The organism is Paracoccus sp. TRP (assembly GCF_000185925.1).
Taxonomy (GTDB): domain Bacteria; phylum Pseudomonadota; class Alphaproteobacteria; order Rhodobacterales; family Rhodobacteraceae; genus Paracoccus; species Paracoccus kondratievae.
On the sequence record NZ_AEPN01000013.1, the window covers coordinates 1 to 90,674 of the forward strand.

The window sequence follows — 90,674 nt, forward strand, 5'->3', positions numbered from 1 at the left end:
GGCCCGACAGAGGAGAAATGACCATGACCACCGTATTTGACGGCACCCCGAAACTGCGCGGCCTGTCTGGCGACTACGCCCGCGTGACCTGCATCGAGGACCGCGTGTTGCTGCGCTGCGTGGACACGATGGCCGAGGAAGGTGTGACAACCGCCTACACGCCGGATCAGGCGCGCGCTCTGGCTGCGTCGCTGATGGAGGCGGCGGATAAGGCGGAAGGCGGTGAAGCATGACCAGTATCATCACCGCCGCAGAGGCCCGCTCGCTTGATCCGGCTCTGCAAGCCCCTGCCGTGCTGGATCGGCTGGACAAGATGATCCGAGAAGCGGCCTGCAGGGGCGCGAAAGAGCTTCGCGTGCCCCGCGATCTGGTCGAGGCCAGCAGTTACCGCGTCCGGTTCTGGGCATCGGGCGTCAGCGAAGCGTTGAAGGAAGCAGGCTATATCATCACGCCCCGCATCCACAATCTCGAACATATGGACGCCTGGCTCGAAATCTCATGGAGGACCGCATGAGCATCCTCAACGACACCACCCCTCGCCTCACCCGCCACCTTAGCGGCCACCACGCGGTGCAGGGAGAGGCCGAGTATGTCGAGCGGCATGCGCCCGTCACCGCATCCCCCGGCTGGCAGCCGATTGAGACAGCGCCGAGGGATGGGACGGTTTTTCTAGCTCTTGAGGATGGTGAATATTATGGGTGCGCGCGCAGTGAATGCGGAGATTGCTGGGTTGGTTATTGCGGACAGCCCGTGGTTTATACTTTAGAACCAACCCACTGGATGCCGCTTCCCGCCGCCCCCGAAGCCGAGGGAGGCAGCGCTGAGCGTTGAAGCAAAACTGTTGCCCTGCCCGTTCTGTGGGGGGCCGGCGTCTTTCGGGACGGTGAAATACAGCCCGAAGCATGTTCAGGAGCAAGGGTGGAATCAAGACACGTTCCACTTCGTGAGCTGCATCAAGTGCGGTGTGTCGAACTGCGGCATCGTCGGACACGATACGATGATCCTCGCCGCTGAACTCTGGAACCATCGCGAACTGATCGGGCGGCGAGAGGCGGACGCGCCCGTCACCGCGCGGGAGGCGGAGCCGACTGAGGATGAATTGGACGAGGCGTGGAAAGAAGGCTTCAACGCCGGGTTCGGCGAGGCAATGCTGACCAACACCCCGCCCCAGTCAAGCGAGACGGTCGCAGAGGTGACAAACCATGCGCTCGACGCATGCCGCATCATCGACGCGGCAGTGCTGGAAGGACATGACAATACCAGTGACCTGATCTGTCATCTCCTTGAGGCCGTCGAACCGGCCAGAGCCGCCCTGCGCACCCTGTCCAGCACGGGGGAGAAGTGATGGAAGTCCTGTCCGAAAGCAAGCCCATCGCACGGAAGGCTCACACCTGCGACCATTGCTGGTGTGATATTTCCCCCGGTGAGCAATACCATCGCGCGTTTCTGAAAGACGGCGGCGATGTGTGGTCATGGAAATCGCATCTGGATTGCGCCGCGCTCAGCGACTGCATGCACCGGGATCAGGATCTATGCTGGGACGAGGGAATCAACCTGTCCGAAGAATGGTCCAATGATCGCGAGGAAATGCTGCGCTATCGCGATGAGTTTCCAACCGTGATTGCGCGGTTCGAGGCTCGTTCCGCCCGCCGCACCGGACAGGGAGGCCAGCCATGACTGAGCCGATGCGCCTCGCCCTACGCGCCCTGTCCAGCGGGGAGGCCAGCCATGACTGACCCTCGCCTGCCCGTAGCCTGCGCCTCTTGCGGCTGGACCGGAAAGCGCCTGCCCGGAAAGCCCGTGACCTGCCCCAAATGCGGAGAGTGGGCTACGTTCCAGTGGAGGAAGGAGGCATAGGGATGGGGGAAATGCCCAAAATCATGGTGGCCGTTGATTCGGATGCGCTTGCCGAAATCCACGCAAAACTGGATGCGCTTTCGGCCAAGATAGACGCGGTTCGCGTTGCGCCAGTTCCTGAATGGATGCCCGCAGGCGAGTACGCCAAACTGGCGGGCGTAACCAGACGAACCGTAATGAACTGGATCGCGGCGGGCCGCATCGAAAGCAGCCGGCACGGAGCAACCGTGATGGTTCGCGCTAATCCAGGCGCTTAGCAAGATCAGCGGCGGTTTCCCGGTAGTAGACCATGAGCATTTTCAAATCACGGTGGCCAGTGATGCGCGCAAGAGAAAGCACATCGACCTTCTTTGCCAGCTTTCCCGTCCCCGCTGCGCGGCTGTCGTGGAAATTCAACCCCTCAACGCCAGCGCGATCCCGCAACTTGCGCCACAGAACATCGAGCTGCGCAGAGGTCAGGCCGAACACCGGATCTTGCCGAGGCAGAGCTTCAAGAAGAGCCATGGCTGCTTTTGACAGAGGTACATCACGAGGCGAGCCGTTTTTCGTCATCGGCAGGTGCGCCACCCGAGCATCAGTATCGATGCGGTCCCATGTAAGGCCGACGATCTCCCCCGCCCTCATGGCAGTTTCGCAGGCAAAGCGGAAAGCGTGGAAAGCGCGCGCGGTCGCGCGGGTCAGGTCATCACCGGCTGAAATGGCAAGCCTCTCCATTTCGTCGTCTGTGGGCAATCTGGACCGTGCAGGCGGCTTTGTCGGCTTGCGCACGTCAGAGGCGGGATTGTGCGAAATAAGCCCCCACTCTTTTACGCACACGGTCAGCACGGATGAGATCAGCTGCATCTCGCGAATGACCGATGCCGGTGCCACCTCCTTGCTGCGCCGGTCGCGCCAGTCGGCAATATCAGACGCCCGCAAGTCGGCCATCTTCACCTTCGCCAGCGAATCCTTGCGCAGTTTTTCCAGACGGATGATTTCCCATCTGGCACCGCGTTTTTGTGGCGACCTCTCGCGCGCATATCGTTCCATGGCATCGCCAAGGGTCCCCTGCCCCTTGACCTCATCAGCATTGAGAATCAGATACTCTTGGCGCGCAGCCCATTCCTTGGCAGCTGTTTTGGTCGGGAAAACCTTGGATTTTCTGACGCCTTGCCGAGCCACTTCGGCGCGGAAGCTTCCGGAAGGAAGTTTTCTGATGCTCGCCATGCGTAATCCCCTGCGCATTCGTGCGGACGAAATGCGTAATTGGATTGCGCAATGTGGCGGAAATCGCAAGCAAGGGAAGCGGGGAGAAGGTGTTTTTACTGGAAATTTCCTGCTTTTTCGCTTGGGCCAGGAAATCTCAAGAAAGCACTGGTGCGGTCGAGAAGACTCGAACTTCCACTCCGGTTAAGGAACAGCGACCTCAACGCTGCGCGTCTACCAATTCCGCCACGACCGCATCCGTAGCAAGGCGGCTTCTAGACGCTTGCGCGGCAGATGAAAAGAGGCATTTTTCACCCGCCGCAGCTTTATTTCATTCTGCGGCCACTGCCGCCTGCGGGACATAGTTCAGGATCGGCGCCAACCAACGCTCGGCCTCGGAAACCGACATGCCCTTGCGTGCTGCATAGTCCAGAACCTGATCGTGCTCGACCTTGGCAACACCAAAATAATAGGCCTCGGGATGGCCGATATAAAGACCCGAGACCGACGCGCCGGGCCACATCGCCATTGATTCGGTCAGTTCGACCCCCGTTGCAGTCGTCGCATCCAACAGATTGAACAGCGTTACCTTTTCGGTGTGATCGGGCTGGGCCGGATAGCCGGGCGCGGGGCGGATGCCCTTGTACGGTTCGGCAATCAGCTCTTCGGGGGTAAAATTCTCGTCGGCATAGCCCCAGTACTGACGGCGCACCCGTTCATGCATCATCTCGGCCAGAGCCTCGGCAAAGCGGTCGGCCAGGGCCTGCACGATAATCGCCGAGAAATCGTCATGCTCGGCTTTGAAGCGGTCGGCGATCACCTGCTCTTCGCCCCCGGCGGTCACCACGAAACCACCGACATAATCCCGGTGGCCCTCGGGGGCGACGAAATCGGCCAGCGCGACATTCGGGCGGCCGTCACGCTTGGTGACCTGCTGACGCAGCGTGTGCAGCGTCGCCAAAGCCTCACCACGATCCTCGCCCGTATAAAGCCGGATATCATCTCCGACCCGGTTCGCCGGCCAGAAGCCGATGACCGCGCGCGGGTGGAACCATTTCTCGTCGATGATCCGCTTAAGCATCGCCTGAGCATCGCTGAACAGCTGCCGCGCGACCTCACCCTGCTTTTCATCCTCAAGGATGCGCGGGTAGACGCCCTTCAGCTCCCAGGTCTGGAAGAACGGAGTCCAGTCGATATAGCGCGCGATTTCGGCCAGATCGAAATCGTCGATCACCCGGGCGCCCAGGAATTCGGGGGTCCTGGCCTCATAGCCCGTCCAGTCGATCTGCAACGCATTATCGCGCGCGGTCGCCAGCGGCAGACGTTTCTTGTCAGCCTCGGCCCGGGCGTGCTTGTTTGCGACCTCGACATATTCGGCGCGAATGGTTTCGACATAGGCATTCTTCTGACCCGAAAGCAGATTGCCCACGACGCCCACTGCCCGGCTTGCGTCAGTGACATAGACCGCCTGCCCGCGCGCGTATTTCGGATGGATCTTGACCGCCGTATGCACGCGGCTGGTCGTCGCCCCGCCAATCAGCAGCGGAATGTCAAAGCCCTCACGCTCCATTTCAGAGGCGACATGGACCATCTCGTCCAAGGACGGGGTGATCAGACCCGACAGGCCGATGATATCGACCTTTTCAGCCTTGGCGATCTCAAGGATCTTGGTCGCCGGGACCATCACGCCAAGGTCGATGATCTCATAGTTGTTGCAGGCAAGGACGACACCGACAATGTTCTTGCCGATGTCGTGGACGTCACCCTTGACCGTCGCCATCAGCACCTTGCCGGCGCTGCCTGCCCCACCATTGCCGGCCTTTTCGGCCTCCATATAAGGCAGAAGATGCGCCACGGCCTGTTTCATCACCCGCGCCGATTTCACCACCTGCGGCAGGAACATCTTGCCCGAACCGAAAAGATCCCCGACCACGTTCATCCCGGCCATCAGCGGACCTTCGATGACATGCAGGGGACGCTCGGCCTTCTGGCGCGCTTCCTCGGTATCCTCGTCGATATATTCGGTGATGCCGTTGACCAGAGCATGTTCAAGGCGTTTTTCGACCGGCCAGCTGCGCCAGGTCAGATCCTTTTCACGCGCCCTGGCCCCGCCTTCACCGCGGAAGCGTCCGGCGATCTCAAGCATGTTTTCGGTCGCCGTCCCGCCCCTGGCAGGCTTGCGGTTCAGCACCACATCTTCGCAGGCCTCGCGCAGTTCGGCGTCGATCTGATCATAGACCGCAAGCTGACCGGCATTGACGATGCCCATATCCATCCCCGCCTGAATGGCGTGATATAGGAAGACAGCGTGCATCGCCTCGCGCACGGGTTCATTCCCGCGAAAGCTGAACGACAGGTTTGAGACCCCGCCTGACACGTGAACATGCGGCAACTGCTGGGTAATGCGCCGTGCGGCCCCGATAAAATCCAGGCCATAGTTGTCATGCTCTTCGATGCCGGTGGCGACAGCAAAGACGTTGGGGTCAAAAATAATGTCTTCGGGCGGGAAGCCGATCTTGTTGACCAGCAGGTCATAGGCGCGGGAACAGATCTCAACCTTGCGATTCTCGGTATCGGCCTGTCCGGTCTCGTCAAAGGCCATGACCACCACCGCCGCACCATAGCGACGGCATAGCCGGGCATGCTCAAGGAAGCTCTCTTCGCCTTCCTTGAGGCTGATCGAGTTGACGATTGCCTTACCCTGAACGCATTTCAGCCCGGCCTCGATCACCTCCCATTTCGAGCTGTCGATCATCACCGGCACGCGGGCGATATCGGGTTCGGCCGCGATCAGGTTCAGGTAGTCGATCATCGCCTGTTTCGAATCGATCAGGCCCTCGTCCATGTTGACGTCGATGATCTGGGCACCGTTCTCGACCTGATCGCGGGCCACGTCCAGCGCTGCCGCGTAATCGCCATTGGTGATCAGCTTGCGGAAACGTGCCGAGCCGGTGACGTTCGTACGTTCGCCCACGTTGACGAAGGGGATATCGTCCGTCTTGACGAAAGGCTCCAGCCCCGACAGGCGCAGGCGCGGTTCAATCTCGGGGATCGCGCGGGGCGGCAGGTTTTCAACGGCGCGGGCGATGGCCGAGATATGATCGGGGGTCGAGCCGCAGCAGCCGCCAACCACGTTGATCAGACCCTCGCGCGCAAATTCCGCCACTTGCGCCGCCATATCCTCGGGCGATTCGTCGTACTGCCCCATCTCATTCGGCAGACCGGCATTGGGATAGGCACAGATCAGCGTATCGGCGACAGCGGAAAGCTCGGCCAGATGCGGACGCATGGCGGCGGCGCCAAGTGCGCAGTTCAGCCCGATGGTGATCGGCGTGGCGTGGCGGGTCGAATACCAGAAAGCAGTCGGCGTCTGACCCGACAGCGTACGACCGGAAAGGTCGGTGATCGTACCAGAGATCATTACGGGCAGGCGCAGGCCCTTTTCGACAAACACCTCTTCGCAGGCAAAGATTGCGGCCTTGGCGTTCAGCGTGTCAAAAATGGTCTCGATCAGCAAAAGATCGGCGCCTCCCTCGATCAGGCCCCGGACCTGCTGCGCATAAGCGACGCGCAAATCATCAAAGGTCACAGCGCGATAGCCGGGGTTGTTCACGTCCGGGCTGATCGAAGCGGTGCGGTTGGTCGGCCCCAATGCCCCGGCGACCCAACGCCTGCGGCCATCCTCGGCCGTGGCGCGATCCAGCGCCTGCCGGACAAGGCGGGCACCGTGGAGGTTCAGATCATAGACTGCGGCCTCCATCCCATAGTCGGCCTGGGCGATGGTAGTCGAGGAAAAGGTATTGGTCTCGACAATATCCGCGCCTGCCTTGGCATAGCGATAATGGATATCTTCGATCGCCTTGGGCTGGGTCAGGTTCAGAAGGTCGTTATTGCCCTTTTGCGGGTGATCCCCCGGTGCGGGGGGATGGCAGCCACAGCCGCAGCCCGCACCATGGCCGGCAAAGTCATCCTCGCTAAGGCCAAGCTGCTGAATCTGCGTCCCCATCGCACCGTCGAGGATCAGGATGCGTTGGCGCGCCGCAGCGCGCAGTTCCTCAAAAACCGGAGAAAGGGGCAAGGTCATGGTCCAGGTCCGCGCGTTTCATGGAAATGGCTGTATAGCCGTTGATGAAGAGATAGTGAAATTCAACATCCGCACAATGATCTTGCATGGAATTCATGACCCGCCGCGGAAACTACCGGCGCGCCTGCCCTCTTGCGGCAAAGAGCGGCGGGGATTATCTCGCCCCGCATGACCGAATGGATGACCGCCCCCGGCCTGACCGATTATCTTGAAGCCGTGGCCTTCATGGAGGCGCGCGCCGCCGCCATTGCGGCTGGCACGGCGGGGGAACTTGTCTGGCTGGTCGAGCATCCGCCCCTTTACACTGCCGGGACATCGGCTCGGGCGGCCGATCTGCTGAACGCGCGCTTTCCCGTCCATGAAACCGGACGTGGCGGACAATATACTTATCATGGCCCGGGACAACGCGTCGTGTATGTGATGCTGGATCTCAACCGACGGGGCCGCGACGTGCGCGCCTTTGTCAAGGCGCTGGAATCATGGGTCATAGATGCGCTGGCCGAGTTCAACCTCAGGGGCGAGATCCGCGACGGACGCGTCGGCGTCTGGATCGCCCGGCCTGACAAGACACCCCTGCCCGACGGTTCAATGCGCGAGGACAAGATCGCCGCCATCGGTGTCAAACTGCGCAAATGGGTCAGCTTTCACGGCATCTCGATCAATGTCGAACCGGATCTTGACCATTATTCCGGCATCGTGCCCTGCGGCATCTCGGGGCATGGCGTGACCAGTCTGGTGGACATGGGCCTGCCGGTGGGGATGGAGGACCTGGACCTCGCCCTGCGCGCAACCTTCACGCGCCATTTTCCGCCGTTCGAAGGCTGATTTTCGCTCTGCGGCAAATTCACCCTTGCCGGAACTGCGACCTTTTTCCTGTATTCGCTCGCCGTGACGCATGGTAGCCCTGTCATCGGGAGGCGGAGAGGTCCGTTCCCCGATAATAATGATACCCAAGAGGATTGACCGATGAAGATCAGCATCTGTGCCACTCTTGCCGCCATGACCCTTGCCCTGCCCGCCATGGCACAAGACGCGGGTGATCCCGTCAAAGGCCAGAAGGAATTCAACAAGTGCAAGGCCTGCCACATGGTTCAGGCGCCTGATGGCACCAATATCGTCAAAGGCGGCAAAACGGGGCCGAACCTTTATGGCGTGGTCGGGCGCAAAGCTGGCACCGAAGAAGGGTTCAAATACTCGGACGCGCTGATCAAGCTTGGCGAGGCCGGAGAGGTCTGGACCACCGAGGATCTGGCCGCCTATATCACCGACCCCAACAAATATGTTGCGGAAAAAGTCGGCGATGCTGCGCTCAAGACCAAGATGACTTTCAAGTTGGCCAAGAATCAGGCCGATGTGATAGCCTTCCTTGCCGAGAACTCGCCCGAGGCGGGAGCAGAGGGCGAAGCCGGGGCCGCTGCTCCGGCCGAGGCGCAGTAAGCAGATCACACCGCGCCCCTGTTTGCGACAAAACCGCGCAGGGGTGCGACTTTTAGTCCTTTCTCCGCATTGCGAGGGGTGGGATTGTGGTCTAAGAAACAGCCGAGTCCGCTGGCCCTTGGGCCGGCCAGCCGCATGTCTAGGGAGTCTACGCATGGCAGACGCAGCCGTTCACGGCCACGGTGACCATCATGACACCCGCGGGTTTTTCACCCGCTGGTTCATGTCAACAAACCACAAGGATATCGGGATCCTGTACCTGTTCACGGCCGGCATCGTCGGCCTGATCTCGGTCTGCTTCACCGTCTACATGCGGATGGAGCTGCAGCACCCCGGCGTCCAGTACATGTGCCTTGAGGGCGCGCGCTTCATTGCCGACGCCTCGGCCGAATGCACGCCTAACGGGCATCTGTGGAACGTCATGATCACCTATCACGGTGTACTCATGATGTTCTTCGTGGTCATCCCGGCACTGTTTGGCGGCTTTGGCAACTATTTCATGCCGCTGCATATCGGCGCCCCGGACATGGCCTTCCCGCGGCTGAACAACCTGTCCTACTGGATGTATGTCTGCGGTGTGGCGCTTGGCATTGCCTCGCTGCTGGCGCCAGGCGGTTCGGACCAGCTGGGTTCGGGTGTGGGCTGGGTGCTTTACCCACCGCTGTCGACCACCGAGGCCGGCTATTCGATGGATCTGGCAATCTTTGCCGTCCACGTCTCGGGTGCCTCGTCGATCCTTGGCGCGATCAACATCATCACCACCTTCCTGAACATGCGCGCGCCCGGCATGACGCTGTTCAAGGTGCCGCTGTTTGCCTGGTCGGTCTTTATCACTGCCTGGCTGATCCTGCTGTCGCTGCCGGTTCTGGCGGGCGCGATCACCATGCTGCTGATGGATCGCAACTTTGGCACGCATTTCTTTGATCCGGCCGGTGGCGGCGACCCGGTGCTGTATCAGCACATCCTGTGGTTCTTTGGCCACCCCGAGGTCTATATCATCATCCTGCCGGGCTTTGGCATCATCAGCCACGTTATCTCGACCTTCGCGCGCAAGCCGATCTTTGGCTACCTGCCGATGGTGCTGGCCATGGCCGCGATTGGTATCCTGGGCTTCGTCGTCTGGGCGCACCACATGTACACGGCTGGTATGTCGCTGACCCAGCAGGCCTACTTCATGCTGGCGACCATGACGATCGCCGTGCCGACCGGCATCAAGGTCTTTTCGTGGATCGCCACGATGTGGGGCGGCTCGATCGAGTTCAAAACGCCGATGCTCTGGGCCTTTGGCTTCCTGTTCCTGTTCACCGTCGGCGGCGTGACCGGCGTGGTACTGAGCCAGGCTCCTCTGGACCGGGTCTATCACGACACCTACTATGTCGTTGCCCACTTCCACTACGTGATGTCGCTGGGCGCGGTTTACGCAATCTTTGCCGGCATCTATTACTGGATCGGCAAGATGTCGGGCCGTCAGTACCCTGAATGGGCGGGCAAGCTGCACTTCTGGACGATGTTCATCGGTTCGAACCTGATCTTCTTCCCGCAGCACTTTCTGGGCCGTCAGGGCATGCCGCGGCGCTACATCGACTATCCGGTCGAGTTCGCCTACTGGAACAACATCTCGTCGATCGGCGCCTATATCGCCTTCGCCTCGTTCCTGTTCTTCATCGGCGTGGTGTTCTACACCCTCTTCGCCGGCAAGCGCGTGAACGTGCCGAACTACTGGAACGAGTATGCCGATACGCTGGAATGGACCCTGCCCTCGCCGCCTCCGGAGCACACCTTCGAGACGCTGCCCAAGCGCGAGGATTGGGACCACTCCCACGCGCATTAATCGCGCAAGCCAAAGCTATGCCCTATTCATGGCATGAAACGGCCCCGGAGAAATCCGGGGCCGTCTGCTTTCAGCTTGATATCTGGCCGCATCGCTCGCTGCCGCGTCGGGGCTTTGTCTGGGTGATCGGGGTGACCGCAGCCGGTCTGGCCTTTCCCCTGCTTGCAACTGTCGGCTCGGCGGTGCTGTGGGGGCTTTTGCCCTTTGCGGTGCTGGCGCTTTGGGCGCTGTGGCATGCAATCACCCGCAGCTACAGCGCCGCGCATGAGCGGATGATTCTGGACCGCGACCGCCTGATCCTGACCCGCAGAGATCCGGGCCGCAAAGAGCGGGTCTGGCGCACCAACCCCTATTGGGTGCGCACCTCGCTGCGCCATAACGGCCCGGTCGATGATTATCTGGTCCTGACCGATGGCCGGCGCGAGGTCGAGCTGGGCGCGTTCCTGTCCCCCGAAGAACGGGTGGCACTGCGGGACGATCTGGACCGTCACCTTGCCAAGCTGCGCTGAAACGGGAAAGGCCCGGACCTGATGGTCCGGGCCTTCCCAGTGTCCTGGCTGCGGGAGGAGAAATCAGCCGTCGACACGGATACGGGCGTTCTCGGGGTCATAGGGGCTGTCCACCGTGACCTCGGCATCCCACAGTTCGCGCTGCATGCGAACCTTAAGCTTGGTGCCCGGCTCGGCCAGATCGGGACGGACATAGCCCATGCCGATTGACTTGCCGAAAGCGGCCGACCAGCCACCCGAAGTCAGGCGTCCAATCCGCGTGCCGTCCTGCGCATAAAGCGCCTCGCGGCCCCAAGGATCAGCATCGGCAGGTCCATCAATCAGCAGGGTGACGCATTTCGCGCGGATACCTTTGTCCAGCATCGCCTGTTTGCCGTTGAAGTCTTTCTCCAGATCGACAAAGCGATCCAGACCAGCCTCAAGCGGGGTCGCATCGCGGCCCAGTTCGGTACCGAAGGCGCGGTAGGATTTCTCCTGACGCAGCCAGTTCTGGGCGCGGGCACCGACCAGTTTCAGCCCGTGCTTTTCGCCCGCTGCGACCAGCTGATCCCAGAGATAGCGGCCAAATTCGACCGGGTGATGCAGCTCCCATCCCAGTTCGCCGGTATAGGCGACGCGGATGGCACGCACCGGGCACATGCCCAGCTCGATATTGCGCATCGACAGCCAGGGGAACCGCTTGTTGCCCAGGACCGTTTCGGGGTCAGCATCGCGCACCAGTTCCTTGAGAATGGCGCGGCTGTTCGGGCCGGCAAGGGCAAAGACACCCCATTGCGTGGTGATATCCTGCACGATCACCGGACCAAACTGACCTTCCATATCCTCGGCCAGCTTGCGCAGGTTGTCGCCGTCGTAATCTGCCCAGGCCCCGGCCGAAATCAGGTAGTAGTCATCTTCGGCCAGCCGCACGATGGTATATTCGGTGCGGGTAGTCCCGGTTTCAGTCAACGCATAGGTCAGGTTGATGCGACCGACCTTGGGCAGTTTGTTGGTCGTGAACCAGTCAAGGAACGCCGTCGCCCCCTTGCCGTAAACCCGGTGCTTGGCAAAGGCAGATGCGTCGATCAGACCGGCAGTGTTGCGGATCGCCTCGGCCTCTTCCTTGGCATATTGCCACCAGCCGCCACGACGGAAGCTGCGCGCAGCATGGTCATCGAAACCGGCCGGCGCGTAATAGTTCGGGCGCTCCCAGCCATTGACCTGACCGAATTGCGCCCCCGCCTCTTTCTGCCGGTCATAGGCCGGGGCGGTGCGCAGCGGGCGGCAGGCATCGCGCTCTTCGTCCGGGTGGTGCAGGATAAAGACGTGCTCGTAAGCCTCTTCGTTCTTGCGCGCCGCATATTCGGTGGTCATCCACTGGCCAAAGCGGCGGGGATCAAGGCTAGCCATGTCGATCTCGGCCTCGCCCTCGGTCATCATCTGCGCCAGATAATGGCCGGTGCCACCCGCAGCGGTGATGCCAAAGCTGAAACCTTCGGCCAGCCACATGTTGCGCAGACCCGGCGCCGGACCGACCAGCGGGTTGCCGTCGGGCGTATAGCAGATCGGGCCGTTGAAATCGTCCTTGAGACCCACGGTTTCCGAGGTCGGAAGCCGGTGGATCATCGACATGTACTCTTCCTCGATCCGCTCAAGATCCAGCGGGAAAAGGTCGGCGCGGAAGCTTTCCGGCACGTCGTAAAGGAAACGCGCAGGGGCATTACGCTCATAGGGGCCAAGGATCCAGCCGCCGCGTTCCTCGCGCACGTACCATTTGGCATCGGCATCGCGCAGAACCGGATGTTCGGGGTTGCCCTCGGCACGCCATTTCACCAGCGCCGGGTCCGGCTCGGTGACGATATACTGGTGCTCGACCGGGATGGCGGGGATCTTGATCCCAAGCAGGCGGGCGGTGCGCTGCGCGTGGTTGCCCGTCGCAGTCACGACATGCTCGGCGCGGATCTCAAACTGCTCACCCGAGGGGACAAGGTTGCCGCCCTTTTCGATCATCTTTTCGCAGGTCACGATCCATTCATCGCCGGTCCAGCGATAGGCATTGACCTGGATCTTGCGTTCGATGGTGGCGCCGGCCATGCGGGCTGCGCGCGCCATCGCCTGGGTCACGTCAGCGGGGTTGATATAGCCATCGGTCGGATGGAACAGCGCGCCTTTGAGGTCATCGGTCCGAACCAGCGGCCAGCGTTCCTTGATCTGCTGGGGCGTCAGAAACTCATGCTCGATCCCCACCGTCTCGGCAGTGGCGGAATAGAGCATATACTCATCCATCCGCTCTTGCGTCTGCGCCATGCGCAGGTTGCCGCAGCGGGTAAAGCCGGCGTTCAGCCCCGTCTCGGCCTCAAGCCCGGCATAAAGCTTGACCGAATAGTCGTGGATATGGGTTGTCGCGTAACCCATGTTGAACAGCGGCAAAAGCCCCGCAGCATGCCAGGTCGAACCGGCGGTCAGCTCATCACGCTCGACAAGCATCGTCTCCCACCCCGCACGGGCAAGATGCAGCGCGATGCCGCAGCCAACGGCGCCGCCTCCGACCACCAGGGCCTTCACATGGGTTTTCATGGCAAGCGACTCCTCAGTTTCGCGCATGATATTCTCTGAAGATGATTAGAGCCGGAACCGCGCGGCAAGCCGATCTTCTGCGCGACATGTTCTTGCGCAAAAGCGACATGACGAAACAGCACCCCGCCAGACGCAGACGCCCCGGCTAACCGGGGCGCTCTGGTCACAGCATCGAAGGCACCACAAGGTCCGGCGGGCGGTGCCCGTCAGCGAATGTCTTGATATTGATCAGGACTTTCTCACCCATTTCGACCCGCCCTTCGACCGTGGCCGAGCCCATATGCGGCAAAAGAACGACATTCGGCAGCTCGCGCAGCCTCGGGTTGATCTCATGCCCATGTTCGAAAACGTCGAGACCCGCACCAGAGATCTCACCCGCGCGCAGCATGCGGGTCAAAGCGTTCTCGTCGATCACCTCACCGCGCGAAGTGTTGATGACCACCGCCGTCGGCTTAAGCAGCTTCAATCGCCGCGCATTCAGCAGGTGGAAGGTCGAAGGCGTATGCGGTGCGTTCACGCTGACGATGTCCATACGCGCCAGCATCTGGTCCAGGCTTTCCCACCAGGTCGCCTGCAGCTCTGCCTCGACCTCGGGACGCAGGCGGCGGCGGTTGTGGTAATGAACCTGCATGCCAAAGACATTGGCCCGCCGCGCTACGGCCTGACCGATACGTCCCATACCCAGGATACCAAGCCGGCGTCCGCCCAGTCGCCCGCCCAGATGCGCGGTCGGGGACCAGCCCTGCCAGCGCCCGGCCTGCATCTCAGCCAGCCCCTCGGGAATACGGCGGGTCACCGCAAGGATCAGCGCCATGGCCATATCAGCGGTATCCTCGGTCACAACGCCGGGGGTATTGCTGACAAGGATGCCACGCTGACGGGCAGAGTGGACGTCGATATGATCCACGCCTGCGCCAAAGTTGGCGATCAGTTTCAGCCGGTCCCCGGCCTGCGCCAGCATCGCGGCATCGACATGGTCGGTGATCGTCGGCACCAGCACGTCCGAGACCCGCATCGCCGCGACCAGTTCGTCGCGGTCCATCTTGTGGTCATCGGCGTTCAGGGACACGTCGAAAAGCTCGGACATCCGGGTCTCGACCGCCTCTGGCAGGCGACGGGTCACGGTAACTTTAAGGCGCGAGCGGGTCGGATCGGTCGCATGAACGGCTGGCATGGTCGCTCCTCTCTTCCAAAGCCGGGCGGCTTTTGGCAAAGTGCCCGCGATGCGGGGCAGGCACAAGACCCCGAACAAGCAGGACGGGCAGATGAAGCAAGGACAGGCTTGGCTGGGCACCGCGATATTGGCTGCCGGAGCGATTTTTGGAACGGCCGCGCTGGGGCAAACGACCAACCCCGGCGAAAAACTCGACTCCAAAGAGATCGGGGGGCTGTCGGCTGATGCGACAATTAGCCGTAATCAGGACGGAGAGCGCGATCCGAACCGCGGACCGGTCACCAACCTGCCGTTGCCGCGCTATGTCAGCCTGAAAGGGGACGAAGGCAACGCCCGGCGCGGTCCCAGCCTGTCCCATCGCATCGACTGGGTGTTTCGGCATGCCGGGATGCCCCTGCGCGTGGTGGCCGAATTCGGCCAGTGGCGCCGGGTAGAGGATCAGGACGGTGCCGGCGGTTGGGTGCATTATTCGCTGCTGTCGGGGGTGCGCACCGCCATTGTGACCAGGGATATGCTGGATTTGCTGTCCCGCCCCGAGCCACGTGCCAACGTCATCGCACGGGCCGAGGCCGGGGCTATCGTCCGGCTGCATGAATGCAATATCGACTGGTGCCGGGTCTCTGGCGGCGGAGAAAAAGGCTGGGTGCCCAAAACCGCAATCTGGGGCGTCGATGCTGACGAAATCCGCGACTAGGCAGCCCCATCGTCAGCTTTGCGAATCACGACGTGACCCAGTGAGATACGCATCCAGTCAAACCGCGAACGGCGGGGCGTACCGGTGCCAAAATCGGGATGGGTCATGTCCTCGGCACCGCATTCGTCGATCAGTTCTTTGACGAAACCGACCATGCCACGGTCGTGGCCGCCAAAACGCCGCCGCACCAGATTCCAGCGTATCCAGCCCGTCAGCTTGCGCAGCGGATATATTGTCTGCACTGCGCCTGATTTATGCAATCGGTCAAGCAGCCTTTCATGAGGTGAAAGGGCCACAGGCTTGGGGCTATAATGTTTCCCGTCGGGATATTGCGGCCAATATCCGGTACCCCAATCCTCAATAAAGTAAAATCCACCCGGTTTCAGATGATTTTCAAACAGGTGCCAGAAACATATCCGGGCCAATTGCCCGACATGGGCAGCATCATCAATAATGACGTCGAACCCCTTGGGGGCACGTTCGGCCGCGACCCGGTCCAGCAGTGCCTTATCCTGCTGCTCTCCGACATAGCAGCGCACCCGACCGCTTTCAAAATGCGCCGGGCATTGGGTGATGTCGAGCCCGGTAATTTCGGCATTCGGCAACCAGGATTCCCAATATTTCAGCGAATCCCCGCGCGCGACACCCAGTTCCAGAAATTTTAACGGCTGCGTCCGGATGGGACCGATATATTTTTCGTAATTCGAAAGGTAATGCAGCAATCCCAGCTTATCTATCGGGATCTCATCAACGCTTTTCATGCGGGCGGTACCGGGCAACGACATGAATAACCTCCTGCCCGAGGGGTGACCAGTTTCCCTGCTCGGGACCCGGAAATGATAAGGCGTGCCAGTTTTTCCGAGCAACAGGTTTGCACCTGCCCTGACCAAATATACTGCCGGTAAATCTTTATGGGGGAGTGCGGGCGCGCAATTACTCGTAACAATTGAAAAGCCGCCCCGTATAGGGGCGGCCAGCCGAGAGAGAGGGAATCGCAGTTTTACAGCGTCTGCCCGACCAGCGCATCACTGCTGGCCGCTGCCTTGCTGCACTGATGATAGGTCAGGGTCAGCGAATTTTCGGTCAGGCGCAGCACCCCGGGCCGAAGTTGCAGATCGACCACCCGGTTACCGCCCGGCGTGCCATCACAGGACAGGGTTACACGCGTACGGTTCACCTGCTGTTCCGAATTCGCCACCGTGCAGGAAGCACCGGGGAAAATGAATTTGTTGCCATCAATCACCAGGCTCTTGTCGCTGGCAGCATCCCCGCAATTCGATTCAAGCAGGTTATACGTCCCGTTCAGCGCATTATCCTGGGCAATCGGACCCGGGGTTGGCTCGGGGTTAGCCGGAGAGGTCTGGTCGCAGGCGGCGACAAGGCCCAGGCCGGCCATGGCGGCAAGGACAAAAAGCGGTTTGCGAAAAGTCATGGTGGTCTCCCTTGTTGTCAGCTGGTCTTGGCCAGAAGGCCGCGTCCTTTCAACAAAGCGTGAACCCCCGGTTTTCGTTCCCTGAATTTCAACCAAAGTTCATCAGCAGGCAAAGAATCGCCTTTCGAGAGGATCCATTCCTCAAGCCGCGCGGCAATCTCGGGATCAAAGGCATCGCCTTTTTCAAGGAAGGCCTCGAATGCGTCGGCGTCCATCACCTCGGACCACATGTAGCTGTAATAGCCCGACGAATAGCCATCACCGGAAAAGACATGCGCGAAATGGGGCGTGGCATGGCGCATCGGAATGGCTGTGGGTGCACCCAGTTCCGCCAGAACCTCGGCCTGACGTGCCATCGGGTCGGCAGGCGGGGCGCCCCGATGAAAGGCCAGATCGACAAGCGCGCTTTCCAGATACTCAACCGTCGCAAAGCCCTGTTCGGCATTCCCCGCCGCCAGCAGACGGTCACGCAGATCTGGCGGCAGTGGCGCGCCGGTCTGGGCATGGCGCGCATGACGATCCAGAACCTCGGGCTGCTCCAGCCAATGTTCAAACAGCTGGCTTGGCAGTTCGACGAAATCGCGCGCGACCGACGTCCCCGACATCGAAGGCCAGGTCACATCCGACAGGATATGATGCAGCGCATGGCCGAATTCGTGGAAAAGCGTATGCGCATCGTCCCAGGACAGATACGCGGGCTCACCCTCGGCCTCGGGCGGGGTAAAGTTGCAGACATTGACGACGATCGGCCTTTGCCCCTGTCCGATCTTGTGTTGCTGTTGCAGGGCCGAGCACCAAGCCCCCGAGCGTTTGCCGGGCCGCGCGTGGTAATCACCGACAAAGACCGCCATGTGCCGGCCGTCACGCACCACTTCCCACGCCCGCACATCGGGTGACCAAAGAGGCGCACTGATCTCATGCAGCTCGATGCCGAAAAGCCGACGCGCAGTGTCGAAAACCGCGTCCAGCATGGCAGACAGCGTCAGGTAGGGCTTAACCTCAGCTTCATCAAGATCATGCTCGGCCCGCCGCCGACGTCCCGCATAAAAGCGCCAGTCCCAGGGTTCCAGCGCACCGTTGACGCCATCCTCACGCAGCATCTCGGTCAGGCGGGCCGCATCAGCCTCGGCCCGGGTTCGGGCGGCGGTCCAGACCTCGGTCAGCAGCGCCTCGACGTTTTCGGCGCTTCGGGCCATTTCGGGCTCAAGCTTGTAGCTGGCGAAATCCTCATAGCCGAGCAACTGCGCCCGTTCGTGCCGCAGTTGCAAGATCTCGGCAGCGATGGGGCGGTTGTCGGTCGCAGCCCCGCCCGCCCCCTGCCCCGAGCCGCGCGCAGTCCAGGCCCTCCACGCAACCTCGCGCAAGGCGCGATCTTCCGCATATTCCAGAAAGGGTACGATCAGGGACCGGTTAAGCGTCACCACCTGCCCCTGCCGCCCCCGTTCGCGTGCCGCAGCCCGCATGGCACGGATCAGCCAATCAGGCAGGCCAGCCAGATGGTCATCCGCAATCTCCAGCACAAACTCACGCTCATCAACCAGCACATTTTGTGAAAACTCGGTCGAGAGCACGGCCAGCCGTTCGCGGATGGCGGCCATGCGCTTGCGCGCCTCGCCAGTCAGCCCCGCCCCGGCCCGACGCAACCCGCGCAAGGTCAGTTCCGTCAGACGCCGATCCTCGGGGGCAAGAGCATCCGCGTCCTGCATCACCGCCTCGACCCGGTCGAAAAGACGCGGATCCATGCTGACCTTGCTGCCATGCGCGGCCAGACGCGGGGCGATGCGGCGCTGCAAATCTTCGCGCGCAGGGTTGGAGTCGGTACCAACCAGCGTGAAAAAGATCGCGCAGAGCCTGTTCAGCGGCTCTTCTACCGTCTCGAGCGCCGCGATAGTATTGGCAAAGCTTGGCGGAGCGGGGTTCGCGGCGATAGCCTCGACCGCCGCTTCGGCCTCGTTCAGGCAGGCGTCAAAGGCGGGGGCAAAATCCTCGTCGCGGATCAGATCAAAACGCGGCAGGCCCAGCGGGCCGGTCCAATGGGTCAGTTCGGGGTTCATGCGAGCCTCCTGTTCCGGTTGGCCGCGAGTGTTTCAGCCCGCGCGGAAATGTCCAGAGCCGCAGACCGCACAATCATCACGGCGCGAAAGTTTGATCACCCGGTTTTCGCCGTAAAGCCCGTCAAAGATCAGCATCCGCCCACGCGGTGGCTCACCCGCCCCCGCGATCAGCTTGACCGCCTCCAGCGCCATGATGCTGCCGATGATGCCGGGCAAAGGGCCAACAACGCCCGCCTCGGCACAGGCCGGAGCAAGGCCGGAGGCCGGAGCCTGAGGAAAGATGCAGGCCATGCAAGGGGCACCGCGGCGCGGATCCCACAACGTGACCTGCCCCTCCCATTGCGCGATGGCGCCTGCGATCAGCGGCACGCCCGCCGCGACACATGCAGCGTTCACCGCAAGACGCGCGGAAAAACTGTCAGTGCCATCCAGCACCAGATCATGTCCGGCGATCAGCTCCGCATCAGACTCGGTCACGCGGCGGGTCAGGGCGGCCACCTCGATATGCGGGTTCAGGGCCAGCATGGCATCGCGGGCTGCCTCGGCCTTGAAGCGGCCATCATCGGCGCTGCGAAAGATCACTTGCCGTTGCAGGTTCGACAGGCTGACGCGGTCGTCATCAGCAAGGGTGATCCGGCCTACCCCGGCTGCCGCAAGATACAGACAGGCCGGCGCACCCAGGCCGCCCGCACCGACGACCAGCACCCGCGCGCGCTTTAGCGCCGCTTGCCCCGGTCCACCAAGTTCGCGCAAGACGATATGGCGGGCATAACGGTCCAGCTCGGGGCCAGAAAACGGGCCGCCGGAGATGCTTTCCACAGCCGCAGGCTTTTCAGGCAGGGGGATGGCGCGACGATGCAAATGGCGCAGCACCAACCGATAGCCAAGCACCAGCGCCACAACCACACCGCCCAGCACCCAAATACGAATGTCGCCGCCGATCAGTCGGGCAAGTGCGCTTTGAGGCATCAGCGCCAGAACAGCGATGGCAGCCAGCCATAGGGCCGCGACCGCTGCCCAGCCGCGCCGGGCAGGCCAGCCCAACAGACGCCCCGCCACCAGCAGAGCCGCCATGAGAATGAGGATCAGCACGGGCCTCAGGCCCGCCCGGTCGAACCGAAACCGCCCGCGCCGCGCGCCGTCTCGGTCAAAGACCCGGTCAGGACATAACTGGCACGTGTCACCGGAGCGACCACGGCCTGAGCAATCCGCTCGCCATGCTGGATGGCATAGGGCTGCGCGCCAAGATTGATCATGATGACCCCCAGCGGCCCACGATAGTCGCTGTCGATTGTACCGGGGGTGTTCGGCAGGGTCACACCATGCTTAAGCGCAAGGCTTGAACGGGGTCGGATCTGCATCTCGTACCCCTCGGGGATCTGCACACGCAGCCCCGTGGGCACAAGCTTGATCTGGCCGGGTTCAAGCACCAGCTCGGCCCCGCCCAGATCGGCCCGCAGGTCAGCACCCGCAGAGCCGCTGGTCTGGTATTCGGGCAATGGCAGCGCCGGATCGGCACCCGGTTCACGCAGAACCAGAATCGTCACCTCGGCTGCCATCACAAAGCCCCTTATTTCGGCGAGATCATCATGACCATCTGACGCCCTTCCAGCTTGGGCATCGATTCGACCTTGCCTGCCTCGCCGACATGGGCGGCGATCCGGTTCAGAAGCTCAAGCCCGATCTGCTGGTGAGCCATTTCGCGGCCACGGAAACGCAGTGTGATCTTGACCTTGTCGCCTTCGGCCAGAAACTTCATGACCGAGCGCATCTTGACGTCGTAATCATGGGTATCAGTCCCGGGGCGGAACTTGATCTCCTTGATATCTATTGTCTTTTGCTTCTTGCGGGCCTCGGCCTCACGCTTTTGCTGTTCGTATTTGAACTTACCCAGGTCCATGATCTTGCAGACCGGGGGCGTAGCGTTCGGGGAAATCTCGACAAGATCCAGCCCGGCTTCCTGTGCAAGCTCCAGTCCGCGGGCGGGTGGCACGATCCCGACATTCTCGCCGTCGGCGCCGATCAGGCGGATTTCAGCGACTCGGATGCGCTCGTTAACGCGGGGACCAGTATCACGGGTGGGCGGAGCGTTATGCGGTCTGCGGGCTATGGCTGTCTTCCTTTTATTGCCGGGGGGTTCCGGTCGGTTAGATAGCCATCCGCACCCGGATTTTCAACTGGATTCGATAGGCAGGGCAAGGTTTGCGCCTCTCTCTTGCGGGGGTTGACGGGCGGGATGGCTACAGTTGACCGCCAGCCTCGTCCGAATGCTTTTCTCCCCTGCTGCGACATGGCATAGAAAGCTGATCTGCCGCAGTCCTGACGGAGTCCTGCATGAAAAAGTTCCTTGTTCTAATCGTCGTTCTAGCCGCAGCTTCTGGAGGCGTATGGTATTGGCAGCTAAGGAAAACCGCCAGCGAGGCCACCCCACCCGCCGCGACTGAGCCGGCACCGGCGGTGCCCGAGGCCATCACGCCGGCACAGGAAAGCGCCAATGCCGCCGCCGATGCCGCAGCTGACGCCGCAGCGATTGCGGCCGACACAGCCGCCGAGGCCGCCGCCTCGGCCCAGAATACCGCCATCGCCCCGGCCAGCTCTGCCGCCGATCAGGCCCAGGCCGCGGCAGAGGCCGCCATTGCCGCCGCTGATCGCGCCGCAGATGCAGCAGCCGACGCCAATGCTGCTCCCGAACAGGCGGGCGAAGCCGCCGTGGCGGCAGGCACCGCTGCGCGCGAGGCCGCAAGCGCCACCCGTGCAGCCGGCGAAGCCGCAAGCACCGTGGTCGAAATCGACGCCGCCCTGACCCCGGAAGGGTTCGACGCCGCCAAGGTGCGTGCCATCGTTGATGCCTCGACCCTTTCGGCCGAGCGCAAGGCCGAACTGACCGCGCTGATCGACCGCATGGCCGAAAACCCCCAGGCCGCCGCCGAGGTGCTTGAACAGATCAAGGCTGCTCTGCCATGAGCTTTCCCAGCCTAGTCGAGTTCCTGACCCATAACCGCGACCGGCTGATCAAGGGCCCGATCGCGATCCTGCTGATCGAGGATGACGCGGCCGTCACAGAAACCCTTGCCCATCACTTCAAGGCAGGTTTCAGGCTGATCCTTGCGCTTTCGCCCGAACCCCTGCCTCAGAAGCTTATCCCCGAAGAGGCGGCGGCACGCATCGTCAACCTGCGCCACGATTCCCGCCGCAACGACGCCCATGTCACGGCTGTTAACCGAGTGCTTGAAGCCGTGCCGGATGACACCTGGCTTTACTACGGCTACAACGCAGAATTCCTGTTCTATCCCTTTTCGGAAAGCCGCACCGTAGGCGAAATGCTGGCCTTTCACGCCGAGGAACGCCGGCGCGCGATGCTGACCTATGTCATCGACCTCTATGCCCCGGATCTGGAGCGCTTCCCCAATGCCGTCAGCATTGATGAGGCAATGTTCGACCGGACCGGCTATTACGCGCTTGGCCGTCAGGACCGGAATGGTCACCAAAAAGAGCGGCAGCTGGATTTTCATGGCGGGCTACGCTGGCGGTTCGAAGAGCATGTGCCTCCTGACCGCCGTCGCATCGACAGGATCGCACTGTTTCGCAGCCAGCCCAAGCTGCGGCTGTTGCTCGACCACCGCTTTAATGACGAGGAATACAACACCTATTCCTGCCCATGGCACAACAATCTGACCGCTGCCGTCGCCTCGTTCCGGGTGGCCAAGGCGCTGGTCAGGAACCCCGGCTCACGCGAGCATATCCGTTCCTTTCGCTGGCGAAACTCATACCCCTTCCGCTGGAATTCACAGCAGTTGATGGATTTCGGGTTGATGGAGCCCGGACAGTGGTTCTGATCCGGCGGGTCAGGCCGCGCTGACCCGCCAGATCACATCACCCACATCATCCGCCATCAGCAGCGAACGGCCGTCAGGGCCGATGGTGACACCGACCGGGCGACCATAGGAATATTTCTCGTCCTCGGACAGAAAACCCCACAGGATGTCCCGAGGCGGCCCCGAGGGACGCCCGTTCTGGAAGGGCACAAAGATCAGCTTGTAGCCCGACAGGGTCGAGCGGTTCCACGAGCCGTGCTGTCCGATCACCATCCCGTCCGGGAAACCGGGCAACGTGCCCTCGGGCATCCAGCACAGACCAAGCGAGGCGGTATGCCCGCCAAGTGCATAATCCGGGGTGATCGCGCGGGCGACAGCCGCGGGGTTCTGCGGCACCCGGTCATCGACGGTCTGACCCCAGTAGCACCACGGCCAGCCGTAAAAGGCCCCATCCCGCACCGAGGTCAGATAATCGGGCGGGGTCTCATCGCCCAGCCCGTCGCGTTCGTTTACCACGGTCCACAACGCGCCCGTCACCGGCTCCCACGCCAGACCAACGGGGTTGCGCAGGCCCGAGGCGAATATACGGGCATGGCCGGATTCCAGATCAAGCTCCCAAATCGCGGCGCGGCCTTCCTCTGCCTCCATGCCTTCGTCAGCAATATTGGTCAGCGAGCCGACGCCGCAATATAGCCGCCTGCGGTCGGGCGAGACGATCAGGCTCCGCGTCCAGTGCCCGCCCGGCTGGAACTCGACTAGCCGCCTGCCCGGGCCATTCAGCCGGGTCGCGCCGGGCTGATAGTCAAACGCAACGATCCCGTCGGTATTACCGACATAGAAAGTCTCGCCCACCAGAGCCATGCCGAACGGCTGACGCTGACCTTCCAGAAAGATCTCGCGCGTCCCGGCCACGCCACTGCCCTCATTGTCGCGCAGCAGCGTGATGCGGTTGGCGCTTTTCCCCAAGGCCCGGGCGCGACGCATGGTCGCCTGCGTTGCCCGGTCAAGCAGCGTTTTCGGGGCAGAAGCCTCTTGCAGCGCCTCTGCTACCAGCACATCGCCGTTCGGCAAAACCTCGATCCAGCGTGGATGCTGCAGGTCGCGGGCAAATGCGTTGACGCGCAGGCCCGGGGCAGCCTTGGGCAATTGGCCCGGTGCCCAGCCGCGCGCGGTCGGCATCTTCAGGGTCATGATGCCTTGTTTTTTCGCCTCGGGGATAGCAGGGGCTGGGCCAAGCGCCGCTGTGCGCGGCGCGCCACGACGCCGCATCCTGACCATCGCGCCACCCACCAGTTCCGTCACTTTCGCCATCAGATCCATGGCTTACCCTTCCCTGTTGCGCCAGCAAGGCTAATTCCAGTATCGCCCGGGTCAATCCCGCAGCGGCCATCAATGCGGAAACCGGCGAACCCCGAAACGACCGGGGCGGCGCCTGACGCACCGCCCCTTGAACATGAAAGCTCTAAACAAAGGTCTCAGCCCCGCGCCGCGCGGATCAGCGCCGCGAGATGTTCGGTCGAAGGATCATGACCCGGAGATGGCTTACCCTCAAGCAGCGGGGCGACCTTAAGCGCCAGTTCCTTACCCAGTTCGACCCCCCATTGGTCAAAGCTGTTGATGCCCAGAATCACGCCCTCGACAAACACGCGATGTTCGTACAGCGCGACGATCTGGCCCAGCGTATAGGGCGAGAGTTCGGGGATCAGCAGCGTGGTCGAGGGGCGGTTCCCCGGGAAAACCCGGTGGCGTGCCTGACGCTCAAGCTCGGCCCCGGTCAGACCCTTGGCGCGCATGATCTCAAGCGCCTCGTCCAGCGAGCGACCGCGCATCAGCGCCTCGGACTGCGCAAGGCAATTGGCAATCAGCAACAGGTGATGATGGGCCAGCTCGGGTTCATGCCCCTGCGCGGCGATGATGAATTCGCAAGGCACGACCGCCGTGCCCTGATGGATAAGCTGGTAGAACGCGTGCTGGCCGTTGGTACCCGGCTCACCCCAGACCACCGGACCCGAGGGCAGGGTCAGGTCGCTGCCGTCCATCGAGACGCGCTTGCCGTTCGATTCCATCTCAAGCTGCTGCAGATAGGCGGGCAGCCGCGCCAGACGGTTGTCATAGGGCAGCACGGCACGCGTGCCGTAGCCACAGATCTGATGATGCCAGATGCCAACCAGCGCCAGAAGCACCGGCAGGTTTTCAGCCAGCGGAGCCTGACGGAAATGCTGATCCATCTCCGCGCCACCAGCAAGGAAACGGTCGAACTGCTTGGGACCGATGGCGATCATCAGCGACAGCCCGATCGGGCCCCACACCGAATAGCGGCCACCGACCCAATCTTCGAACCCAAAGACACGCGATTCGTCGATGCCCCATTCGGCGGTACGTCCCACAGCCGAAGAAAGCGCCGCGAATTGGGCAGCCGGTTGCGCCACGCTTTTGCTCATCCAGTCCAGCGCCGTGCGGGCGTTGGTCATGGTTTCGATGGTGGTGAAGGTTTTAGAGGCAACAATCACCAGCGTCGTCGCCGGATCAAGGCCCTTGAGCGTATCGGCGATATCCGCCCCGTCCACATTCGAGACGAAATGCACGCGCGGTCCGTCATGCCAGGGGGCAAGCGCCCGCACCGCCATCGCCGGACCCAGGTCCGAACCGCCGATACCGATATTGATGACATCGGTAATACGTCCGCCCTGCCCCGCAAAGCTGCCATCACGCACGGCATTGGCAAAACCGCGCATCCGCTCATGCGTGCGGCGCACCTCGGGCATCACATCCTGACCGTCCACCATGACGCTGCCGCCAAAATTGCGCAAAGCTGTGTGCAGAACGGCGCGATCTTCGGTCTCATTGATGCGCTCGCCGCTAAACATCGCCTCGCGGCGGGCAGGCACCGGGGTCGCCAGTTCCAGCAACAGGTCGCGCGCGCGCGCGTCAATCAGGGTCTTGGACCAGTCGAAAACCAGCCCCTCGGCGCTGGTCGAAAAAGTGGAGGCACGCGAGGGATCGGCCTCAAACAGCGCCTCAATGCGCTGCGCACCCTGAGATTTGCGGTGATCCTTCAGTCGGTTCCAGATATCACTCATCTTACTCTGCCCAATGCACGGTAATATCGCCAAGAAAGGCGCGGATCGGCGCTTCGGTCGGGTCAAGGCTCTGCGCGCGCTCGAAAGCCTCGCGCTTGTCGGCACCGGTGATCAGCAGATGGGTGTTGATCGCACCTTTCAGCGCCGAGGCGGTCAGCGTGATCCGCGGCTCATCCCGGTTGCTTGTCACCGCCATCACGGCAGGCGCATCAGGGGCCAGCGCGAGCACCGTTTCTGAAGCGTCAGGGAAAAGGCTCGCCGTATGCATGTCGGTGCCCATGCCCAACAGCAGCACGGTCAGCGGCAGATGCGCTGCAACCGCCTCGCTTAGCGCCGGGGCGGCGTCCTCGGGGCTGGCATCGCCGGTATAAAGGTCGAGATACTGCGCAGCCTCGGCCTTGTCATGCAAAAGGTGACGGCGCAGCAAACGGCCGTTCGAGCGCATATGCTCACCATCCACCCAACGTTCGTCGTTCAACAGGACGGTGATACGCGGCCAGTCAATCTCGGCCCCAGACAGATAATCGTAAAGCGGTGCGGGCGTGGTCCCGCCCGGCACGCACAGGCTTGCCCTGTCATTCACGCGCAGATGCTGCGACAGCTGACCGGCAACACGGTCGGCCAGCGACAGAAACAGCATCTCGCGGTCGGGGTATTCGATAAACTCAAGCGTCATGGTCGGATCTCCCTCCAACGACGGTTGTCACGATGCAGCAGGCGCAGCGCCTCTTCGGGGCCACTAGAACCCGGATCATAGGGCTCGGGTCGTTTGGAGCCAGCCTCCCATGCCGCAATGATCGGGTCGGTCCAGGCCCAGGCGGCCTCGACCTCGTCACCGCGCATGAACAGCGTCTGGTTGCCGCGGATCACATCCATGATCAGCCGCTCATAAGCGTCGGGCATGTCCGCACCCTCAGCCCCCAGCGCATCGGCAAAGCTCATGTCCAAAGGCACCTGCACCAGACGCATACCGCCCGGTCCCGGCTCTTTGATCATCACGGTCAGGTGCATGCCCTCATTGGGCTGCAGCTTGATGACCAGCTGGTTGGCGCGATGGATGCCGCCATCGTCAAAGATAGAATGCGGCGGCTCTTTGAAGGTAACGACAATCTCACTGGTGCGGGCACGCAGCCGCTTGCCGGTGCGCAGATAAAACGGTGTCCCGGTCCAGCGCCAGTTGGCGATGCTGACCTTTAGCGCGACAAAGCTTTCCGTGCGCGACTGCGGGTTCTCGGCATCTTCGAGATATCCGGGCCCGTCGGGACCAGCGACATACTGACCGCGCACGATATCTTCGGGCAGCACGGGTTCCAGTGCGCGGATCACCTTCAGCTTTTCATCCCGTACCGCGTCGGGATCAAAATGATAGGGCGGCTCCATGGCGATCAGGCACAAAAGCTGCATCAGGTGGTTCTGCACCATGTCCCGTATTGCGCCCGAGTGGTCGTAATACTCACCGCGCCCGCCGACGCCCACCGTCTCGGCCACGGTGATCTGGACGTGATCCACGTATTGCGCGTTCCACAGCGGCTCGAACAGGATATTGGCGAAACGCACGGCCATCAGGTTCTGGACGGTTTCCTTGCCCAGATAATGGTCGATGCGATAGATCTGATTTTCACTGAAATGCCGAGCCAGCGTCGCGTTCAGCTGCCGGGCAGTTTCAAGGTCGCGACCAAACGGCTTTTCAACCACGATACGGCTGTCGGCATCAGCGATGCCATTCCCGGCCAGCCGCTCAGCGATATCGCCAAACAGCCCTGGCGCGACCGAAAAGTAAAACGCATGGACCACCCCCGGCCGCATCCGCGCCTTAAGCTCGGCCCAGCCATCCGTCCCGCGCGCATCGATAGCGACATAGCCCAGCATGTCCAGAAAGGCCGCGATCTGTGCGGTGTCCTGACCCGGGCCGGCGAATTCCTCGATCGCGGCGCGCATCTCGGCCCGGAAAGCGTCGTCGTCTTGCCGGGTGCGGGCCGCACCGATGATGCGGGCACTCACCGGGACTTGCCCGGCGACAAAGCGGCGATACAGGCCGGGAACGATCTTACGCCGTGCGAGGTCTCCGGTCGCACCAAAGATCACCAGGTCGAAATCATCTACCGGAATGATGCGTGATACCATTGCTGCCTCCTCGTCGGTGATCTGCCGACTAGCCGATGTTAGCGTTAACATCAAGTCCCCCAAATCAAGTCCCTCAATTCCAGCCCCTTTCAGTTCTGCCCCCGTGGGGGAACAATAGGGCTGTCTTGCGACAATGGCGCGGCATCGCCGGCCCCATCCAGCCGGGCCATCGCCTTGGCTAGTCTTGGCAGGCGGGCGCGGCGCATCAGTTCCTTGCGGCCCATCTGTCCGCCGGCTGCGCGGGCGCGGACCTCGGTCGCTTCGACAGCGGCCGACACCGGCTCAGGCGCACGCAGATAAAGATCGCGCAAATATTCATCGGGATGAATGGCGCGCAGGCCGACAGCGCCCAGCGTGCCACGCGGAAAGTCGCGCAGATTCGCGGTGACAATCACCTTGGCCCCTGCCGCCAGCGCGGTCTCGACCACATGCAGATCCGCAGGATCAGGCAGATCCAGCCCGAACATCCTGCCCCCCGGCTCGGCCAGTGCCTGCGGGAAACGCGACTGCAAAAGCGCGATCTCTGCACCTGCCTCAAGCCCCTGACGGATTGCGGCACGGCGCCATTCGTCCAGAATACGACTGGACCAGACAGGCTGGAACAGGTCCGCTGCCGCCGTGTCGATCAGGATTTCCCGCAGCACGGTCGGAAAAAGGACACAGGCGTCCAGAGCCGCCTTCATCCGTCCAACCGAAAGAACAGCGCCTTAAGATAACCAGTCTCGGCCAATTGCGGCAACGTCGGGTGATCCGGTCCGGCCTGCCCGGTATGCAGCAGCTGCATCCGCCGCCCACCCCGGCCAATACCGCGCGCGCTGGCATTGCGGAAAGCGGTCAAATCGGCGGCATGGCTGCACGAACACAGGCCCAGATAGCCACCCGGCGCGACCAAAGGCGCGGCCAGTTTTGCCACCCGCTCATAGGCGCGCAAACCCGCCTCAAGCGCCTGTTTTGAGGGGGCAAAGGCCGGTGGATCACAGATCACCACGTCGAATTGCGCACCCTCGGCGGCAAGCACCTCCATCTCTTCGAACGCATCCCCTTTGCGAATCGTCAGCCGCGCCTCGGCACCCATGGCACGCGCACCACCCTGCGCCAGCTCCAGGGCCGCGGCCGAGCCATCGACACAGGTGGCATGCGTCGCCCCGGCCGCCAGCGCGGCAAGGCCAAAGCCGCCGACATGCGAAAACACATCGAGCACGCGCTGACCGCGCGCCAGCCTTTGCGCAAAGGCATGGTTCGGGCGCTGATCATAGAACAGCCCGGTCTTTTGACCCTGCATCAGATCGGCCAGATAGATCGCGCCATTCATCGGCACCTCGACCGGCCCGCTGACCACGCCCGACAGGACTTCGGTCCGCTCGTTCAGCCCCTCTTGCGTCCGGGCGCGGCCTTGCCCGTTCAGGATCACTGTTGAAACACCTGTGACCTCACGCAGCGCGGCAGCGATATCTCCGACCATACGCTCGGCCCAGGCGGCATTAGGCTGAATCACCGCTGCATCGCCAAAGCGATCAACAATGGTGCCCGGCAGGCCGTCCGCCTCGGCATGAATCAGGCGATAAAAAGGCGCATCAAACAGCCGCTCACGCATGGAGAGCGCCCGCCGCAGCCGTACCGCAATCCAGTCGCGGGTGATCTGGGCCTGAGGATCGGGGTCCATGACCCGTGCGATGATACGCGAATCGGGATTAACGGTAACCAACCCCAAAGGGCGCCGGTCGGCATCCTCGAGCACGGCGAAACTACCAGCAGGGATGGCCCGTGTGCGCCGGTCGGTCACCAGCTCATCGGCAAAGACCCAGGGAAAGCCGTGGCGGATAGCCTGCGGCTTTGACTTCGGACGCAATCGAATGGTGGGCAGATCGGCGGTCATGGCGGCCTCATGCAAAACGGCGCAGGATTGCCACGGCAAGCCGCCATGGGCAAGAGCGGGCTGGTTGCATTGTTACCGCTAACATGATACATAGCAACCAAAGGAGATGCCAGCCATGACCCTGCACGCCACCATCGCCCGGGTAACCGACCGCATCCGCGAACGTTCCGCAAAAAGCCGCGGCGCCTATCTGGCCAAGATTGCCCGCGCAGCCGAAGAAGGTCCGCGTCGCGCCCATCTGTCCTGCGGAAACCAGGCCCATGCTTATGCCGCCATGCCCGACAAGCAGGACCTTGCCACGACGCGCAAACCGAATATCGGCATCGTCACTGCCTATAACGACATGCTTTCGGCCCATCAGCCCTATGAGCGTTATCCCGACCTGATCCGGCAGGCAGCCCATGTCGCGGGCGCGACCGCACAGGTTGCAGGTGGCGTCCCGGCAATGTGCGACGGGGTCACCCAGGGCCGACCAGGGATGGAGCTGTCGCTTTTTTCGCGCGATGTCATCGCGCTCGCCTCGGGTGTGGCACTGACGCATGACACGTTTGATGCGGCGCTGTATCTGGGGGTCTGTGACAAGATCGTGCCCGGTCTGATCATCGCCGCCGCGACCTTTGGCCATATCCCCGCAGTATTCGTTCCGGCTGGCCCCATGCCCTCGGGCCTGCCCAATGACGAAAAATCCAAGGTCCGCCAGCAGTTTGCTACCGGAGAAGTTGGTCGCGAAGCACTGATGGCAGCCGAGATGGCCAGCTATCACGCCCCGGGCACCTGCACCTTTTACGGCACCGCGAACACCAACCAGATGCTGATGGAGTTTATGGGCCTGCACCTGCCGGGCTCGAGCTTTGTTAACCCGAATACGCCGCTGCGCGATGCGCTGACCGTCGCCGCCGTTCAACGCGCCGCAGCCATCACCCGGCTTGGCAATAATTATCTGCCAGCAGGAGAAATTCTGGACGAGCGCGCCTTTGTTAACGGCATCGTCGGGCTGATGGCCACCGGAGGCTCGACCAATCTGGTGCTGCATCTGCCCGCCATGGCGCGCGCGGCCGGGGTGATTCTGGATCTTGAGGATTTCCACGACCTGTCCGAAATCGTCCCATTGATGGCGCGGGTCTATCCCAACGGCCTTGCCGACGTGAACCACTTCCACGCCGCAGGGGGGCTTGGGTTCATGATTGGCCAACTGCTTGACGCTGGGCTGCTGCATCAGGACGTCCGTACCATCACCGGCGGCGGGCTTGAGCAATATGTGAAGGAACCCCGGCTCAAGGACAGCCAGATCACCTGGGTCGATGGCGCCCGCGAGTCGCTGAATGACAAAATCCTGCGCCCGGCGACCGCCCCCTTTGCGCCCAGCGGAGGGCTGAAGCAGCTGTCGGGCAATCTGGGTCGCGGCGTCATCAAGATCTCGGCCGTTGCGCCCGAACGACATGTGATCGAGGCCCCCGCCCGCGTCTTTGCCGATCAGGAAGAGGTCAAGGCTGCGTTCAAACGCGGCGAGTTCACCGAGGATGTCGTCGTCGTCGTCCGCTTCCAGGGGCCGCGTGCCAACGGCATGCCCGAGCTGCATTCACTGACCCCAACGCTGGCGGTGCTGCAGGATCGCGGGCTGCGTGTGGCGCTGGTGACTGACGGGCGCATGTCCGGCGCATCGGGCAAGGTCCCCGCCGCGATCCACATCTCGCCCGAGGCGGCGGATGAAGGACCGCTGGCCCGTGTCCGCGACGGTGATATCATTCGCCTGGATGCCGCCAATGGCTCCCTGTCCTGTCTTGCCGCGGACTTTGACAGCAGAGAACCCGCGAAACACGATCCTGCACCCTCGGCCGAAGGGTTGGGACGCGAGCTTTTCGCCGCATTCCGCGCCAATGTTGGCCCAGCCACCGAAGGAGCGGCGGTTGTCGTCTGACATCGTGGTCTGAGGACAGGACCGGAGCCTGCCACGCATCTGCATCGGTCAGGCCCGACCCACCGCCCGGGTTTCCGTACCAGAAGCCTGCACCCAGTCGCTTAGCCGGATCACCTGCCCCCTGCCCTGCCCAAGGGCAGGATCGGGCTGCAACGGCCCCTCCTCCTCTGCGGGTTCGCGCAGGAACAGGACATTGAGGCAGACCTGCCCCTGCTCGTCACGAATCGGGCACAGACGGGCATCGGTGCGAATGCGTCGCCCCGATCTGGCAATCTGCACCAGGCCGTTCAGCCAGGCCTCGGCTTCGTCCGGGGCCTCGATCATCCGCCACAACCATGCAGGACCGGGACCGGATGGTTCAAGCAGGACCGACGCCGGGCGGCCGATCAGCTCATCGCGCTGATAGCCGTACAGGCGCAAACAGCCCTGATTCACAGCGATGATTCGCCCATACCGGTCAAGGATAAGCACGGCGCGGCTGGTCTGGATCGCCTGTATCGCCCAGCCCGGATTGTGGTGGAACCGCTGGATTTCGGACATTCGGGAAGCCCCTGCACAGATTGTCCCGCCAGCATCGGGCCAATAGGCTAACAATTCGTTAGCACCGATAAGATTTCTTTAGTCCTCAGTCGGCGGTCCGAAACGTTCGATCATCCGCTTGCTGATCTGATCCCGCACGGTGCGATAAAGTGCCAGCTTTTCCTCGCGCCCCTCGGCCAGACCGCTTGGGTCCATGATCGGCCAGTATTCAACCTCAAGATGGGCCACACGCGTCAGCTCAAGCGCCTGTCTCTGACTTGCCGGAGACAGCGCGACCACAAGGTCGAAACTGCTAAGATCATCGCCCCAGGCCTGCATTTCCTCGAACGAGCGCGAACGATGGGTGGAAAGTTCGACCCCGATCTCTTTGCAGACGGCGATGGCAAAACCGTCAATCTCCATATCGTTCCTGACCCCCGCCGATTGCACATAGGCGGCGCGGCCGTAGAACTTTTTCATCATCCCCTCAGCCATGGGGGAACGGATGGCGTTATGATCGCAGCAGAAAAGTACCGAATGTGGGATCGGTCCAGCCACGAATCACCCCGGCACAAGCGCGCAAATCAGGGTGAACAGGCGGCGCGCTGTGTCGATGTCGATGACGGCCTTACCCTCCAACCGTTCTTGCAGGGTGCGGGCGCCCTCGTTGTGGATGCCGCGACGCGCCATGTCGATCGCCTCGATCTGCGTCGGAGGCAGACGCTTTACCGCATCGAAATAGCTGGCGCAGATCTGGAAGTAATCCTTAACCGTCTGACGAAAAGGGCCAAGCGACAGGTGAAACTCAACCACCTTGCTGCCGCTTTCGGTCGCGATGTCAAAGACCAGCCGCCGCTCGCGCACCGCCAGCGCCAGCGTATAGGGGCCGGGTGGCACATCCTGCCCATCCCGACCGGGCAGGCTGAAGCTGTTATCCTCCAGCAGATCAAAGACCGCGACGCGGCGGTCCTGCTCCATCTCGGGGGTGGGAGGCGGCAGGGCGCTGTCGTCAATGTCGATCCGGCACAGCCGGTTGGTTGACTGCCCCATTACTTCCCCCTGTTCAAAGCCGACAACCGCGCCGAGACCGAGCGGCCATGTGCGGACAACCCTTCGGATTCGGCCAGACGCACCGCTGCCGGACCAATGGTCGCCAACGCCTCGGGCGTAAGCCGCGCGATAGTGCTGCGCTTCAGGAAATCCATCACTGACAGTCCCGAAGAGAAACGCGCCGAACGGGCCGTCGGCAGAACGTGGTTCGGACCGCTGACGTAATCGCCCACGGCCTCGGGCGTCCAGCCACCGAGGAATATCGCCCCGGCGTGACGGGTCTGTTTCGCCAACGCCTCGGGGTCGTTCACGCAAAGCTCAAGATGCTCGGGGGCAAGCCGGTCGGAAAGCGCTGCCGCCTCGTCCAGATCGCGGGTCACGATCACCGTGCCATAGTCACGCCAGCTAGCCCCGGCCACCTCGGCGCGCGGAAGCGTGGGCAGAATACGCTCGACCTCGGCCACCACGGCGCGGGCAAGGGCTTCGTCAGGGGTAACCAGAATCGCCTGCGCATCGGCATCATGTTCGGCCTGTGCCAGCAGATCCAGCGCCAGCCATTCGGGGTTCTGTTCGCCCTCAGCGATAATCAGCACCTCGGACGGACCGGCGATCATGTCGATACCGACGCGGCCAAAGACCTGACGCTTTGCCGCCGCGACATAGGCGTTGCCCGGTCCCGTAATCTTGTCCACAGGGCGGATGGTATCGGTACCGTAGGCCATGGCTGCAATCGCCTGCGCGCCGCCGATGCGATAGATTTCATCGACCCCGGAAAGCTCGGCCGCCAGCAGGACCAGCGGGTTCACCACCCCGTCGGGCGTCGGCACGCAAATCACCAGCCGTTCGACCCCGGCCACCCGGGCCGGAATCGCGTTCATCAGCACCGATGACGGATAACTTGCCTGACCGCCCGGCACGTAAAGCCCTGCCGCCGCGACAGGGGACCAGCGCCAGCCCAGCGTCGCGCCTTCGGGGTCGGTCCAGCTCATATCGTCGGGCATCTGCCGGGCGTGATAAGCCCGGATCCGGTTTGCCGCCATGACCAGCGCCGCGCGATCCGCGGCCGAAACCTTGGCCGTTTCGGCGGCAATCTCGTCCTTTGAAAAGGCCAGAGACTGCGGGGTCAGCGACAGACGGTCGAAGCGCGCGGTCAGTTCGACCAGCGCCGCATCGCCCCGGCTGCGCACATCAGCAATGATCGCGGCAACCGCATCATTCACATCTGCCGCATCCTCACGCTTCATCGAAAGCAGATCGGCAAAGCGGTCAGAAAAATCGGGCTGGGCAGTCGAAAGATGAATGGGCATGGATCGAGGCCTTCAATGACCCGACCTTGTTAGCGGCTGCAGCCAAGCGGCTCAAGCGGCTAAGGCACGCACGAACGGCCTGTTCAATCCTCGGGGTGCTGTGGCGCACGGCGCGAGGGCGCGACATAGGGCTGGGTCACGTCGCGCAGCTCGACATTGAGGCACTCTGCCTCGACCGCCAGCGTGCCGTCACCAGCAAATTCCAGCAAAAGACGGCCCGCACCATCCTCGCCCGCCTGCCAGCTCATCGTCAAAAGCTCAAGGATCAGGTCCTTGTCCTTGCGGTCGATACCGTCGCTTTGCACCTTCAGCACATCCGAGATCAGCAGGACCGCGCGCACGCGCTCATAGGGGCGGCCCTCGCGGCGGGCCTGCTCGGCATCCTCCCAGCGAAAACGGTTCAGCAACAACGCAAGCTGCCGGTGGCGACCATCAAATGCGATCTCGGTCACCGGCAGGACAGCGTCCTGAGCAAGGGCCGAGATTACGTTCAGATCCTCGACATCGCTGGCCAAAAGCGCCAGCGGTGCCGGGTCGGCATCGGTGAAACGGGCGTCAGCCATCGGCGGTTGCCTCCTTGATACGTTCGATATCTGCGCCAACCCCGCGCAGCTTACGCACGACTTTTTCATAGCCGCGATCAAGATGATAGACGCGGCTGACAATGGTTTCGCCCTCGGCAGCAAGCCCGGCAAGAATCAGGCTGACCGAGGCACGCAAATCAGTTGCCATGACCGGAGCGCCGCGCAACTTATCCACGCCATGAACGGTGGCATGGCCGCCCTGCACCTCGATATGCGCGCCCATGCGCACCAGTTCCGGCGCGTGCATGAAGCGATTCTCGAAAATCTTTTCTTCAAGGACCGAAGTACCCTCGGCCGTGCAAAGCAGCGCCATCATCTGCGCCTGCAGATCGGTCGGAAAACCCGGGAAGGGCTCGGTCACCACATCAACCGCCCGGACCCGGCCATTCTTGCACGAGACTTTCAGCCCGCGCTCGGTCTCGACCACGTTGACGCCCGCTTCGTCCAGCTTTTCGCAGAAAGCCGCGACCAGATCAATGCGGCCGCCAAGGCATTCGACCTCACCCCCGCAGATCGCCGGGGCCAGCATATAGGTGCCAAGCTCGATCCGGTCGGTCACCACCGGATGAGTGGCACCGCCAAGAGCCTGCACACCCTCGATAGTGATGGTCGAGGTCCCCTCGCCCTCGATCTGCGCGCCCATGCGGCGCAGACATTCTGCCAGATCGACGATCTCGGGCTCGCGGGCAGCATTGTTCAGGACCGTGGTCCCACGCGCCAGCGTCGCTGCCATCAGCGCGTTTTCAGTCGCACCGACCGAGACTATAGGAAAATCGATCACCGCACCCTTGAGCCCGCCCGCCGGAGCCTTGGCATGGACATAGCCATCGCGCAGGTCCAGTTCGGCCCCCATCGCTTCGAACGCGCGCAGATGCAGGTCCACCGGACGCGCGCCGATGGCACAGCCCCCGGGCAACGAAACAACCGCATGACCATCCCGCGCCAGCATCGGCCCCAGCACCAGAATCGAGGCGCGCATCTTGCGTACGATGTCATAATCGGCGCGGTGGCTGGTCAGGGCGTGGCTCGACAGAGCCAGCACCTGGCCGTCCTGCAGGCTGGCGACCTCGGCCCCAAGCGACTGCAAAAGCGCGGTCATAGTGCGGATATCTGACAGGCGCGGCGCATTGGTCAGCGTCAGCGGCTGATCGGTCAGCAGGGTCGCCGGCATCAGCGTCAGGCAGGCATTCTTGGCACCGGCGATCGGGATCTCGCCATGAAGCGGCCCGTTCCCCCTTACAATGATCTGGTCCATCTAATCCTCATTTCCGGGCGTGCCTTGGTTTGGCTTCTCTGGCCCGTGCTGCTCGTTCTGGCTCGTATCGTTCTCTGCGCTTGCCCGTGCGCGCCCTTGCGCCTTGCGCCGCGCAAGATTGGCCCGCAGCGCCGCCTTGAGCCGCGCTTCACGTGTGTCGCCCTTGGGATCGCGGGGTATTTTCGTCATGCTCTTCTGTTAGCGCCCTTGCCTTGTTGCGTCCAGCGGGCGCGCGGGGGGCTGACGCGCGGTCGGCGATGTTCGGCATATCGAAATTTTTTGCGCCGATCCCTCTTGCACCCTCCGCACAGTCGGTCTAAAGCCCCGCCCACGGCGCTGCAGTAGCTCAGTGGTAGAGCACACCCTTGGTAAGGGTGAGGTCGAGAGTTCAATCCTCTCCTGCAGCACCAGTCATTCCCTGCAAAATGACCCGCCTGATGTAGCCGCACCCGGAATGCGCGTGCATGTTGCCGGGGGTGCTGGACCATCTGCGGCCGGGCAGCTAGGCAGGGATGCCCCCCATTGTCCGGAGCCCTGCCCATGACCGATATCCTGCTGATGCTTGCCGCCGGCTTTCTTGGCGGAATGCTGAACGCTGTTGCGGGGGGCGGTACCTTCATCACCTTTCCGGCGCTGGTCGCCAGCGGAGTACCCGTCGTTTCGGCCAATGCAACCAGCACGGTCGCGGCGCTGCCCGGCTATCTTTCGGCCGCATTGGGGTTCCGACGCGAAATCGCCCAGATCGACCGCTCCTTGGTGCTGCGGCTGACCTTCTGGACGGTGATCGGAGGCATCGCCGGCTCTTGCCTGCTACTTGTTTCCTCAAACGAGGCTTTCGCGGTGCTGGTGCCGTTCCTGCTGCTGGCAGCAACCTCGGTCTTTATCTGGGGCGCGCAAGTGCGGGAATGGGCAGGACGGCACCGCAACGCCGTGGCCCCCTTTGGCGCCGGAACCATGGTGCCCGTGGCGATCTATGGCGGTTATTTCAACGGCGGGCTTGGCATCGTGCTGCTGGCGTTGTTCGCACTTTGGGGCATGACCCAACTGAACCAGATGAACGGGCTTAAGAACTGGCTGTCATTCGCACTGTCGGTAATTTCGTTTGCTATCTTTGCCGCCGGCGGTCAGGTCGCCTGGAAACCAGCGGCGGTGATGAGTGTCGGCACGATTCTGGGCGGCTATCTGGGTGCGCCGGTGGCGCGGCGCATCCCGATCCCTGCCTTGCGAGCATTGATTGCGGCCATCGGCTTTGGCATGACGGCAGTGTTCTTCTGGCGGCTCTTCTGACGCCAGCCCAACCCGAAAGGATCCTTCATGTCCGAGATCAAGCGCATCGAGACCGGCCCCCGTATGAGCCAGGCCGTCATCCACAACGGCACCATCTATCTGGCCGGTCAGGTCGGCAAACCCGGCGAATCGGTGACCGAGCAAACCCGCGAGGTGCTGGCCCAGGTCGACCGGCTGCTGGCCGAATGCGGCTCGGACAAGACCCGCATCCTGTCGGCGCAGGTCTGGCTGGCCGATATGGCCGATTTCGCTGAAATGAACGCCGTCTGGGACGCTTGGGTTGCCCCCGGCCATGCCCCGGCCCGTGCCACGGGCGAATCGGCGCTGGCGACGCCCGATTACAAGGTCGAGATCATCGTGGTCGCGGCCCAGAACTGATCGCGGCCAGAACCGAACGCGCGGCGCGCAGGCCCGGGGCCTCGCCGCCGCGCCCCAGCCGCTCCATGGTCTTGCCCATGGCGGCAAACTGCTCGGCCCGCGCCTCGGGGTCTTCGATCAGCCGGTAAAGCGCCCGCGACATCGGCCCCGGCTGGCAGTTGCGGCCCAGATATTCCGGCACTGCGCGGGTTTCGCTGACCAGATTGACCAGCGTCACCGTATCCGTCCTGAGCATCAGCCCGATGATGAAGCGGCTAAGCGGCGCAACATCATAGCCGATCACCATCGGCACGTTATTCGCCGCCAGATCCAGACTGACCGTGCCCGAGGCCGCCAACGCCAGATCGGCTGCAGCAAAGGCCGCGCGCTTTTCCCCGGCCCCTTCGACCACGACCGGCGCGGTGGGCCAGCGCCGCGCCATATCATGTACCAGCGCCGAAACCCCGCGCACGGTCGGGATCACCACCCGGATTTCGGGCACCCGGTCGCGCAACCGCATCAGCGCCTCGTCAAAGCGCGGACCAAGGCGGCTGACCTCGGTTTGGCGTGATCCGGGCAAGCACAGGACCAGCGGCGCATCAGGCGCAATGCCATTCGCAGCACGGAATGCCGCCGCCTCGGCCTTACCCGCGACGGGATCGGCAACGATCGGATGGCCGACAAAATCGCAGCTCATCCCTGCGGCCTGCATCAGCGGCGGCTCAAAGGGCAGGATCGCCAGCACATGATCAATCACCTGCGCCATCTTGCGGGCCCGACCCGAACGCCAGGCCCAGACCGAGGGGGCGACATAATGGATGGTGCGTAATGAGGGGTTCAGCGCGCGCGCCTGACGCGCCACACGCAGGCAGAAATCCGGGCTGTCGATGGTAATCAGCGCATCAGGCTGTGCCTCAGCCACGGCTCGGGCCGTCTGGGCAATCCGCTCTTTCAGGGCGCGATATTTCGGCAGCACCTCCCACAGGCCCATAAGGCTAAGCTCTTCCATCGGAAAGCGGCTCTCAAGCCCTTGGGCAGCCATGGCAGGCCCGCCAACGCCCATGAATTCGACCCCGGGGGCCGCCAGCTCTTTCAGCCCGGCCATCAGCGCCCCGCCCAAATTGTCACCGGACGGCTCGCCCGCGATCATGAAGAACTTCATCGCTTCGCTCCGCGCGCTGCAAGGCCATGGAATCGAGGACACAGGGCACCGCCTGCATTCCCCGCCCTTGTCTTTGCGGCGCGATCTTTTGGGTTCTGGGGCAACGCAAAGGCAGGCATCAGGTTCCTGTCCCCGCTACCCGTCAGCGCCGCGCGCCCACAGAAACAGACCCGCAGCCTCGGCCCGGCGCACAGTCTCATCCCGTTCCAGCAGGATGACGCTGCCCGCCTCCCACACGATGCCGGCAAGACCGGCCTCGGCAGCCTGATTGACGGTGTCGGGGCCGACGGTCGGCAGGTCGATACGACGGTCCTGTCCGGGCTTGGGCGCCTTGTAAAGAACGCCACCCGGCCCGTTCGGATCGGGTTTCAGCCCGGCATGCAGACGCGCAAACTCCAGCATTGCCTGTGTGCCTGGCAGCGATTCGACAGCAAGGCACAGCCCCTGAGCAACCACCGCACCCTGCCCGATATCAAGCGAGCCAAGACCCCGGACGATTGCGGCCGCGCGTGCAGCGTCCTTTTGATCACGGGGGCTGGGCTCACCGGCCAGCACCCCTTCCCCCGGTACCAGTTCGGGCAGGATCTGATCGACCGAGCGGATGGCGATGCCCGCCTCTTCGAACACGTCAAGCACAGCGCGTAATGCAGCATCGTCGCCCGATTGCATCCCCATCAGGATGCGCGGCACGATCGAAAGCGTGCGCGGGTCAAAAAGCTCGGGCTCGATCCTGGGGCGGCGGATCGCACCGGCAAAGACCGCCTGCGTCACGCCCTGATCGGTCAGTTCGTCCAGAAAGGGCACCAGACGTTCAAGGCGAAAGGGCTTGGCCTCGACCTCGGGTTTCAGATTGTCCAGCGCATAGACCAAGGGCTGGTCCAGCGCGGCGGCGATGGCGGGGGCAAGCCGGCCCTCGCCGGCAATCAGGGCGATGCGGCTCATGGATCAGGTCTCACGGATGCGGCGCCAGAAAACTGCGGTCCGAGGGGCCAAGGATGAAATCCAGCACCTCGCGCACCATGGGCGTGGTCTCGCCCTCGGCCAGATGGCGGGCGGTGTCGCGGAAACTGCCCTGCCCCAATTGCCCCAACATCTCGCGCAGCGCATGGATTTCGTCGCGCGACGCGCCGCGACGCCTGAGCCCGACGAGGTTCAGCCCGTCCAGATGCCCGCGGGGGCCCTGTACAAGGCCAAAGGGGATCACATCCGCCGTCACCATGGTCACCGCACCGATCATGGCACCGCGCCCGATACGCACCCATTGGTGAACGCCGGACAGTCCCCCGACGATGACGTCATCCTCAAGCACGCAATGGCCGGCGACCGAGGCGTTGTTGACCAGAATTACCCGGTTGCCGATGTGGCAATCATGGGCGACATGACTGCCCGCCATGAACAGCCCGTCATCGCCGATGCGGGTAACGCCGCCGCCACCCTCGGTGCCGGGGTTCATGGTCACATATTCGCGGATACGATTTCGGGCGCCGATCTCAAGCCGGGTACGCTCACCCCGGAATTTGAGGTCCTGCGGCACCTCGCCCAGCGAGGCAAAGGGGAAAACCGTGGTTTCCTCGCCAATCGCGGTCTCGCCGGCGATGACCACATGCGATTTCAGGACCACGCGCGGCCCCAGCGTGACCTCTGGCCCGATCACGCAGAACGGACCGATCTCGCAACCCTCGCCGATCCGCGCGGCGGGATCGACGACGGCCGAGGGATGGATCAATGTCTCAGCCATTCTCGCCACGGTTCAGCATGGCCATGACCTCGGCCTCGGCGGCAAGCTCGCCTCCGACCATAGCCCGGCCTTCGAATTTCCAGATCTTGCCGCCGCCGCGCAGGGTCTTCATGTGCAGCTCAAGCACGTCGCCCGGCACCACCTTGCGGCGAAAGCGGCATTTGTCGATCGACATGAAATAAGTACCCATGCCCTTGTCGGCGAGGTTCAGCGTCGTGCCGACCAGAACCGCCGCCGATTGCGCCATGGCCTCGATGATCAGGACGCCAGGCATGACGGGTTCCTGCGGGAAATGCCCTTCGAAATGCGGCTCGTTCGATGTCACATTCTTGACGCCGACACAGCTTTCGCCCGGCACGATATCGCGCACCCGATCCACCAGCAGGAAGGGGTAACGATGCGGCAGGATCCGCTTGATCATGGCAAGATCGACTTCGGTCGGAGGGATATAGGCAGTCTCGTCGGCAGCCATGCGGTCCTCTTGAAATGTTTCCATTTGCCTAGCAACGGGGCGCGTTCTTGGCAAGTTTCGCGGCAGCGATGCGCGGCCTCAGGCCGAGCCGCGCAACCGCCCGCGTCCTTCGGCCAGCCAGCCGGAAATCGCAAGCCCCGCGATCAGCACCAGCCATGCCCAGCCCGGCAATAGCGGACGGTGGGTCATGCCGCTGACCGATGCCGCCTCGCGCGGGGTGATCGCGATCCATGGCCGGTCGATGCCCTGACCATGGGCAGGCCGCCCCTCGCGCACGGTACGCAGCGCGGGCACACCCTCTGAAAGCCGAAGCACCCCGCCCCGCGTCGCCTCGGCCAAGGGACCAAGAGCCGCGCCCGAAGCCACCGTTTCCTCAAATTCCAAAGGTGCGGCGGGACCAAGGGCCAGCACCCGCTCGATCTCGCCCTCGGCCAACCGGTAAAGGCCCGGACCCGGCGCAGTCCAATGCGCGGTGAAACGGCCCGGTCCTGCCTCGGTCAGGGGAATCTCTTCGCTCTTGCCATCGGGATGGGTAATGCGGACCGGACCGGCCGAGACATCCATCGTCCGGCGGGTGATCGTGACCGCAAGGCCGGGACCGATATCGGCAAGCAGCGCCTCTTCCTCAAGATCGGGCTCTTTCATCGACCAATGGGCGATACGGCGCAGCAGTTCAAGCTGCGGCCCGCCCCCCTCGAACCCCCGGCCCCACAGCCAGACCTGATCCGAAGTCAGCATCGCTACCCGCCCCTTGCCGACGCGGCCAAGCAGCAACAGCGGCGCATCATCGGCCCCGCTCAGCACCACTTGCGCGCGCGGGCCGGGAATAACTTCGGACATGCGCAGCCATCGCCCCCAGCTCCGCTCGGCCCCTTCGACCGGAGCGCCGGGCAGATCCGAGGTGACGGGGTGGCGCGAGCCCTCTTCGGTCAGGCGCGGCAGAAAGGGCTGGTCATAAATCCGCCCCGTCGGACGCGCGGGCAGGATCGCCCCCAGAGGCGAAAGGTTCAGGCTTTCGACCGAGGACATCTCGGGCCCGGCCGAGACCAGAATCGCCCCGCCCTCTTCGACATAACGGCGGATATTGTCGTAATATTGGGGCAGCAGGATGCCCCGTACCCGGTAGCGGTCAAAGATGATCAGGTCGAAATCCCTGATCCGCTGCATGAAAAGTTCCTGCGTCGGAAAGGCGATCAGCGACAGCTCCTCGACCGGGATGGCGTCCATCTTGTCCGGTGGCCGCAGGATAGTAAAATGGATCAGATCCACATTCGCATCTGATTTCAAAAGGTTGCGCCATGTTCTTTCACCGGGATGCGGCGCACCTGACACCAAAAGCACGCGCAGCCGGTCCCGCACGCCCTGAATCTGCACCGCTGCGGCATTGTTGCGGTCGGTCAGCTCTGGCACATCCGCCTGTGGTGCCTGGAACGAGATCGAGACCACGTTCTGCCCGGCATGTTTCGGCACAACCGGCAGATCCAGCGTCACGCCGGGTGGCAAATCGAGACTGCGCGTTTCCTCCCCGTCCAGCATGATGCGCAGCCGCGCGGGGGTCTGGGCAACGCTGTCCGGCACGGCACCCTGATCCTCGATGCGCAGGCGAATGGTGACGGGTTGGCCGATCAGCCCATAGGCGGGGGCCTCTTCGATCACCAGACGGCGATCCCAGTCGGTCTCTTGCCCGGTCAGCAGCACATGAACCGGGGCCGGAGCGGTAGCAGGCACCATCGACGCGTCATGCGCAAGCCCGTCGGTCACGGCAATGACCCCCGCAACCCTGCCTTGCGGCTCAGCAGCCAAAGCGCGGGTCAGCGCCGCGCCAGTCAGCGTCCCGTCGGGATCATCTGCAACGGTGATGCGGCGGATCTCGGTATCAGGCAGTGCCGTAAGCTGGCGCGTCAGCTCATCCACCGCTGCGTCTGTCTGTGCCGCCCGTCCGGGCAAGGACTGGCTGGCGCTGCGGTCGTCCAGCAGGATGACGATATCGGAAAGCTTATTGCGAATACCCGATTCCAGTGCCGGCCCGGCCAGGGCAGCAGCCACAGCCAACCCCGCTGCCCCGCGCCACAGCCAGCCACGTAAACCCTGCCACACCGACCACAGCGCCACCAACAGCGCAAGCACGGCCAGAGTGCCGATCACCGGCCATGGCAGCAGAGGATCAAATGCAAGGCCGTTCATTGCACGACCTCCTCTTCCTCGCGCAGCCGGTCAAGCAGTGCAGGCACATGGACCTGGTCGGATTTATAGTTCCCGGTCAGCACATACATGATCAGGTTGACCCCGAAACGATAGGCCATTTCGCGCTGGCGTTCGCCCTCGAAACCAGCCCCGACGCTGAACATGGGCAGGCCGTTGTCGTCCACAGCCCAGGCCTCAGCCCAGGCATTTCCGCCGATCAGGACCGGAGAAACGCCATCGTTAAGATTGCGGAAAGGGGCACCCTCGGCAGCCTCGGCACCCGCGGGCGGGGCCTCTGCCCAGACATCGCTGTCAAGGTAGCGGCCGGGAAAATTCCGCAGCAGGTAAAAGCTGCGGGTCAGGACGTGATCCTGCGGGACAGGGGCCAGCGGCGGAATATCGAGCGGCGCGGCCAATGCCTGCAATGCCGCCGTACCGTCTGGCCCGCCCAACCCCGCAATATCGCCGTCGCGGGTATCAAACAGCATCATCCCACCCGAGCGCAGGAAATGGTTCAGCCGCGCATAGGCTTGCGGCGAAGGCGGCGCCTGCGTGCCCGTCACCGGCCAGTACAAAAAGGTCAGCAGCGACAGGTCATCCCGGTCGGGATCAATGCCGATCGGCTCACCCGGCTCAACAGTCGTGCGGGCGGTCAGGACCTGCGACAGCCCGCGCAATCCGGCCTCAGAGGCGGCATCAACTTCGGCATCTCCGGTGATGACATAGGCCAGCGCAACCTCGTCGGCGGCTCGGACCAGCCTTGGATCGGGCTCTTCCTGCGCGGAAACTGCCGTCACCCATAGGATCAGCAGCGAAAAAAGCAGCCACGGTCTCATGCCAGTGCCCTTTGCCTGCCGCGCGCCAGCCAGGCGCTGCCCAGCGCATCCAGCGCAAAAAGCGCCGCCGCCAGCGCGATGAGCCAGCCACGCAGGGCAAGGCCCGGTGTTTCGGTGCCACGCTCGATCCGTGCGCCGTGCCAGTTCGCCGGGCGGATCGGTCCGCCGGCATTCAACGCCTTCAGCCGTTCGCCGCCGCGATAAAGCCCGGCTGGCGCACCCGGCGCGGGACCCCGCGCAAAATCAGCGGCCGCGACCGGAGCGGATGCCTCGGCCTCGGTCACACGGCCAAAACCGTCCAGCACCAGTTCAGGCGTCCAGAAGGGCTGCTCGGCCTGATCGGTTTCGGGCGCTGCAGGGCGGTTGACGCGGGCGCTACGCACCAGCCGGTCCAGCATCTCGACGAACAGCCCCGAAATCGCCAGATTCGACCATTCCGCGTTTGCGGTGGTGTGAAACAGCACAAGCTGTCCCTGACCCAAAGACGCACGAGTGACCAAGGGCGTTCCATCCGTCAGCCGGGCAATGGTACGGCTTGCCAGATCGGGGGCAGGCTCGGCCAGCAACTGGGCGCGCACCGTCGCGTCGCCCGGAACCTCCAGCCCGGCAAATGGTCCGTCCGGGGCGAATGGCTCGATCCCGCGCGGCTCGCCCCAGGCCAGCGCGCCGCCGACATCCCGCCCCCCGGCCCGCAGGCGCACGGGCAAAAGCGGCTCATCACTTAACCGTTCCGACGCGGCCATGCGCGGCCCGACAAAGCGGATCAGCAGCCCGCCCTGTTCGACCCAGTCGCGCAACGCGGGTGCTTCGCCAAGGCCAGGCTGGTCGGCAAGCACGATCACATCAGGCGTGGCCAGCAAGACGTCACCCAGGCCGCCCTCGATAAGATCGGTGGTCGGGGCCAGCGCGCGGCGCAGGTAATGCAGCGGCGACAGCAGGCGCTGACCCTCGCTTGCCCGGTCATCGCCGATCAGCGCCACCTTGCGCCGACGCAGCGAATCGTCAGCAAGCACCACCGCCCCGGCCGAGGCGTTCCCCTCGACCTCAAACCGGGTGATGCGGTTGCGCAACTCGGAAGGCAGCGTGATCGGCACCAGCCGCGTGGTCACGCCATCCTCAGCAACAGGGTCAGCTGGGCTCAAGCGGGCCAGTTCACGCGGCGAGCCCTGGGGATCAACGCCGATCGCCAACACGTCCGGCGCATCCGCCCCGCTTGCGGTAGTACGCAGCCGCAGGGCAGGCTGATCGCCCGGCACCAGTTCAAGCGCGCGGCGCGGACCCTCGGGCGGAACCACGGTGACATTGCCCCGCGCAGTAAGGGCCGCCAGCCATTTGGCCTGATCGGGATGGTCAAGACCATCGCTAAGCCACAGAACCGACAGGCCCGAAGGCGCCGCCGCCAGTGCCGCCTCGGGGTCCGGGGGATAGCGCGTCTCCCACGCGGCAGGACGCAGGGCGCGCAGCGGTCCCGCAAGCTCACCAGCGGGTTGAAAAGGTAGCGCACCTTCGGCCCGGCCATCTGCGATCAGCATTGCCGCGGGCTGGCCTTCGGCCTCGGCGCGGCTCAGCGCGCGCAGGACACGGGCCTGACGCTGCGGCCAGTCGGGCGCGGCGGCCCAGCCGGCATCCATGACGATCAGCAACGGCCCCTGCCCCGCGCCTTCGGGCGACGGCTTCCAGACCGGCCCCGCTGCCCCAAGGATCAGCGCCCCAATCGCAAGCACCCGCAACAACAACAGCCACCACGGCGTATGCCGCGCCACAGGATGCGGATCCCTGAGACCCAAGAGCAGCCGTGTGCCGGGAAACCGCACCAGTTTCGGCGTGGGCGGCATGGCACGCAGGATCAGCCACAGCACCGGCAGCGCCGCAAGCCCGATCAGGATCCAGGGCGTCAGAAAGCCGAGAGGACCAAGAAGCAGCATCAGCCCTCCAGGACAGACCAGAGCCAGAGCAGCGCCTGCGCGGGCGCAGCCCCGGTATCATGTGTGCCGAAATGCCAGCCCGCCGTGCGCGCGGCCTGCGACAAGGTCTCGCGCCGTTCGGCAAGCCGCGCCAGATAGGCAGAGCGCAGTCCTGCCGCGTCGCGGGTATCATGCCCGATCGCCCCCGAGGCCGAGCGGAACAACACCGCGCCACGCCACGGAAACGCCTCTTCGTTCGGGTCAAGCACCTGCATCAGGACACCCTGCACCCCCAGCCCCGAGGCGCGGGCCAGATAGTCCAGCACCGGCTGTGGATCGCCAAGGAAATCGTCAAACAGGATCACCCGCTGGCCCGGGCGCAGCGCCTCGACAGGCGGGGCGTCATCGTCGCGATCAAGTGTGGGACGCGTGACCAGTGTCTCGGCGATGCGGTCGGCCTGCAGACGTCCGGGACGTGGCGGCTGACCGGCCAGCGCCACCCGCTCTCCTCCGGAAAGCAGCGCCATGGTCAGCGACAGCGCCAGCAGTTCGGCACGGTCGCGTTTGGTCGGACGCTCGGCACTACCGGCATAATCCATCCCTGCCGCCGCCGAGATCCAGATCGCAGCCGATTGGGCAACCTGCGCTTCGCGGTCACGGACGAATTGCGCATCCGACCGGGCCGAGCGCCGCCAGTCGATGCTGCGCGCTGTGTCCCCGGTGGTGGCGGGGCGGTATTGCCAGAAGTCCTCGCCCGTGCCGGCGCGGCGCTGGCCATGTGCGCCGGGCACCAGCGCAGCCGCCAATCTCTCGGCCGACAGCATCAGTGCCGGCAGGGCTGCAGTGGCTGCCTCAGCCCGTGCGCGAAGCTGTCCGGCGGACCGGCTCACGCTGCCGCCCGCATCCGGTCGTCGAGAAGTCGCGTGATAACGCCCTCGACCGTCTCGCCCCGCGCGCGGGCCGCAAAGCTAAGCGCCATACGGTGACGCAGCACCGGGGCAGCCATGGCAGCGACATCATCAAGCGTCGGGGCAAAGCGACCGTTCAGCGCCGCCCGCGCCCGTGTCACCAGCGTCAGGGCCTGCGCGGCGCGCGGCCCCGGCCCCCAGACCAGCGTATCGGCAATCCAGCCCGGCGCCTCGGGTGCGCCGGGACGGGCCGCGCGCACCAGATCGAGGATCGCGTTCAGCACCGTCTCGCCCACCGGCATACGCCGGATCAGCCCCTGCGCCGCGACAAGCCCGGCTGGATCAAAGACCGCATGCGCCTGCCCCTGATCAACCCCGGTCGTGGCCAGCAGGATCGCGCGTTCGGTGTCGCGGTCGGGGTAATCCACGTCGATCTGCAACAGGAAACGGTCAAGCTGCGCCTCGGGCAGCGGATAGGTCCCCTCTTGCTCGATGGGGTTCTGGGTCGCCAGCACGTGAAAAGGCCGGCCCAGCGGGCGATGTTCGCCCCCGATCGTGACCTCGCTTTCCTGCATCGCCTGCAGCAGCGCAGATTGGGTCCGGGGGCTTGCGCGGTTGATCTCGTCCGCCATCAGAAGCTGGGTAAAGACCGGCCCCTCGATAAAGCGAAAGGCGCGAGAGCCGTCGGGCCGGATGTCCAGCACTTCAGAGCCAAGGATATCGGCCGGCATCAGATCGGGGGTGAACTGGATCCGCGCGTTGCCCAGCCCAAGGACGGTGGCAAGCGTATCGACCAGCATGGTCTTGCCCAGCCCCGGCTGCCCGACCAGCAGCGCATGACCCCCCGACAGGATCGCCGCCAGCACCTGCTCGACAACCGCGTGCTGACCGACAAAACGGCGCTCGACACTGGCGCGCGCCTCGGACAGCCGATTGGTCAGCATCTGGACTTCTGAAACCAGTTTCTCATTCTCGGCCATGACAACGCCTCGTTTCTGTTCTAGGACAACATAAAGGCAGGTGTGACAGGGTCCACAGGGAATGGAGGAAAAGACTGACAATACTGTGAGCGATGCGGCCGGAATCGCCGCGGCAGCCAGCCGCGCCGCGAAAAAGGGCCCGCCTCCTGTGCATTTGTGGAATCCGCCATTCTGTGGCAACCTTGATATGGAGATCCGGGCTGACGGCAGCTGGTTCTATAACGGAACGCCCATCGGGCGGCCCGAGATGGTCCGGTTGTTCGCTTCGATCCTCAAGCGTGAGGGTGACGATTACTTTCTGGTAACTCCGGTCGAAAAGGTCGGCATCCGCGTGGCCGACGCGCCCTTCATCGCCGTTGATGCCGAAATCGACCAGGAGATTACCTTTACCACGAACGTTGGCGACCGGGTGGTCGCTGGCCCCGAGCATGCGATCGAGATGCGCGGGACGCCAGATGAGCCCCGGCCCTACGTTCATATTCGCCGCGGTCTTTGGGCACTGATCGACCGCAAGACATTCTACCGACTAGCCGATGCGGCTATGCCCGGAGAAAACGGGCGTATGGAAGTGCACTCGGGAGGGACGGCTTTTCCTCTGGAGCCCTGACCATGGCGCGATTCGCCGCCAACCTGACATATCTGTTTACTGAACTGCCCATGCTGCAACGCTTTACTGCTGCAAAGCAGGCTGGGTTCAGCGGGGTCGAGATCCTGTATCCCTATGACATCGCCGCGAATTCCCTGACGCAGGCCGCACGGGCCGCAGGGGTGGAGTTCGTCCTGATGAACTCCCCGCCGCCCAACTGGGCCGGGGGACCGCGCGGCTTTGCAGCAGAGCCGGGCAACATGGCGCGTTTTCGCAGCGATTTCGACCGCGCGCTGCGCTTTGCCCGTGTCCTGGGCGTGCACCATCTGCATGTCATGTGCGGCAAAGCCAGCGGAGAAGAGGCGCGCCGCACCTTTGTGCAGAACCTCAAATGGGCCTCGGCGCACGACCCACGCATCAGCCTGACCATCGAGCCGATGAACAGCACAGACATGCCGGGATATTTCCTGGACAGTTTCGATCTGGCCGCCGAGATCCTCGAAGAGGTCTCTGCGCCCAATCTGGGACTGCAGTTCGACGTGTATCAGGCCCAGATGATCCATGGTGACGCTTTTGCCATCTGGCAGCGCATGGCCGACCATGTGCGTCATGTCCAGATCGCAGACTGGCCCAGCCGACACGAGCCAAGCCGGGGCGACATCGACTTTCCCGAGCTTCTGCACACCATCAGGTCCTCGGGCTATCGCGGCTGGATCGGCGCGGAATACACGCCCCGCACCTCGACCGAGGCGGGGCTGAACTGGCTGCGCTCGGCCTGAAAAGACGGGCGCCTGCCCCTTAGCTTTCGCCGGGCAGGCGTCTGACCATCTGATCGGCCAGCGCGTCATGCCCGCTGTCGCGCAGCCCGGCAACCGCGCCCAGATAGTCCCGGGCCTCGCGGTTCTGGCTCAGTTTGGATTTCGCCAGCGTCCGGGTGACCGAGATGCGCAGTGCAACAATACCGCCAAGCATCTGCTGCATGTAATCGGCAGGCGCATCGGCCATGCGCCAGGCATTCTCCCCGTTCAGCCGCCTTTCATGATAGCGGGTCAGCAGACCGACTGCCGCACGCCTGGCCCGCTCATCATGCTGAAAACTGACGCGGCCATAGACATGCGCCACGCGATAGTTCCAGGTCGGGACATGCCGGTGATGCTCGGGCTTCGAAGGGTAGAAGTTCGGCGAGATATAGGCGTCCTCGCCACGAAAGATCGCCAGCACCTCCTGCCCTTCGGTGATCAGCCGATGCATGTCATTGGCCAGCGCGACATGACCGATCAGCACACCCTCGGGCCCGGCAAGCAGCGGGATGTGATTGGCAATCAACCCCTCAGAGGTCCCGGCGATGATACAGGCCAGGGGCGCCGCCTCGATCAGCGCGGCGATCTCTGCGGGGTCGATTTCCTGAAAATGCGGCGGGATATACATGCGTTTTTCCTTAATAGGCCGCACTGCCGGTGCCCGCTGGCAACGCGCCATAGGGCAGCCAGATCGTCTTGGTGCGGCTGGCTGCGCGCAGAAACTCCCGGCCCTGCGCGTGCAGATCGCCCCAGTCGCGGGGACCGGGGGTCCAGACCGGAATCAGGGTGTCGGCTGCGGTGCGCTGCACCTCGGCAACCCCCTCGCCCTGCCCCGCGTGCCAGATCGCCGAAACGCCGTCATGCGCGGCAAGCGCCGTCGCCAGCGCATCACGCGGACCGGTAACGATGTTGACCACCCCGCCCGGTACATCCGAACAGGCCAGAACCTTGGCCAGCGTCAGTGCCGCCATCGGCCTGTCCTGCGCTGGGATGGCAACCACCGCATTGCCCATGGCGATGGCCGGCAGCACCAGTGACATGAACCCGGCCAAAGGCGCGGCATTTGGCGCAATCAGACCCATGACCCCATGCGGTTCTGGCTGGACATGGCACAGATGCCCGGGTCGTGCCGAGACCGTAGCGCCGTCATATTTGTCGGCAAAGCCCGCATAGAAGAAACAGCGGCGGATGACGGTGTCAACCTCATCCACACTGGCGTAGCCCGCGAACTCGGCTCGCGCCTGAGCAAGATTCTCGGCCAGGAAATACAGCACCTGCGCCCGGCCGTGACCTCCAAGGCCCTGCCATTTCGCCAGCGCCGATTGCGCCGCCTCGACCGCGTTGCGGATGTCCTTGCGGTTCCCAAGCGGGATCAGCTCGTCCTGCGCGGCATAGCTCGTACCGCCGTCGGGACGTTTTTGCGCGCCGCCGATGTAAAGCTTGACCGTACGGTCAATGGCTTGCCCCTCGGCCGGGATGATTCCGGCCGGTGCCGTCTCGCGCGGCGCAGAGACCGGGACAGAAAGATAATCGAGCATCCCTTCGCGCCCGCCCTCGCGGCCATAGCCTGAATCGCGCACCCCGCCAAAAGGCGCGGCAGCGTCAAAGGTGTTGGCGCAATTAACCCAGACCACACCTGCCTTGATCCGCGCCGCCAGATCGGTGGCCACTGTCGCGCTTTCCGACCAGACCGATGCGGCAAGCCCATAGCGGGTGTTATTTGCCAGCTCTACCGCCTCATCGGGGGTACGAAATGTCGAAAGCGTCGCGATAGGCCCGAATATCTCTTCGATCATGCCGGGGTTGGCGGGGGCAATGTTGCGCAGATAGCCTGGCGCTATAAAGCAGCCGGGCGCAGCATCCCCCCCGACAAGCTCAGCCCCGGCAGCAGTCGCACGATCAAGGATGCTCAGGATGCGGGCCTTTTGCACCGGATCGACGATCGCGCCGACATCCGTAGACTTATCAAGCGGGGCACCAAGTCGCAGCTTTTCCATCCGCGCCCTGAGCAGCGTTTCGAACCGGCCGGCAACGGATTCGGCGACCAGAATGCGCGAACCTGCACAGCAGACCTGCCCCTGATTGAACCAGATGGAATCAACGACGCCCTCGACAGCGGCATCAAGATCGGCGTCCTCCATCACGACAAAGGGCGATTTGCCGCCCAGTTCCAGCGTCAGCCGTTTGCCCGATCCGGCAAGGGCGCGGGCGATCCCCCGCCCCACTTCGGTCGAGCCGGTAAAGGCAATCTTGTCGACCGGGGCCTGAACCAGCGCGGCACCGGTCTCTCCATCACCGGTCACGATATTCACGACCCCTGCGGGCAGGCCGACATGGGCGCAGATTTCAGCAAAGGCCAGCGCAGTCAGCGGTGTGTATTCAGCAGGTTTCAGCACCACAGTGTTGCCAGCGGCAAGCGCGGGCGCGACTTTCCAGGCCAGCATCAGCAGGGGAAAGTTCCACGGGATGATCTGGCCGCAGACACCAAGGGCAAGATGGCCGGGAAACTCACTTTCAAGAAGTTCGGCCCACCCTGCGTGATGATAGAAATGCCGCACGACCAGCGGCACGTCGATATCGCGGCTTTCGCGGATCGGCTTGCCGTTATCCAGCGTCTCCAGCACCGACAGGAAACGCTCACGCTTTTGGATGGTGCGGGCGATGGCATAAAGAAAACGCGCCCTGTCATGCCCCGGCATCGCCGCCCAGCCCCGCTGTGCCCGGCGCGCGGCGCGAACCGCCTTGGCAATATCGCGGGCAGTGCCCTGCGTGACCTGCGCCAGTTCCTCTCCGGTCGAGGGGTCGCGGGTTGCAAAGGTCTCACCCGGGCGGGTGAAGCGTCCGGCGATGAAATGACCAAAACTTCCACGCTCGCGCAGCCAGTCGCGGACGGCGGATGCATCCTCGGGCGCGGGGCCGTATTCCATGCTTTCCATGATCTCGCTTACCTTCGGCATCTTTACCCCGCCGCCAGTCGATGGACCGCCGCATAACGGCCAGTCACGTGATGGGAAAGCTGCCGCTCGATATCAGCCAGCAGCGAGCTTGCGCCGATGCGGAACAGATCGGGCCGCAGCCAGTCACGGCCAAGCTCTTCGGCCATCAGCACCTGCCAGTTCAGCGCGTCCTTGGCGGTACGCAGCCCTCCGGCCGGTTTAAATCCGACGGCAAAACCGGTGCGGTCCCGATAATCACGGATCGCCCGCAACATGACGAGCGAGACGGGCAACGTCGCGTTCACCGGCTCTTTCCCGGTCGAGGTCTTGATGAAATCAGCCCCGGCCTGCATGGCGACATGGCTGGCCTTGGCGACATTCGTCAGGGTCTTAAGCTCACCCGTCGCCAGGATGGCCTTCATCCGGGCCGCGCCACAGGCTTCGCGCATCTCGCATATCTCATCGTAAAGCGCCGCCCATTCGGCGCGCAGAACCAGCGCGCGAGAAATGACGATGTCGATTTCATCCGCGCCCTGATCCAGCGCATAGCGGATCTCGGCCAGCCGCAGGTCAAGCGGCATCAGCCCGGCCGGAAAGCCCGTCGCCACCGAGGCAACGGGAATCACAGTGCCCTGCAGCGCCCGTTTTGCCGCCGCCACCATGGTCGGATAGACGCAGACCGCCCCGGTGGTCAGACCCTCACCCCCCAGCGCAGCAAGCTGGCCTGCGTCCACCGGCTGGCGCGCCTTGGCGCATAGCCGGGCAACGCGATCCGCTGTGTCATCCCCCGAAAGCGTAGTCAGGTCGATGCAGCGCACCGCGTTCAAAAGCCACGCCGCCTGCCATTCCTTTTTCAGGCTGCGGCGGGCGCTCAGGCTTGCCGCGCGGCGCTCAGCCGCAGGGGTGTTGATGGCGATATTCTCAAACCAGTCGAGGCGGAAATCCGTGCCAGGGTTCTTACGCTCCATCACTCAGCGCCCCCGCAGCCAATCCCAGCCGCGCCGCAGACGCCCACGGGCGCTGGCACGTGCCGCATCAGCACGAGCGTCAATACGGTCCCATGCCTCGTCAGCCGAGCGGACGGCCGGGTCAATCGTACGCTCGCGAAACTGGTTCCACATGCGCCAGATCAGAAACAGCAGCGCGCCAAGGATCAGCAGGATGATCTGCGCCGCCCAGTTAAAGGGTTTGACCTCGGGTCCCGCCACCGGCTTGATCGCAATGGCGTTGGGATAGATCGACAGCCACGCAATCCGCCAACCATAAGAGGTCACGCTGACCCATTCCGGATTGGCCGAGGTCGAGCGCAGGTCGGTCGCCTGCGCATGCAGGTTCGAACTGTCGTATTTGAAATAGGGCGGCCAGATCCAGCCGGTGTCTTCATTGCGATAGACATAGGGTTTGCCGTTGGGACGCACCGTGTCGATGAACCGCACGTCGCGCTGGCCTTGGGCGTTTTGCACCGTCCCGGTATCGGGAGAGGCATAAAAGATCGCATTCGCACCTATATCGGTCAGCCGGTTATAGGTGTTGGTGATGCGAACCGTCTGCTTTGCGGGCAGCGTGTAGTCCAGAAACAAAAAGACCACGATCCCGAAGATCACCCCAAGGACGGTCAGGAACCAGCGCATCGGCGCCCCCCTTAATTGTAATTCACGATCACGATGATCACGATGATCGCGACCACCGGCAGAACCAGCACCAACCCGACAAGCCGCGCTTGCAGGGTCTTGCTGAAACCCACCATCGAACGCCGCACGAACTCGGCTCGTTCCGGTGAAGGTCCCGCACGTTCGGGATGACGGCGATCCCACTCTTCTTCAAGCTCTTCCCGGCGCAGGCTGCGGATATAGATGCCGATCAGCAGGTAAAAGATCAGCTCAACGATCAGGACCATGCCGATCAGGCGCAGAAAGGCAATCATCGGGCCGACCCAGTTTGCAAGAAGCCTGCCCCATGGAAGGCCCGCGCGCGGCAACTGTCAATGACCCCATTGCCGTACCGCCGAACCCGGCCTAGCCTTGGGTCATGGACGCGCTTGCCCAAGAGATCAAGAACCGCCGCGAAGACCTGGTCCGCCTGACACAGGACCTGATCCGCATTCCGACCCTGAACCCGCCGGGACGACATTACCGCGAGATCTGCGAATATCTGCAGGCGCGGCTGGCCCCGCAGGGGTGGGAGTGCGAACTGATCCGCGCCCATGGTGCCCCCGGCGACAGCAAAGAGTTTCCGCGCTGGAACCTTGTCGCCCGCCATCGCGGTGGCCCGCCCGGGGAATGCGTGCATTTCAACAGCCATCATGACGTGGTCGAGGTCGGCCATGGCTGGAGCCGCGACCCCTTTGGCGCAGAGCTGGATGAGGGGCGCATCTATGGCCGCGGCGCTTGCGACATGAAAGGCGGGCTGGCCGCCAGTATCATCGCGGCCGAGGCATTTGTTGCCCTGTATCCCGACCATCCCGGCCAGATCGAGATCAGCGCCACGGCTGACGAGGAATCGGGCGGCTTTGGCGGCGTGGCTTATCTGGCCCAGCAAGGCGCCTTTGCCCATGTCGATCACGTCATCATCCCTGAGCCTCTGCACAAGGACCGCATCTGCCTTGGCCATCGTGGCGTCTGGTGGGCCGAGATCGAGACCCACGGCCGCATCGCCCACGGCTCGATGCCCTTCCTTGGCGACAGCGCCATCCGCCACATGGGCGCAGTGCTTGAGGAAATGGAACGCACCCTGTTCCCGTTGCTGCTGAGCAAGCACACCGAGATGCCTGTGATCCCCGAGGGTGCGCGGAACTCGACCCTGAACATCAATTCGATCCATGGCGGAGAGCCGGATCTGGGTCCCGATTTTACCGGCCTGCCTGCGCCCTGCGTCGCCGACCGCTGCCGCATCGTCATCGACCGCCGCTTTCTGATCGAAGAGGATCTCGCCGAGGTCAAGCGTGAGGTCACGGCGCTCCTTGAAAAAATCAAGGTGCAACGTCCTGGATTTGTTTACGAAATCCGGGATTTGTTCGAGGTCATCCCCAGCATGACCGACCGCGAAGCACCGGTCGTGCGTTCGACCGCCGCCGCAATTGAGAGGGTACTGGGCCGGACTGCCGGATATGTCGTCAGCCCCGGCACCTATGATCAAAAACACATCGACCGCATCGGCAAGCTCAAGAACTGCATCGCCTATGGGCCGGGTGTTCTGGATCTGGCCCATCAGCCCGATGAATGGGTAGGCGTGCAGGATATGCAGGATTCCGCCTGTGTTATGGCGCTGGTGCTTGATGACATCCTGCGTGGCCCCGCGGGGGATTCCCCACAAGGCCCACCTGTGGCATGATCGCGCAAAACAGCCGAGCAGCCGCCGAGCCCCATATGAACCAACGCCTGTCGATCAGCGCCCTGATCTTTTTCGTCGTGATGATCCTTTTGGGCGTCTATTTTGCCTATGCGGCGGTTCAGGGTCCCTCTGGCATCCTGCGGCGCGTGCAGTTGCAAGCCGAAACGCAAGAGCTGGTCCAGCAGCGCAACAAGCTGCAGGCCGAGGTGGACCGGATGCGCAATCTGACCCGCCGGCTGTCGGATGAATTTCTGGACGTGGACCTGCTGGACGAACGTGCCCGCGACGTTCTGGGCCTGGTGCGCGCTGACGAAATCATCATCCGCTAGGCTCTCAGGCAAAGCGCACGATCCCGGCCTGCCCGGATATCCGGTCTGCGAACTGCCTTTTCCTGCATCGCCACACTTGCTCAAGCCGCCTTTCGGGCGGCTTTCTGCATCTGGTGTCTGGACCTATGCACGAGTCCGGTTTACTTCCCCCGACAGCTTCGCCTAGAATTAGTTTAACGCTGAACTATTCCCCGCCCCGAGGAGGAGGCCCATGGTCAGAAAGCCCGCAGCCAGGCAGAGCACGCCGAACGTGTCCAAAGATGAGCTGCTTCAATACTATCGCGACATGCTGTTGATCCGCCGATTCGAAGAAAAGGCCGGTCAGCTTTACGGCATGGGCCTGATCGGTGGTTTCTGCCACCTCTACATCGGGCAAGAGGCCGTCGTCGTCGGTCTGGAATCCGTCGCCAAGGAAGGCGACAAGCGCATCACCAGCTACCGTGACCACGGCCATATGCTGGCCTGCGGCATGGACGCACGCGGGGTGATGGCCGAGCTGACCGGCCGCATCGGCGGCTATTCCAAAGGCAAGGGCGGCTCGATGCACATGTTCAGCCGCGAAAAACACTTCTACGGCGGCCATGGCATCGTCGCCGCGCAGGTGCCCCTGGGGGCCGGTCTTGCCTTTTCCGACAAATACCGGGGCAATGACAACGTCACCTTCGTCTATTTCGGTGATGGTGCCGCCAACCAGGGTCAGGTCTATGAGACCTATAACATGGCCACGATCTGGGAACTGCCGGTGGTTTTCGTGATCGAGAACAACCAGTATGCGATGGGCACCTCGCTCAAACGCTCGACCCGTTCGACCACGCTTTACGGCCGTGGCGAGGCTTTCGGCATCCCCGGCGAACAGGTGGACGGCATGGATGTGCTGGCCGTCAAGGCAGCGGGCGAAAAAGCGGTGGCGCATTGCCGCGCCGGCAAGGGTCCCTACATCCTTGAAGTCATGACCTACCGCTATCGCGGCCACTCGATGTCCGACCCGGCGAAATACCGCACCCGCGAAGAAGTGCAGAAGATGCGCGACGAACGCGACGCCATCGAACACGTACGCGAGCTGCTGCTGCAGGGCAAACATGCCTCCGAAGACGACCTCAAGGCCATCGACAAGGAGATCAAGGAAATCGTGAACGACTCTGCCGAGTTCGCCAAGGAAAGCCCGGAGCCGCCGCTCGAAGAGCTGTGGACCGATATCTACGCCGAAGAAAAGAGCGCCTGAGGGAGAGGGAACCATGGCAACCGAAATCCTGATGCCCGCCCTGTCGCCGACCATGGAGGAAGGCACGCTGGCCAAGTGGCTGGGCAGGGAAGGGGATAGCGTGAAATCCGGCGACATCATCGCCGAGATCGAAACCGACAAGGCCACGATGGAATTCGAGGCCGTTGATGAAGGCATCCTTGGCAAGATCCTGATCCCCGAGGGTACGCAAGCGGTCAAGGTGAACACCCCGATCGCCATTCTGGTCGAGGAAGGCGAATCCGTCGATTCCGCCCCGGCACCGAAAGCCGAAGCACCTGCCGAGACAAAGGCTGAGGCTCCGGCAGCTCCGGCCCAGGCCGCCGCACCTGCCCCCGCACCGGTAGCGGACCTGTCGCCCGACTGGCCGGAAGGCACGCCGATGAAGACCATGACCGTGCGCGAAGCGCTGCGCGAAGCCATGGCCGAAGAGATGGAGCGTGACGAGACCGTCTTCCTGATGGGCGAAGAGGTCGGCGAATATCAGGGCGCCTACAAGATCAGCCAGGGGCTGCTGGACAAGTTCGGCGCGCGCCGCGTGGTCGATACGCCGATCTCGGAAATCGGCTTTGCCGGTATCGGCACCGGGGCCGCTATGGCAGGGGGGCGGCCGATCGTCGAGTTCATGACCTTCAACTTCGCCATGCAGGCGATTGACCATATCATCAACTCGGCCGCCAAGACGCTTTACATGTCGGGCGGGCAGATGGGTTGCCCCATCGTCTTTCGCGGACCGAACGGCGCCGCCGCCCGCGTGGCCGCCCAGCACAGCCAGGATTACGCAGCCTGGTATGCGCAGATCCCCGGTCTGAAGGTGGTGATGCCCTATACCGCAGCTGACGCAAAAGGCCTGCTCAAGACCGCGATCCGCGATGGTAACCCCGTCGTGTTCCTTGAGAACGAGATCCTTTACGGCCGCAGCTTCGAAGTACCGGATCTGCCGGACTTTACCATCCCGTTTGGCAAGGCGCGCATCGCACGCCCCGGCCGCGACGTGACCATCGTCAGCTTTGGCATCGGCATGACCCACGCGCTGGAAGCAGCCGAGACGCTGGCTGGCGAAGGGATCGAAGCCGAGGTCATCGATCTGCGCACCCTGCGCCCGATCGACTATGCGACCGTCATCGAATCGGTGAAACGCACAAACCGCTGCGTGACGGTGGAAGAAGGTTTCCCGGTCTGCTCGATCGGCAACCACATCTCGGCCCATCTGATGGAGAACGCCTTCGACTGGCTCGACGCTCCGGTCATCAACTGCACCGGTAAGGACGTGCCCATGCCTTATGCGGCCAACCTTGAAAAGCACGCGCTGATCACTGCCGCCGAAGTCGTCGAAGCCGTGAAGAAAGTCACCTACCGTTAAGGGGAGGGCAGAAGATGCCGACTGAAATCCTGATGCCCGCCCTGTCTCCGACCATGGAGGAAGGCACGCTGGCCAAATGGCTGGTGAAAGAGGGCGACGAGGTCAAATCCGGCGACATCATCGCCGAGATCGAGACTGACAAGGCCACGATGGAATTCGAGGCCGTTGATGAGGGCGTCCTGGGCAAGATCCTGATTGCCGAGGGCACCCAGGGGGTAAAGGTCAATACCCCCATCGCTGTCCTGCTTGAGGATGGCGAAAGCGCCGATGACATCGGTTCGGCCCCCGCACCCAAGGCAGAGGCCAAGCCCGAGGCCGCGAAAGCAGAGGCCGCTCCGGCGGCGGCAGCCCCGGCTGCGCCTGCCCCGGCTGCGCCAAAATCGGCTGAGGGCGGGCGTATCTTTGCCTCGCCTCTGGCCCGGCGCATCGCGGCGGAAAAGGGCATCGACCTTGCCACGGTTCAGGGCTCTGGTCCGCGTGGTCGTATCGTCAAGGCGGATGTCGAGGGTGCAAAGCCCGGCGCGGCCAAGCCTGCCACCGCCGAAGCCCCGAGAGCGGCGACCCCCGCCCCGGCTGCTGCCGCACCGGCAGGTCCTTCGGCAGAGACCATCCTCAAGATGTATGCCGACCGCGAAACCGAAGAGGTGGCGCTGGACGGCATGCGCCGCACCATCGCCGCGCGGCTGTCCGAGGCCAAACAGACCATCCCGCATTTCTATCTGCGCCGCTCGGCCAAGCTGGACGAGCTGATGAAGTTCCGCGCCATGCTGAACAAGCAGCTTGAATCGCGGGGCGTGAAACTGTCGGTCAACGACTTCATCATCAAGGCCTGCGCGTTGGCGCTGCAAGAGGTGCCGGATGCCAATGCCGTCTGGGCAGGCGACCGTATCCTTAAGCTGAAACCGTCGGATGTCGCGGTCGCCGTCGCAGTCGAGGGCGGGCTCTTTACCCCCGTTCTTAAGGACGCGCAGCAAAAGACGCTGTCCGCCCTTTCGGCCGAGATGAAGGATCTGGCCAACCGCGCCAAGACCAGAAAGCTTGCACCCCACGAATATCAGGGCGGCAGCTTTGCGATCTCGAACCTCGGCATGTTCGGGATCGAGAACTTTGATGCAGTGATCAACCCGCCGCACGGCGCGATCCTGGCGGTCGGTGCCGGCATTCAAACCCCTGTGGTCGAGAATGGCGAAGTGGTGATCCGCAATGTCATGTCGATGACGCTGTCGGTCGATCACCGGGTGATCGACGGTGCGCTTGGCGCCCAGCTGCTGGAAGCCATCGTCAAACATCTGGAAAACCCGATGGGTATGCTGGCCTGATCCGATCAGCCACAGCAATAAAAAGGGGGGGCTCTCGGGCCCCCTTTTTCATATTCAGATGCAGCTCTCTTATTCGCCCGCGGGTTTCGAAGCGACGTTCAGCCCGATCCAGCGCCGCAACAAACGCGCGATCCTGACCTGTCCGCCATGAACGACCGAGAACAGCGACGGTACGAACAACAGCGACAGCAACGTCGAAAGCAGCAGCCCCCCGATCACCGCAATCGCCATCGGAGAGCTGAACTCGGCCCCCTCTCCCGTGCCGATGGCCGAAGGTACCATGCCCGCAGTCATGGCAATGGTGGTCATCACGATAGGGCGCGCGCGCTTATGAACCGCGTCCAGAATGGCGGTACGCTTATCAATGCCCTGGTCCATTGAGCTGACCGCGAATTCCACCAGCATGATCGCGTTTTTGGTCACGATCCCCATCAGCATCAGAAAGCCGATGACCACCGCCATGCTGATCGAGTTCCCGGTCAGGAACAGCGCAAGGATCGCCCCACCGATCGCCAGCGGCAGCGACATCAGGATGGAAATCGGGGTGACGAAATTGTGGAACAGCAGCACCAGCACGACATAGGTCAGCATCACGCCCGAGATCATCGCGACCGAGAAGGCCTGGAACACCTCACCCATAATCTCGGCATCGCCCGAGGGCTGGATCTCGGTTCCCGGTGGCAGCTCGACCTCGCCTTGCAGGGCGGCAACCTCTGCACTGACCGGACCAAGCAGTGCGCCACGGGCAAGGTTTGCCGAAACCGTGGTCCGATAACGCCGGTCATAGCGCCCGATTTCAGTCGCCCCGGCAGAGAGGGTGACATCCGCCACGGCCTCAAGCGGCACCTGCCCGGCTGAACTTGGCACCCTCAGGTTGCGCACTGTCATCAGATCGCGCCGCGCGGATTCGTTCAGCCGCACCATGATCGGGATCTGCTTGTCGCCCGTATTGAACTTGGCAAGGTTCGATTCGGTATCGCCCAGCGTCGCAACGCGAAGGGTGGTGGCCAATGCGCTGGCGGTCACACCCAGTTGCGCGGCAACTTCGGGGCGCGGATGGACCTGAATCTCTGGCCGCTGAAGACTGGCCGAAGAGGTGATCCCTTCAAGCGTGGGCAGGGTCTTCACCGCCGCGCCCAGCCGCTCGGCCGCCTCGGCCGCGCCCTCTTCGCTATCGCCAAGGACCGAGACGGAAAGATCGGCGTTCCCCTCTTCGTTCTGGAAGTTGATGCGCACATCGGGGATCGTCGACAGCTCGCGCTTAAGCTCATCCTCGATCTGAAAGCTTGAACGCCCACGCTCTTCCTTGGGGCCGTAATTGACCATCAGCGTGGCTTTGGTCACGTCCTCATCACCGCCATTGACAAAGACCGAGCGCACCTCGGGCGCGGTCTTGATACGGTGCGAAATCTCGCGCGCCATCGCCTCGGTCTCGGCCACGGTCGAGCCGGGGGGCAGTTCGACGGTGACCTGGCTACGCCCGACATCCGAGGCGGGGATGAATTCTGTCGGCAAAAGCGTTGCCGAAAAGATCGAGATCGCAAAAACACCAAGCCCCATCAGCAGCGACAGCCCGCGATGGCGCAGAGTCCAGCCCAGCACGCCCATCAGACCGCGCAACAGCGGGCCATCGCGTTCCTCGGCCAGACGGGTGTTGTCGCGCAGGAAATATGCGGCGAGCATCGGCGTGATCAGTCGCGCAACCAGCAGCGAAAACAGCACCGAGACCGCGACGGTCAGGCCGAATTGCTTGAAGTACTGCCCGGGAATCCCCCCCATGAAACTGACCGGAGCAAAGACCGCGACGATTGAAAAGCTGATCGCGATGACGGTCAGGCCGATCTCATTCGCGGCCTCCATACTCGCGTCATAGGCGGGCACGCCCATGTTGATATGGCGGACGATGTTTTCGATCTCGACGATGGCGTCATCGACAAGGATGCCGGTGACCAGCGTGATCGCAAGCAGGCTGATGCCGTTCAGCGTAAAGCCCAGCCAGTGCATGACAAAGAAGGTCGGGATGATCGACAGGGGCAGCGCAGTCGCCGCGATCAGCATCGCGCGCCAGTTGCGCAGGAACAAAAACACCACCACCACCGCCAGGAACGCGCCCTCGTAAAGCGTGTCCATGGTCGAATGATAGCTGCCCGAGGTATAGGTCGTCGCATCGTCGATCAGCGTGATCCTGGTGCCCGGATGTCGCTTTTCGATCTCGGCGATACGGGCCTTGGTCCCGTCACCTGCGACCAGATCGGACTGGCCGCTGGCGCGAAAGACGCCAAAGGCAACGACCGGCTGACCGTCAAGCAACGCAAACGTGCGCTCTTCGCTGGCCCCGTCCGTGACAGTGCCAAGCTGGTCCAGCCGCACTGTCCGGCCACCGCCGACCAGAATGGGCGTCGCGGCCAGAAGTGAGACATCATCGGCCGATCCCAGCGCGCGGATGGTGTATTCGGTCCCGGCCAGATCGCCACGTCCACCGCCCATGTCGATATTCTTGGCCCGCAGCTGTTCCGATATCTCGGCCGCGGTCAGCCCAAAGGCCATGATCCGGGCGGGGTCCAGCTCGACATTGATCTGGCGATCCGCGCCGCCGATCCGGGTAATGCTGGCCACGCCGGGCACGGTCGAAAGATCGCGCGACACCACATCATCAACGAAATCCGACAGCTCTTCGATATTCATGCCGGGGTTGCTGATGGCATAGGTCAGGATCGCCATGCCGCTGACGTCGATGCGATGAATCAGCGGTTCGACAATCGACTCGGGCAAGTCTGCCCGGACTTTGGCGACGGCATCCTTGACGTCGTTGACTGCGCGGTCGGTGTCGGTCTCAAGCTCGAATTCGACATAGATCCGTGCCGAACTGTCGGTCGCAGATGAGGTGATGTGCCGCACGCCGGTGATCGAGGCAATCGAGTCCTCGATCGGTTGAACCACCTGCCGCGTCAGCTCTGACGGTGCGGCGCCGGGCTGGCTGACCACAACGCTGACCAAGGGCAGGTCGATGTTCGGCATAGCCGTGACCGCCAGCCGGCTGAAGCTGTAAAGCCCCACCAGCACCAGCACGAGAAAGATCGCAATTGGCGGCACAGGGTGGCGGATGGACCATGCCGAAAAGTTCATTGGGCCGCCCGCACCTGATCGCCACTGCGGAAAAAGGCCGCAGCCCTGGCCACCACCTGTTCACCCGGCGCGACCCCTTCAAGGATTTCTCGCCGGCCCTGCGACAATAGTCCGGCGCGAACCGGGCGGGACTCGATCCGCCCGTCCTTGACCACCTGGACCCGCTCACCCGAGGCATCGGCAAGAATGGCAGAGCTGGGCAAAGTCAGGGCCTGACGGCGCTCGGTGATGATCCAGCCGCTGGCAAAAAGCCCCGGCCGCAGCCGTGGGTCGGGGTCAAGCGCGATCCGCGCCTGACCAAGCCGCGTCACCGGATCGACAGCAGCCGGAACCAGCCGCATCTTGCCCGCGACCTTGCCAAGGCCAGCAACCTCAATCTCGGCCGGATCACCGGGTTTAAGCTGGGTCAGCGCGGTCTCGATCACATCGGCCTCCAGCTCAACCTCGCCACCGGCTATCAGGGTAAACAGGGGATCACCACCACCGCCCGGTATCGCGCCAAGGCGTGCTGTCCGCGCCACCACCACGCCGTCGACCGGCGCAGTGATGCGCGCATGATCAAGATTCAGCTGCGCGATGCTACGCGCCGCCTCAGCAAGCGCCAGCGCCGCGCGCGCAACCCCCAGCCCGTCCGAGGCCGAAGCCGAGGCCGCCCGGGCCGAGGCCTCGGTCGCTATGGCCTGATCCAGGACCGCCTGACTGGCATTGCCGCTTTTACGCAGGCTGCGTGTCCGCTCCAGCGCCGCGACGGCTTGCGTCAGGGTCGCCTCGGCGCTGGCGATCTGGCTTTCGGCCTGGCTGACGCCGGCCAGCGCGCGCTGATATTCGGCCTCGGCCTGCGCCAGTTGCGCGGCCAGCACATCCTCGGACAAACGGGCCAGAACCTGCCCCTCTTCGACCCGGTCGCCGACCTCGGCATCAATACTGGTGATTTCATGCCCCGAGACGAGGGCGTGGATCTGCACCTCTTGCCGCGCCACCAAAGAACCCGAGACCGGCACGCGGGCCTCGATCCAGTCCTGCCTGGCGGTCGCCAGCGTGACTACAGGTAATTCAGATTGTTCTGCGGCATCCGCCGCCTGAGCTGTGGCCGTGCCAGCAGGCCCCATCGGCAAAGCAAGGGCGAGCACCACAATACGGATGAATCGGCTGGCTGCCGTCATCGTCCTCTCCTAACCAATCTGCGGCGCAACATAGTGGCGCGCAGGCCCGGCAACAATGGCGGGCGGTTCAAAAGGAAACGCTGACGCCAGGCAAGTTTAACGCAGTCATCAGGTCCCTGAGTTCCTGACGCGCTGCAATATTTGACATGCTGAGCTGTTCTGTGCCGATGTCCCTGAGATCAAGCAGCGTCAGACCGCGCGGAAAAAGTTCACGAAAGATCACCCGTTCAGAAAAACCGGGGGCGACACGGAAACCGATGCGGCGCGACAGGTTGGTCAGGGCGCTGCCGACCTTGCGCTTGTTGTGCATGGCCTGCGTTCCCAGCCGGTTGCGCAGCACCAGCCAGTCGATCGGCCCCGCACCCGCCTGACCACGCAGCTGGCGGGCAGACCAGACCATCTCGGCATAAATCGAGGGGCCAAGGATCTTGCCTTCGGGGGACAGCCGCGCCAAAAGGTCGAAATCGACAAAACTGTCGTTCATCGGGGTGATCAGCGTATCGGCCAGCGTATGCGCCATCTGACTAAGCCGGGTATGCGAGCCAGGACAGTCGATCAGGATAAAATCGCATTCTGCCTCCAGCGCGGAAACGGCCTGAGACAGCGGATCCGAACCCTCAGGCGCATCAGCCTCAAGATGGGCCAATAGCGGCATGGGCAGGTCCAGCCCCTCGCGCTGTGAAAAGGCAGCACGATTTTCCAGATAACGGCCAAAACTGCGCTGACGCACGTCCAGATCCAGCGCGCCGACACGATGGCCCATGCGCGCCAGCGCTGTCGCCACATGCATTGAGGTCGTGGACTTACCCGAACCGCCCTTCTCATTGCCGACAACGATGATATGCGCCACGAATCCCCCTGCCATGCCCGGCCGCGTCGCGCCGAAACATAGGCCGCAGCCGCAGCGATGAAAAGCGCCGACACCGCGCGAATCGCTGTAAAACAAGCCTTTTCCGGGCGTGAAATGTCACGTCAGTTCCAGCCGTGGCCGCACTGCAACCTTTTGTTCCAGCTTCATTCTTTCATCACGACCAGGTGAGTCGCTTTTTATTCTTGAAAAAGACGATCTGCTATGTCGTTATATATTCATGCCGAGACCGCAAGGATCGGTGAGGAGGAGGAACCAGAGATGATCACAACGAGTCATCCCCCGGTCTTTGGCGGCACGGCAATGCCGCGGCCAAGCACCCCTGCCCTATTAGCGCCAGCCCGGGCCGCGATGCGCCGGGTCACCACCCACAGCCTTGCCAGGAAAGGAGCGATCCAATGATACACGCCGTATTTTCCAAGCCAGACCAAGGCTATGCGACCATCGCCCTTTCGGACCATCAAAGCGTGCAGGGACCGGTCCTGCGGGAATATCATGACGGGCGCGTGGTCATCGACACCGGCAATGGCCATATGACCGGCCTGCCGCTGAACCGTCCGCCGCGTTCGCCGGTCTGGATGCCGATCCTGGGCCTTGCCTTCTGATCAACCGACCGGAGGGTCACCAACGCGGATCGTGCAAAAGTAAAACGCCGCCCTTTTTGGGGCGGCGTTCGTGTATCTGGCTGGCTCTGGGATCAGAAGCCGAGACCGGCGTATTTGTTCTTGAACTTCGACACGCGGCCCCCGGTGTCCATCAGCTTGGCCGAGCCACCGGTCCAGGCGGGGTGCGAGGTCGGATCGATGTCGAGCGACATGGTGTCGCCTTCTTTGCCCCAGGTCGAACGCACCTGATAGGTGGTGCCGTCGGTCATTTTGACTTCGATCAGGTGATAATCGGGATGGATGTCTGCTTTCATGTCGCGTCTCCTCAGGCCTCGGCTTCGGCTTTGGGCTTGTAGTTGGTGACCTCGGCGATACGGGCCGATTTACCGCGACGATCGCGCAGGTAGTACAGCTTGGCGCGGCGGACGCGGCCACGGCGCACCACGGTGATCGAATCGATGTTGGTCGAATAAAGCGGGAAGACACGCTCGACGCCTTCGCCGAACGAGATCTTGCGCACGGTGAACGAGGCGCCGATACCGTCACCGCCCTTGCGCGAGATGACCACGCCTTCGTAGTTCTGCACGCGGGTGCGGCTGCCTTCGGTCACCTTGTAGCCGACGCGCACGGTGTCGCCGGCCTTGAAATCCGGGATGTTCTTGCCGAGCGCAGCGATCTGCTCGGCTTCCAGTTGGGCGATCAGGTTCATCGCTATGAGTCCTCTTGATGCTCGCGGTAGCCCCGCGATTGGTCTGATGCGCCCGAGAGCTGTCGGTCCTTAGCCGGGTCCATATGAGCCTGCTCATATGCCCGCCACAGGTCGGGGCGGCGTTCCTTTGTCAGCCTTTCGGCCATGTCGCGCCGCCAATCAGCAACGGCCGCGTGATTTCCGGACAGCAGAACGTCCGGTATCGCGCGGCCTTCCCAAAGGGCGGGCTTCGTGTACTGAGGGTGCTCAAGCAGGCCGTCGGAAAAGGACTCCTCGGCCAGAGACTCCTGATTCCCCAGCACGCGCGGTATAAGCCGAACAGTCGCGTCGATCAAGACCTGAGCGGCAAGCTCTCCGCCGGTCAGGACATAGTCACCGATACTGATCTCTTCGACGTCATGGGCGTCCAGCACGCGCTGATCCACACCCTCAAACCGGCCACAGATCAGCGTCATGCCAGGCCCTTGGGCCAGTTCCTTGGCGCGGGCCTGGGTAAATGGTCGGCCGCGTGGCGAAAGATAAATCACCGGCAGCGCATTCCTGGTCCCCGCCCCCGCCTCGCGCAGGGCCGCGTCCATCACATCGGGACGGATCACCATGCCGGCACCGCCGCCCGCGGGGGTGTCGTCCACATTGCGGTGCCGCCCGACACCAAAGGGGCGCAGGTCAATGCTGCGCAGATTCCATAGCCCCTGAGACAGCGCCCGCCCGGTCAAAGATAGTCCCAGAACCCCTGGAAATGCCTCGGGAAACAGGGTGATGACCTGCGCGGTCCATGCCCCCCTGACCTGCGGCTCGGCCAACAGGTCGCGTGGCTGCCCGCTGGCCCGGATCGACAGCCGGCCATGGGATTTCATCCCTGAGCTGTCGCCCTCACCGCTCATTCCTCATCCTCGGGCGGATCGGCAATGATGCGGCCTGCGGTCAGATCGACCGTGGGCACAAAGGCGCGGGTAAAGGGCAAAAGCAGGGTCTGACGGCGACCGGGTCCAAAGACCTCAAGTATATCGCCTGCGCCGTGATCATAGATCGCGCGCACCTTGCCAAGCAGCTGCCCCCCGGTGTCATAGACCGGCAGACCAATCAGATCGGCATGGTAGAATTCGTCATCCGGCAGCACCGGAAGCTTGTCGCGATCAGCCCAAAGCGTCACGCCCTTAAGCGCCTCGGCCTCTTCGCGCGTTTCAACGCCCGACAGCCGGGCGCCAAGTCCGCCCGTCACCGGCCGGGTCAGGCGGACGGTGAACGAGCGGCTGCCATCTTCGGTATAAAGCGGAGAATATGCAGCGATGTCATTTGGTTGCGAGGTAAAGCTCTTGAGCCTCACCTCGCCCCGGACGCCAAAGGCGCCCGCGATCGCACCCACACAGACCCGCTCGGTCATTCTTATTCCGAAGCGGCTTCTTCGGCCGGAGCGTTAGCCGCGGCTTCACGGGCGGCGCGCTTTTCAGCACGTTCCTTGGCAGCCTTGCCCGGCTCGCCTTTCTTGAGGTTCTTGCGCTCGGTCTTTTCTTTCAGACCAGCCGCTTCGAGAAAGCGGGCAACGCGGTCGGTAGCCTGAGCACCCTGAGCCAGCCAGTACTGAACGCGCTCAGCATTCATCTTGACGCGATCTTCCGAATCTTTCGGCAGCAGCGGGTTATAGGTGCCCAGCTTTTCGATAAAGCGGCCATCGCGCGGCATACGCGAGTCAGAGGCGACGATGGCATAATGGGGGCGCTTCTTCGAGCCACCACGGGCCAGGCGGATTTTCATTGCCATTGTAAGTTCTCCTTTGGAAATGGCGGGGTTGCGGGGAAAACCCCGCGTCAGGGGAGGAATGTCTCGTGATGTCGGATCACTTCGGCGATCACGAAATTCAGGAACTTGCGCGCAAATTCCGGGTCCAGGTCGGCCTCGCGCGCAAGGCGTTCCAGCCGCTCGATCTGCTGCGCTTCGCGCGTGGGATCGGACGGAGGAAGATCATGTTCGGCCTTAAGACGACCGACGGATTGGGTGTGCTTGAACCGTTCGGCCAGCGTATAGACAAGGATCGCGTCAAGCCTGTCGATGCTGGCGCGATGTTCCTTAAGCAAGGCCGCGGCGCGGGCGATCGGGTCTGACATGCTGTTCTCTGCTGGCTGGGATTCTGGCTCTGCGGGGTTCGGCTGGGGCAGCTCGCTCATCAGACGGTCTCCATCGGATGGCGATAAACAAGGCAAGGATCCTTGCCCGGATGGGCGGCATCGGGATCGCGCACCGCGCCCAACCGTTCGGCCAGTGCGGCCGAGCGCGCGTTCTCGCGCAGGATATAGCTGACCGCCGTCGTCCAGCCGAGATTACGGGCGGCAAAGTCGCGGGCCACCAACGCCGCCTCATGCGCGATGCCACGACCTTCGGCCTCGGGCGTCCACAGGGTCCAGCCAAGCTCATGCTCGGGCCAGCCATCCGGGAACCACGGCCCGACCGAGCCCAAAGGCGCCCCGCTGTCGCGATCAGTCACCACGAAAGAGCCGAAACCCCGCAGCACCCAATGGCCGACGATATGGCCAAAAGAGCGCCAGGCTTGCCCCGGCTCGACCATCGGCCCGCCGATCCAGCGCGCCCGTTCCGAGACCGCGAAATCGCGCCATGCCGGCCAGTCGCCGCCTTGCGGGGCGCGCAGGATCAGACGCTCGGTCGTCAGTACAGGCGTGTCGGACAGACAGATCATGCGCCTATTTCTTCTTGAACAGGCCAGAAAGACCACCGGGCAGGTTCATGCCCCCCAGTTGACCGCCAAGCCCCTTGGGGTCCTGCAGCATACGGGTGGCTTCGGCCATTTTTTCGGGATCGACGTCAGCCATATCGGGCAGCCCACCGCCCCTGCCGGTCATGGCGCGCATGGCTTGCTTAAGCAGCCCGCCCTTGCCCATCTTGCCCAGCTTTTTCATTGTGTCGGCCATCTGCTTTTGCATTTTCAGCAGCTTGTTCAGCTCGGACACTTCCATCCCGGCACCAGCGGCAATGCGCTTTTTACGGCTTGCCTGCAGCAGATCGGGATTGGCACGTTCTTTCCTGGTCATCGAGTTGATCAGCGCGATCTGGCGCTTGATCGCCCGGTCGTCGAAACCGGCGGCCTCGGCCTGTTTGGCCATCTTGCCCATGCCGGGCATCATGCCCATGATCGACTGCATACCGCCCATCTTTAGCATCTGCTCAAGCTGCGAACGCAGATCGTTCATGTTGAACATGCCCTTCTGGAAGCGCTTCATCATGCGCTCGGCCTGTTCGACCTCCAGAACCTCCTGGGCCTTCTCGACCAGCGCAACGATATCGCCCATGCCGAGGATGCGGCGAGCAACCCGCTGAGCGTCAAAGACCTCAAGCGCGTCCATCTTTTCGCCCAGACCGACAAAGCGGATCGGCTTGCCCGTCACGGCACGCATCGACAGCGCCGCACCGCCACGGCCGTCACCGTCCATCCGGGTCAGCACAACGCCGGTGATGCCGACCTTGCCGTCAAATTCGCTCGCGACGTTCACCGCGTCCTGACCGGTCAGACCATCGACGACCAGCAGCGTTTCGCGCGGGTTGGCGACGTCACGGACGGCCTGCACCTCATCCATCAGCACTTCGTCGATGTGCAGACGGCCGGCGGTGTCCAGCATATAGACGTCATAGCCGCCCAGCGTCGCCTGCTGCCGGGCGCGTTTGGCGATCTGGACCGCATTCTCGCCCGGGATGATCGGCAGGGTATCGACGCCGATCTGCTGACCAAGGATCGCCAGCTGCTCCATCGCGGCCGGGCGGTTGGTGTCCAGCGAGGCCAGCAGCACCCGCTTTTTCTCGCGGTCCTTGAGGCGTTTGGCCAGTTTCGCGGTCGTGGTCGTCTTGCCCGAGCCCTGCAGACCGACCATCAGGATCGGCGCCGGAGGGTTGTCGATGCGCAGCTGATCGGGTTCGCCCTCGCCCTGCAGGACCTTGATCAGTTCGTCATGGACGATCTTAACCACCTGCTGACCGGGGGTGATCGACTTGGTGACGGCGGCGCCAGTGGCCTTTTGCGTCACCGATTTCACAAAACTGCGTGCGACAGGCAGCGAAACGTCGGCCTCAAGCAGTGCGACGCGCACTTCGCGCATGGCGGCAGCGACATCCTCTTCGGACAGCGCGCCCTGCTTGGTCAGCCGGTCGAAGACGCCGCCAAGGCGATCGGACAGGTTTTCAAACATCGGCGCCCTCCATAGGTCGTTGCCGTAATCCAGGCGCGCCCCGCGAACGAGACGCGATAAGCAGTAACGCCCCCGTGGGCGCAACGCGCTGACGGGGGGCGATCCCCGCAAAGGACGGGGACCGGAAGGGCAGACCTTCCGGGAATCCGGGGATGGATAGGCCCGTTGGCGCAAGGAGTCAAGGCAGAGAAGCCGCGCCGGGCGATTGACCCCGCCCCGGCTTTGATGAAAACCTCGCCGGAAAGGAGAAAGCCATGACCCATGCCATCAGCCGCTTTCCGGTTCCCACACTTGATGAGATGCCCGAGGATATCGCGCAACGCATCCGCAAAGTGGCCGAGAAATCGGGCTTTATCCCCAATGTCTTTTTAGCGCTGGCGCATCGGCCCGACGAATTCCGTGCCTTCTTTGCCTATCACGACGCGCTGATGGAGCGCGAGGGGGGACTGACCAAAGCCGAGCGTGAACTGATCGTGGTCGCCACCTCGGGCCTGAACCAATGCCAGTATTGCGTTGTCGCCCATGGCGCGATCCTGCGCATCCGCGCCAAGAACGCCTTTATCGCCGATCAGGTGGCCGTGAACTGGCGCAAGGCCGATATTTCGCCACGTGAACGCGCAATGCTCACCTATGCCGAGAAAGTGGCGCTGAATGCCCAGCAGATCGGCCAAGAGGACCATCAGGCATTGCGCGACGCCGGTTTCACCGGCGATGAAATCTGGGACATCGGCGCCATCGCGGCCTTTTTCGGCATGTCGAACCGGCTGGTGAACGCGGGCGACATCCGGCCAAACGACGAATTCTACATGCTGGGCCGCAACTGATGGCCGAACTTTCCGCCGTACCCGACACCCGCCGCGAGGCGTTACAGGGTCATGCCGCGATGTTGCTGTTTTCGGCCGCCATCGCGGGCTCTTTCTCGCTTGGGGCGCGGGCGGCGAATCTGATCGACCCGGCGGCAATCTCGGCCGCCCGCTTTGCCATTGCCGCCGGGGTGATCGGCGGCATCGTCATGGCCGGCCCCGGCATTCAGCGCGCCGCCTTTCGCGCACCATGGCGCTATCTGGTGCTTGGTGGATTGTTTGCGGCCTATTTCGTCCTGATGTTCGAGGGGCTCAAGACCGCGCCCCCCATCTCGGCCGCCGTGGTCTTTACGCTGACGCCGCTGATGGCTGCGGGTTTTGGCTGGCTATTGGTGCGCCAACGCCTGACGGGACGCATTGCGACAGCGCTGGCGTTGGGGGCGGCTGGGTCGCTTTGGGTGATTTTTCGCGGCGATCTTCAGGCGCTGATGCGGCTTGAGCTCGGCCGGGGCGAGGCGATCTATCTGATCGGCTGCGCAGCCCACGCGCTATACACGCCGATGGTGCGGCGGCTGAACCGGGGGGAAAGCGCGCTCGTCTCGACCTTTGCCACGCTGTTTGCAGGGGGGATCTTGCTGCTTATCTGGGGGGCGCCTGCAATCTTGCATACTGACTGGGCGCATCTGCCGCTGATCGTCTGGGTGACGCTGTTCTATGTGGCGATCTTTGCCAGCGCCCTTACGACGGTGCTGGTCCAGTTCGCCGCCATGCGCCTGCCCTCATCCAAGGTGCTTGCCTATACCTATCTGACCCCGATCTGGGTCATCGGGGTCGAGGCGGTCCTGACCCATCAGATGCCGCCGCCCGTCGTCCTGCCCGGAGTGCTGGCAACCGTCGCCGCCCTTTTGCTGCTGCTCAAGGACTGACAACAGCCCCGCAAGGCCGCCCTTTCAGGCGGCCGCCTCTGCGGGTTCGACCAGGGCGACGATATCCATCATGATCCGGTTCAGCTCAAAATCCTTGGGCGTATAGACGCGCGCGACGCCCATCTCCAAAAGCTTTGCCGCGTCATCCTCGGGGATAATGCCGCCGACCACCACCGGAACATGGGCAAGGCCAGCCGCGCGCATCCGCTCCATCAGCTCTTCGATCAACGGCAGGTGACTGCCCGAAAGGATCGACAGGCCGACGACATGGGCCTGATCCTGCGCAGCGCGGGTCACGATCTGTTCGGGGGTCAGGCGGATACCCTCATAGGTGATGTCCATGCCGCAGTCACGGGCGCGGAAGGCAATCTGCTCGGCACCGTTCGAATGACCGTCAAGACCGGGCTTGCCGACCACGAACTTCAGCCTGCGGCCAAGGCGGCGGCTGACAGCATCAACCGCCTCGCGGATCGGCTCCAGCCCCTCGGTCCGGTTCGAGGGGCTTGCCGATACGCCGGTCGGGGCACGGTATTCGCCGTGAACCTGACGCATCACCGCCGCCCATTCGCCGGTAGTCGCCCCAGCCTTGGCAGCGGCAATCGAGGGCGGCATCACATTCTGGCCCCTCTGCGCGGCATCGCGCAGCGCGGCGAGGGCGGCCTCGACGGCCCCCTCGTCGCGGGCCTCGCGCCATGCTTTCAGCCGGGCTATCTGTTCCTGTTCGACCGCCGGATCGACGATCATGATCCCGCCATCCCCGGCCGTCAGCGGCGAAGGCTCACCCTGTTGCCAACGGTTGACGCCCACGACCACCGTCTCATTCGCCTCGATCCGGTTCAGCCGTTCGGCATTCGATTCAACCAGCCGCGATTTCATATATTCGATCGCGGCGATCGCACCGCCCATCTCATCCAGCGTCGCAAGCTCTGCCCGGGCGCCCGCCTTCAGTTCGTCGACCTTGGCAGCGATCACGGGGTTGCCGTCGAATAGATCGCCATATTCCAGCAGGTCTGTCTCATAGGCAACGATCTGCTGCATCCGCAGCGACCATTGCTGATCCCACGGCCGCGGCAGACCCAGCGCCTCGTTCCATGCGGGCAACTGCACGGCACGGGCGCGGGCGTTTCTGGACAGCACCACCGCCAGCATCTCAAGCAGGATGCGATAGACGTTGTTTTCCGGCTGCTGCTCGGTCAGCCCCAGCGAGTTTACCTGCACACCATAGCGAAAGCGGCGGTATTTCTCGTCCTCGATGCCGTAACGCTCGCGGCAGATCTCATCCCACAGCTCGGTAAAGGCGCGCATCTTGCACATTTCGGTCACGAAACGGATGCCCGCGTTGACGAAAAAGCTGATGCGCCCGACCATCGCCGGAAAGTCCTGCGGCGCGACCTTGGTTTTCAGATCGTCCAGCACCGCGATACCGGTGGCCAGCGCATAGGCCAGTTCTTGTTCAGGCGTCGCCCCAGCCTCTTGCAGGTGGTAAGAGCAGACGTTCATCGGGTTCCATTTGGGCAGATGTTTCGCCGTATAGGCCGCCACATCCGTAATCATCCGAAGCGAGGGTTTCGGCGGGCAGATATAGGTCCCGCGCGACAGGTACTCTTTGATGATGTCGTTCTGCACCGTGCCTTGCAGACGCGAGATATCGGCCCCCTGCTCTTCGGCCACCGCGATGTAAAGCGACAGCAGCCAGGGCGCGGTCGCATTGATGGTCATCGAAGTATTCATCTGCTCCAGCGGGATCTGGTCGAAAAGCATCCGCATATCGCCCAGATGACAGATCGGAACACCGACCTTGCCGACCTCGCCCCGCGCCAGAACGTGGTCACTGTCATAGCCGGTCTGGGTCGGCAGGTCGAAAGCCACCGACAGACCAGTCTGCCCCTTGGCCAGGTTGGTACGATACAGTGCATTGGATTTCTCGGCGGTCGAATGGCCCGCATAGGTGCGGAAAAGCCAGGGTTTGTCTTTCTCGGCCACGATCTGCCCCCGAAATAATATTACGACTGACGGATGGATAGCGTAACAATCGTGCCCGGTCAATTCGCCGCATCGCAGAGATCGAAAGATGGCACATGACGAGGCATTCCGCCTGAAATTGCCGCAAACCGCTGCATACGGCCGCGCAATCGTACCGTCACCCGTACGATGCAGATGCAGAACCAGCCCGGCATGCTCTGCTGAAAGCTGATCTTTCGGCGGTTCTATACGGCTGAGGGTGATCGCAGGAGCAATCGTCGGATCAGCGTCCGCCGCGTCGCAGCAGATGAAATCCGTTACGACAGATTATTACAAATTCTTCATCAGGAATATTGCAATATTGCGCAACCGCCCTTACAACCAGCCTCACAACCCGCGCTGATTCTGCGCCGCGGCGGAAAGGCTGGCGCAAGGAAGCGGCAAGAGAGGAATGTGACATGGCCCTGGACCAACCGACCCCCATCGCGCCCTATGACGCGCCGGAAAAGGACCTTTACGAGATCGGCGAAATGCCGCCTCTGGGTTATGTGCCCAAGCAGATGTATTCCTGGGCCATCCGCCGTGAACGCCATGGCGAACCCGACAAAGCCATGCAGATCGAAGTCGTCGACACCCCCAGCATCGACAGCAACGAGGTGCTGGTCCTCGTGATGGCGGCAGGCGTCAACTACAACGGCATCTGGGCCTGCCTCGGCGTGCCGATCAGCCCCTTTGACGGCCATGGCGCGCCCTATCACATCGCTGGCTCGGACGCTGCGGGGATCGTCTGGAAGGTTGGCGACAAGGTCAAACGCTGGAAAGTCGGGGATGAGGTCGTCATCCACTGCAACCAGGACGACGGCGATGACGAGCATTGCAACGGCGGCGATCCGATGTTTTCGCCCAGCCAGCGCATCTGGGGCTATGAAACCCCGGACGGCAGCTTTGCTCAGTTCACCCGCGTTCAGGCCCAGCAGCTGATGCCCCGCCCGCGCCATCTGACCTGGGAGGAATCGGCCTGCTACACGCTGACCCTTGCCACCGCCTACCGCATGCTCTTTGGGCATGAACCACATGAGCTGAAACCGGGCATGAACGTGCTGGTCTGGGGCGCCTCGGGCGGGCTCGGCAGCTTTGCCATTCAGCTGATCAACACCGCTGGCGCCAATGCCATCGGCGTGATCTCGGATGAGGACAAGCGCGATTTCGTCATGAGCCTGGGGGCCAAAGGCGTCATCAACCGCAAAGAGTTCAAGTGCTGGGGTCAGCTGCCAAAGGTGAACACCCCTGAATATAAGGAATGGTTCAACGAGGCCCGCCGCTTTGGCAAGGCGATCTGGGACTTTACCGGCAAGGGCAACAACGTCGACATCGTTTTTGAACACCCAGGGGAGGCGACTTTCCCGGTCTCGACCTTCGTCTGCAAAAAGGGCGGCATGGTCGTGATCTGTGCCGGGACCTCGGGCTTTAACTGCACTTTTGACGTCCGCTACCTCTGGATGCACCAAAAGCGCCTGCAGGGCAGCCATTTCGCCCATCTGAAACAAGCATCCGAGGCCAACCGCCTGATGCTGGAACGCCGGCTCGATCCCTGTATGTCCGAGGTCTTTCCCTGGGCCGAGATCCCGCAGGCGCATGTGAAAATGCTGCGCAACGAACACAAGCCCGGCAATATGGCGGTACTGGTCCAGGCCCCGGTGACCGGCCTGCGCACCTTTGAGGACGCGCTTGAGGCGGGGCGCCGCTGACCCCGACCCTTGCGCATTCGGACCGTCCGGCGAGTGGAGGCGCCGGGCGGTCCTTTCTGTTTTGCGGGCGCCATTTGTCTGCGCAGACTGTCTCTGCCCTGTCAGCAGGCAGATGCGATTCGTCTTAAATCCTGATATTTTTGAATTTCCTGTCGCATAGATCGATCACTTCGCCGAAAATTTCGGCATTTTGCCTAACTTTTACCCTTCCCCCATTCAAACTGCCTGAAGCTTGCGCTAAGGAGCCGTCCGACCCCAAGGGAAGGATTCCGCGACATGCCGCAAATCGACGACAAGCTTGCTCCAATCTATGAAGAAGTGGTCCGCCGCAACGCGGGCGAGCCTGAATTCCATCAAGCTGTGCGCGAGGTTCTGGAAAGCCTTGGCCGTGTTGTCGCCAAGCGTCCCGATTACCTTGAGGACGCGCTGATCGAACGCATCTGCGAGCCCGAGCGTCAGATCATCTTTCGCGTGCCGTGGACCGACGACAAGGGCCGGGTTCAGATCAACCGCGGCTTTCGCGTCCAGTTCAGCTCGGCTATGGGTCCCTACAAGGGTGGCCTGCGCTTCCACCCTTCGGTGAACGTCGGCATCATCAAGTTCCTGGGCTTTGAGCAGATCTTCAAGAATGCGCTGACCGGCCTGCCCATCGGTGGCGGAAAAGGCGGCTCGGACTTTGATCCAAAAGGCCGTTCGGATGGCGAAGTCATGCGCTTTTGCCAAAGCTTCATGACCGAGCTTTACCGCCACCTTGGCGAATATACTGACGTGCCTGCAGGCGATATCGGCGTTGGGGCGCGCGAGATCGGCTATATGTTCGGCCAGTATAAGCGGCTGACCAACCGCTATGAGGCCGGCGTGTTGACCGGCAAGGGCCTGTTCTATGGCGGCTCTCTGGCCCGCAAAGAGGCGACCGGCTACGGCAATACCTATTTCACGCAGGCCATGCTGCGCACCGGCGGCACCGATTTCGACGGCAAGCGCGTCGTCGTCTCGGGCTCGGGCAATGTCGCGATCTACACCATCGAAAAGGTGCAGGAATTCGGCGGCAAGGTCATCGCCTGCTCGGACAGCTCGGGCTATATCGTGGACGAAGCCGGGATCGACCTTGAACTTCTCAAGGAAATCAAAGAGGTGCGCCGCGCCCGTATCTCGCAATACATCCGCGTGAAGGGCGAGGGCAACGGTGCCTATTTCGTGAAATCCGGCGAAGGCTCGATCTGGGACGTGGCTTGCGACGTCGCCATGCCCTCGGCCACCCAGAACGAGCTGACCGGCAAGGACGCAACCAGGCTGATCCGCAACGGCGTTATCGCTGTCGGCGAAGGCGCGAACATGCCCTGCACGCCCGAAGCAATCCGCACCTTCCAGCAGGCCGGCGTCAAGTTCGGCCCCGGCAAGGCCGCAAATGCCGGCGGCGTCGCGACTTCGGCGCTGGAGATGCAGCAAAATGCATCGCGTGATCGCTGGACCTTCGAGCAGACCGAATCGCGTCTGGCCACGATCATGCGCGACATTCATGACAGCTGCTACACCACCGCCGAGGAATTCGGCGCGCCCGGCGACTATGTCATCGGCGCGAATATCGCGGGCTTTATCCGCGTGGCCGAGCCAATGCGCGCTTTTGGCGTAATCTGATCCTGCGGTGCGGGCCGGGATCCTTCCGGCCCGCCTGCTTGCCAGCCCGGTACGCGACCGCTAATCGGCGGGAATGTTATTTTCTACGGGTTGCCACCAGTTATGCTGATCTTCATCAAGCCTCGCATCGTGCTACTGTCGGTCCCAAAGACCGGCACCACGGCCCTGGAAGAGGCGCTCGCCCCCAAGGCCGAGATCGTCCTGCGCACCCGGCCCGAGATCAAGCATCTGAACCTGAAACAGTATCGCGCACGCATCCGCCCCCTGCTCGCCCCTCTGGGCAATCCCGAGTTCCAGACCGTCGCTGTGATCCGCGAGCCGCTGGAATGGCTGCGCAGCTGGTATCGCTTTCGGGCCCGCGACACGCTGATCGGTCATCCCAACAGTACCGCCCATATCAGCTTTGAACGTTTCGCCGCCGATTACCTGCTGGAAATGGACAACCGCCCCGCCTATGCCCGGCTCGGTCGGCAATCCGACCTGCTGACCGACCAACAGGGCAATATCGCTGTCGATTACATCTTCCGTTATGAGGCCATGCCCGCACTGACGGAATTCCTGTCACGGCGGCTGGAGACGCCAATCCGGCTGCCACGCCGCAATGTCTCGCCCACAGCCGTGACCGAGCTTGAGCCCGAAACCGAGGTCAGGCTGCGCGAAACCCTGTCGCGCGACTATCAGATCTGGCAGGCCGCGCGTCAGACGCCGTAAAGCGCCTTTGCCCGATCTTCAAAGGCACGGACGATGCGCGACATCGCCTCGCCAAAGACGACGCCGATCACTTTGCCCAGCACGGCGTTGCGGAACTCGAAATCGACAAAGAAATCGACACGGCAGCCGCCTTCGGGCAGGTCGGCAAAGGCCCAGCCGCTGCGCAGATATTTGAACGGCCCGTCCAGATATTCGGTGTCGATGCGCTTATCCTGCGGCCACAGCGTGACGCGAGAACCGAATCGCTCGCGAAAGACCTTGAAGCTGATGACCAGATCGGCCTCGACCACCTCGCTGCCCGGCGCCCCCGGCCTGCGTGAGCGGATACGGGCGGCGGTATTCCATGGCAGGAACTGCGGGTACCTTTCGATATCGGCCACCAGTGCATACATCTGGTCGGCGGTATAAGGTAGATTTCGGCTGTCGCTGTGCTGAGGCAAGGCTCGTCCCGGGACGTATTCGAATTTCGGCGCAGCACTAGCAGGGAAAGGGACACATGAACAACCTCATCTGGCTGATCCGGGCGTCACGTTGGGCGCGTAATCCGCCCAGTGCCCGCATGGTCAAGCTGGTGTTCGCCGTCATCGCCCTTGGTCTGGTGATCGCGGGGCTGGAATATTTCGGCCTTTGGCCCGACTGGGCAACGACCGAACGGCCGCGCGGCATCCATTTGCAGCGCCCGTAAGGCGCGGCACTGCCGCGCCCTTTGATCCCGGCGCGCCCCGCCAGCTTACAGCCCTGCCGCAGCAAAGGTGTCGCATTGCGCCATCTGCCCCGAGGCAAAGCCGCGCTTGAACCAGGTCTGGCGCTGTTCGGCCGAACCATGGGTAAAGGCGTCCGGCACCGGCGCGCGTCCGGCCTTTTCCATCAGCGTATCATCGCCCACCGCAGCGGCAGCGTTGATCGCCTCGGCAATATCGCCGTCATCAATGCTGTTGAATTGCTGGCTGGCGTGATGGGCCCAGACACCGGCGAAACAGTCGGCCTGCAACTCGGTCAGCACCGAAATGCGGTTTGCCTGGGCCTGCCCGCTTTGCTGACGCGCCTGCATGGTCTGGCTAAGGATCCCCAGCTGGTTCTGGACATGGTGGCCGATCTCATGAGCGATGACATAGGCATAGGCGAAATCTCCGCCCGCCTGCATGCGCTGGCTCATGACGCGGAAAAAGTCGGTGTCCAGATACACCTTGCGGTCGTTCGGGCAATAGAACGGTCCCATCGCCGCCGAAGCACCACCGCAAGCCGATTGCACCGCGCCCGAGAACATCACAAGCGATGGCTGAACGTAGTCAGTCCCCGCCTGCCGGGGCAGGACCGAGGCCCAGACCTCTTCGGTATCGGCAAGCACGACCGAAACGAACTGGCCGATCTCCTGCTCTTCCTGGGTCAGTTCACGCGGCTCGGTTGACTGGCCGCCCTGATCAATCGCTCCGACGATGGGTGAGATGTCGATGCCGAAGAAATAGCCCACGGCAAGCACTACCAGCACGCCGACCACACCCATGCCGCCGGCAGTACCGGCCCGGCCCATGCTGCGCCGGTCCTCGACATTCCTGCTGCCGCGTCTGCCCCGCCATTCCATCGAGCATTCCTCCCATCGCGATGCGCTGCTCACGCCAAGGTTACTGCAACCCCGGCCATGCACAACACCGACGTGGGGTTGACAGTTCCGGCCTGCCCCCGCAGCACAGGGACCGCAGCGGCAAGGGGCGGGACATGTTCGACTGGGTGGTTTCGACGATCGAAAGCTGGGGCTATCTTGGCGTGTTCGTGCTGATGGTGGCCGAGCATATCTTTCCCCCCATCCCGTCCGAGGTAATCATGCCGCTGGCCGGTTTCCTGGCCGCAAGCGGACGTATGTCGCTGACCCTGACCATCGTGACCGGCACGCTTGGTTCGGTTCTGGGTACCATGATCTGGTATTGGATCGGCCTGTGGTTCGGAGAAGAGCGGCTCAAGCGTTTTGCCGCGCGCCATGGGCGGCTGCTGACGCTGTCACCTTCGGACATTGATGCGGCGCATGACTGGTTCCAGCGTCACGGCGCGATGACGGTATTTTTCGGCCGCATGATCCCGGCAATCCGCACACTTATTTCAGTTCCGGCCGGGCTTGCCCGGATGCCGATGTGGAAATTCCTGATCTATACGGTGATCGGCAGCGCGTTGTGGACCGGAGTACTGACCTTTGCCGGGCTGATGCTGCATGAAAACTATGTGCTCGTCGGCGATTACATCGACCCGCTGTCCAAACTGGTCGTGATCGCCGTGGTGGTGGTCTATCTCTATCGCGTGATCACCTGGAAACCGCATTGAGATCACGCAATTGGCACTTGCCGGGCAAGCGTGGCGGCCCTAACCCAAGCGCATGAGCGAAGTATCAAGCAAACAGATCGCCGTGACCGCCGCCGCAGGTTCTGCCGCGCTGCTGGCCGCCGCGCTGACCTTTCAGATGCTCGGCTATGCGCCTTGCGAGCTTTGCATCCTGCAACGCTGGCCGCATCTTGTGGCTGCAATCGTCGGCGTGCTGATCTGGTGGCTGGGCTGGAAACGCTGGCTGGCCGCGCTGGGGCTGATCGCTGCGCTTTGCGCCACCGGCTTTGCGATTTATCACGCCGGGGTCGAGCTGAAGCTGTGGCTGGGACCGCAGCATTGCTCGGGCGGCGTGGCGGGGCTGGCGACGCTCTCGACTCAGGACCTGCTGACCGCGCTGGAGGCGGCGCCGGTCGTGCGCTGCGACGAAGTAAGCTGGAGCTTGTTCGGCATCTCGATGGCGGGCTGGAACGCGATCTGCTCGGCGCTGCTTTCGGCGCTGTGGCTGGTGTCGGTCCGGGGTCGCAGCCGGGTGAAAGGCATCGCTTAAGGCAGGGAATCGCCCAGTAAAGGCCGCGTCAAGATTGCACCCAAGGCAGGTATGGGATAGACCCGTTACCAACAAGATCTTGAGGTTTTCCCGTGGCCGACACCCCTGAAAACGACGACGATACCCCCGAAGCCGGCTCGCCCGAGCGTGCGGTGATGGCCCATGACGGTCCGGTGATCGACATCGCGCATGAAATGCGCTCGTCCTATCTGGACTATGCCATGTCGGTTATCGTCAGCCGGGCGATTCCCGATCTGCGCGACGGGCTCAAGCCCGTGCACCGCCGCGTGCTGTTTGCGATGCACGAAACCGGCAACACCCATGACAAACCCTATCGCAAATCGGCCCGCCCGGTTGGCGATACGATGGGTAAATATCACCCGCATGGCGACGCCTCGATCTATGACGCCTTGGTGCGGATGGCTCAGCCGTTTTCAATGTCGCTGCCGCTGCTGGACGGTCAGGGCAATTTTGGCAGCATGGACGGCGACAGCCCGGCAGCCATGCGCTATACCGAAGTGCGGATGGCCAAGCCTTCGGCCTATCTGCTGATGGATATCGACAAGGATACAGTCGATTTTCAGGACAACTATGACGGCAAGGACCGTGAGCCGACCGTCCTGCCGGCGCGCTTTCCCAACATGCTGGTCAATGGCGCGGGCGGCATCGCCGTTGGCATGGCGACCAACATCCCGCCCCACAACCTGGGCGAAGTGGTCGATGCAACGCTGGCGCTGATCGAGAACCCCGACCTGCCGACCGAGCGTCTGCTGGAAATCGTCCCCGGCCCGGACTTCCCGACCGGCGGCCTGATCCTTGGCCGCGCGGGCGCACGCAAGGCCTATCTTGAAGGCCGCGGCAGCATCATCGTGCGCGCCAAGACCCGGATCGAGGAAACCCGCGCCGGTCGTCAGGCGATCATCCTTGATGAGATCCCCTATCAGGTCAACAAGGCGGGGCTGATCGAAAAGATCGCCGAGCTTGCCAAGGAAAAACGCATCGAGGGCATCGCTCATGTGCAGGACGAATCCGACCGCGTCGGCGTCCGCGTGGTGATTGAGCTAAAGCGCGATGCCACGGCCGAGGTCGTGCTGAACCAGCTGTTCCGTTTTACCCCGATGCAGACAAGCTTTGGCGCCAACATGCTGGCGCTGAACGGCGGTCGGCCTGAACAGCTGACACTGCGCGATTTCCTGACCCACTTCATTGCATTCCGCGAAGAGGTCGTCGCCCGCCGCACCGCCTATGAGCTGCGCAAGGCGCGCGAACGCGCCCATGTGCTGTGCGGACTTGCCGTGGCCGTGTCGAATGTCGATGAGGTGGTTGCGACGATCCGCAGTTCGGCCGATGCGGCCGAGGCGCGTGAACGGCTGATGACCCGCCGCTGGCCCGCCCGGGAAATCGTCGAATATCTGAAGCTGATCGACGACCCGCTGCATCCGGTGAACGAAGACGGGACCTACAACCTGTCCGAGGCCCAGGCCCGCGCCATTCTGGAACTGCGCCTGCAGCGCCTGACCCAGCTTGGCGTGCAAGAGGTTACGGATGAGCTGAAATCGCTGGCCGAATCAATCCGGGATTTCCTGGCCATCCTCGCCTCGCGCGAAAGGATCATGGATATCATCTCGGACGAACTGCGCGAGGTAAGAGAGCTTTTCGCCGTACCGCGCCGGACCGAGATCACCGACTGGGCTGGCGATCTGGACGACGAGGACCTGATCGAGCGCGAGGATATGGTCGTCACCATCACCTCGGGCGGCTATATCAAACGTACCGCTCTGGCCGAATTCCGTGCTCAACGGCGCGGCGGCAAGGGCCTGTCGGGCATGGCCACAAAAGAAGATGACGTCGTTACCACGCTCTTTGTCGCCAATACCCACACCGAGCTGTTGTTCTTTACCACCGATGGCATGGTCTATCGGATGAAGTGCTGGCGCCTGCCCCTGGGCGGACGGACCTCGAAGGGCAAGGCGATCGTCAACATCCTGCCGATTCAGCCCGGGGTATCAATCGCGGCACTGATGCCGGTCGATGCACCTGAAAAGGATTGGGAAGATTATCAGGTGGTCTTTGCCACATCCGAAGGTGATGTGCGCCGCAACGCCCTGTCCGATTTTGCCAATGTCATGCGCAACGGCAAGATCGCCATGCGCCTGCCCGAGGGGGTCGAGTTGATCGGTGCACGCATGGCGACCGAGAATGACGATGTCATGCTGGTGACCGCCGCCGGCCGGGCGATCCGCTTCCCGACCACTGATGTCCGGGTGTTCAAAGGCCGCGATTCCACGGGTGTCCGCGGCATCCGGCTGGCCGAAGGCGACCGTGTGGTCAGCATGTCGGTCATCCGCCATTTCGAGGCCGATCCTGCCGAACGTGCCGCCTATCTGAAGATGCGCCGCGCTGTCGAAGGCGCACTGGACGATGGCGCCGAGGCCGATGAGGACGAAGATCACGTCGCCGAAACCGCGATCAGCCAGGAACGCTATGCCGAAATGTCTGCGGCCGAAGATCTGATCCTGACCATCACTTCGCGTGGATCGGGCAAGATCAGCTCGTCCCACGACTATCCTGTGCGCGGACGTGGCGGTCAGGGCGTCATGGCGATGGACAAAGCGATGCGCGGCGGGCCTCTGGTCGCAAGCTTCCCGGTCGAACGGGACGATCAGATCATGCTGGCAACCTCGACCGGTCAGTCGATCCGTGTGCCTGTCGATCAAATCAGCTTCCGTTCACGTTCTGCCGGCGGCGTACGCGTGTTTAACACCGCTTCGGATGAAGAAGTGGTTTCTGTTGCCCGTATCGCCGAGAATGGCGAGGATGATGCCGAGGCCTGAGGCGACAGCCCCGGGCCGTGACCGGCGCGCATCCGCGCGGACCATCGCCGGCAATGTGAGGACAGCGGATTGAACAGGCGGGATTCGAATCTGGCCGTGCGGCTGCAGACCGGTTTTCTGGGCGTGATCGCCTTTGGCCTGATCCTGTTTTTGCTGGTACAGGCGCGCTTTATCCTGATCTGCCTTGTCCTTGCGATTATCATTTTTTCGCTGACAAGCGATGCGATCTCTGCCTTTGCCCGGCTGAAGGTGCCCAACTGGCTGGCAACCACGCTGGCGCTGATTGCCATTGCCATCGGCCTGCTTTGGGCCGCGACCGCAGTGGTGGCGCAGGTGAACGAAGTCGTCTCGATCTCAATTACCTACGCCGACCGGGCACAGGTTGCACTGGCACGGCTAAGCCAGGAATGGGGCCCGAATGTGCAAGAGGCGATCGGCACCTTCATGGGCAATATCGACTTTGCGGGCTGGTTGCGGTCAGCTGCGGCGCAGGCATCAAACCTGATTTCGGGCTCGGTCCTGATCCTGACCTTTGTCGGCTTCATGTTCAGTGAACGGATCTGGTTTCCCATCAAGATCGAGCGCCTGACCGGAGATCCGACCCGCGCCCAGCAGGTGCTTGAGACCGTTCACAAGATCATGCGGCGCGTGAACCGCTATCTGGTCGTCAAGGCGGCAATCAGCGCGGTCACTGCGATGCTGATCTGGGCGATCTTTCGCATCGAAGGGCTCGAACTCGCCGGCGCGGTCGCCATGCTGACTTTCATCCTGAACTTCATCCCGACGCTGGGTTCGATCATCGCCACGGTGATCACCTTTGCCATGGTGCTGGCGCAGACCGGGGACCCTGCAACCACCCTGACCGTCGGCGGCCTGACGGTTGCGGTTCAGTTCATCATCGGCAATGTCTTCGACCCCATGCTGTTGGGACAGACGCTGCGGCTTTCGTCATTCGGGATCGTGCTGTCTCTGGCTTTCTGGGGAGTGATCTGGGGAATCGCCGGTACCTTCCTTGCCGTGCCGATCATGGTCGCGATCATGATCGTCTGCGCCCAGATCCCATGGTTGCGCCCTGTAGCGATCATGCTGTCGCAAGAGGGCCTGCCCGAGCAAGAGCCGACAACCCGCCTGCGCCGCTAACCCCTCACGCGGGGTTATGACAGCTCGGCCCCTTCTTCATGCTGTTCATGAACAAAGATGTCCCGCGCAGGCCGGGTGCTGCCCGGCAGGACGATGCCGTTTTCGGCAAAGCGTTGCAGGATCTGATGGTTGATTTCCGACACGACGCCTGTGCCGCCGTTGATATCGGCCAGAATGGCGCGCAGCTCAAAATTCAGGCCGTCGGCGGTGATACCGCGCAGCATCACGGCGGGGGCCGGATTGACCAGCACGGTCGGTTGATCCTCGGCAATTTCGCGCAGAATTTCGGCGACCTGACGACTGTCAGAGCCATGGGCGACCGTCACCGGAACCACAATCCGTCCGGCCAGGCTGCCACGCGTCCAGTTCGTCACCGGCTGGGTAATCAGGTTCGAGTTCGGCACGATAACCTGCGTGCGGTCAAAGGTCTCGATCTGCGTCGCGCGCACCGCCATGCGGCGAACGATACCCTGCTGGCCGCCAACTTCGATCCAGTCTCCAACCGCGATCGGGCGCTCGACCAGCAGGATGATGCCCGAGACGAAGTTTGACACCACCTGCTGCATACCGAAACCGATACCGACGGACAGGGCACCGGCGACAAAGGCCAGCGAGGTCAGGTCGATCCCCGCCGAAGTGACAGCAAAAACCGCCGCCAGCGCCACCCCGACATAGCCAATGATTGAGGTGACGGCGTTCTGCCCCCCGGCATCCAGCCGCGTCTTGGGCAGGATCGAGCTGCGGAACGCGCCCTGCACAAAGCCGGTCAGCGAATAGCCGACCGCAAAGACAATCAGGAATGTCAGAATCGCCATTGGCGACAGGCGCACGCCACCAAAGGAAAAGCCCTGCTGGGCCTTGGTCCATGCCTCGACCAGATCGCTTGGGCGCGCGCCCCAGATCAGCGCGAACAGCGGCAAGGACAGCAAGATCAGCGCAAAGCCGAACAGCACCGGCATCAGCGCATCGCGCGCCGACTGGTCGCCGCCCTTGGCCATGGCGTAAAAGTCGGCAATGAAGTCCTGCAGGATGATCAGCAGCCCGACCAGCGCCAGCGTCCGCACCAGCGCCCAAAGCATGGCGTTCCCGGCAGTGACATAGCCCAGAGCCACCAGAACCGGCGTTGCCAGCGCGATCACCCGGCCAACCATGGTCAGGAAGTTCACCACCCGAATGCGATAATCCGGGGCGGCAGAGGCTTCATTCATCCGCAGGCCACGCAGCACGGTGCATAGGCGGAAAAGACAGAACGCCCCGAACAGCACCAGCAGGAAATGCCAGACCCCGGCCGAAGCCTCGCTGATACGTTGGGGCACGGTGTTGGTGTCATTCTGGCTGTTAAAGCCCGACAGAGGCAGGATCGTCCGCGAGAATAGCTGGTGCAGCGCAAGTGCGGCCGACAGAAGCGTGGCGCGGGCACGGGCCTTGGCGCGGCGCTCTTCGCTCATTGGCAGGGGGGGCTGACCAGCGGTGTCGGCGGTTGGGAACAGCCGCCGCGCCAGCCAGACGCCACCAAAGAACGACAGCCCCGCCGCCGGGATCGAGCGCAGAAGCGGCATCCCCCAGTCATCGACCAGATCGGTTGAGGCCACCGCGGCGGCCACCAAAATCACCCCGATCAGCGGAATGGCGATCTGTCCCAGCGAGACGCCAAAGATCAGCGCCGCGCGAGACCGCTCGCTCGCCCGCGCCGACAGTCGCGAAGGCAATGAATCGACCCAGCGCCGTCCCTGCGACAAAAGCAGCAGCGCAACCAGCAGCAGTCCACCGATCAGCGGCAGTCGTTGGGTAAAGCCCGACATGCCCCCTGTACTGTCCCAACGGCTATGCGCCTCGTCATAGATCTGGGTCGCGACATGGGCAGCTTCGGCAACCGCAGGGGTCCAGTTCGCCGGGTTGATCGGCGCCGGTGTCTTGCGGATCAGGGCGAAATTCTGGCGAGCGCGCAATGTCTGGTCGATCTGCGCGACGATGCCATCAGCCCGACCATAGGCCTCGACCGCTTGCAAGCCCGGCGCCTGCAACGCCGCAAGCTGTTCGTTCAGTTCCTTGCGGCGAGCGGCGATTTCCTCGGATTCCGTCTCACCCTCGGCCGGGGCTGGGCCCAGGGCTGCGATCTGATCCTTAAGCGTGGCGATGCGGGTGGCGTTAACACCCTGCCCCGCCTTGAGCTTTTCCCGCCACTTGACCACCTCGTCGCGGATGGTCTGCAACCTCGCATCATTGGCCGAGCCGGATTCAAGGATCTGCTCGGCCTGTTCGGCAAGCTTGTTCCAGGCAACAAGATCCGGTGCCTCCTGCTCTTGCTGAGCAAAGGCAGGGGAACACAGGATCAGAAACAGCGCGACAATAAAGGACGTCAGGCGGGACATTGCGCAGGTCAATCCTGATAGACCTCGGGCAGGTTGGCGGGCTTGCGGCCCATCCACTCTGGCACCGGCAGCGCCTTGGCGCGCAAGAAGTCCGGGTTGAACAGCTTGGTCTGGTAACGCGTGCCATAGTCGCAAAGCACGGTGACGATCGTGTGCCCCGGCCCCATTTCGCGGGCCATGCGGATTGCCCCGGCGACGTTCACGCCGGACGAGCCGCCAAGGCACAGCCCCTCATGCTCCAGCAGATCAAAGATCACCGGCAGAGCCTCGGAATCGGGGATGCGATACGAGAAATCGGGGGTGAAACCTTCGAGGTTCGCGGTAATGCGGCCCTGACCGATCCCCTCGGTAATAGAAGAGCCGGGGGATTCGAACTTGCCCTCGGTGTAAAAACTGTGAAGTGCTGCGCCTTCGGGATCGGCCAGACCGATCTTGACCCCTTTGGGTTGCAGCGCCATGGCCACACCCGCCAGCGTCCCACCCGAGCCGACCGCACAGATGAACCCGTCCACGCGCCCGCCGGTCTGCTCCCAAATCTCGGGCCCGGTGGTTTCCAGATGCGCCTGCCGGTTGGCGGTATTGTCAAACTGATTGGCCCAGATCGCGCCGTTCGGTTCGGTCCGCGCCAGCTCTTCGGCCAAACGGCCAGAGTAGCGCACATAGTTATTAGGGTTCTTGTAGGGCTGCGCCGGCACCTCGACCAGTTCGGCACCTGCAAGACGCAGCATGTCCTTTTTCTCCTGGCTCTGCGTCTCGGGGATGACGATGACCGAGCGGAAGCCCATCGAGGCTCCGACCAGGGCCAGGCCGATACCGGTGTTGCCGGCCGTACCCTCGACAATTGTGCCGCCGGGTTTCAGCTCACCCCGGGCGACCGCGTCCTTGATGATGTAAAGCGCGGCGCGATCCTTGACCGACTGGCCCGGGTTCATGAACTCGGCCTTGCCCAGAATCTCGCAGCCGGTCTCTTCCGAGGCGCGGCGTAGCCGGATCAGGGGAGTGTTGCCGATGGCAGAGGCGAGGTCAGGGCAGATGCGCATGGGCTTGGCCTTTCGCAGGATGTTCCCGCCCGGTTATACGCTGCCCCTCGACGGCGGCAACCCCGGCTGGGCCTTTGCGGGCTCGTCAAGCCCCAGTTCGCGGCGGATCTCGTCATGGCGCAGCTCAAGCCACAGCGCAAGATTCAGCAAGGGCCCGTTACGGATCTCGCCCGCCAATGCCATGCGCGTCAGTTCCGCCCGGGGGATCAGATGCGAGCGGATATCCTCATCCTCGCTCGCAAGCCCGCCAAGACCGGCGATGTCATCGGGCAGATCAGCAATGCCGACATAGAGGTACAGATACTCGGCCATCGCGCCGGGGCTGGGATAATTATGTGGTGCGGGGATAAGGCGGGACATCTGAATACCGGTTTCCTCGACCGCTTCGCGGCGGGCGGCCTGTTCGGGCGTCTCTGCGGCATCGACGCGGCCCGCCACGGTCTCATAGAGCCAAGGCTGAGCATCGCCACGCGCGACTGGCCCGGCCCGCAACTGGTCGATCAGCATGACCCGATCGCGCACCGGGTCCCAGGGCAGGACCACGGTCGCATCGCCGGAAACAAAGACCGCCCGCAGCAGCGGTGGCGTCCAGTCGCCATCGTTGCGATGCTGGCGCAGACGGATCGCTTCGATCGAGAAATACTCAGCATAGGGTTCGTCGACCGAATCAATTCGCACCCGGTCAGCGGCAACGGGACCGACATGGGGCAGCGGCGGCGTCTCATCCGCCGCGCGCAGACGCGAGGCAACCCATGCGGCGATCATCGGCAGACGCTTGCGTATCGCCTCGGCCGGGCGTTCTGGCGGCAAAGCAAGCAGCCAGCCAGCCATGGCGGCGGCAAGCCTGGGCTGCCATTCTGGCCCATGATCAGCGGCATCACCGAGGCCAAACAGCTCCAGCCCGTGATGAAACTGGGGCACAAGCCCAAAGATCTGAGCATAGCGGCGCAGTTCTGGCGTCCACGGGCTTTTCCAAAGCGGCAAGCTATCCTTGCCAACCTCAAGCCGGGGCCAGCCGTTTAGCGTAATCCCCGCAAATCCGCCGCCCCTCAGCGTCCCTTGCAAAGGCTGGGCCTCAACCGCATCCGGAGCAAGACGAGCGCGCATCAGCGGATGGGCAAGCGGCCCGATCAACAATGGCATGGCGGTTGCTCCTTGCGCTTGTAAACACCTGCGGACCAGAGCATGACTGTCATCGTTTCGCCGGGCCGCGAAATTTTTCACGGTTTTGGCGCGAAGCCCCTTGCGCTTCAACCCCTGCCCGTCTAAATCGCCGCCACCACCCGAAAGCGCGGAGAGGTGCCGGAGTGGTCGAACGGGGCGGTCTCGAAAACCGTTGAGCCTTCACGGGTTCCGTGGGTTCGAATCCCACCCTCTCCGCCATTTCAGACCGCCTCTGGGCACGCCAATCGCCGCCCTTGATCGGCAATAAGCGTCTTCAGCTGCTCCGTTTTCGATCCCATGATGCGGATTGCGTCGTCGGCGACCTCGACGCGCTGCGTCAGGGCGCGCAGGTGATCCCGCCGATAGCCGCCTTCGTGGCCGCGAATGCGCTCCCGCGCGCGGCGCGCGAACCCTTCGATCATTGCAGGGCTAAGGGCGCTGTGACCGGGGCTTTCAAGCATAGCCTGCGCGCGGTCGGCATCGACTCGCGCCTGATCACGGATGACCTTGAGATCGGCTATCTCTCCTTGAGAGCGGGATCATCCAAGTCCGCAACGCCCACCTTGATGGCATCATAGAGCCGCTTGAGGCGCGATTCCGATTCGGTGGTCTGCCGCTGCAAAGACGCGATGTGTTCGCGGCGGCGCTCGGCCTGATCCTCGCCGCGGCCAAGGATGCTGCCAAGCAGCTTCTCCAGACGGGCGGGATCGAGCGTAAGCGGCGGCGGCACCGCACCTGCT

General features: G+C 63.1%; 87 protein-coding genes, 3 tRNA genes and 2 pseudogenes. 36 read left to right on the forward strand and 56 right to left on the reverse strand.

Features of this window, described 5'->3' with window-relative positions; translation table 11 throughout:
- The 6 genes from PARACOCCUSGL_RS20450 to PARACOCCUSGL_RS0109550 all read left to right on the forward strand — a co-directional run.
- A partial coding sequence (locus tag PARACOCCUSGL_RS20450) for a hypothetical protein (RefSeq protein WP_237701506.1) occupies window positions 1-233 on the forward strand: 233 nt, incomplete at its 5' end.
- Complete coding sequence (locus tag PARACOCCUSGL_RS0109530; protein WP_010395712.1) at window positions 230-514, forward strand: hypothetical protein; 285 nt, start codon at window positions 230-232, stop codon at window positions 512-514. The genes PARACOCCUSGL_RS20450 and PARACOCCUSGL_RS0109530, both read left to right, overlap by 4 nt.
- Window positions 511-831, forward strand: a complete 321-nt coding sequence (locus tag PARACOCCUSGL_RS21795) for a DUF551 domain-containing protein (RefSeq protein WP_138918324.1) — start codon at window positions 511-513, stop codon at window positions 829-831. Before PARACOCCUSGL_RS0109530 ends, PARACOCCUSGL_RS21795 begins: the two co-directional genes overlap by 4 nt.
- Window positions 832-841: 10 nt before the next feature.
- Entirely contained in the window at window positions 842-1,345 is a 504-nt protein-coding gene (locus PARACOCCUSGL_RS0109540; RefSeq protein WP_083825828.1) for a Lar family restriction alleviation protein, read from the forward strand.
- Complete coding sequence (locus PARACOCCUSGL_RS20460) at window positions 1,345-1,677, forward strand: hypothetical protein (RefSeq protein WP_010395716.1); 333 nt, start codon at window positions 1,345-1,347, stop codon at window positions 1,675-1,677. The genes PARACOCCUSGL_RS0109540 and PARACOCCUSGL_RS20460 overlap by 1 nt, the downstream gene beginning before the upstream one ends.
- A gap of 191 nt (window positions 1,678-1,868) precedes the next feature.
- Window positions 1,869-2,114 carry a helix-turn-helix domain-containing protein gene (locus PARACOCCUSGL_RS0109550; RefSeq protein ID WP_138918326.1) on the forward strand — a complete coding sequence of 82 codons (246 nt, stop codon included), beginning with the start codon at window positions 1,869-1,871 and terminating at the stop codon, window positions 2,112-2,114.
- Here the strand turns inward: PARACOCCUSGL_RS0109550 and PARACOCCUSGL_RS0109555 are convergent.
- The 3 genes from PARACOCCUSGL_RS0109555 to metH form a co-directional block, all read right to left on the reverse strand.
- Window positions 2,098-3,063 (reverse strand): site-specific integrase, encoded by a 966-nt coding sequence (locus tag PARACOCCUSGL_RS0109555; RefSeq protein WP_010395719.1) that lies wholly within the window; start codon window positions 3,061-3,063, stop codon window positions 2,098-2,100. The two genes, PARACOCCUSGL_RS0109550 and PARACOCCUSGL_RS0109555, sit on opposite strands and share 17 nt — an antisense overlap.
- Window positions 3,064-3,211: 148 nt before the next feature.
- Window positions 3,212-3,298, reverse strand: a tRNA-Leu gene (locus PARACOCCUSGL_RS0109560).
- Window positions 3,299-3,373: 75 nt separating this feature from the next.
- Complete coding sequence (gene metH, locus PARACOCCUSGL_RS0109565; RefSeq protein WP_010395722.1) at window positions 3,374-7,126, reverse strand: methionine synthase; 3,753 nt, start codon at window positions 7,124-7,126, stop codon at window positions 3,374-3,376.
- A 168-nt stretch (window positions 7,127-7,294) separates the two neighbouring features.
- Between metH and lipB the strand changes: the two genes are divergently transcribed.
- From lipB to PARACOCCUSGL_RS0109590, 4 genes are all read left to right on the forward strand, one after another.
- Window positions 7,295-7,951, forward strand: coding sequence for a lipoyl(octanoyl) transferase LipB (lipB, locus tag PARACOCCUSGL_RS0109575; RefSeq protein ID WP_010395726.1), 657 nt, complete (start codon window positions 7,295-7,297; stop codon window positions 7,949-7,951).
- A gap of 141 nt (window positions 7,952-8,092) precedes the next feature.
- Window positions 8,093-8,563, forward strand: coding sequence for a cytochrome c family protein (locus tag PARACOCCUSGL_RS0109580; RefSeq protein ID WP_010395727.1), 471 nt, complete (start codon window positions 8,093-8,095; stop codon window positions 8,561-8,563).
- A 154-nt stretch (window positions 8,564-8,717) separates the two neighbouring features.
- The gene (gene ctaD, locus PARACOCCUSGL_RS0109585; RefSeq protein WP_010395729.1) at window positions 8,718-10,394 is read left to right on the forward strand and encodes a cytochrome c oxidase subunit I; all 1,677 of its coding nucleotides are present in this window, start codon (window positions 8,718-8,720) and stop codon (window positions 10,392-10,394) included.
- A gap of 17 nt (window positions 10,395-10,411) precedes the next feature.
- Entirely contained in the window at window positions 10,412-10,903 is a 492-nt protein-coding gene (locus tag PARACOCCUSGL_RS0109590) for a DUF2244 domain-containing protein (RefSeq protein ID WP_010395731.1), read from the forward strand.
- A 63-nt stretch (window positions 10,904-10,966) separates the two neighbouring features.
- On the opposite strand, the gene PARACOCCUSGL_RS0109595 is transcribed toward PARACOCCUSGL_RS0109590, so the two are convergent.
- Window positions 10,967-13,459 (reverse strand): FAD-dependent oxidoreductase, encoded by a 2,493-nt coding sequence (locus tag PARACOCCUSGL_RS0109595; protein ID WP_010395734.1) that lies wholly within the window; start codon window positions 13,457-13,459, stop codon window positions 10,967-10,969.
- A 163-nt stretch (window positions 13,460-13,622) separates the two neighbouring features.
- A complete protein-coding gene (locus PARACOCCUSGL_RS0109600) occupies window positions 13,623-14,633 on the reverse strand; it encodes a D-glycerate dehydrogenase (RefSeq protein ID WP_010395736.1) in 1,011 nt (336 codons plus the stop codon).
- On the opposite strand from PARACOCCUSGL_RS0109600, the gene PARACOCCUSGL_RS0109605 reads away from it, so the two are divergent.
- Entirely contained in the window at window positions 14,632-15,327 is a 696-nt protein-coding gene (locus PARACOCCUSGL_RS0109605; protein WP_010395738.1) for an SH3 domain-containing protein, read from the forward strand. The two genes, PARACOCCUSGL_RS0109600 and PARACOCCUSGL_RS0109605, sit on opposite strands and share 2 nt — an antisense overlap.
- Here PARACOCCUSGL_RS0109605 and PARACOCCUSGL_RS0109610 read toward each other — a convergent pair.
- The 6 genes from PARACOCCUSGL_RS0109610 to infC all read right to left on the reverse strand — a co-directional run bounded on the left by PARACOCCUSGL_RS0109610 (window position 15,324) and on the right by infC (window position 20,923).
- Window positions 15,324-16,112 (reverse strand): hypothetical protein, encoded by a 789-nt coding sequence (locus PARACOCCUSGL_RS0109610; RefSeq protein ID WP_010395741.1) that lies wholly within the window; start codon window positions 16,110-16,112, stop codon window positions 15,324-15,326. The two genes, PARACOCCUSGL_RS0109605 and PARACOCCUSGL_RS0109610, sit on opposite strands and share 4 nt — an antisense overlap.
- Window positions 16,113-16,327: 215 nt before the next feature.
- On the reverse strand, window positions 16,328-16,759 hold the full coding sequence (locus PARACOCCUSGL_RS0109615; protein WP_010395743.1) for a hypothetical protein: 432 nt from the start codon (window positions 16,757-16,759) through the stop codon (window positions 16,328-16,330).
- A 17-nt stretch (window positions 16,760-16,776) separates the two neighbouring features.
- A complete protein-coding gene (locus PARACOCCUSGL_RS0109620; RefSeq protein ID WP_010395745.1) occupies window positions 16,777-18,813 on the reverse strand; it encodes a M3 family metallopeptidase in 2,037 nt (678 codons plus the stop codon).
- 33 nt (window positions 18,814-18,846) lie between these two features.
- Window positions 18,847-19,887, reverse strand: coding sequence for a HesA/MoeB/ThiF family protein (locus PARACOCCUSGL_RS0109625; RefSeq protein WP_010395747.1), 1,041 nt, complete (start codon window positions 19,885-19,887; stop codon window positions 18,847-18,849).
- Between the two features lie 23 nt (window positions 19,888-19,910).
- The gene (gene dut / locus PARACOCCUSGL_RS0109630; protein ID WP_010395749.1) at window positions 19,911-20,372 is read right to left on the reverse strand and encodes a dUTP diphosphatase; all 462 of its coding nucleotides are present in this window, start codon (window positions 20,370-20,372) and stop codon (window positions 19,911-19,913) included.
- Window positions 20,373-20,383: 11 nt separating this feature from the next.
- Entirely contained in the window at window positions 20,384-20,923 is a 540-nt protein-coding gene (gene infC / locus PARACOCCUSGL_RS20465; protein ID WP_083825829.1) for a translation initiation factor IF-3, read from the reverse strand.
- 224 nt (window positions 20,924-21,147) lie between these two features.
- On the opposite strand from infC, the gene PARACOCCUSGL_RS21220 reads away from it, so the two are divergent.
- Complete coding sequence (locus PARACOCCUSGL_RS21220; RefSeq protein ID WP_029371947.1) at window positions 21,148-21,777, forward strand: hypothetical protein; 630 nt, start codon at window positions 21,148-21,150, stop codon at window positions 21,775-21,777.
- Window positions 21,774-22,649, forward strand: a complete 876-nt coding sequence (locus PARACOCCUSGL_RS0109645; RefSeq protein ID WP_010395755.1) for a glycosyltransferase family 2 protein — start codon at window positions 21,774-21,776, stop codon at window positions 22,647-22,649. Before PARACOCCUSGL_RS21220 ends, PARACOCCUSGL_RS0109645 begins: the two co-directional genes overlap by 4 nt.
- Window positions 22,650-22,658: 9 nt before the next feature.
- On the opposite strand, the gene PARACOCCUSGL_RS0109650 is transcribed toward PARACOCCUSGL_RS0109645, so the two are convergent.
- The 6 genes from PARACOCCUSGL_RS0109650 to PARACOCCUSGL_RS0109675 all read right to left on the reverse strand — a co-directional run bounded on the left by PARACOCCUSGL_RS0109650 (window position 22,659) and on the right by PARACOCCUSGL_RS0109675 (window position 29,708).
- On the reverse strand, window positions 22,659-23,948 hold the full coding sequence (locus PARACOCCUSGL_RS0109650; protein ID WP_010395757.1) for a sorbosone dehydrogenase family protein: 1,290 nt from the start codon (window positions 23,946-23,948) through the stop codon (window positions 22,659-22,661).
- A gap of 155 nt (window positions 23,949-24,103) precedes the next feature.
- A complete protein-coding gene (gene pgi / locus PARACOCCUSGL_RS0109655; RefSeq protein WP_010395760.1) occupies window positions 24,104-25,708 on the reverse strand; it encodes a glucose-6-phosphate isomerase in 1,605 nt (534 codons plus the stop codon).
- A gap of 1 nt (window position 25,709) precedes the next feature.
- On the reverse strand, window positions 25,710-26,384 hold the full coding sequence (gene pgl / locus PARACOCCUSGL_RS0109660) for a 6-phosphogluconolactonase (protein ID WP_010395763.1): 675 nt from the start codon (window positions 26,382-26,384) through the stop codon (window positions 25,710-25,712).
- Window positions 26,381-27,832, reverse strand: coding sequence for a glucose-6-phosphate dehydrogenase (gene zwf / locus PARACOCCUSGL_RS0109665; protein ID WP_010395766.1), 1,452 nt, complete (start codon window positions 27,830-27,832; stop codon window positions 26,381-26,383). The genes pgl and zwf overlap by 4 nt, the downstream gene beginning before the upstream one ends.
- Before the next feature lie 89 nt (window positions 27,833-27,921).
- Window positions 27,922-28,515 carry an RSP_2648 family PIN domain-containing protein gene (locus PARACOCCUSGL_RS0109670; protein WP_010395769.1) on the reverse strand — a complete coding sequence of 198 codons (594 nt, stop codon included), beginning with the start codon at window positions 28,513-28,515 and terminating at the stop codon, window positions 27,922-27,924.
- Entirely contained in the window at window positions 28,512-29,708 is a 1,197-nt protein-coding gene (locus tag PARACOCCUSGL_RS0109675) for an RSP_2647 family RNA methyltransferase (protein WP_010395771.1), read from the reverse strand. Before PARACOCCUSGL_RS0109675 ends, PARACOCCUSGL_RS0109670 begins: the two co-directional genes overlap by 4 nt.
- A 115-nt stretch (window positions 29,709-29,823) precedes the next feature.
- Here PARACOCCUSGL_RS0109675 and edd point away from each other — a divergent pair, with 115 nt between their 5' ends.
- Window positions 29,824-31,626 (forward strand): phosphogluconate dehydratase, encoded by a 1,803-nt coding sequence (gene edd, locus PARACOCCUSGL_RS0109680; RefSeq protein ID WP_010395773.1) that lies wholly within the window; start codon window positions 29,824-29,826, stop codon window positions 31,624-31,626.
- Window positions 31,627-31,674: 48 nt separating this feature from the next.
- Here the strand turns inward: edd and PARACOCCUSGL_RS0109685 are convergent, their stop codons facing one another.
- From PARACOCCUSGL_RS0109685 to PARACOCCUSGL_RS0109715, 7 genes are all read right to left on the reverse strand, one after another.
- Complete coding sequence (locus PARACOCCUSGL_RS0109685; RefSeq protein ID WP_010395774.1) at window positions 31,675-32,166, reverse strand: PAS domain-containing protein; 492 nt, start codon at window positions 32,164-32,166, stop codon at window positions 31,675-31,677.
- A gap of 78 nt (window positions 32,167-32,244) precedes the next feature.
- Window positions 32,245-32,703 carry a low molecular weight phosphatase family protein gene (locus PARACOCCUSGL_RS0109690; RefSeq protein ID WP_029371950.1) on the reverse strand — a complete coding sequence of 153 codons (459 nt, stop codon included), beginning with the start codon at window positions 32,701-32,703 and terminating at the stop codon, window positions 32,245-32,247.
- A 3-nt stretch (window positions 32,704-32,706) separates the two neighbouring features.
- On the reverse strand, window positions 32,707-33,195 hold the full coding sequence (locus PARACOCCUSGL_RS0109695; RefSeq protein WP_010395779.1) for a UPF0262 family protein: 489 nt from the start codon (window positions 33,193-33,195) through the stop codon (window positions 32,707-32,709).
- Entirely contained in the window at window positions 33,195-34,502 is a 1,308-nt protein-coding gene (hisD, locus tag PARACOCCUSGL_RS0109700) for a histidinol dehydrogenase (RefSeq protein ID WP_010395782.1), read from the reverse strand. The genes PARACOCCUSGL_RS0109695 and hisD overlap by 1 nt, the downstream gene beginning before the upstream one ends.
- Window positions 34,503-34,585: 83 nt before the next feature.
- Entirely contained in the window at window positions 34,586-35,065 is a 480-nt protein-coding gene (locus PARACOCCUSGL_RS0109705; protein WP_010395784.1) for a DUF2948 family protein, read from the reverse strand.
- A complete protein-coding gene (gene murA / locus PARACOCCUSGL_RS0109710; protein ID WP_010395786.1) occupies window positions 35,058-36,341 on the reverse strand; it encodes a UDP-N-acetylglucosamine 1-carboxyvinyltransferase in 1,284 nt (427 codons plus the stop codon). The genes PARACOCCUSGL_RS0109705 and murA overlap by 8 nt, the downstream gene beginning before the upstream one ends.
- Window positions 36,342-36,530, reverse strand: coding sequence for a hypothetical protein (locus tag PARACOCCUSGL_RS0109715; RefSeq protein ID WP_010395788.1), 189 nt, complete (start codon window positions 36,528-36,530; stop codon window positions 36,342-36,344).
- 146 nt (window positions 36,531-36,676) lie between these two features.
- On the opposite strand from PARACOCCUSGL_RS0109715, the gene PARACOCCUSGL_RS0109720 reads away from it, so the two are divergent.
- The 3 genes from PARACOCCUSGL_RS0109720 (at window position 36,677) to PARACOCCUSGL_RS0109730 (ending at window position 38,006) form a co-directional block, all read left to right on the forward strand.
- A tRNA-Thr gene (locus tag PARACOCCUSGL_RS0109720) sits at window positions 36,677-36,751 on the forward strand.
- Window positions 36,752-36,881: 130 nt separating this feature from the next.
- Window positions 36,882-37,628, forward strand: a complete 747-nt coding sequence (locus PARACOCCUSGL_RS0109725) for a sulfite exporter TauE/SafE family protein (protein ID WP_010395790.1) — start codon at window positions 36,882-36,884, stop codon at window positions 37,626-37,628.
- Window positions 37,629-37,655: 27 nt separating this feature from the next.
- Window positions 37,656-38,006, forward strand: a complete 351-nt coding sequence (locus PARACOCCUSGL_RS0109730) for a RidA family protein (RefSeq protein WP_010395792.1) — start codon at window positions 37,656-37,658, stop codon at window positions 38,004-38,006.
- Here PARACOCCUSGL_RS0109730 and lpxB read toward each other — a convergent pair.
- The 8 genes and pseudogenes from lpxB to PARACOCCUSGL_RS0109770 all read right to left on the reverse strand — a co-directional run bounded on the left by lpxB (window position 37,981) and on the right by PARACOCCUSGL_RS0109770 (window position 48,169).
- Window positions 37,981-39,147, reverse strand: coding sequence for a lipid-A-disaccharide synthase (gene lpxB / locus PARACOCCUSGL_RS0109735; protein ID WP_010395794.1), 1,167 nt, complete (start codon window positions 39,145-39,147; stop codon window positions 37,981-37,983). The genes PARACOCCUSGL_RS0109730 and lpxB overlap by 26 nt on opposite strands.
- Before the next feature lie 135 nt (window positions 39,148-39,282).
- Window positions 39,283-40,089, reverse strand: a complete 807-nt coding sequence (locus PARACOCCUSGL_RS0109740; protein WP_010395795.1) for an LpxI family protein — start codon at window positions 40,087-40,089, stop codon at window positions 39,283-39,285.
- Between the two features lie 10 nt (window positions 40,090-40,099).
- Entirely contained in the window at window positions 40,100-40,885 is a 786-nt protein-coding gene (lpxA, locus tag PARACOCCUSGL_RS0109745) for an acyl-ACP--UDP-N-acetylglucosamine O-acyltransferase (RefSeq protein ID WP_010395798.1), read from the reverse strand.
- The gene (fabZ, locus tag PARACOCCUSGL_RS0109750; protein WP_050804181.1) at window positions 40,878-41,357 is read right to left on the reverse strand and encodes a 3-hydroxyacyl-ACP dehydratase FabZ; all 480 of its coding nucleotides are present in this window, start codon (window positions 41,355-41,357) and stop codon (window positions 40,878-40,880) included. The genes lpxA and fabZ overlap by 8 nt, the downstream gene beginning before the upstream one ends.
- Window positions 41,358-41,435: 78 nt before the next feature.
- Entirely contained in the window at window positions 41,436-43,541 is a 2,106-nt protein-coding gene (locus PARACOCCUSGL_RS0109755; protein ID WP_010395801.1) for a membrane protein, read from the reverse strand.
- Window positions 43,538-46,302, reverse strand: a pseudogene (locus tag PARACOCCUSGL_RS20480) (DUF4159 domain-containing protein). The gene PARACOCCUSGL_RS0109755 and the pseudogene PARACOCCUSGL_RS20480 overlap by 4 nt, the downstream one beginning before the upstream one ends.
- Entirely contained in the window at window positions 46,302-47,171 is an 870-nt protein-coding gene (locus tag PARACOCCUSGL_RS0109765) for a DUF58 domain-containing protein (RefSeq protein ID WP_010395803.1), read from the reverse strand. The pseudogene PARACOCCUSGL_RS20480 and the gene PARACOCCUSGL_RS0109765 overlap by 1 nt, the downstream one beginning before the upstream one ends.
- Window positions 47,168-48,169, reverse strand: a complete 1,002-nt coding sequence (locus tag PARACOCCUSGL_RS0109770) for a MoxR family ATPase (RefSeq protein ID WP_010395805.1) — start codon at window positions 48,167-48,169, stop codon at window positions 47,168-47,170. Before PARACOCCUSGL_RS0109770 ends, PARACOCCUSGL_RS0109765 begins: the two co-directional genes overlap by 4 nt.
- Window positions 48,170-48,230: 61 nt before the next feature.
- Here PARACOCCUSGL_RS0109770 and PARACOCCUSGL_RS0109775 point away from each other — a divergent pair, with 61 nt between their 5' ends.
- Window positions 48,231-48,776 carry a DUF1285 domain-containing protein gene (locus PARACOCCUSGL_RS0109775; RefSeq protein WP_010395807.1) on the forward strand — a complete coding sequence of 182 codons (546 nt, stop codon included), beginning with the start codon at window positions 48,231-48,233 and terminating at the stop codon, window positions 48,774-48,776.
- A gap of 2 nt (window positions 48,777-48,778) precedes the next feature.
- Window positions 48,779-49,534, forward strand: a complete 756-nt coding sequence (locus PARACOCCUSGL_RS0109780) for a hydroxypyruvate isomerase family protein (RefSeq protein WP_010395809.1) — start codon at window positions 48,779-48,781, stop codon at window positions 49,532-49,534.
- 19 nt (window positions 49,535-49,553) lie between these two features.
- On the opposite strand, the gene PARACOCCUSGL_RS0109785 is transcribed toward PARACOCCUSGL_RS0109780, so the two are convergent.
- Genes PARACOCCUSGL_RS0109785 through PARACOCCUSGL_RS0109805 form a run of 5 tightly spaced genes read right to left on the reverse strand, consistent with a single transcriptional unit; the run spans window position 49,554 to window position 54,415 of the window.
- Entirely contained in the window at window positions 49,554-50,183 is a 630-nt protein-coding gene (locus tag PARACOCCUSGL_RS0109785) for an FMN-binding negative transcriptional regulator (RefSeq protein ID WP_010395811.1), read from the reverse strand.
- Window positions 50,184-50,193: 10 nt separating this feature from the next.
- The gene (locus PARACOCCUSGL_RS0109790; protein WP_010395814.1) at window positions 50,194-52,512 is read right to left on the reverse strand and encodes an aldehyde dehydrogenase family protein; all 2,319 of its coding nucleotides are present in this window, start codon (window positions 52,510-52,512) and stop codon (window positions 50,194-50,196) included.
- 2 nt (window positions 52,513-52,514) lie between these two features.
- The gene (deoC, locus tag PARACOCCUSGL_RS0109795; RefSeq protein WP_010395818.1) at window positions 52,515-53,459 is read right to left on the reverse strand and encodes a deoxyribose-phosphate aldolase; all 945 of its coding nucleotides are present in this window, start codon (window positions 53,457-53,459) and stop codon (window positions 52,515-52,517) included.
- A 3-nt stretch (window positions 53,460-53,462) separates the two neighbouring features.
- The gene (locus PARACOCCUSGL_RS0109800) at window positions 53,463-54,122 is read right to left on the reverse strand and encodes a DUF1523 family protein (protein ID WP_010395822.1); all 660 of its coding nucleotides are present in this window, start codon (window positions 54,120-54,122) and stop codon (window positions 53,463-53,465) included.
- A gap of 11 nt (window positions 54,123-54,133) precedes the next feature.
- On the reverse strand, window positions 54,134-54,415 hold the full coding sequence (locus tag PARACOCCUSGL_RS0109805) for a hypothetical protein (protein ID WP_010395824.1): 282 nt from the start codon (window positions 54,413-54,415) through the stop codon (window positions 54,134-54,136).
- 104 nt (window positions 54,416-54,519) lie between these two features.
- Here PARACOCCUSGL_RS0109805 and PARACOCCUSGL_RS0109810 point away from each other — a divergent pair, with 104 nt between their 5' ends.
- The 5 genes from PARACOCCUSGL_RS0109810 (at window position 54,520) to PARACOCCUSGL_RS0109830 (ending at window position 60,072) form a co-directional block, all read left to right on the forward strand.
- Window positions 54,520-55,821 carry an acetylornithine deacetylase/succinyl-diaminopimelate desuccinylase family protein gene (locus PARACOCCUSGL_RS0109810; RefSeq protein WP_010395826.1) on the forward strand — a complete coding sequence of 434 codons (1,302 nt, stop codon included), beginning with the start codon at window positions 54,520-54,522 and terminating at the stop codon, window positions 55,819-55,821.
- 35 nt (window positions 55,822-55,856) lie between these two features.
- Window positions 55,857-56,150, forward strand: a complete 294-nt coding sequence (locus PARACOCCUSGL_RS0109815) for a septum formation initiator family protein (RefSeq protein WP_029371956.1) — start codon at window positions 55,857-55,859, stop codon at window positions 56,148-56,150.
- Window positions 56,151-56,361: 211 nt separating this feature from the next.
- Window positions 56,362-57,372, forward strand: a complete 1,011-nt coding sequence (pdhA, locus tag PARACOCCUSGL_RS0109820; RefSeq protein WP_010395829.1) for a pyruvate dehydrogenase (acetyl-transferring) E1 component subunit alpha — start codon at window positions 56,362-56,364, stop codon at window positions 57,370-57,372.
- A gap of 13 nt (window positions 57,373-57,385) precedes the next feature.
- Window positions 57,386-58,753: a pyruvate dehydrogenase complex E1 component subunit beta gene (locus PARACOCCUSGL_RS0109825; protein ID WP_010395831.1), complete on the forward strand. Its 1,368-nt coding sequence runs from the start codon at window positions 57,386-57,388 to the stop codon at window positions 58,751-58,753.
- Between the two features lie 14 nt (window positions 58,754-58,767).
- Window positions 58,768-60,072, forward strand: a complete 1,305-nt coding sequence (locus tag PARACOCCUSGL_RS0109830; protein WP_010395834.1) for a pyruvate dehydrogenase complex dihydrolipoamide acetyltransferase — start codon at window positions 58,768-58,770, stop codon at window positions 60,070-60,072.
- Between the two features lie 69 nt (window positions 60,073-60,141).
- On the opposite strand, the gene PARACOCCUSGL_RS0109835 is transcribed toward PARACOCCUSGL_RS0109830, so the two are convergent.
- From PARACOCCUSGL_RS0109835 to PARACOCCUSGL_RS0109845, 3 genes are all read right to left on the reverse strand, one after another.
- Window positions 60,142-63,198 carry an efflux RND transporter permease subunit gene (locus tag PARACOCCUSGL_RS0109835; protein ID WP_010395837.1) on the reverse strand — a complete coding sequence of 1,019 codons (3,057 nt, stop codon included), beginning with the start codon at window positions 63,196-63,198 and terminating at the stop codon, window positions 60,142-60,144.
- A complete protein-coding gene (locus PARACOCCUSGL_RS0109840) occupies window positions 63,195-64,361 on the reverse strand; it encodes an efflux RND transporter periplasmic adaptor subunit (RefSeq protein ID WP_010395839.1) in 1,167 nt (388 codons plus the stop codon). Before PARACOCCUSGL_RS0109840 ends, PARACOCCUSGL_RS0109835 begins: the two co-directional genes overlap by 4 nt.
- A 67-nt stretch (window positions 64,362-64,428) precedes the next feature.
- Window positions 64,429-65,211, reverse strand: a complete 783-nt coding sequence (locus PARACOCCUSGL_RS0109845) for a division plane positioning ATPase MipZ (protein ID WP_010395842.1) — start codon at window positions 65,209-65,211, stop codon at window positions 64,429-64,431.
- A 416-nt stretch (window positions 65,212-65,627) separates the two neighbouring features.
- Between PARACOCCUSGL_RS0109845 and PARACOCCUSGL_RS0109855 the strand changes: the two genes are divergently transcribed.
- Window positions 65,628-65,834: a hypothetical protein gene (locus PARACOCCUSGL_RS0109855; protein ID WP_010395844.1), complete on the forward strand. Its 207-nt coding sequence runs from the start codon at window positions 65,628-65,630 to the stop codon at window positions 65,832-65,834.
- A 92-nt stretch (window positions 65,835-65,926) separates the two neighbouring features.
- Here PARACOCCUSGL_RS0109855 and rpmE read toward each other — a convergent pair whose 3' ends face one another.
- The 8 genes from rpmE to ffh are packed head-to-tail and all read right to left on the reverse strand — an operon-like array spanning window position 65,927 to window position 70,736.
- Window positions 65,927-66,148, reverse strand: a complete 222-nt coding sequence (rpmE, locus tag PARACOCCUSGL_RS0109860) for a 50S ribosomal protein L31 (protein WP_010395846.1) — start codon at window positions 66,146-66,148, stop codon at window positions 65,927-65,929.
- A gap of 11 nt (window positions 66,149-66,159) precedes the next feature.
- Window positions 66,160-66,543: a 50S ribosomal protein L19 gene (rplS, locus tag PARACOCCUSGL_RS0109865; RefSeq protein ID WP_010395848.1), complete on the reverse strand. Its 384-nt coding sequence runs from the start codon at window positions 66,541-66,543 to the stop codon at window positions 66,160-66,162.
- 2 nt (window positions 66,544-66,545) lie between these two features.
- Window positions 66,546-67,427 (reverse strand): tRNA (guanosine(37)-N1)-methyltransferase TrmD, encoded by an 882-nt coding sequence (gene trmD / locus PARACOCCUSGL_RS0109870; RefSeq protein WP_010395850.1) that lies wholly within the window; start codon window positions 67,425-67,427, stop codon window positions 66,546-66,548.
- Window positions 67,424-67,933 carry a ribosome maturation factor RimM gene (gene rimM / locus PARACOCCUSGL_RS0109875; protein ID WP_176224496.1) on the reverse strand — a complete coding sequence of 170 codons (510 nt, stop codon included), beginning with the start codon at window positions 67,931-67,933 and terminating at the stop codon, window positions 67,424-67,426. Before rimM ends, trmD begins: the two co-directional genes overlap by 4 nt.
- Window positions 67,930-68,304, reverse strand: coding sequence for a 30S ribosomal protein S16 (rpsP, locus tag PARACOCCUSGL_RS0109880; RefSeq protein WP_010395856.1), 375 nt, complete (start codon window positions 68,302-68,304; stop codon window positions 67,930-67,932). The genes rimM and rpsP overlap by 4 nt, the downstream gene beginning before the upstream one ends.
- Window positions 68,305-68,351: 47 nt before the next feature.
- On the reverse strand, window positions 68,352-68,648 hold the full coding sequence (locus PARACOCCUSGL_RS0109885; protein ID WP_029371962.1) for a chorismate mutase: 297 nt from the start codon (window positions 68,646-68,648) through the stop codon (window positions 68,352-68,354).
- A 59-nt stretch (window positions 68,649-68,707) separates the two neighbouring features.
- Window positions 68,708-69,235: a GNAT family N-acetyltransferase gene (locus PARACOCCUSGL_RS0109890; RefSeq protein ID WP_010395860.1), complete on the reverse strand. Its 528-nt coding sequence runs from the start codon at window positions 69,233-69,235 to the stop codon at window positions 68,708-68,710.
- Window positions 69,236-69,239: 4 nt separating this feature from the next.
- Entirely contained in the window at window positions 69,240-70,736 is a 1,497-nt protein-coding gene (gene ffh, locus PARACOCCUSGL_RS0109895) for a signal recognition particle protein (RefSeq protein ID WP_010395862.1), read from the reverse strand.
- Window positions 70,737-70,990: 254 nt separating this feature from the next.
- Here ffh and PARACOCCUSGL_RS0109900 point away from each other — a divergent pair, with 254 nt between their 5' ends.
- The gene (locus PARACOCCUSGL_RS0109900; RefSeq protein ID WP_010395864.1) at window positions 70,991-71,560 is read left to right on the forward strand and encodes a peroxidase-related enzyme; all 570 of its coding nucleotides are present in this window, start codon (window positions 70,991-70,993) and stop codon (window positions 71,558-71,560) included.
- Complete coding sequence (locus PARACOCCUSGL_RS0109905; RefSeq protein WP_010395866.1) at window positions 71,560-72,465, forward strand: DMT family transporter; 906 nt, start codon at window positions 71,560-71,562, stop codon at window positions 72,463-72,465. Before PARACOCCUSGL_RS0109900 ends, PARACOCCUSGL_RS0109905 begins: the two co-directional genes overlap by 1 nt.
- 24 nt (window positions 72,466-72,489) lie before the next feature.
- On the opposite strand, the gene PARACOCCUSGL_RS0109910 is transcribed toward PARACOCCUSGL_RS0109905, so the two are convergent.
- Window positions 72,490-74,448, reverse strand: a complete 1,959-nt coding sequence (locus PARACOCCUSGL_RS0109910) for a protein meaA (protein WP_010395868.1) — start codon at window positions 74,446-74,448, stop codon at window positions 72,490-72,492.
- 437 nt (window positions 74,449-74,885) lie between these two features.
- On the opposite strand from PARACOCCUSGL_RS0109910, the gene ccrA reads away from it, so the two are divergent.
- From ccrA to PARACOCCUSGL_RS0109925, 3 genes are all read left to right on the forward strand, one after another.
- Entirely contained in the window at window positions 74,886-76,175 is a 1,290-nt protein-coding gene (gene ccrA, locus PARACOCCUSGL_RS0109915; protein WP_010395870.1) for a crotonyl-CoA carboxylase/reductase, read from the forward strand.
- A 276-nt stretch (window positions 76,176-76,451) separates the two neighbouring features.
- Complete coding sequence (gdhA, locus tag PARACOCCUSGL_RS0109920; protein ID WP_010395873.1) at window positions 76,452-77,813, forward strand: NADP-specific glutamate dehydrogenase; 1,362 nt, start codon at window positions 76,452-76,454, stop codon at window positions 77,811-77,813.
- A gap of 102 nt (window positions 77,814-77,915) precedes the next feature.
- The gene (locus PARACOCCUSGL_RS0109925; protein ID WP_010395876.1) at window positions 77,916-78,524 is read left to right on the forward strand and encodes a hypothetical protein; all 609 of its coding nucleotides are present in this window, start codon (window positions 77,916-77,918) and stop codon (window positions 78,522-78,524) included.
- On the opposite strand, the gene PARACOCCUSGL_RS0109930 is transcribed toward PARACOCCUSGL_RS0109925, so the two are convergent.
- Window positions 78,512-78,964: a type II toxin-antitoxin system RatA family toxin gene (locus PARACOCCUSGL_RS0109930; protein ID WP_029371965.1), complete on the reverse strand. Its 453-nt coding sequence runs from the start codon at window positions 78,962-78,964 to the stop codon at window positions 78,512-78,514. The two genes, PARACOCCUSGL_RS0109925 and PARACOCCUSGL_RS0109930, sit on opposite strands and share 13 nt — an antisense overlap.
- 56 nt (window positions 78,965-79,020) lie before the next feature.
- Here PARACOCCUSGL_RS0109930 and PARACOCCUSGL_RS0109935 point away from each other — a divergent pair, with 56 nt between their 5' ends.
- Window positions 79,021-79,209, forward strand: coding sequence for a hypothetical protein (locus PARACOCCUSGL_RS0109935; RefSeq protein ID WP_010395880.1), 189 nt, complete (start codon window positions 79,021-79,023; stop codon window positions 79,207-79,209).
- A gap of 45 nt (window positions 79,210-79,254) precedes the next feature.
- On the opposite strand, the gene PARACOCCUSGL_RS0109940 is transcribed toward PARACOCCUSGL_RS0109935, so the two are convergent.
- Window positions 79,255-80,106: a neutral zinc metallopeptidase gene (locus PARACOCCUSGL_RS0109940; protein ID WP_010395882.1), complete on the reverse strand. Its 852-nt coding sequence runs from the start codon at window positions 80,104-80,106 to the stop codon at window positions 79,255-79,257.
- 134 nt (window positions 80,107-80,240) lie between these two features.
- On the opposite strand from PARACOCCUSGL_RS0109940, the gene PARACOCCUSGL_RS0109945 reads away from it, so the two are divergent.
- The 4 genes from PARACOCCUSGL_RS0109945 to PARACOCCUSGL_RS0109960 all read left to right on the forward strand — a co-directional run bounded on the left by PARACOCCUSGL_RS0109945 (window position 80,241) and on the right by PARACOCCUSGL_RS0109960 (window position 85,358).
- Window positions 80,241-80,837 (forward strand): DedA family protein, encoded by a 597-nt coding sequence (locus PARACOCCUSGL_RS0109945; RefSeq protein WP_010395885.1) that lies wholly within the window; start codon window positions 80,241-80,243, stop codon window positions 80,835-80,837.
- Between the two features lie 52 nt (window positions 80,838-80,889).
- Complete coding sequence (locus tag PARACOCCUSGL_RS0109950; RefSeq protein ID WP_010395888.1) at window positions 80,890-81,384, forward strand: disulfide bond formation protein B; 495 nt, start codon at window positions 80,890-80,892, stop codon at window positions 81,382-81,384.
- A gap of 92 nt (window positions 81,385-81,476) precedes the next feature.
- Window positions 81,477-84,218 (forward strand): DNA gyrase subunit A, encoded by a 2,742-nt coding sequence (gene gyrA / locus PARACOCCUSGL_RS0109955; protein ID WP_010395892.1) that lies wholly within the window; start codon window positions 81,477-81,479, stop codon window positions 84,216-84,218.
- A 69-nt stretch (window positions 84,219-84,287) separates the two neighbouring features.
- Window positions 84,288-85,358, forward strand: a complete 1,071-nt coding sequence (locus PARACOCCUSGL_RS0109960) for an AI-2E family transporter (RefSeq protein ID WP_010395895.1) — start codon at window positions 84,288-84,290, stop codon at window positions 85,356-85,358.
- Window positions 85,359-85,372: 14 nt separating this feature from the next.
- Here PARACOCCUSGL_RS0109960 and PARACOCCUSGL_RS0109965 read toward each other — a convergent pair whose 3' ends face one another.
- Genes PARACOCCUSGL_RS0109965 through PARACOCCUSGL_RS0109975 form a run of 3 tightly spaced genes read right to left on the reverse strand, consistent with a single transcriptional unit; the run spans window position 85,373 to window position 89,913 of the window.
- Entirely contained in the window at window positions 85,373-87,730 is a 2,358-nt protein-coding gene (locus PARACOCCUSGL_RS0109965) for a DUF3772 domain-containing protein (RefSeq protein WP_010395897.1), read from the reverse strand.
- Window positions 87,731-87,738: 8 nt separating this feature from the next.
- Window positions 87,739-88,770: a cysteine synthase A gene (locus PARACOCCUSGL_RS0109970; protein ID WP_010395899.1), complete on the reverse strand. Its 1,032-nt coding sequence runs from the start codon at window positions 88,768-88,770 to the stop codon at window positions 87,739-87,741.
- A 33-nt stretch (window positions 88,771-88,803) separates the two neighbouring features.
- Window positions 88,804-89,913 (reverse strand): NUDIX domain-containing protein, encoded by a 1,110-nt coding sequence (locus PARACOCCUSGL_RS0109975; protein ID WP_010395901.1) that lies wholly within the window; start codon window positions 89,911-89,913, stop codon window positions 88,804-88,806.
- 150 nt (window positions 89,914-90,063) lie between these two features.
- Here PARACOCCUSGL_RS0109975 and PARACOCCUSGL_RS0109985 point away from each other — a divergent pair.
- Window positions 90,064-90,153, forward strand: a tRNA-Ser gene (locus PARACOCCUSGL_RS0109985).
- A gap of 2 nt (window positions 90,154-90,155) precedes the next feature.
- On the opposite strand, the gene PARACOCCUSGL_RS0109990 is transcribed toward PARACOCCUSGL_RS0109985, so the two are convergent.
- The gene (locus PARACOCCUSGL_RS0109990; protein WP_138918327.1) at window positions 90,156-90,356 is read right to left on the reverse strand and encodes a hypothetical protein; all 201 of its coding nucleotides are present in this window, start codon (window positions 90,354-90,356) and stop codon (window positions 90,156-90,158) included.
- A 95-nt stretch (window positions 90,357-90,451) separates the two neighbouring features.
- A pseudogene (locus PARACOCCUSGL_RS22030) lies at window positions 90,452-90,674 on the reverse strand (hypothetical protein); the annotation flags it as partial.

What these genes read in the sequence shown, in the direction of transcription:
- PARACOCCUSGL_RS0109530 (WP_010395712.1), top strand. Translation starts at nt 230, where the DNA reads ATGACCAGTATCATCACCGCCGCAGAGGCCCGCTCGCTTGATCCGGCT.
- PARACOCCUSGL_RS21795 (WP_138918324.1), top strand. Translation starts at nt 511, where the DNA reads ATGAGCATCCTCAACGACACCACCCCTCGCCTCACCCGCCACCTTAGC.
- PARACOCCUSGL_RS20460 (WP_010395716.1), top strand. Translation starts at nt 1,345, where the DNA reads ATGGAAGTCCTGTCCGAAAGCAAGCCCATCGCACGGAAGGCTCACACC.
- PARACOCCUSGL_RS0109550 (WP_138918326.1), top strand. Translation starts at nt 1,869, where the DNA reads ATGCCCAAAATCATGGTGGCCGTTGATTCGGATGCGCTTGCCGAAATC.
- PARACOCCUSGL_RS0109555 (WP_010395719.1), bottom strand. Translation starts at nt 3,063, where the DNA reads ATGGCGAGCATCAGAAAACTTCCTTCCGGAAGCTTCCGCGCCGAAGTG.
- metH (WP_010395722.1), bottom strand. Translation starts at nt 7,126, where the DNA reads ATGACCTTGCCCCTTTCTCCGGTTTTTGAGGAACTGCGCGCTGCGGCG.
- lipB (WP_010395726.1), top strand. Translation starts at nt 7,295, where the DNA reads ATGACCGAATGGATGACCGCCCCCGGCCTGACCGATTATCTTGAAGCC.
- PARACOCCUSGL_RS0109580 (WP_010395727.1), top strand. Translation starts at nt 8,093, where the DNA reads ATGAAGATCAGCATCTGTGCCACTCTTGCCGCCATGACCCTTGCCCTG.
- ctaD (WP_010395729.1), top strand. Translation starts at nt 8,718, where the DNA reads ATGGCAGACGCAGCCGTTCACGGCCACGGTGACCATCATGACACCCGC.
- PARACOCCUSGL_RS0109590 (WP_010395731.1), top strand. Translation starts at nt 10,412, where the DNA reads ATGCCCTATTCATGGCATGAAACGGCCCCGGAGAAATCCGGGGCCGTC.
- PARACOCCUSGL_RS0109595 (WP_010395734.1), bottom strand. Translation starts at nt 13,459, where the DNA reads ATGAAAACCCATGTGAAGGCCCTGGTGGTCGGAGGCGGCGCCGTTGGC.
- PARACOCCUSGL_RS0109605 (WP_010395738.1), top strand. Translation starts at nt 14,632, where the DNA reads ATGGTCGCTCCTCTCTTCCAAAGCCGGGCGGCTTTTGGCAAAGTGCCC.
- PARACOCCUSGL_RS0109600 (WP_010395736.1), bottom strand. Translation starts at nt 14,633, where the DNA reads ATGCCAGCCGTTCATGCGACCGATCCGACCCGCTCGCGCCTTAAAGTT.
- PARACOCCUSGL_RS0109610 (WP_010395741.1), bottom strand. Translation starts at nt 16,112, where the DNA reads ATGTCGTTGCCCGGTACCGCCCGCATGAAAAGCGTTGATGAGATCCCG.
- PARACOCCUSGL_RS0109615 (WP_010395743.1), bottom strand. Translation starts at nt 16,759, where the DNA reads ATGACTTTTCGCAAACCGCTTTTTGTCCTTGCCGCCATGGCCGGCCTG.
- PARACOCCUSGL_RS0109620 (WP_010395745.1), bottom strand. Translation starts at nt 18,813, where the DNA reads ATGAACCCCGAACTGACCCATTGGACCGGCCCGCTGGGCCTGCCGCGT.
- PARACOCCUSGL_RS0109625 (WP_010395747.1), bottom strand. Translation starts at nt 19,887, where the DNA reads ATGGCGGCTCTGCTGGTGGCGGGGCGTCTGTTGGGCTGGCCTGCCCGG.
- dut (WP_010395749.1), bottom strand. Translation starts at nt 20,372, where the DNA reads ATGGCAGCCGAGGTGACGATTCTGGTTCTGCGTGAACCGGGTGCCGAT.
- PARACOCCUSGL_RS21220 (WP_029371947.1), top strand. Translation starts at nt 21,148, where the DNA reads ATGAAAAAGTTCCTTGTTCTAATCGTCGTTCTAGCCGCAGCTTCTGGA.
- PARACOCCUSGL_RS0109645 (WP_010395755.1), top strand. Translation starts at nt 21,774, where the DNA reads ATGAGCTTTCCCAGCCTAGTCGAGTTCCTGACCCATAACCGCGACCGG.
- PARACOCCUSGL_RS0109650 (WP_010395757.1), bottom strand. Translation starts at nt 23,948, where the DNA reads ATGGATCTGATGGCGAAAGTGACGGAACTGGTGGGTGGCGCGATGGTC.
- pgi (WP_010395760.1), bottom strand. Translation starts at nt 25,708, where the DNA reads ATGAGTGATATCTGGAACCGACTGAAGGATCACCGCAAATCTCAGGGT.
- pgl (WP_010395763.1), bottom strand. Translation starts at nt 26,384, where the DNA reads ATGACGCTTGAGTTTATCGAATACCCCGACCGCGAGATGCTGTTTCTG.
- zwf (WP_010395766.1), bottom strand. Translation starts at nt 27,832, where the DNA reads ATGGTATCACGCATCATTCCGGTAGATGATTTCGACCTGGTGATCTTT.
- PARACOCCUSGL_RS0109670 (WP_010395769.1), bottom strand. Translation starts at nt 28,515, where the DNA reads ATGAAGGCGGCTCTGGACGCCTGTGTCCTTTTTCCGACCGTGCTGCGG.
- PARACOCCUSGL_RS0109675 (WP_010395771.1), bottom strand. Translation starts at nt 29,708, where the DNA reads ATGACCGCCGATCTGCCCACCATTCGATTGCGTCCGAAGTCAAAGCCG.
- edd (WP_010395773.1), top strand. Translation starts at nt 29,824, where the DNA reads ATGACCCTGCACGCCACCATCGCCCGGGTAACCGACCGCATCCGCGAA.
- PARACOCCUSGL_RS0109685 (WP_010395774.1), bottom strand. Translation starts at nt 32,166, where the DNA reads ATGTCCGAAATCCAGCGGTTCCACCACAATCCGGGCTGGGCGATACAG.
- PARACOCCUSGL_RS0109695 (WP_010395779.1), bottom strand. Translation starts at nt 33,195, where the DNA reads ATGGGGCAGTCAACCAACCGGCTGTGCCGGATCGACATTGACGACAGC.
- hisD (WP_010395782.1), bottom strand. Translation starts at nt 34,502, where the DNA reads ATGCCCATTCATCTTTCGACTGCCCAGCCCGATTTTTCTGACCGCTTT.
- PARACOCCUSGL_RS0109705 (WP_010395784.1), bottom strand. Translation starts at nt 35,065, where the DNA reads ATGGCTGACGCCCGTTTCACCGATGCCGACCCGGCACCGCTGGCGCTT.
- murA (WP_010395786.1), bottom strand. Translation starts at nt 36,341, where the DNA reads ATGGACCAGATCATTGTAAGGGGGAACGGGCCGCTTCATGGCGAGATC.
- PARACOCCUSGL_RS0109715 (WP_010395788.1), bottom strand. Translation starts at nt 36,530, where the DNA reads ATGACGAAAATACCCCGCGATCCCAAGGGCGACACACGTGAAGCGCGG.
- PARACOCCUSGL_RS0109725 (WP_010395790.1), top strand. Translation starts at nt 36,882, where the DNA reads ATGACCGATATCCTGCTGATGCTTGCCGCCGGCTTTCTTGGCGGAATG.
- PARACOCCUSGL_RS0109730 (WP_010395792.1), top strand. Translation starts at nt 37,656, where the DNA reads ATGTCCGAGATCAAGCGCATCGAGACCGGCCCCCGTATGAGCCAGGCC.
- lpxB (WP_010395794.1), bottom strand. Translation starts at nt 39,147, where the DNA reads ATGAAGTTCTTCATGATCGCGGGCGAGCCGTCCGGTGACAATTTGGGC.
- PARACOCCUSGL_RS0109740 (WP_010395795.1), bottom strand. Translation starts at nt 40,089, where the DNA reads ATGAGCCGCATCGCCCTGATTGCCGGCGAGGGCCGGCTTGCCCCCGCC.
- lpxA (WP_010395798.1), bottom strand. Translation starts at nt 40,885, where the DNA reads ATGGCTGAGACATTGATCCATCCCTCGGCCGTCGTCGATCCCGCCGCG.
- fabZ (WP_050804181.1), bottom strand. Translation starts at nt 41,357, where the DNA reads ATGGCTGCCGACGAGACTGCCTATATCCCTCCGACCGAAGTCGATCTT.
- PARACOCCUSGL_RS0109755 (WP_010395801.1), bottom strand. Translation starts at nt 43,541, where the DNA reads ATGAACGGCCTTGCATTTGATCCTCTGCTGCCATGGCCGGTGATCGGC.
- PARACOCCUSGL_RS0109770 (WP_010395805.1), bottom strand. Translation starts at nt 48,169, where the DNA reads ATGGCCGAGAATGAGAAACTGGTTTCAGAAGTCCAGATGCTGACCAAT.
- PARACOCCUSGL_RS0109775 (WP_010395807.1), top strand. Translation starts at nt 48,231, where the DNA reads ATGGAGGAAAAGACTGACAATACTGTGAGCGATGCGGCCGGAATCGCC.
- PARACOCCUSGL_RS0109780 (WP_010395809.1), top strand. Translation starts at nt 48,779, where the DNA reads ATGGCGCGATTCGCCGCCAACCTGACATATCTGTTTACTGAACTGCCC.
- PARACOCCUSGL_RS0109785 (WP_010395811.1), bottom strand. Translation starts at nt 50,183, where the DNA reads ATGTATATCCCGCCGCATTTTCAGGAAATCGACCCCGCAGAGATCGCC.
- PARACOCCUSGL_RS0109790 (WP_010395814.1), bottom strand. Translation starts at nt 52,512, where the DNA reads ATGCCGAAGGTAAGCGAGATCATGGAAAGCATGGAATACGGCCCCGCG.
- deoC (WP_010395818.1), bottom strand. Translation starts at nt 53,459, where the DNA reads ATGGAGCGTAAGAACCCTGGCACGGATTTCCGCCTCGACTGGTTTGAG.
- PARACOCCUSGL_RS0109800 (WP_010395822.1), bottom strand. Translation starts at nt 54,122, where the DNA reads ATGCGCTGGTTCCTGACCGTCCTTGGGGTGATCTTCGGGATCGTGGTC.
- PARACOCCUSGL_RS0109805 (WP_010395824.1), bottom strand. Translation starts at nt 54,415, where the DNA reads ATGATTGCCTTTCTGCGCCTGATCGGCATGGTCCTGATCGTTGAGCTG.
- PARACOCCUSGL_RS0109810 (WP_010395826.1), top strand. Translation starts at nt 54,520, where the DNA reads ATGGACGCGCTTGCCCAAGAGATCAAGAACCGCCGCGAAGACCTGGTC.
- PARACOCCUSGL_RS0109815 (WP_029371956.1), top strand. Translation starts at nt 55,857, where the DNA reads ATGAACCAACGCCTGTCGATCAGCGCCCTGATCTTTTTCGTCGTGATG.
- pdhA (WP_010395829.1), top strand. Translation starts at nt 56,362, where the DNA reads ATGGTCAGAAAGCCCGCAGCCAGGCAGAGCACGCCGAACGTGTCCAAA.
- PARACOCCUSGL_RS0109825 (WP_010395831.1), top strand. Translation starts at nt 57,386, where the DNA reads ATGGCAACCGAAATCCTGATGCCCGCCCTGTCGCCGACCATGGAGGAA.
- PARACOCCUSGL_RS0109830 (WP_010395834.1), top strand. Translation starts at nt 58,768, where the DNA reads ATGCCGACTGAAATCCTGATGCCCGCCCTGTCTCCGACCATGGAGGAA.
- PARACOCCUSGL_RS0109835 (WP_010395837.1), bottom strand. Translation starts at nt 63,198, where the DNA reads ATGAACTTTTCGGCATGGTCCATCCGCCACCCTGTGCCGCCAATTGCG.
- PARACOCCUSGL_RS0109840 (WP_010395839.1), bottom strand. Translation starts at nt 64,361, where the DNA reads ATGACGGCAGCCAGCCGATTCATCCGTATTGTGGTGCTCGCCCTTGCT.
- PARACOCCUSGL_RS0109855 (WP_010395844.1), top strand. Translation starts at nt 65,628, where the DNA reads ATGATACACGCCGTATTTTCCAAGCCAGACCAAGGCTATGCGACCATC.
- rpmE (WP_010395846.1), bottom strand. Translation starts at nt 66,148, where the DNA reads ATGAAAGCAGACATCCATCCCGATTATCACCTGATCGAAGTCAAAATG.
- rplS (WP_010395848.1), bottom strand. Translation starts at nt 66,543, where the DNA reads ATGAACCTGATCGCCCAACTGGAAGCCGAGCAGATCGCTGCGCTCGGC.
- trmD (WP_010395850.1), bottom strand. Translation starts at nt 67,427, where the DNA reads ATGAGCGGTGAGGGCGACAGCTCAGGGATGAAATCCCATGGCCGGCTG.
- rpsP (WP_010395856.1), bottom strand. Translation starts at nt 68,304, where the DNA reads ATGGCAATGAAAATCCGCCTGGCCCGTGGTGGCTCGAAGAAGCGCCCC.
- PARACOCCUSGL_RS0109885 (WP_029371962.1), bottom strand. Translation starts at nt 68,648, where the DNA reads ATGTCAGACCCGATCGCCCGCGCCGCGGCCTTGCTTAAGGAACATCGC.
- PARACOCCUSGL_RS0109890 (WP_010395860.1), bottom strand. Translation starts at nt 69,235, where the DNA reads ATGATCTGTCTGTCCGACACGCCTGTACTGACGACCGAGCGTCTGATC.
- ffh (WP_010395862.1), bottom strand. Translation starts at nt 70,736, where the DNA reads ATGTTTGAAAACCTGTCCGATCGCCTTGGCGGCGTCTTCGACCGGCTG.
- PARACOCCUSGL_RS0109900 (WP_010395864.1), top strand. Translation starts at nt 70,991, where the DNA reads ATGACCCATGCCATCAGCCGCTTTCCGGTTCCCACACTTGATGAGATG.
- PARACOCCUSGL_RS0109905 (WP_010395866.1), top strand. Translation starts at nt 71,560, where the DNA reads ATGGCCGAACTTTCCGCCGTACCCGACACCCGCCGCGAGGCGTTACAG.
- ccrA (WP_010395870.1), top strand. Translation starts at nt 74,886, where the DNA reads ATGGCCCTGGACCAACCGACCCCCATCGCGCCCTATGACGCGCCGGAA.
- gdhA (WP_010395873.1), top strand. Translation starts at nt 76,452, where the DNA reads ATGCCGCAAATCGACGACAAGCTTGCTCCAATCTATGAAGAAGTGGTC.
- PARACOCCUSGL_RS0109925 (WP_010395876.1), top strand. Translation starts at nt 77,916, where the DNA reads ATGCTGATCTTCATCAAGCCTCGCATCGTGCTACTGTCGGTCCCAAAG.
- PARACOCCUSGL_RS0109935 (WP_010395880.1), top strand. Translation starts at nt 79,021, where the DNA reads ATGAACAACCTCATCTGGCTGATCCGGGCGTCACGTTGGGCGCGTAAT.
- PARACOCCUSGL_RS0109940 (WP_010395882.1), bottom strand. Translation starts at nt 80,106, where the DNA reads ATGGAATGGCGGGGCAGACGCGGCAGCAGGAATGTCGAGGACCGGCGC.
- PARACOCCUSGL_RS0109945 (WP_010395885.1), top strand. Translation starts at nt 80,241, where the DNA reads ATGTTCGACTGGGTGGTTTCGACGATCGAAAGCTGGGGCTATCTTGGC.
- PARACOCCUSGL_RS0109950 (WP_010395888.1), top strand. Translation starts at nt 80,890, where the DNA reads ATGAGCGAAGTATCAAGCAAACAGATCGCCGTGACCGCCGCCGCAGGT.
- PARACOCCUSGL_RS0109965 (WP_010395897.1), bottom strand. Translation starts at nt 87,730, where the DNA reads ATGTCCCGCCTGACGTCCTTTATTGTCGCGCTGTTTCTGATCCTGTGT.
- PARACOCCUSGL_RS0109970 (WP_010395899.1), bottom strand. Translation starts at nt 88,770, where the DNA reads ATGCGCATCTGCCCTGACCTCGCCTCTGCCATCGGCAACACTCCCCTG.
- PARACOCCUSGL_RS0109975 (WP_010395901.1), bottom strand. Translation starts at nt 89,913, where the DNA reads ATGCCATTGTTGATCGGGCCGCTTGCCCATCCGCTGATGCGCGCTCGT.
- PARACOCCUSGL_RS0109990 (WP_138918327.1), bottom strand. Translation starts at nt 90,356, where the DNA reads ATGATCGAAGGGTTCGCGCGCCGCGCGCGGGAGCGCATTCGCGGCCAC.